Source organism: Actinomycetospora aurantiaca, assembly GCF_037401875.1.
Taxonomy (GTDB): Bacteria; Actinomycetota; Actinomycetes; order Mycobacteriales; family Pseudonocardiaceae; genus Actinomycetospora; species Actinomycetospora aurantiaca.
In genome coordinates, this window is sequence record NZ_JBBEGN010000013.1 from 1 (window position 1) to 115,343 (window position 115,343).

84 protein-coding genes, 2 tRNA genes and 1 pseudogene (1 of these 87 running past the window's edge) are annotated in these 115,343 nt (G+C 72.4%); 30 read left to right on the forward strand and 57 right to left on the reverse strand.

Annotated features, from left to right (window positions below; all coding sequences use genetic code 11):
- From WCD74_RS21805 to WCD74_RS21830, 6 genes are all read right to left on the reverse strand, one after another.
- A partial coding sequence (locus WCD74_RS21805; RefSeq protein WP_337696991.1) for a type I polyketide synthase occupies positions 1–20,598 on the reverse strand: 20,598 nt, incomplete at its 3' end.
- A 31-nt stretch (positions 20,599–20,629) separates the two neighbouring features.
- Positions 20,630–27,712 (reverse strand): type I polyketide synthase, encoded by a 7,083-nt coding sequence (locus tag WCD74_RS21810; RefSeq protein WP_337696992.1) that lies wholly within the window; start codon positions 27,710–27,712, stop codon positions 20,630–20,632.
- 125 nt (positions 27,713–27,837) lie between these two features.
- Entirely contained in the window at positions 27,838–28,698 is an 861-nt protein-coding gene (locus WCD74_RS21815) for an ABC transporter permease (protein WP_337696993.1), read from the reverse strand.
- Positions 28,695–29,654 (reverse strand): ABC transporter ATP-binding protein, encoded by a 960-nt coding sequence (locus tag WCD74_RS21820; RefSeq protein WP_337696994.1) that lies wholly within the window; start codon positions 29,652–29,654, stop codon positions 28,695–28,697. Before WCD74_RS21820 ends, WCD74_RS21815 begins: the two co-directional genes overlap by 4 nt.
- 62 nt (positions 29,655–29,716) lie before the next feature.
- On the reverse strand, positions 29,717–30,466 hold the full coding sequence (locus tag WCD74_RS21825) for a thioesterase II family protein (RefSeq protein ID WP_337696995.1): 750 nt from the start codon (positions 30,464–30,466) through the stop codon (positions 29,717–29,719).
- Positions 30,467–30,479: 13 nt separating this feature from the next.
- Complete coding sequence (locus WCD74_RS21830) at positions 30,480–31,979, reverse strand: acyl-CoA carboxylase subunit beta (RefSeq protein WP_337696996.1); 1,500 nt, start codon at positions 31,977–31,979, stop codon at positions 30,480–30,482.
- Positions 31,980–32,234: 255 nt separating this feature from the next.
- On the opposite strand from WCD74_RS21830, the gene WCD74_RS21835 reads away from it, so the two are divergent.
- On the forward strand, positions 32,235–35,081 hold the full coding sequence (locus WCD74_RS21835) for a helix-turn-helix transcriptional regulator (protein ID WP_337696997.1): 2,847 nt from the start codon (positions 32,235–32,237) through the stop codon (positions 35,079–35,081).
- Here WCD74_RS21835 and WCD74_RS21840 read toward each other — a convergent pair.
- The 3 genes from WCD74_RS21840 to WCD74_RS21850 form a co-directional block, all read right to left on the reverse strand.
- Complete coding sequence (locus WCD74_RS21840; protein WP_337696998.1) at positions 35,078–36,196, reverse strand: MAB_1171c family putative transporter; 1,119 nt, start codon at positions 36,194–36,196, stop codon at positions 35,078–35,080. The genes WCD74_RS21835 and WCD74_RS21840 overlap by 4 nt on opposite strands.
- On the reverse strand, positions 36,193–36,732 hold the full coding sequence (locus WCD74_RS21845; protein ID WP_337696999.1) for a hypothetical protein: 540 nt from the start codon (positions 36,730–36,732) through the stop codon (positions 36,193–36,195). Before WCD74_RS21845 ends, WCD74_RS21840 begins: the two co-directional genes overlap by 4 nt.
- Before the next feature lie 97 nt (positions 36,733–36,829).
- The gene (locus WCD74_RS21850) at positions 36,830–37,243 is read right to left on the reverse strand and encodes an XRE family transcriptional regulator (protein WP_337697000.1); all 414 of its coding nucleotides are present in this window, start codon (positions 37,241–37,243) and stop codon (positions 36,830–36,832) included.
- Between the two features lie 95 nt (positions 37,244–37,338).
- On the opposite strand from WCD74_RS21850, the gene orn reads away from it, so the two are divergent.
- From orn to WCD74_RS21865, 3 genes are all read left to right on the forward strand, one after another.
- Positions 37,339–37,947 (forward strand): oligoribonuclease, encoded by a 609-nt coding sequence (orn, locus tag WCD74_RS21855; protein WP_337697001.1) that lies wholly within the window; start codon positions 37,339–37,341, stop codon positions 37,945–37,947.
- 160 nt (positions 37,948–38,107) lie between these two features.
- Positions 38,108–38,180 (forward strand) — tRNA-His (locus WCD74_RS21860).
- A gap of 61 nt (positions 38,181–38,241) precedes the next feature.
- Positions 38,242–38,314, forward strand: a tRNA-Lys gene (locus WCD74_RS21865).
- 172 nt (positions 38,315–38,486) lie between these two features.
- Here WCD74_RS21865 and WCD74_RS21870 read toward each other — a convergent pair.
- From WCD74_RS21870 to WCD74_RS21880, 3 genes are read right to left on the reverse strand one after another with little or no spacing between them, the layout of a single operon-like run.
- On the reverse strand, positions 38,487–39,557 hold the full coding sequence (locus WCD74_RS21870; protein WP_337697002.1) for a zinc-dependent alcohol dehydrogenase family protein: 1,071 nt from the start codon (positions 39,555–39,557) through the stop codon (positions 38,487–38,489).
- The gene (locus tag WCD74_RS21875) at positions 39,554–40,090 is read right to left on the reverse strand and encodes a cupin domain-containing protein (RefSeq protein WP_337697003.1); all 537 of its coding nucleotides are present in this window, start codon (positions 40,088–40,090) and stop codon (positions 39,554–39,556) included. Before WCD74_RS21875 ends, WCD74_RS21870 begins: the two co-directional genes overlap by 4 nt.
- 15 nt (positions 40,091–40,105) lie before the next feature.
- Positions 40,106–41,521 carry an aldehyde dehydrogenase gene (locus WCD74_RS21880; RefSeq protein ID WP_337697004.1) on the reverse strand — a complete coding sequence of 472 codons (1,416 nt, stop codon included), beginning with the start codon at positions 41,519–41,521 and terminating at the stop codon, positions 40,106–40,108.
- A gap of 213 nt (positions 41,522–41,734) precedes the next feature.
- On the opposite strand from WCD74_RS21880, the gene WCD74_RS21885 reads away from it, so the two are divergent.
- Complete coding sequence (locus tag WCD74_RS21885; RefSeq protein ID WP_337697005.1) at positions 41,735–42,664, forward strand: alpha/beta hydrolase; 930 nt, start codon at positions 41,735–41,737, stop codon at positions 42,662–42,664.
- 16 nt (positions 42,665–42,680) lie between these two features.
- On the opposite strand, the gene WCD74_RS21890 is transcribed toward WCD74_RS21885, so the two are convergent.
- The 5 genes from WCD74_RS21890 to WCD74_RS21910 all read right to left on the reverse strand — a co-directional run bounded on the left by WCD74_RS21890 (position 42,681) and on the right by WCD74_RS21910 (position 47,136).
- Positions 42,681–43,547, reverse strand: a complete 867-nt coding sequence (locus tag WCD74_RS21890; RefSeq protein ID WP_337697006.1) for an MBL fold metallo-hydrolase — start codon at positions 43,545–43,547, stop codon at positions 42,681–42,683.
- A 71-nt stretch (positions 43,548–43,618) separates the two neighbouring features.
- Positions 43,619–44,740: a CaiB/BaiF CoA transferase family protein gene (locus WCD74_RS21895; RefSeq protein ID WP_337697007.1), complete on the reverse strand. Its 1,122-nt coding sequence runs from the start codon at positions 44,738–44,740 to the stop codon at positions 43,619–43,621.
- 11 nt (positions 44,741–44,751) lie between these two features.
- Positions 44,752–45,489: a 3-oxoacyl-ACP reductase FabG gene (fabG, locus tag WCD74_RS21900; RefSeq protein ID WP_337697008.1), complete on the reverse strand. Its 738-nt coding sequence runs from the start codon at positions 45,487–45,489 to the stop codon at positions 44,752–44,754.
- Positions 45,489–46,646 carry an acyl-CoA dehydrogenase family protein gene (locus WCD74_RS21905; protein ID WP_337697009.1) on the reverse strand — a complete coding sequence of 386 codons (1,158 nt, stop codon included), beginning with the start codon at positions 46,644–46,646 and terminating at the stop codon, positions 45,489–45,491. The genes fabG and WCD74_RS21905 overlap by 1 nt, the downstream gene beginning before the upstream one ends.
- 19 nt (positions 46,647–46,665) lie before the next feature.
- Positions 46,666–47,136, reverse strand: a complete 471-nt coding sequence (locus WCD74_RS21910) for a MaoC family dehydratase (protein ID WP_337697010.1) — start codon at positions 47,134–47,136, stop codon at positions 46,666–46,668.
- 93 nt (positions 47,137–47,229) lie between these two features.
- Between WCD74_RS21910 and WCD74_RS21915 the strand changes: the two genes are divergently transcribed.
- Together WCD74_RS21915 and WCD74_RS21920 are read left to right on the forward strand one after the other, a co-directional pair.
- The gene (locus WCD74_RS21915; protein ID WP_337697011.1) at positions 47,230–48,630 is read left to right on the forward strand and encodes an MmgE/PrpD family protein; all 1,401 of its coding nucleotides are present in this window, start codon (positions 47,230–47,232) and stop codon (positions 48,628–48,630) included.
- A complete protein-coding gene (locus WCD74_RS21920) occupies positions 48,627–49,820 on the forward strand; it encodes a CaiB/BaiF CoA transferase family protein (protein ID WP_337697012.1) in 1,194 nt (397 codons plus the stop codon). Before WCD74_RS21915 ends, WCD74_RS21920 begins: the two co-directional genes overlap by 4 nt.
- 73 nt (positions 49,821–49,893) lie before the next feature.
- Here the strand turns inward: WCD74_RS21920 and WCD74_RS21925 are convergent, their stop codons facing one another.
- Positions 49,894–50,997, reverse strand: coding sequence for a zinc-binding dehydrogenase (locus tag WCD74_RS21925; protein WP_337697013.1), 1,104 nt, complete (start codon positions 50,995–50,997; stop codon positions 49,894–49,896).
- Between the two features lie 100 nt (positions 50,998–51,097).
- On the opposite strand from WCD74_RS21925, the gene WCD74_RS21930 reads away from it, so the two are divergent.
- The 4 genes from WCD74_RS21930 (at position 51,098) to WCD74_RS21945 (ending at position 56,400) form a co-directional block, all read left to right on the forward strand.
- Positions 51,098–52,672, forward strand: a complete 1,575-nt coding sequence (locus tag WCD74_RS21930; protein ID WP_337697014.1) for a class I adenylate-forming enzyme family protein — start codon at positions 51,098–51,100, stop codon at positions 52,670–52,672.
- Positions 52,673–52,691: 19 nt separating this feature from the next.
- The gene (locus WCD74_RS21935) at positions 52,692–53,804 is read left to right on the forward strand and encodes an alpha/beta fold hydrolase (protein ID WP_337697015.1); all 1,113 of its coding nucleotides are present in this window, start codon (positions 52,692–52,694) and stop codon (positions 53,802–53,804) included.
- A 176-nt stretch (positions 53,805–53,980) separates the two neighbouring features.
- Positions 53,981–55,585 (forward strand): AMP-binding protein, encoded by a 1,605-nt coding sequence (locus tag WCD74_RS21940; protein WP_337697112.1) that lies wholly within the window; start codon positions 53,981–53,983, stop codon positions 55,583–55,585.
- A complete protein-coding gene (locus tag WCD74_RS21945; RefSeq protein ID WP_337697016.1) occupies positions 55,582–56,400 on the forward strand; it encodes an alpha/beta fold hydrolase in 819 nt (272 codons plus the stop codon). Before WCD74_RS21940 ends, WCD74_RS21945 begins: the two co-directional genes overlap by 4 nt.
- Positions 56,401–56,482: 82 nt before the next feature.
- On the opposite strand, the gene WCD74_RS21950 is transcribed toward WCD74_RS21945, so the two are convergent.
- Together WCD74_RS21950 and WCD74_RS21955 are read right to left on the reverse strand one after the other, a co-directional pair.
- Entirely contained in the window at positions 56,483–57,598 is a 1,116-nt protein-coding gene (locus WCD74_RS21950) for an acetyl-CoA hydrolase/transferase C-terminal domain-containing protein (RefSeq protein ID WP_337697017.1), read from the reverse strand.
- Positions 57,595–58,785, reverse strand: coding sequence for an acetyl-CoA C-acetyltransferase (locus WCD74_RS21955; protein ID WP_337697018.1), 1,191 nt, complete (start codon positions 58,783–58,785; stop codon positions 57,595–57,597). Before WCD74_RS21955 ends, WCD74_RS21950 begins: the two co-directional genes overlap by 4 nt.
- A gap of 129 nt (positions 58,786–58,914) precedes the next feature.
- On the opposite strand from WCD74_RS21955, the gene WCD74_RS21960 reads away from it, so the two are divergent.
- Together WCD74_RS21960 and WCD74_RS21965 are read left to right on the forward strand one after the other, a co-directional pair.
- Positions 58,915–59,202, forward strand: a complete 288-nt coding sequence (locus WCD74_RS21960; protein WP_337697019.1) for a type II toxin-antitoxin system prevent-host-death family antitoxin — start codon at positions 58,915–58,917, stop codon at positions 59,200–59,202.
- The gene (locus WCD74_RS21965) at positions 59,199–59,459 is read left to right on the forward strand and encodes a type II toxin-antitoxin system RelE family toxin (RefSeq protein ID WP_337697020.1); all 261 of its coding nucleotides are present in this window, start codon (positions 59,199–59,201) and stop codon (positions 59,457–59,459) included. The genes WCD74_RS21960 and WCD74_RS21965 overlap by 4 nt, the downstream gene beginning before the upstream one ends.
- Before the next feature lie 44 nt (positions 59,460–59,503).
- Here WCD74_RS21965 and WCD74_RS21970 read toward each other — a convergent pair whose 3' ends face one another.
- The 7 genes from WCD74_RS21970 to WCD74_RS22000 are packed head-to-tail and all read right to left on the reverse strand — an operon-like array spanning position 59,504 to position 68,145.
- Positions 59,504–60,289, reverse strand: a complete 786-nt coding sequence (locus WCD74_RS21970) for an SDR family NAD(P)-dependent oxidoreductase (RefSeq protein WP_337697021.1) — start codon at positions 60,287–60,289, stop codon at positions 59,504–59,506.
- Complete coding sequence (locus tag WCD74_RS21975; RefSeq protein ID WP_337697022.1) at positions 60,286–61,833, reverse strand: class I adenylate-forming enzyme family protein; 1,548 nt, start codon at positions 61,831–61,833, stop codon at positions 60,286–60,288. Before WCD74_RS21975 ends, WCD74_RS21970 begins: the two co-directional genes overlap by 4 nt.
- A complete protein-coding gene (locus tag WCD74_RS21980) occupies positions 61,830–63,260 on the reverse strand; it encodes an aldehyde dehydrogenase family protein (protein ID WP_337697023.1) in 1,431 nt (476 codons plus the stop codon). Before WCD74_RS21980 ends, WCD74_RS21975 begins: the two co-directional genes overlap by 4 nt.
- Entirely contained in the window at positions 63,257–63,982 is a 726-nt protein-coding gene (locus tag WCD74_RS21985; RefSeq protein WP_337697024.1) for a hypothetical protein, read from the reverse strand. Before WCD74_RS21985 ends, WCD74_RS21980 begins: the two co-directional genes overlap by 4 nt.
- Positions 63,983–63,992: 10 nt before the next feature.
- Positions 63,993–65,897: a hydantoinase B/oxoprolinase family protein gene (locus tag WCD74_RS21990; protein ID WP_337697025.1), complete on the reverse strand. Its 1,905-nt coding sequence runs from the start codon at positions 65,895–65,897 to the stop codon at positions 63,993–63,995.
- Positions 65,894–67,924, reverse strand: a complete 2,031-nt coding sequence (locus WCD74_RS21995) for a hydantoinase/oxoprolinase family protein (protein WP_337697026.1) — start codon at positions 67,922–67,924, stop codon at positions 65,894–65,896. Before WCD74_RS21995 ends, WCD74_RS21990 begins: the two co-directional genes overlap by 4 nt.
- A gap of 14 nt (positions 67,925–67,938) precedes the next feature.
- A complete protein-coding gene (locus WCD74_RS22000) occupies positions 67,939–68,145 on the reverse strand; it encodes a hypothetical protein (protein ID WP_337697027.1) in 207 nt (68 codons plus the stop codon).
- Between the two features lie 131 nt (positions 68,146–68,276).
- On the opposite strand from WCD74_RS22000, the gene WCD74_RS22005 reads away from it, so the two are divergent.
- Positions 68,277–69,248 (forward strand): AraC family transcriptional regulator, encoded by a 972-nt coding sequence (locus WCD74_RS22005; RefSeq protein WP_337697028.1) that lies wholly within the window; start codon positions 68,277–68,279, stop codon positions 69,246–69,248.
- 80 nt (positions 69,249–69,328) lie between these two features.
- On the opposite strand, the gene WCD74_RS22010 is transcribed toward WCD74_RS22005, so the two are convergent.
- The 3 genes from WCD74_RS22010 to WCD74_RS22020 are packed head-to-tail and all read right to left on the reverse strand — an operon-like array spanning position 69,329 to position 72,551.
- Complete coding sequence (locus WCD74_RS22010; protein WP_337697029.1) at positions 69,329–70,210, reverse strand: HpcH/HpaI aldolase/citrate lyase family protein; 882 nt, start codon at positions 70,208–70,210, stop codon at positions 69,329–69,331.
- Positions 70,207–71,235, reverse strand: coding sequence for a hypothetical protein (locus WCD74_RS22015; RefSeq protein WP_337697030.1), 1,029 nt, complete (start codon positions 71,233–71,235; stop codon positions 70,207–70,209). The genes WCD74_RS22010 and WCD74_RS22015 overlap by 4 nt, the downstream gene beginning before the upstream one ends.
- Positions 71,232–72,551 carry a phenylacetate--CoA ligase family protein gene (locus WCD74_RS22020; RefSeq protein ID WP_337697031.1) on the reverse strand — a complete coding sequence of 440 codons (1,320 nt, stop codon included), beginning with the start codon at positions 72,549–72,551 and terminating at the stop codon, positions 71,232–71,234. Before WCD74_RS22020 ends, WCD74_RS22015 begins: the two co-directional genes overlap by 4 nt.
- Before the next feature lie 175 nt (positions 72,552–72,726).
- Between WCD74_RS22020 and WCD74_RS22025 the strand changes: the two genes are divergently transcribed.
- From WCD74_RS22025 to WCD74_RS22035, 3 genes are all read left to right on the forward strand, one after another.
- Positions 72,727–73,419 carry a GntR family transcriptional regulator gene (locus WCD74_RS22025; RefSeq protein ID WP_337697032.1) on the forward strand — a complete coding sequence of 231 codons (693 nt, stop codon included), beginning with the start codon at positions 72,727–72,729 and terminating at the stop codon, positions 73,417–73,419.
- A gap of 94 nt (positions 73,420–73,513) precedes the next feature.
- The gene (locus WCD74_RS22030; RefSeq protein ID WP_337697033.1) at positions 73,514–74,674 is read left to right on the forward strand and encodes an acyl-CoA dehydrogenase family protein; all 1,161 of its coding nucleotides are present in this window, start codon (positions 73,514–73,516) and stop codon (positions 74,672–74,674) included.
- On the forward strand, positions 74,671–75,501 hold the full coding sequence (locus WCD74_RS22035) for an HTD2 family dehydratase (protein ID WP_337697034.1): 831 nt from the start codon (positions 74,671–74,673) through the stop codon (positions 75,499–75,501). The genes WCD74_RS22030 and WCD74_RS22035 overlap by 4 nt, the downstream gene beginning before the upstream one ends.
- Before the next feature lie 3 nt (positions 75,502–75,504).
- On the opposite strand, the gene WCD74_RS22040 is transcribed toward WCD74_RS22035, so the two are convergent.
- The 7 genes from WCD74_RS22040 to WCD74_RS22070 form a co-directional block, all read right to left on the reverse strand.
- Complete coding sequence (locus tag WCD74_RS22040; RefSeq protein WP_337697035.1) at positions 75,505–76,164, reverse strand: nitroreductase; 660 nt, start codon at positions 76,162–76,164, stop codon at positions 75,505–75,507.
- Positions 76,164–76,967, reverse strand: a complete 804-nt coding sequence (locus WCD74_RS22045) for an enoyl-CoA hydratase/isomerase family protein (protein WP_337697036.1) — start codon at positions 76,965–76,967, stop codon at positions 76,164–76,166. Before WCD74_RS22045 ends, WCD74_RS22040 begins: the two co-directional genes overlap by 1 nt.
- Positions 76,964–78,133, reverse strand: a complete 1,170-nt coding sequence (locus tag WCD74_RS22050) for an acyl-CoA dehydrogenase family protein (RefSeq protein WP_337697037.1) — start codon at positions 78,131–78,133, stop codon at positions 76,964–76,966. Before WCD74_RS22050 ends, WCD74_RS22045 begins: the two co-directional genes overlap by 4 nt.
- Entirely contained in the window at positions 78,130–79,809 is a 1,680-nt protein-coding gene (locus WCD74_RS22055; protein WP_337697038.1) for a CoA-transferase, read from the reverse strand. The genes WCD74_RS22050 and WCD74_RS22055 overlap by 4 nt, the downstream gene beginning before the upstream one ends.
- A gap of 33 nt (positions 79,810–79,842) precedes the next feature.
- Positions 79,843–81,174 carry an MFS transporter gene (locus WCD74_RS22060; protein WP_337697039.1) on the reverse strand — a complete coding sequence of 444 codons (1,332 nt, stop codon included), beginning with the start codon at positions 81,172–81,174 and terminating at the stop codon, positions 79,843–79,845.
- 114 nt (positions 81,175–81,288) lie between these two features.
- Positions 81,289–81,666 carry a DUF2255 family protein gene (locus WCD74_RS22065; protein ID WP_337697040.1) on the reverse strand — a complete coding sequence of 126 codons (378 nt, stop codon included), beginning with the start codon at positions 81,664–81,666 and terminating at the stop codon, positions 81,289–81,291.
- A 4-nt stretch (positions 81,667–81,670) separates the two neighbouring features.
- Positions 81,671–82,585 (reverse strand): alpha/beta hydrolase, encoded by a 915-nt coding sequence (locus tag WCD74_RS22070; protein WP_337697041.1) that lies wholly within the window; start codon positions 82,583–82,585, stop codon positions 81,671–81,673.
- A gap of 147 nt (positions 82,586–82,732) precedes the next feature.
- Here WCD74_RS22070 and WCD74_RS22075 point away from each other — a divergent pair, with 147 nt between their 5' ends.
- Together WCD74_RS22075 and WCD74_RS22080 are read left to right on the forward strand one after the other, a co-directional pair.
- Positions 82,733–83,623, forward strand: a complete 891-nt coding sequence (locus WCD74_RS22075; protein WP_337697042.1) for a helix-turn-helix domain-containing protein — start codon at positions 82,733–82,735, stop codon at positions 83,621–83,623.
- A 678-nt stretch (positions 83,624–84,301) separates the two neighbouring features.
- Entirely contained in the window at positions 84,302–85,531 is a 1,230-nt protein-coding gene (locus tag WCD74_RS22080; protein ID WP_337697043.1) for a hypothetical protein, read from the forward strand.
- 568 nt (positions 85,532–86,099) lie between these two features.
- On the opposite strand, the gene ssb is transcribed toward WCD74_RS22080, so the two are convergent.
- The 4 genes from ssb to WCD74_RS22095 all read right to left on the reverse strand — a co-directional run bounded on the left by ssb (position 86,100) and on the right by WCD74_RS22095 (position 87,982).
- Positions 86,100–86,528, reverse strand: a complete 429-nt coding sequence (gene ssb / locus WCD74_RS22085) for a single-stranded DNA-binding protein (protein ID WP_337697044.1) — start codon at positions 86,526–86,528, stop codon at positions 86,100–86,102.
- Positions 86,529–86,781: 253 nt separating this feature from the next.
- The gene (locus WCD74_RS22090; protein WP_337697045.1) at positions 86,782–86,931 is read right to left on the reverse strand and encodes a hypothetical protein; all 150 of its coding nucleotides are present in this window, start codon (positions 86,929–86,931) and stop codon (positions 86,782–86,784) included.
- Positions 86,915–87,694, reverse strand: coding sequence for a transposase (locus tag WCD74_RS29980; RefSeq protein ID WP_373696115.1), 780 nt, complete (start codon positions 87,692–87,694; stop codon positions 86,915–86,917). The genes WCD74_RS22090 and WCD74_RS29980 overlap by 17 nt, the downstream gene beginning before the upstream one ends.
- Before the next feature lie 9 nt (positions 87,695–87,703).
- A complete protein-coding gene (locus tag WCD74_RS22095; RefSeq protein WP_337697046.1) occupies positions 87,704–87,982 on the reverse strand; it encodes a hypothetical protein in 279 nt (92 codons plus the stop codon).
- A 71-nt stretch (positions 87,983–88,053) separates the two neighbouring features.
- On the opposite strand from WCD74_RS22095, the gene WCD74_RS22100 reads away from it, so the two are divergent.
- Positions 88,054–88,887 carry a mycofactocin-coupled SDR family oxidoreductase gene (locus tag WCD74_RS22100; RefSeq protein WP_337697047.1) on the forward strand — a complete coding sequence of 278 codons (834 nt, stop codon included), beginning with the start codon at positions 88,054–88,056 and terminating at the stop codon, positions 88,885–88,887.
- 1,030 nt (positions 88,888–89,917) lie between these two features.
- Here WCD74_RS22100 and WCD74_RS22105 read toward each other — a convergent pair.
- The 7 genes and pseudogenes from WCD74_RS22105 to WCD74_RS22135 form a co-directional block, all read right to left on the reverse strand.
- A pseudogene (locus WCD74_RS22105) lies at positions 89,918–91,114 on the reverse strand (IS701 family transposase).
- Between the two features lie 659 nt (positions 91,115–91,773).
- Positions 91,774–92,715 (reverse strand): 3,5-dioxohexanoate:acetyl-CoA acetone transferase, encoded by a 942-nt coding sequence (kce, locus tag WCD74_RS22110; RefSeq protein ID WP_337697048.1) that lies wholly within the window; start codon positions 92,713–92,715, stop codon positions 91,774–91,776.
- Positions 92,712–92,972, reverse strand: coding sequence for a hypothetical protein (locus WCD74_RS22115; RefSeq protein ID WP_337697049.1), 261 nt, complete (start codon positions 92,970–92,972; stop codon positions 92,712–92,714). Before WCD74_RS22115 ends, kce begins: the two co-directional genes overlap by 4 nt.
- 6 nt (positions 92,973–92,978) lie before the next feature.
- Positions 92,979–94,085, reverse strand: coding sequence for an alkene reductase (locus WCD74_RS22120; protein WP_337697050.1), 1,107 nt, complete (start codon positions 94,083–94,085; stop codon positions 92,979–92,981).
- Between the two features lie 74 nt (positions 94,086–94,159).
- Positions 94,160–95,770, reverse strand: coding sequence for a flavin-containing monooxygenase (locus WCD74_RS22125; RefSeq protein ID WP_337697051.1), 1,611 nt, complete (start codon positions 95,768–95,770; stop codon positions 94,160–94,162).
- Between the two features lie 35 nt (positions 95,771–95,805).
- Positions 95,806–96,744 (reverse strand): LipP1 family hormone-sensitive lipase, encoded by a 939-nt coding sequence (gene lipP1 / locus WCD74_RS22130; RefSeq protein ID WP_337697052.1) that lies wholly within the window; start codon positions 96,742–96,744, stop codon positions 95,806–95,808.
- Between the two features lie 87 nt (positions 96,745–96,831).
- Positions 96,832–98,076: a helix-turn-helix domain-containing protein gene (locus WCD74_RS22135; RefSeq protein WP_337697053.1), complete on the reverse strand. Its 1,245-nt coding sequence runs from the start codon at positions 98,074–98,076 to the stop codon at positions 96,832–96,834.
- A 437-nt stretch (positions 98,077–98,513) separates the two neighbouring features.
- Between WCD74_RS22135 and WCD74_RS22140 the strand changes: the two genes are divergently transcribed.
- The 8 genes from WCD74_RS22140 (at position 98,514) to WCD74_RS22180 (ending at position 105,513) form a co-directional block, all read left to right on the forward strand.
- Positions 98,514–99,488, forward strand: a complete 975-nt coding sequence (locus WCD74_RS22140; RefSeq protein WP_337697054.1) for a helix-turn-helix domain-containing protein — start codon at positions 98,514–98,516, stop codon at positions 99,486–99,488.
- A 93-nt stretch (positions 99,489–99,581) separates the two neighbouring features.
- Positions 99,582–100,016 carry an SRPBCC family protein gene (locus tag WCD74_RS22145; RefSeq protein WP_337697055.1) on the forward strand — a complete coding sequence of 145 codons (435 nt, stop codon included), beginning with the start codon at positions 99,582–99,584 and terminating at the stop codon, positions 100,014–100,016.
- A gap of 885 nt (positions 100,017–100,901) precedes the next feature.
- A complete protein-coding gene (locus WCD74_RS22150) occupies positions 100,902–101,354 on the forward strand; it encodes a hypothetical protein (RefSeq protein ID WP_337697056.1) in 453 nt (150 codons plus the stop codon).
- Between the two features lie 16 nt (positions 101,355–101,370).
- A complete protein-coding gene (locus WCD74_RS30035; RefSeq protein WP_444876349.1) occupies positions 101,371–102,234 on the forward strand; it encodes an SDR family NAD(P)-dependent oxidoreductase in 864 nt (287 codons plus the stop codon).
- The gene (locus tag WCD74_RS22165) at positions 102,234–103,142 is read left to right on the forward strand and encodes an AAA family ATPase (protein WP_337697057.1); all 909 of its coding nucleotides are present in this window, start codon (positions 102,234–102,236) and stop codon (positions 103,140–103,142) included. Before WCD74_RS30035 ends, WCD74_RS22165 begins: the two co-directional genes overlap by 1 nt.
- A gap of 278 nt (positions 103,143–103,420) precedes the next feature.
- Positions 103,421–104,131, forward strand: a complete 711-nt coding sequence (locus tag WCD74_RS22170) for a VWA domain-containing protein (protein ID WP_337697058.1) — start codon at positions 103,421–103,423, stop codon at positions 104,129–104,131.
- 564 nt (positions 104,132–104,695) lie between these two features.
- Positions 104,696–104,902 (forward strand): hypothetical protein, encoded by a 207-nt coding sequence (locus WCD74_RS22175; RefSeq protein ID WP_337697059.1) that lies wholly within the window; start codon positions 104,696–104,698, stop codon positions 104,900–104,902.
- A gap of 32 nt (positions 104,903–104,934) precedes the next feature.
- Positions 104,935–105,513, forward strand: coding sequence for an NUDIX hydrolase (locus WCD74_RS22180; protein WP_337697060.1), 579 nt, complete (start codon positions 104,935–104,937; stop codon positions 105,511–105,513).
- 28 nt (positions 105,514–105,541) lie between these two features.
- On the opposite strand, the gene WCD74_RS22185 is transcribed toward WCD74_RS22180, so the two are convergent.
- The 4 genes from WCD74_RS22185 to WCD74_RS22200 all read right to left on the reverse strand — a co-directional run bounded on the left by WCD74_RS22185 (position 105,542) and on the right by WCD74_RS22200 (position 108,906).
- Positions 105,542–105,730 carry a hypothetical protein gene (locus WCD74_RS22185; RefSeq protein ID WP_337697061.1) on the reverse strand — a complete coding sequence of 63 codons (189 nt, stop codon included), beginning with the start codon at positions 105,728–105,730 and terminating at the stop codon, positions 105,542–105,544.
- Positions 105,731–106,343: 613 nt separating this feature from the next.
- Positions 106,344–107,216 carry an NmrA family NAD(P)-binding protein gene (locus tag WCD74_RS22190; protein WP_337697062.1) on the reverse strand — a complete coding sequence of 291 codons (873 nt, stop codon included), beginning with the start codon at positions 107,214–107,216 and terminating at the stop codon, positions 106,344–106,346.
- Complete coding sequence (locus WCD74_RS22195; RefSeq protein ID WP_337697064.1) at positions 107,213–107,833, reverse strand: nuclear transport factor 2 family protein; 621 nt, start codon at positions 107,831–107,833, stop codon at positions 107,213–107,215. The genes WCD74_RS22190 and WCD74_RS22195 overlap by 4 nt, the downstream gene beginning before the upstream one ends.
- Positions 107,834–107,943: 110 nt before the next feature.
- The gene (locus tag WCD74_RS22200) at positions 107,944–108,906 is read right to left on the reverse strand and encodes a phenylacetaldoxime dehydratase family protein (protein ID WP_337697065.1); all 963 of its coding nucleotides are present in this window, start codon (positions 108,904–108,906) and stop codon (positions 107,944–107,946) included.
- Positions 108,907–109,579: 673 nt separating this feature from the next.
- On the opposite strand from WCD74_RS22200, the gene WCD74_RS22205 reads away from it, so the two are divergent.
- Positions 109,580–110,272, forward strand: coding sequence for an SDR family NAD(P)-dependent oxidoreductase (locus WCD74_RS22205; RefSeq protein ID WP_337697066.1), 693 nt, complete (start codon positions 109,580–109,582; stop codon positions 110,270–110,272).
- A gap of 510 nt (positions 110,273–110,782) precedes the next feature.
- On the opposite strand, the gene WCD74_RS22210 is transcribed toward WCD74_RS22205, so the two are convergent.
- The 5 genes from WCD74_RS22210 to WCD74_RS22230 all read right to left on the reverse strand — a co-directional run bounded on the left by WCD74_RS22210 (position 110,783) and on the right by WCD74_RS22230 (position 114,779).
- Positions 110,783–111,532: an SDR family NAD(P)-dependent oxidoreductase gene (locus WCD74_RS22210; protein ID WP_337697067.1), complete on the reverse strand. Its 750-nt coding sequence runs from the start codon at positions 111,530–111,532 to the stop codon at positions 110,783–110,785.
- An 8-nt stretch (positions 111,533–111,540) separates the two neighbouring features.
- Positions 111,541–112,746 carry a cytochrome P450 gene (locus WCD74_RS22215; RefSeq protein ID WP_337697068.1) on the reverse strand — a complete coding sequence of 402 codons (1,206 nt, stop codon included), beginning with the start codon at positions 112,744–112,746 and terminating at the stop codon, positions 111,541–111,543.
- A 119-nt stretch (positions 112,747–112,865) separates the two neighbouring features.
- A complete protein-coding gene (locus tag WCD74_RS22220) occupies positions 112,866–113,684 on the reverse strand; it encodes a sugar phosphate isomerase/epimerase family protein (protein WP_337697069.1) in 819 nt (272 codons plus the stop codon).
- A gap of 47 nt (positions 113,685–113,731) precedes the next feature.
- Positions 113,732–114,193, reverse strand: coding sequence for a nuclear transport factor 2 family protein (locus tag WCD74_RS22225; RefSeq protein WP_337697070.1), 462 nt, complete (start codon positions 114,191–114,193; stop codon positions 113,732–113,734).
- 10 nt (positions 114,194–114,203) lie between these two features.
- Positions 114,204–114,779 (reverse strand): hypothetical protein, encoded by a 576-nt coding sequence (locus WCD74_RS22230; protein ID WP_337697071.1) that lies wholly within the window; start codon positions 114,777–114,779, stop codon positions 114,204–114,206.
- 200 nt (positions 114,780–114,979) lie between these two features.
- On the opposite strand from WCD74_RS22230, the gene WCD74_RS22235 reads away from it, so the two are divergent.
- Positions 114,980–115,343: the 5' portion of a MarR family winged helix-turn-helix transcriptional regulator gene (locus tag WCD74_RS22235; protein WP_337697072.1), read on the forward strand. Its footprint extends 110 nt past the window's final position; only the first 364 of its 474 coding nucleotides appear in the window; it begins with the start codon at positions 114,980–114,982; its stop codon lies off the right edge, out of view.

Below are 115,343 nucleotides of genomic sequence, written 5' to 3' on the forward strand. Positions count from 1 at the left end.
GAGCACGGCCGGTGTGACACCCCAGGACTCGAACAACCGGTAGAGCGCCACCTCCAGCGCGAACAACCCGGCCTGAGCGTTCTGCGTCTGCGCCAACAGGTCCGCGTCGTCACCGAACACGATCCCGCGCACATCGCTGGGGAAGCGTCCGCAGACCGCCTCGAACGCCGCCCGGAACACCTCGTAGGTGTCGTACAGGTCGCGACCCATCCCCGGCCGCTGCGACCCCTGCCCGGTGAACACCACCCCGAGCCGGCCACCACCGACCGGACGCGCCGACACCGTCCCCAGCGCCGCCCGCAACTCCTCGGTCGACGACCCGGTCACCACCGCACCGAACTCGAACCGGCTCCGCGTCGTCACCAACGAGTACGCGACGTCGGCCACCGACTCCGTCGGCCAGCTCGCCAGGGCCGCCGCCTGCGCCGACACGGCCTCCGGCGTCCGCGCCGACACCACCCACGGCACCGCCGTACCGCCCACGTTTGTGACGTCCAGTGTCAGCATGGCCGCACTGCTGACAGAAGGAGACGGCGGCGCCTCCAGCACCACGTGCGCATTCGTCCCACTGATCCCGAACGCCGAGACCGCTGCCCGGCGGGGGCGGTCCCCCACCTCGGGCCAAGCGGTCGGCGTCACGGCCACCCGCACCGCGCCGGAGGACCAGTCGACCTTGCTGCTCAGCTCCCCGGTGTGCAGCGAGGCGGGGACCCGCCCGTGGCGCATCGCCTCGACGAGCTTGATCACGCCGCCGACACCCGCGGCGGCCTGGGTGTGCCCGATGTTCGACTTCAGCGAGCCGAGCCACAGCGGCTCCACGCGATCCGACGCCGACCCGTACGTGGCCAGCAGCGCCCCCGCCTCGATCGGATCGCCCAACGACGTCCCCGTCCCGTGCGCCTCCACCACGTCCACGTCGGCCGTCGACAACCCACCCGCCGCCAACGCCGCCCGGATCACCCGCTGCTGTGCTGGGCCGTTCGGCGCCGTCAAACCGTTCGACGCGCCGTCCTGGTTCACGGCCGAGCCACGCACCACCGCGAGCACCTGATGCCCGGCAGCCTGGGCATCCGAGAGCCGCTCGACGAGGAGCATCCCCACGCCCTCCGACCACCCCGTGCCGTCCGCGGCGTCGGAGAACGCCTTGCACCGGCCGTCGGGGGCCAGGCCCCGTTGGCGGGCGAACTCGACGAACGCCTCGGGGGTGGCCATCACGGTCGCGCCGCCCGCGAGCGCCAGGGAGCACTCGCCGCGCTGCAGCGCCTGCACCGCGAGGTGCAGCGACACCAGCGACGACGAGCACGCCGTGTCCACCGTGACCGCCGGACCCTCCAGGCCCAGGGCGTAGGCGACGCGGCCGGAGAGCACGGCGGTCGCGGTGCCGGTGAGCACGTAGCCCTCGACCCCGGACGGCACCGCGGCCTCGCGCCCGTAGTTCTGGGTGGTCGCACCGACGTAGACGCCGACGTCGCGTCCCCGGACCGCGGTCGGGTCGAGCCCGGCGCGTTCGAGGGCCTCCCACGACGTCTCGAGCAGCAGCCGCTGCTGCGGATCCATCGCGACCGCCTCGCGCTCGCCGATCCCGAAGAACGCGGGGTCGAACCCGGCGACGTCGTCGACGAACCCGCCCTCGCGGGTGTAGGTCGTGCCGGCGTGCGCGGGGTCGGGGTGGTAGATCCGCTCGAGGTCCCAGCCGCGGTCGGCCGGGAATGGGCCGATGGCGTCCCGGCCCCCGTCGAGCAGCGACCACAGGTCGGCCGGCGAGGAGACCCCGCCGGGGTAGCGGCACGCCATCCCGACGATCGCGATCGGCTCGCCGTCGTCGACCGTGCGCCCGGCCGCGTCCGTGCCCTCGGCGCCCCCGGCGCTCCCCGCCGCGCGCTCGTGCAGGTGACGGGCCAGCTCACCCGTCGTCGGGAAGTCGAAGGCGAGGGTCGGGGGCAGGTCGAGCCCGGTGAGGGCCCGCAGGCGGGTGCGGAGCTCGACGGCGGTCAGCGAGTCGAAGCCGAGCTCGGAGAAGGCCCGGTCGAGCGGCACCGCGTCGGCGGAGGCGTGCCCGAGCACCCCGGCGACCGCCCCGCGGACGAGGTCGACGACGACGCGCCCGGGGTCGTCGGCGTCGCGCAGGCGGGCGGCGAACCCCGCGACCGCACCGCCGGCCACGAAGTCGGCGTCGTCGGACTCCGGCAGCAGCCCCGCGAGCAGCGGGCTCGGGCGGGCGGCGGTGAACCCGGCGGCGAACCGCTCGAGGTCGAGGTCGACGACGGTCACCACCGTGTCGCTTCCGCCGACGGCGCGATCCAGAGCGTCGAGCGCCCGGGCGGGGGCGAGCGGACGCAGGCCCTGGCGGCGCAGCGTGGCCTCGGCGTCGGGGTCGGTCGCCATTCCGGCCTCGGCCCAGGGCCCCCAGGCGATGCTCGTGGCGGCCAGTCCCTCGGCGTGCCGCAGGCGGGCGAGGGCGTCGAGCCCGGCGTTCGCCGCGGAGTACGCGGCCTGCCGCGCGCTGCCCCAGGTCCCGGCGATCGACGAGAACAGCACGAAGGCGTCCAGGTCGGCGCCCGCGAGGGCCTCGTGGAGGGCGCGGGCCCCGACGAGCTTGGCGGCCGTGCGCTCGGCCAGCCCCTCGGCGTCGAGATCGGTGGTCGGCTCGACGGTCGCGACCCCGGCGGCGTGCACGACGGCGGACAGGTCGTCGGGCAGGTCGGCGACCAGGGCGACGACCGCCGCCGGGTCCGCGGTGTCGCAGCGCACGAGGTCGACGGCGACCCCGGAGGCCCGGATCTCCGCGGCCAGGTCGTCGGCGCCGGGGGCGTCCGGCCCACGGCGCCCAGCGAGGACGAGGCGCTGCGCGCCCCGCGCCGCGAGACGTCGGGCGACGGCGGCGCCGAGCCCGCCGGTCCCGCCGGTCACCAGGACGGTGCCGCGCGGGGTCCAGTCGCCGCCCGTCGGAGCCGGCGCGTCCTCGAGCCGGCGCGCCAGCAGCCCGCCCGAGCGGACCGCGACCTGGTCCTCCGGACGCGCCCGCCGGCCGAGGGCGCCGAGCACGGCGCGGGTGGACGCCGGGTCGAGCTCGTCGGGCAGGTCGACCAGCCCGCCCCAGCGGTGGGGGTGCTCCAGGGCGACCGCCCGGCCGAGGCCCCAGACCGCCGCGGTGTCGACGCGGTCGGGGTCGGTGATCGGATCCCCGGGCCCGGTGGAGACGGCGCCGCGCGTGAGCACCCCCAGGGGGCCGACGCGCTCGGCGTCCGTCGCGAGGTGCGCGATGACGACCTCGAGCGCCGCAGTGAGCCCGTCCACGGCGGCGACCACCCCGTCCGGGGACTCCGCCTCCAGCGCGGCCACGAGCCCGGCGCCGCCGTCCAGCGACGCCACGGTGGCGCCCCCGGCCACGAGCGCCGAGCCGACGGCGTCCGGGACCGTGCCGACCAGGGCCCAGTGCCCGGTGGTCGTCGCGTCGGCCGGCACCGACTCCCAGCGCTCGGCCAACCGCAGACCGTCCAGCGCCTCGCTGTCGCGGCGGCGTCGCCGCCACGCCGCGAGGTGCGGCGCGACCGCCGCCAGCGCGTCGCCCGGGACCGCCTCGCCGAGGGTCGCGGTGAGGGTCCCGGTGTCGCCCGCCTCGACGGCCTCCCAGAACCGCTCCTCCGCCGGGTCGGCCGTCGCCGGGACCGTGTCGGACTCCAGCCAGTAGCGCCGGTGGTCGAACGCGTAGGTGGGCAGCGCCGCGCGCTCCCCGGCCGGCAGGACCGTGGCCCAGTCGGGCCCGTGCCCGCTGACGAACAGCTGCGCCAGGGCCGTCATGACGTCGGGTCGGGCCGGGATCCCGTGCTCGGCCAGCGCCGACAGCGTGGCGTCGGGCCCGAGCTCCAGGACGACGCCCGCGTCCATGGTCAGCAGGGTGTCGGCGAACCGCACCGTGTCCCGCACGTGGGAGACCCAGTGCTCCGGGTCGGTGACGTGCTCGGTCGACCCGTTCGACACCACCGGAATCTGCGGCTCATGGAACGTCAGCCCCGCCACGACCTGACGGAACTGGTCGAGCATCGGCTCCATCCGCGCCGAGTGGAACGCGTGCGACACCGTCAACTTCTTGGTGCGCTCGAACCGGGCAGCCACCTCCGCGACCGCGTCCTCGTCACCGGAGATCACGCACGCCTGCGGACCGTTCACCGCGGCCAGATTCACACCCTCGATCAGCTGGGCGCGGACCTCGTCCTCCGACGCCGCAACCGCCACCATCGACCCGCCGTCGGGAAGCTCGCCCATCAACCGACCACGGGCCTCCACCAGCCGGCACGCGTCATCGAGGTCCAGCACCCCGGCGCAGTGCAGGGCACTGATCTCGCCGATCGAATGCCCACCCAACACCGCGGGCGGGACACCCCACGACTCGAACAGCCGGAACAGCGCCACCTCGAGCGCGAACAACCCCGGCTGGGCGTGCTCGGTCCGCGCCAACAGGTCGGCGTCGTCCCCGAACACGATCCCGCGCACGTCCTCGGGGAACCGCTCGCAGACCGCGTCGAACGCCGTCCGGAACACCTCGAAGCCGTCGTAGAGCTCGCGGCCCATCCCCGGGTGCTGCGAGCCCTGACCGGTGAACACCACTCCGAGCCGGCCGCCCCGGCGCTCCCCGACGACCGCGCCCGTCGCGTCGTCGCGGGTGACGGCGTCGAGCCCGGCGAGCAGCTCGTCGCGCGTGGAGCCGACGACCACGGCCCGGTGGGCGAGCGCCGCGCGCCCGGCCAGCGTGCGTGCGACGGCGTCGAGCGGGACGTCCGCGCCGGCGACGGCGGCGCGCACGCGGGCCGCCTGGGCGCGGCGGGCGTCCGGGCTCGCCCCGGAGATGACCCACGCGAGCGGACCCGAGGCCTCCGTCGTCGGCGCGGCGGCGGGGCGCGGGGGCTCCTCGACGATCACGTGCGCGTTGGTCCCGGACACCCCGAACGACGAGACCCCGGCCCGTCGCGGCCGCTCGCCCGCGGGCCACTCCTGCGCCGTGGTCAGCAGCGACACCCCGCCCGCCGACCAGTCGACCTTGGACGAGGGCTCGTCCACGTGCAGCGTCGCGGGCAGCCGCCCGTGGCGCATCGCCTCGATCATCTTGATGATCCCGGCGGCCCCGGCGGCGGCCTGGGTGTGCCCGAGGTTCGACTTGACGGACCCGAGCCGGAGGGGCGCACCGTCGCGGTCGGCGCCGTAGGTCGCGAGGACGGCCTGCGCCTCGATGGGGTCCCCGAGGGTGGTGCCGGTGCCGTGGGCCTCGACCACGTCGACGTCGGCGGCGGTGAGGCCGCCCGCGGCCAGGGCCGCGCGGATCACCCGCTGCTGGGCCGGGCCGTTCGGCGCGGTGAGCCCGTTGGACGCGCCGTCGGAGTTCACCGCCGTCCCGCGGACCACGGCGAGCACCGGGTGTCCGAGGCGCTCCGCGTCGCTGCGGCGCTCGACCAGCAGCATGCCGACGCCCTCGGCCCAGCCGGTGCCGTCGGCGCCCTCGGCGAAGGACTTGCACCGCCCGTCGGCGGCGAGGCCGCGCTGGCGGGAGAAGTCGACGAACGTGTCGGGGGTGGCCATGACCGCGACGCCGCCGGCGAGGGCCATCGTGCACTCGCCGCGCTGCAGCGCCTGCACGGCCAGGTGCAGGGCGACCAGCGAGGAGGAGCAGGCGGTGTCGATGCTGACCGCGGGGCCCTCGAGGCCGAACGCGTAGGCGACCCGGCCGGACGCGACGCTGCCGGCGTTGCCGGTGCCGAGGTAGCCCTCCAGGCCCTCGGGCGGGTGGGCGACCCGGGTCGCGTAGTCGTGATACATCACGCCCGCGAACACCCCGGTGGCGCTGCCCCGCATCGCGGTCGGGTCCAGCCCGGCGCGCTCGAAGGTCTCCCACGCCGCCTCGAGCAGCAGCCGCTGCTGCGGGTCGGCGGCGAGCGCCTCGCGCGGGGAGATGCCGAAGAGCCCGGCGTCGAAGTCGCCGGCGTCGTAGAGGAACCCGCCCTCGCGGCAGTAGCTGGTGCCGGGGGTCTCGGGGTCGGGGTCGTAGAGCCGGTCGAGGTCCCACCCGCGGTCGGTCGGGAACGGGCCGACCGCGTCGCGCCCGGCGTCGACGAGGTCCCAGAGGTCCTCGGGGGACGACACCCCACCGGGGTAGCGGCACGCGGCCGCGACGATGACGACGGGGTCGTCCCCCGTCACGGGCGCCGGTGCGGGCCCGTCGGGCCGGCCCGACCCGGCGTCGTCGCCACCGAGCTCGGAGGACAGGTGGGCGACGAGGGCCGCGGGCGTCGGGTGGTCGAACACCGCCGTGACCGGCAGGCGCACGCCGACCGCGGCGCCGAGCCGGTTGCGGAGCTCGACCGAGGTCAGCGAGTCGAACCCGAGCTCGGTGAAGGCCGCCTCGGGCTCGACGTCGTTGGTGCGGTCGTGGCCGAGGACGGTGGCGACCTCGCTGCGCACCAGGTCGAGCAGGGCCTGGCGACGGCGGTCGGGCGGCAGGGCGGCGATCCCGGTCGCGGCCTCCCCACCGGTGGGCAGCCCGGCGGCGCGCGCGGGCGACGAGGCCGGCACGAGGTCGGCGAACAGGGCGGGCAGGGAGCCCGAGGCGGACCGGGCGGCGAGGGCCCGCCGGTCCAGCCGCACCGGCGCGAGCAGGGCCTCGTCCGGGCGCGCCCCCGGGGCCGCGGTCGCGGCGAGGGCGTGGTCGAGCAGGGTGAGGGCCTCGGTGGTGGCCAGCGGGGCGAACCCGGCCCGGGCGATGCGGGCGCGGTCGGCCTCGTCGAGGGCGGCGGTCATGCCGCTCTCGGCGGCCCACAGCCCCCAGGCCAGGGCGACGGCCCGGCCGCCCCGGGCGCGACGGTGGGCGGCGAGGGCGTCGACGGCGGTGTTCGCGGCCGCGTAGGCGCCCTGGCCGGCGGCCCCCTGCACGCCGGCGAAGGCCGAGAACAGCACGAGCGCGACGTCGTCGTCGACGAGCTCGTGCAGGTGCCAGGCGGCGTCGATCTTCGGGCGGGCGACCCGGTCGACCTGGTCGGCGGTGGTGGCGGTCAGCACCGCGTCGTCGACGACCCCGGCCGCGTGCACCACGGCGGTGAGCGGGTGGCCGGTCTCGACGCCCGCGAGCAGGGCGGCGACGGCGTCGCGGTCGGCGGTGTCGGCCGCGACGAGCCGGGCGGTGGCCCCGGCGGCCTCGAGGTCGGCGAGCAGCTCGCCCGCCCCGGGGGCGTCGGGCCCGCGCCGGCCGGCGAGCAGGAGGTGCCGCACCCCGTGGTGGCGGGCGAGGTGGCGGGCGACCAGCCCACCGAGGGTGCCGGTGGCGCCGGTGACGAGGACGGTGCCGTCGGCCCACGGGGTGCCGGGCGTCGTGTCCGCCGCGGCGCGCGTGAGGCGCGGGACGAGGGCCCCGCCGTCGCGCAGGGCGAGCTGCGGTTCGCCGGTCGCCACGGCCGCGGCGAGGGACGGGAACGAGTCCGGTGCGGTGTCGAGGAGGACCAGCCGGTCCGGGTGCTCGGACTGGGCCGCGCGCACGAGTCCCCACACGCCGGCGGCGGCGAGCCCGTCGACGGTGTCGTCGGCGGTCGCGGCGACCGCGCCCCGGGTGAGGACCACCAGCGGCACCACGGCGTCGCTCGCGAGCCACCGCGTGACGACCTCGAGCACGGCCGCCGTCGTCGCGCGGACCGCGGCACCGAGATCGGGACCGTCGACGCTCTCGACCGGCAGGAGCACCGGACCGCTCGCCTCGGCCGGGTCGCTGACCGGGGTGGTGCCCAGGGCGCCGGCCACGGCGTCGGCGAAGTCACCGGGACCGGACGGGGCGAGGACGGCGAGCGGCACAGGAGGCACGGAAGGCACGGCCGGTAGCCGCACGGGGGTCCAGGCCGGCCGGTAGAGCGAGGCGGGCCGGGTCCGGCGGGCCAGCTCGAGCCGGTCGGCGTCGATCTCGCGCAGGGTCAGGGCCTCGACCGTCGCCAGCGGGGCGCCGGCCGGGTCGGTCAGCTCGACCGCGACGGTGTCCGGGCCGGTGCCGCGCAGCCGCACGCGGGCCGCGGTGGCGTGCCCCGCGTGGACGGTGACGCCGCGCCAGGCGAACGGGACGTGCCCCGTGGTCGCGCCGGCGCCGGCGTCCGGGTCGTCCGCGAGCCCCGAGCGCACGGCGACGGTGTGCAGGGCGGCGTCGAGGAGCGCGGGGTGCAGGACGAAGCCGTGCGGGTCGGCGTCCGGCGGCACGACCTCACCCACGACGTCGTCCCCGTCCCGCCACACGGCGACCAGGCCGCGGAAGGACGGTCCGTAGCCGAACCCGGCGTCGGTGAGGCCGTCGTAGAAGCCGTCGAGGTCGACCGGGGTCGCCCCGACCGGAGGCCACGCGCCGTCGGGGACCGGGGGTGCGGGGCGCGCCGGGACGGTGGTGGCCGACGCGTGCCGGGTCCACGGCTCGTCCGTGTCCTCCCCCGCGGCCGCCCGCGAGTGCACGGTGACGGCGCGCCGGCCATCGGCGTCGGGGGCCGCGACGACGACCTGCAGGGCGACCGCGGCGTCGTCGGGCACGGTCAGCGGCGTCTCGACGGTCAGTTCCTCGACCTCGACGCCCACCGGACCGGCGGCGTGCAGCACGAGGTCGACCATCGCGGTGCCGGGGAGGATCACCGCGCCGAGGACGGCGTGGTCGGCGAGCCAGGGGTGCGTCGCCAGCGAGATGCGGCCGGTGTGCACGCGGGAGTCGGCGTCGGCGAGCTCGACGACCGCGGCGAGCAGCGGGTGCGCCGACCCGCCCAGGCCGGCGCCGGTGACGTCGCCGGAGCCCGCCGTGCGGGCGGGCCAGAAGCGACGGTGCTGCCAGGGATAGGTCGGCAGGTCGACGTGCCGACCGCCGGGCACGACGGCGGCCCAGTCGGGCACGTGGCCGCGCTCGTGCAGCCGGCCGACCGCCTCGAGCAGCGCCGTCTCCTCGTCGGCGGTGCGGCGCAGCGTCGGGACCGCGGCGCGGCCGTCGTCGAGGCTCTCCTGCGCCATCGGCGCGAGCACCGCGTCCGGGCCGACCTCGAGGACCGTCGTCACGCCCTCCTCGGCGAGGACGGCGACGGTGTCGGCGAAGCGGACGGTGTCGCGCACGTGCGCGACCCAGTGCTCCGGGTCGGTGATGCCGGCCGTCGACCCGTTCGAGACGACGACGACCCCCGGCTCGCGGAAGGTCAGCCCGGCCAGGACGGCCCGGAACTCGTCGAGCACCGGCTCCATGCGGGCGGAGTGGAACGCGTGGCTGACGTGCAGGCGGCGGACCCGCACGCCGCGGTCCTCGAACCCGGCGGCGACGGCCGCGACGGGCCCGTCGTCCCCGGAGATCACGCAGGCGGCCGGGCCGTTGACGGCCGCGAGGTCGACCCCCTCGACCAGGGCGGCGCGCACCTCGTCCTCGGGCGCCGCCACCGCCACCATCGACCCGCCGTCGGGCAGGGCGGCCATGAGCCGGCCGCGGTCGGCGACGAGCGCGGCGGCGTCGTCGAGGTCGAGCACCCCGGCGACGTGCAGCGCTGTGATCTCGCCGATCGAGTGGCCGCCGACGACGTCCGGGTGCAGCCCCCAGGAGCCGAGCAGCCGGGCGAGGGCGACCTCGAGCGCGAACAGGGCGGCCTGGGTGTGGTCGGTGCGGGCGAGCAGGTCGGCATCGTCGCCGAGGGCCACCGCGGCCACCGACCCCGGCCCGTCGAGGTGGGCGTCCAGCGCGGCGCAGGCGGCGTCGAACGCCGCGGCGAACACCGGGTGGCGGGCGTGCAGGTCGCGGCCGGCGCCCGGGCGCTGGGCGCCCTGCCCGGTGAACACCATGGCGAGCCGGCCGTCGGCGGGGGTGGTGCCGGTCCCGGCGTCGGCGAGCGCTGCGAGGTCGTCGCGGACCGAGCGCGGGTCGCCGACGAGCACCGTGCGGCGGGTCAGCGCCGCCCGGCCGGTGGCCAGCGCGGACGCGAGGTCCCGGGCCTCGGCCGAGCCGGGGGCGACGTCGTCGAGCCGGGGCAGCAGGCGCGCGGCCTGCGCGCGCAGGGCGTCGTCGGTGCGCCCGGAGAGCACCCACGGCAGCAGGGTCGGGCACGGCTCGTCGTCGGGAAGAGGAGCCGTCGGGGCCTGCTCGACGACGACGTGCGCGTTGGTCCCGGACACCCCGAACGACGACACGCCCGCGCGGCGGGGCCGCCCGGTGTCCGGCCAGTCGAGGGGCTCGCGGACGAGGGCGACGGCGCCGTCGGTCCAGTCGACGTGCGGACTCGGCTCCTCGGCGTGCAGCGTCGCGGGAATCCGGCCGTGGCGGATCGCCTCGACCATGACGATCACGCCCGCCACGCCCGCGGCGGCCTGGGTGTGCCCGAGGTTCGACTTCACCGAGCGCAGGTGCAGCGGGCGCGCCGCGTCGTGCCCGGTGCCGTAGACCGCCTGCAGCGCGCCGGCCTCGATCGGGTCGCCGAGCGCCGTGCCGGTCCCGTGCGCCTCGACGACGTCGACGTCGCCCGGGCCGAGTCCCCCGGCGTCGAGCGCCGCGCGGATCACCCGCTGCTGGGACGGGCCGTTCGGGGCGGTGAGGCCGTTGGAGGCGCCGTCGGAGTTCACCGCGCTGCCCCGCACGACGGCGAGCACCGGCCGCCCGGCCGCGACGGCGTCCGCGAGCCGCTGGACCACGAGCACGCCGACGCCCTCGCCCCAGCCCGTCCCGTCGGCCGCGGCGGAGAACGCCTTGCACCGGCCGTCGGATGCGAGGCCGCGCTGGCGGGAGAACTCGACGAACGCGTGCGGGGTCGCCATCACGGTGGCGCCGCCGGTGACCGCGAGGTCGCACTCCCCGCGCTGCAGGGCCGCGACGGCCGAGTGCAGCGCCACCAGCGACGCCGAGCACGCCGTGTCCACGGTCATCGACGGGCCCTCGAGCCCGAACACGTACGACAGCCGGCCCGAGATGACGCTCGCGGCGGTGCCGGTCATCCGGAACCCCTCGAGCTCCGGGTCGTCGTGGCCGAGCACCTCGCCGTAGTCCTGGCCGTTCGTGCCGACGAAGACGCCCGTGCGGCTGCCCCGCAGCGACGTCGGGTCCAGGCCGGCGCGCTCGAGCGCCTCCCACGTCGTCTCGAGGAGCTGGCGCTGCTGCGGGTCGGTGGCCAGCGCCTCGCGGGGGCTGATGCCGAAGACCGCGGGGTCGAAGTCGGCGGCGGCGTCGAGGAACGCGCCGCGGTGGGTGTAGGAGGTCCCGGCGTGCTCCGGGTCGGGGTGGAACAGCCGCTCGAGGTCCCAGCCGCGGTCGGTGGGCCAGTCCCCGACGGCGTCGGTGCCGTCCGCGACGAGCCGCCACAGGTCCTCCGGCGACCCGACCCCGCCGGGGTAGCGGCAGGCCATCGCGACGATCGCCACCGGCTCGTCGTCGGGAAGATCCTTCCCGACGGCGGGGGTGGTCGGGTCGGGTCCCTCGGCCGCCAGGCCGAGCTCGTCGAGGGCGTGCCGGGCCAGGGCGACGGGGGTGGGGTGGTCGAAGACGACGGTGGCGGGCAGCCGCACGCCGAGGTCGCGGGCCAGGCGGTTGCGCAGGTCGACCGCGGTGAGCGAGTCGAAGCCCAGGTCGCGGAACGGGCGGTCGGCGCCGACGTCGGCGGGTCCGTCGAGGCCGAGCGCGACCGCGGCCCGCGACCGGACGAGGTCGAGCAGGCGCTGCTCCCGGGCCCCGGCGGGCAGGGCGGCCAGCCCGGTCGCGTCGTCCTCGGCGGGCTCGGTGGGCGCGGCGGCGGGGAGCTCGCTGACGAGCGCGCCGGCGTGCGCGGCGCGCAGGCCGTCGGCGTAGCGGGGCCACGCGAGGTCGGCGACGACGAGGTCGGTGTCGCCCCCCGCGACGGCGGCCGCCAGGGCCGCGACCGCCGCGTCCGGGTCCATCACGCCGAAGCCGGTCCGGGTCAGCCGCGAGGCCTCCCCCGCGGCGTCCTGCACGTGGCCGGTGGCGAGTCCACCGCCGCCCCACGCGCCCCACGCGACGGACAGCCCGGACGCTCCGGCCGCCCGGCGTCGGGCCACGACCGCGTCGGCGGCCGTGTTGGCCGCCGCGTAGACGCCCTGACCTGGGTTGCCGAGCGCGCCGGCCGCCGAGGAGAACAGCACGAACAGGGCGGCGTCCCGCGAGACCGCGTCCCAGGCGAGCGCGCCGTCCACCTTCGGCGACCAGACCGGGGCCCAGTCGTCCGGGCCGAGCTGCTCGACAACGCCGTCCGCGACGATCCCGGCGGCGTGCACGACGCCGCGCAGCGGGGCGTCGTCGGGCAGGTCGGCGACGACCGCGGCGGCCGCCGCGGGGTCGGCGACGTCCGCGGCGACGACGGTGACCCGCGCGCCGCGCTCCTCCAGGTCCCGGCGCAGCTCGTCGGCGCCGGGGGCGTCCGGACCGTGGCGCGACACCAGCACGAGGTGCGGCACGCCGGCGTCGGCGAGCCAGCGGGCGGCGCGGGCGCCGAGCGCGCCCGTCCCGCCCGTGATGACCACGCTGCCGTCGCGGGGCAGCCCGTCGTCGGGACCGGTCTCGGTCCGCGGGGCGGCGACGAGGCGGCGGCCGAGGGCGTGGCCGTCGCGCAGGGCGATCTCGCGCTCGTCGTGCCCGGCGAGCTGGGCGAGGACCCAGGTGGCGGTGGCGTCGGCATCGGTGCCGTCGGTGTCGACGAGGCCGCCCCAGCGGGTCGGATCCTCGAGCCCGATCACGCGAGCGAGGCCCGCGACTCCAGCAGCGGACGGGTCGGGCGCGGGGTCGCCGCCGGTCGCGACGGCGCTGCGGGTCACGACGACCACCCGCGCGCGGCCCGCGTCCTGCACGATCGCGGCCAGGGCGGCCGCGTCGGCGTGGCGGTCCGAGGGAGTCCCGGTGACGACGACGAGGCCCGCGGGTTCCTCGTTGTGGGCGGCGATCCGGGCACCGGCGCGGGTCAGAGCAGCGGCGAGGTCGTCGCTCGGGCCGAGGGCGACGATGCGCACCGGGCCCTCGGGCGGAGTCGGCTGCGGGGTGGCGAGCGGCGACCACGTGATGCGGTAGCGCCAGTCGTCGGCCACCGCGCGCTGCCGGTCGTCGAGGCGTCGGCGGCGCAGGGCGGCGAGGGCGTCGGCGAGCGGGAGGTCCGGGTCGAGGCCGAGCGCGGCGGTGTCGCCCCCGTCGACGGCGGCCCGCAGTGCGGCGTCGACGGGGTCCGTCGGGGCGGCCGGGGCGGCGGGCTCGAGCCAGTAGCGGCGGTGGTCGAAGGCGTAGGTCGGCAGGTCCTTCACCGGGGTCGCCTCGCCGATCACGGCGTCCCAGTCCGGCGTGATGCCGCGGACATGCAGGGCCGCCAGCGCGAGCAGGGCCTGGTGGCGGGTGCCGTGGTCGCGGCGCAACGTCCCGACCACCAGGGCGTCCGGCACGGTGTCCCCGACCGGCCCGGTGAGCACCGGGTGCGGTGAAACCTCCACGAAGACCTCGTGGCCCTGCTCGACGAGAGCCTCGACAGCCTGCTGCAGCTGCACCGGCCGGCGCAGGTTCTCCGCCCAGTACCCGGCGTCCATCGCTGCGGTGTCGAGGAACTCTGCTCGGACCGTGGACAACAGCGGGGTGCTGCCGGTGACCGGGCTCAGCCCGCCCAGCTCTCCGCGGATGGTGTCGATGACCGCGTCGACGTGCTGCGAGTGCGACGCGTAGTCCACCGCGATCCGCTTCACCTCGACCGCCGACTCCGCGACGAACCGCTCGACCGCGTCGACATCACCCGAGACCACCGTGGACGCGGGCCCGTTGACGGCGGCAATCGACAGGCCGTCCGGGAGCTCGAGCTCTGCGGCCGGCAGCGGCACCGAGGCCATCGCCCCGTGCCCCGCGAGGTGCTCGCGGATCACCGTGGCGCGGCGCGCGACGACCCGCGCCCCCTGCTCGACGGTCAGACCACCCGCCACGACCGCGGCGGCGATCTCACCCTGCGAATGCCCCACCACCGCCGACGGCGTGACACCCCACGACGCCCACAACTTGGCCAGGGCGACCATCACCGCCCACGACGCACACTGCACCCCCACCACATCGAACGACTCATCGCCGCCGTCGAGCAACGCCTGGTGCAGATCCCAGCCCAGGTGCGGCTCCAGCGCGGCACAGCACTCGGCCAGCGCGTCGGCGAACACCGGCTCCTCGCCGACCAGCGTGCGGGCCATGCCCACCCACTGCGCCCCCTGACCCGGGAACACGAACACCGGCCCGGCACCCACCGACTCCGCCGCACCGGACACCAGATTCCCGGCCGGCTCCCCCGCCGCCAGCGCATCCAGCCCCGCCAGCAGCGCCTCGCCGTCGCCGACCACCACCGCCCGACGCTCGAACCGCGACCGACCCACCAACCCCGCCGCCACACCCGACGTCGAGAACCCGCTGTGCTCCCGCGCCCACGAAACGAGCCGCCGCGCCTGATCGGCCAGCGCCCCCGCCGACCGCGCCGAGAGCACCCACGGCTGCACCAGCCGTGGCCCACCACTGACACCCAATGGCAGCCGTGTGCCACCACTGACATCCGGCTCCCCACCGTCGGCCAGCGGCCGTGTCCCGTCGCTGACACTCGACGGCAGCCGTGTGCCACCGCTGACACCCGGCGCCGACTCCAGCACCACGTGCGCGTTCGTCCCGGAGATCCCGAACGCCGAGACGCCGGCCCGGCGCGGACGGCCCACCGACGGCCACGCCCGCGCCGCCGACAGCACCGACACCGCGCCCGCCGACCAGTCGACGTGCGGCGACGGCTCGTCCACGTGCAGCGAGGCCGGGAGCACGCCGTGCCGCATCGCGAGGACCATCTTGATCACGCCGGCCAGTCCGGCGGCGGCCTGCGTGTGGCCCAGGTTCGACTTCACCGACCCCAACCACAGCGGCTCCGCGCGCTCCACCCCGCCGTAGGTCGCCTGCAGCGCCTGCGCCTCGATCGGGTCGCCGAGGGTCGTGCCGGTGCCGTGCGCCTCCACCGCGTCGACGTCGGCGGGGCCGAGCCCGGCGGCGGCCAGCGCGTCGCGGATGACCCGCTGCTGCGACGGGCCGTTCGGCGCGGTCAGCCCGTTCGACGCGCCGTCCTGGTTCACCGCGGAGCCGCGCACCACGGCCAGAACCTCGTGGCCCAGCCGCTCGGCATCGCTCAGCCGCTCGACCCAGAGCATCGCGACGCCCTCGGAGAACCCGGTGCCGTCGGCGTCGGCGGAGAAGGCCTTGCAGCGGCCGTCGGTGGCGAGGCCGTGCTGGCGGGAGAACTCGACGAACAGTTCCGGGGTGCTCATGACGATCGCGCCGCCGACGAACGCCGCGTCGCACTCGCCCCGGCGCAGCGACGCCACGGCGAGGTGCAGCGCGACCAGCGACGACGAGCACGCCGTGTCCACGGTGACCGCCGGGCCCTCGAGCCCGTAGACGTAGGCGAGCCGGCCGGACGCGACGCTCGACTGCGTCCCCGTCGTCCGGAAGCCGCCGGCCTCGTCGTCGGGCGCCCCGAGTCCGTAGGGCTGCGCGCTCATCCCGACGAACGCGCCGCCGCGCGTGCCGTGCAGCGTGTCCGGGTCGATCCCGGCCCGCTCGAGGGTCTCCCACGACGTCTCGAGCAGCAGGCGCTGCTGCGGGTCCATCGCCAGCGCCTCGCGCGGGGAGATCCCGAAGAACGTCGGGTCGAAACCCGCGGCGTCGTCGAGGAACCCGCCGGCGCGGGTGTAGGCGGTGCCGGGGTGGTCGGGGTCGGGGTCGTAGAGCGCGGCGAGGTCCCAGCCGCGGTCGTCGGGGAAGGTCCCCATCACGTCGCCGCCGTCGGCGACCAGGCGCCACAGCGCCTCGGGCGAGTCGATCCCGCCGGGGAACCGGCACGCCATCGCCACGATCGCGACCGGCTCGTCGCCCTCGACGTCCTTCCCGACGGCAGGTGTGGCCGGGTCGGGCTCGTCGTCGCCGACGAGCAGCGTCCGCAGGTGGCGGCCCAGCGCGGTCGGGGTGGGGTGGTCGAAGACGCTGGTCGCGGGCAGGCGGAGCCCGACGGCGGCGCCGAGCCGGTTGCGCAGCTCGACGCTCGAGACGGAGTCGAACCCGGCGTCCTTGAAGGCGCGGCGCTCGTCGAGGTCGGTGCCGGAGTCGTGCCCGAGGATGCCGGCGGAGTGCGTGCGGACCAGGTCGACGAGCACCCGCTCCTGCTCGTCGCGGGGCAGCCCGCGGAGCCGGGTCGCGAGGTCGTCGCCGACGGACTGCTGCGCGTCGCCGTCGCCGGTGGCGGCCTCCGGGACGCCCGCGAGGAGCGGGGCCGGGCGGGTGGCGGTGAACGCGGTCGCGAAGCGGGGCCAGTCGACGTCGGCGACGACCAGGTCGGTGTCGTCGGCCCCGACCGCCTGCCGGAGCGCGGCCAGACAGAGCTCCGGGTCCATCTCGGGGACGCCGTGGCGGGTGAGGAGGTCGCCGACCCCGCTCCCGCCCATGCCGCCGTCGGCCCATGCGCCCCAGGCGATCGCGGTGGCGGGCTCGCCGGCGTCGCGGCGGGCCCGCGCGAGGGCGTCGAGATAGGCGTTGCCGGGCGCGTAGTTCCCCTGCCCGGGGACGCCGACCGCCCCGCCCCAGGAGGAGAAGAGCACGAACGCGTCGAGGCCCCGGCCCCGGGTGAGGCGGTCGAGCGTCGCCGCGGCCCCGGCCTTGGCGGGCAGCGCCGTCGCGAGCTGGGCGGGGGTCAGGTCGGCGACCATCGCGTCGTCGAGGACGGCGGCGGTGTGCACGACGGCGGACAGGTCGTCGTGCTCGTCGAGCAGCGCGGCGAGCGCGGCCGGGTCGGTGACGTCGACGGCCGCGACGATCGTCCGTGCGCCCGCCGCGGCGAGGTCCGCGACGAGGTCGGCGACGCCCGGGGCGTCGTGGCCGCGGCGGCTGACGAGCACGAGGTGCTGGGCGCCGTGCGCGGCGAGCATCCGGGCCACGCGGCTCCCCAGCGCGCCGGTGCCCCCGGTGACCAGCACGGTCCCCCGGGGCTCCCACCCTCCGGCGGGGGCCCGGTCGCCGAGCGGGGCCCGGACCAGCCGGCGGGCGAGGACCGCTCCGGACCGCACCGCCACCTGGTCCTCGACATCGGACGCGAGCACGGCGACGAGGCCGCGCGCGGCGTCGGGGTCGTCGGGGTCGAGGTCGACCAGCCCGCCCCACCGCTCCGGCGTCTCCAGGGCCGCGATCCGGCCCAGCCCCCACACCAGGGCCTGCTCGGGGGCGGTCAGCCGGTCGCCGGGCGCGGCGGCCACGGCGCCGTGGGTCAGGACGTGCAGGGGCGCGGCGATCCCGGCGTCCGCCAGGGCCTGCAGCGCCGCGAGCGTCGCGGCGTGGCCCCAGGGGACGACGTCGAACTCGGGGTCCCGGGCGTCGGTGAGCGCGAGGAGCGACAACACACCGGCGACCGGGCCGTCGGGCAGCCGGGAGGCGAGGGTCTCGCGCCGCGCCGGCGCGTCGGGGTCGACCTCGACGACGACGGGCTCGGCCCCGGCTCCGGCGAGCGCGGTCGTGATCGCGGTCGTGTCCGTGCCGGTCGGCGCGAGGAGCAGCCACCGCCCGTCGAGCGCGGCGGCGTCGAGGGAGACCGGGTCCCACCGCTCGCGGTAGCGCAGCCCGTCGAGCCGCGACCGTTCCTGGTCCCGGTCGCGCCAGGCGGCCAGGGTCGGGAGGACCGCGCGGAGTGCGTCGGCGTCGCCCTGCCCGACGGCGGCCGCGAGCGCGTCGGCGTCCCCGCGCTCGACGGCGGACCAGAACGACGACTCCGCCGACGACCCTCCCCCGGTCCCGACGGCGGGCGGCTCGAGCCAGTAGCGGCGGTGCTCGAAGGCGTAGGTCGGCAGGTCCCTGACCGGCTCGGCGTCGCCGATCACGGCGTCCCAGTCCGGGACGATGCCCCGGGTGTGCAGCGCGGCGAGGGCCAGGAGGGCCTGCTGACGGGTGCCGTGGTCACGGCGCAACGTCCCGACGACGAGCGCGTCGGGCACGGTGTCCCCGACCGACCCGGCCAGCACCGGGTGCGGCGAGACCTCGACGAAGACGCCTTGGCCCTCGGCGGCGAGGGCCTCGATCGCCTGCTGCAGCTGGACGGGCCGGCGGAGGTTCTCCGCCCAGTAGCCCGCGTCCATCTCTGCGGTGTCGAGGACCTCGCCGCGGACCGTGGAGAACAGTGGGGTGGCGCTCGTCTGTGGTGTGAGCCCGTCCAGCTCGCCGCGGATGGTGTCGACCACGGCGGCGACGTGCTGCGAGTGCGACGCGTAGTCCACCGCGATCCGCTTCACCTCGACCGGGGACCCCGCGATGAACCGCTCGACCGCGTCGACGTCCCCGGACACCACGGTGGACGCGGGACCGTTGACCGCGGCGATCGAGAGGCCTTCCGGGAGCTCGAGCTCTGCTGCGGGCAGCGGCACCGAGGCCATCGCCCCGTGCCCGGCGAGGTGCTCGCGGATCACCGTCGCGCGGCGCGCGACGACCCGGGCGCCCTGCTCGACGGTCAGCCCACCGGCCACGACGGCGGCGGCGATCTCACCCTGCGAATGGCCGACCACCGCCGACGGCGTGACACCCCACGACGCCCACAGCCGCGCCAGGGCGACCATCACCGCCCACGACGCACACTGCACTCCCACCACGTCGAAGGAATCATCCGAACCGTCCAGCAGCGCTGCCTGCAGGTCCCAGCCCAGGTGAGGTTCCAGGGCGGTGCAGCACTCGGCCAGCGCGTCGGCGAACACCGGCTCCTCGGCATGCAGCGCGGCCGCCATGCCCACCCACTGCGCCCCCTGCCCCGGGAACACGAAGACCACCGACGGGTCCGGGTCGTCGAGCGCGGTCCCGAGCACCGCCTGCCGCACCGGGGTGCCCGACGCCACCGCCTCGAGGCCCGCCAGCAGCTCGTCCCGGTCCCCGACCACCACCGCCCGGTGCTCCAGCGACGCCCGCGTACGCACCAACCCCGACGCCACACCCGACGTCACGAACCCGTCGTGCTCCCGCGCCCACGCCGCGAGCCGCTCGGCCTGGCCGCGCAGCGCCCCCGTCGACCGCGCCGAGAGCACCCACGGCTGCACCAGCCGTGGCCCACCACCGACACCCGATGGCAACCGTGTGCCACCATTGACATCCGACTCCCCGCCGTCGGCCGGCGAGCGTGTCCCGCCACTGACGTCCGGCGTCAGCCGTGTGCCACCGCTGACACCAGGGCTCGGCGCCGCCTCCAGCACCGCGTGCGCGTTCGTCCCCGACACCCCGAACGACGAGACGGCGGCGCGACGCGGGCGGTCCCCGACCTCCGGCCACGACCGGGCCGATGACAGGAGCGCGAGCGCCCCGGTGGACCAGTCGACGAAGGGCGAGGGCTCGTCGACGTGCAGGGTCGCGGGCAGCACGCCGTGCTGCAGCGCGAGCACCATCTTGATCACGCCCGCGACGCCGGCGGCGGCCTGGGTGTGCCCGATGTTCGACTTCACCGACCCCAGGTACAGCGGCTCCGCGCGCTCGACGGCGCCGTAGGTCGCGAGCAGCGCCTCGGCCTCCATCGGGTCGCCGAGGCGCGTACCGGTGCCGTGGGCCTCCACCACGTCGACCTCGCCGGCCGGGACCCCGGCGTCGGCGAGCGCCCGGAGCACCACCCGCTCCTGGGCGGGCCCGTTCGGCTGCGTCAGCCCGTTCGACGCGCCGTCCTGGTTGACCCCGGTGCCGCGCACGAGGGCGAGGACCGGCCATCCGCGGCGCTCGGCCTCGGAGACCCGGGCGAGCAGGACGAGCCCGACGCCCTCGGCGGGCCCGAAGCCGTCGGCGCCGGCCCCGAACGCCTTGCAGCGACCGTCGGCGGCCAGGCCGTGCTGGCGGGAGAACTCGATGAAGGTGCTCGGGGTCGACAGCACGGTCGCACCGCCGGCGAGCGCGGTCGTGCACTCGCCCCGGCGCAGCGCCGCCACCGCCTGGTGCAGGGCGACCAACGACGACGAGCACGCCGTGTCCACCGTGACCGCCGGGCCCTCGAGCCCGAGGACGTAGGCGATGCGGCCGGAGGCGACGCTGGTCGTGTTGCCGGTGAGCACCTGGCCCTCGAGCTCCGCGGGGACCTCGTGGCTGCGGGGCGCGTAGTCCGACGGCATCGCGCCGACGAAGACCCCGGCCTGCTCGCCGCGCATCGACGTCGGGTCCACCCCGGCCCGTTCCAGGGTCTCCCAGGCGACCTCGAGCAGCAGCCGCTGCTGCGGGTCCATCGCCAGCGCCTCGCGCGGGGAGATCCCGAAGAACCCGGCGTCGAACCCGCCCGCGTCGTCGAGGAACCCGCCGGTCGCGGTCACCGAGCTCCCCGGTCGGCGGCCCGCGGGGTCGTACAGGCCGGTGTCCCAGCCCCGGTCGGTCGGCAGCGGCCCCACGGCCTCGCCGCCGGCGGCGACGAGGTCCCACAGGTCCTCCGGCGAGGCGATGCCCCCGGGCAGCCGGCACGCCATCGCGACGACGGCGACCGGCTCGGCCTGCCGGGACTCCAGCTCCTCGACGCGGCGGCGGGCCGCGCGCAGGTCGGTGGTGACCCGCTTGAGGTAGTCGCGGAGCTTGTCCTCGGTGCTGGTCACGCCATCACCTCGTGGGGGACGGGGCCGGGCGTCACGAACCGCCCAGCTCTCGGTCGATGAGGGAGAACATCTCGTCGTCGTCGGCGGCCGAGAGGTCCTCGTCGGCCGGTCCGCCGGAGTCCGGTACCTCCGGCACCTCGGGCACCTCGGGCACTTCGTTCGGGGCCTCCAGCTCGGCGAGCAGCGCCCGCACCCGGGCGGCGGCACGCGTGCGCTCGTCCGCGTCCACGGCTCGCAGGCGCGTGGCCAGCCGGTCGATCTCGGGGAGCACGCCCTCGGCGGGCTCCTCGACCGGGACCGCCGCGGGAGCGAGGGCGGCGAGCCGGTCCAGGACGTGGTCGACCAGCGCCGCCGGGGTCGGGTGGTCGATGACCGCCGACGCGGCCAGCCGCACCCCGCACGCGGCGGCGACCCGGTTGCGCAGGTCCACCGCGGTCACCGAGTCGAAGCCCTGCTCGGCGAACGTGCGCCGCACCGACAGCCCGTCGGTGCGGCCGAGCACGCCGAGCGCGAGGTCCCGGACGACGGCCGCCACCTCCTCGCGGCGCGCGGCGTCCTCCAGCCCGACCAGGCGCTGCGCCGGACCGCCCCCGTGCCCGTTCGACCCGTGCCCGTTCGACCCGTGCCCGTTCGACCCGTGCCCGTTCGCCCCATGCCCGTTGGACCGGTCGCCGTTCGACCGGTGGCCGTTCGCCCGGCGCGGCGCCGGCACCGCCTCCCGGAGCGCCTCGACGTCGACCGGACCCAGCGTCACCGCGTCGACCAGCAGGGCGGCCCGGCCGCGGTCGTCCGCGCAGCTCACGGAGACCGCACCGTTCCTGCGCGGGACGAGCACGACCCGCCAGGTCGCGCTCGGTCCCACGTGCTCGCCGACCACCACGCCCTCGAAGGAGGTCGGTCGTCTCGGTACCGCTCCCGGCTCCTCGTCCAGCACGGCCAGGGCGGCGTCGAGGACGGTCGCGGGGACGCCCGGTCCTCCCGATCCGCCGGCGACCTCGACGAGGACCTCCTCGCCGCGCCGCCACCGCCCGAGCACCCCGTCCGGCCCGGCCCCCGGGGCCGGCACCGCACCATCGGGAGGCCACGGCACCGGCAGGGTGCCGGCGTCACCGTCGGCAGGGCGCGCGTGCCCGGCGGCCAGCCGGGTCCACCCGGACCCGGGCCGCGCATGCACCGTCACGGGACGGCGGCCGTGATCGTCGAGCCCGCCGACGCGCACCTGCAGCTCGCTGCTGCGACCGGGCGGGAGGGCGAGCGGCGCGTCGAGGGCGAGGTCGTCGACGCGCGGCACCCCGGCGCGCGCGGCGGCATGGCAGGCGAGGTCGAGCACCGCGTGCGCGGACAGGGCCCGGACGTCGGGCAGGCCCGGCACGCCGGCGGCGGGCCCGCCGTCGCCGTCGACCCGCCCGAGCAGCAGCAGGCTGTCGTCCTCGGCGCCGTGCAGGGCCGCGGAGAGCAGCGGGTGCCGGGCCGACTCCAGTCCGCCGGCGTCGAGGTCGGCCGGCGAACCGGCGGCCTCGACGGGCTCCGGGTCGAGCCAGTAGCGGTCCCGGCGGAACGCGTAGGTCGGCAGCGGGATCCGGCGTGCCCCGGTGCCGGCGAACACCGCGCCGGCGTCGAGGGTCGCGCCGGCGACGTGCAGCTCCGCGAGCGCGGTGAGGAACCGCCGCGGCCCCCCGTCGTCGCGGCGCAGCGTCCCCACCACGGCCGGGAACTCGAGCTCGGCGTCGTCGACGGTGTCCTGCAGCGCCCCGGTGAGCACCGGGTGCGGGCTGATCTCGACGAACACGGTGCGCCCGCGGTCGACGAGCTCGCGGACGGCGTCGTGCAGCCGCACCGTCGACCGCAGGTTGCGGTACCAGTAGTCGCCGTCGAGCGTCGCGGTGTCGATCCCGGTGCCGGTCACGGTGGACACGAGCGGGACCTCGCCCGCCCGCGGGGTGACGTCGGCGAGCTCCGCGCGCATCCGGTCGGCGAGCACCTCCACCTGCGGGGAGTGCGACGCGTAGTCGATCGCCACCCGCCGCGCGCGGACCCCGTCGGCCTCGCACGCCCGGGCGAGCTCATCGAGGGCGTCGAGGTCACCGGAGGCCACCGACGTCGTCGGCCCGTTGACGGCGCCGATGCCGAGCCGTCCCTCCCACGCTGTCAGGCGCCGCTCGAGCGCCTCGACCGGCTCGGCGACGGCGAGCATGCCGCCCCGCCCGGAGAGGTGCTCGGCCAGCGCGCGCGCCCGCAGCGCGACCACCTTCGCGCCGTCGGCGAGCGACACCGCGCCGGCGACGACGGCCGCGGCCAGCTCTCCCTGGGAGTGCCCGACGACGGCGGCCGGGCGGACCCCGGCGGCCTCCCACACGCGGGCGAGGCCGACGGCCACCGCCCACAGCGCGGGCTGCATCAGCTCGGTGCGCTCGACCCACGACGAGTCCGCGCCGCGCAGCATCGTGACGAGGTCGACGTCGAGCCACGGGTCGAGGGCCCAGGCGCACTCGTCGATCGCCGCCGCGAACACGGGGCACGTGTCGAGCAGGTCCACGCCCATGCCCGCCCACTGCGACCCCTGTCCGGGGAACACGAACACGACGGCCCGGCCGGCCTCCCCCGGCGTGGTCCCCCGCACGACCCCCGCGCCCGGCGCCTCCCGGGCCAGGGACTCGAGGGCGTCCCGACGGCGGGCGGGGTCGTCCGCGACGACGACGGCCCGGTGGTCGAGGTGGGCCCGTCCGGCGGCGAGGGTCCAGCCCACCGAGGCCGGGTCGAGGTCGTCGAGCCCGTCGCGGGCGAGCAGGCGGGCGGCCTGCGCGGCCAGCGCCGCCGAGCCGCGGCCGGACAGCGGCCAGAGCACGGGGGCGTCGGAGAACAGCGCCGGACGGCCGCCCCCGGGGACGGCGGGCGCGGCGGGCTCCTCCGGCGCCTGCTCGACGACCACGTGCGCGTTGGTGCCGCTCATCCCGAACGAGGAGACCGCGGCCCGGCGGGGACCGGCACCCGCCGGCCACGGCGTCGCCTCGGTCACCGGGCGCACCGCCCCCGCGGACCAGTCCACGGCCGTCGTCGGGACCCCGACGTGCAGGGTCGGGGGCAGCACGCCGGCGCGCAGGGCGCCGAGGACCTTGATCAGCCCGCCGACGCCGGCGGCGGCCTGGGTGTGGCCGAGGTTCGACTTCAGCGAGCCGACGGCCACCGGGGTCTCCGGGTCGCGGTCGCGGCCGTAGGTGTCGAGCAGGGCGGCGGCCTCGACCGGATCGCCGACCCGGGTGCCGGTGCCGTGCGCCTCCACGAGACCGACGTCGGCGGGGGCGAGACCGGCGTCGGCGAGCGCGTCGCGGATCACCGCGCGCTGCGAGTCGCCGTCGGGGGCGGTGAGCGCGGGCGACGCGCCGTCCTGGTTGACCGCCGTGCCGCGGAGCACGCCGAGCACCGGCAGTCCCTGTCGCCGGGCCTCGGAGAGCCGGGTGAGCAGCACCATGCCGACGCCCTCGGCCCACCCGGTCCCGTCGGCGTCGTCGCTGAAGACCTTGCAGCGGCCGTCGGGCGCGAGCGCGCCCTTGCGGCCGAACTCGGTGAAGGCGCCCGGTCCGGCCATCACCGTCGCGCCGCCCGCGAGGGCCATCGTGCACTCCCCGCGGCGCAGCGAGGCCGCGGCGAGGTGGACGGCGACCAGCGAGGCGGAGTGCGCGGTGTCCACGGTGATCGCGGGGCCCTGCAGGCCGAGGGTGTAGGCGATCCGGCCGGAGGCGACGCTGGGCGCCGCCCCGGTGAGCAGGTAGCCCTCGTCGCCCGGGGCCGCGCGGTGCACGGGCGGGCCGTAGGCCTGGGCGGTGGCGCCGATGAACACGCCGGTCGGGGTGCCGCGCCGCCCGGTCGGGGCGATCCCGGCCCGCTCGAGGGCCTCCCAGGCGGTCTCGAGCAGCAGCCGCTGCTGGGGCTCCATCCCGACCGCCTCGCGCGGGGTGATGCCGAACAGCTCGGCGTCGAACTCGGCGGCGTCGTAGAGGAAGCCGCCGCGATCGGTGCGCACGCCGTCGAGCGCGGGCCAGCCGCGGTCGGTCGGGAAGGGCCCGGTGGCGTCGGTGCCGCCGACGACGAGGTCCCAGAGCTCGTCGGGGTCGGACACCCCGCCCGGGTAGCGGCAGCTCGCGGCCACCACGACGACGGGGTCGGTGACCGGGCCGCGGGGCTCCTCGTCCGCCGGCCCCGCCGGGTCCGGGCGCGGCTCGGGGGTGCCGGCCACGGTCGCGACGAGGCGGGTCGCGACGTCGCGCGGGGTGGGGTGGTCGAAGAACACGGTCGGCGGCAGGGTGGCGCCGACGGTCGCGCCGAGCCGCAGTCGCAGGTCGAGCACCGCCACCGAGTCGAGCCCGAGCGCCTTGAACGACCGGTCGACGTCGAGCGCCACGCCCGGAGCCAGGAGCGCGGCGACGTGCTCGCCGACGAGCTCGAGCGCCCGCGCCCCGGCGTCCGGACCGCGCAGGCCGCGGCCGTCGGGCTCCGCGCGGCGGCCGGGGCCGGGGCGTCGCAGGGCGTAGGCCGGCAGGGGGACGCGGACCGGGTCGCGGTCGGCGAGCACGGCGCGCCAGTCCACGTCGACGCCCGCGCAGTGCAGGCGGGCGAGTGCGGAGACCAGGCCGACGCGCTCGTCGCGGGCGTCGCGGCGCACCGCGGTGACCGAGGCCTGCTCGGGCGAGCGCAGGCAGGCCCGGATCGCCCCGCCGAGGACCGCCTCCGGGCCGATCTCGAGGAACGTCCCGACCCCGCGGTCCTCGAGGTGCCGGGTGGCGTCGAGGAACTGCACGGTGCCCCGCAGCTGGGCGACCCAGTGCTCCGGGTCGGCGAGCTCGTCCGCGGAGAGGACCGCCCCGGTGCGGGTGGAGACGACCGGGATGGACGGCGCCCGGAAGCGCAGCCGGGTGGCGACCCGGCGGAGGAGCTCGAGGATCGGGTCGACCGAGGCGGAGTGCGCGGCGACCCGCACGCGCAGGCGCCGGGCCCGCCGCCCGGGCCCCGACCAGGCCGCGGCCAGCTCCTCGATGGCCGGTTCCGGCCCGGAGACCGTGTGGTGCTCGGGCCCGTTGACCGCCGCGAGCTCCACGTCGCGCCCGGCGATGGCGGCCGCCACCTCGTCGGCCGAGCCGCGCAGGGCGAGCATGGCGCCGCCGGAGGGCAGGCCGTCCATGAGGAAGGCCCGCGCGGCGACGAGCCGGACGGCGTCGGGCAGCTCGAGCGCGCCCGCCGCGTGCGCGGCGACGACCTCGCCGAGCGAGTGCCCGCACAGCACGTCCGGGCGCACGCCCCAGGCCTCGAGCTGCCGGAACATCGCGACCTGGAACGCGAACAGCCCGATCTGGGCGTAGACGGTGCGGTCGAGCAGGGCCGCCGTGGCGGCGTCGGAGGCGAAGAGCACGTCGCGCACGCGGTGCTCGGCGTACCCGGCGAGCTGGGCGTCGAGCTCGCCGCAGACGTCGTCGAACGCGGCTCGGAACACGGGGTGCCGCTCGTGGAGGGCCCGGCCCGCGCCGCTGCGCTGCGCGCCCTGGCCCGGGAACACCAGCGCGAGCCCCGGCCGGTCGCGGACCGAGTCGGTGACGACGTCGCCCGCGGGTCGGTCGTCGGCCAGCGCGGCGAGGGCCGCGTCGAAGGCGGCCGGGTCGGCGACGATCACGGCGGCGCGGTGCGGGAGGTGCGTGCGGGTGGTCGCGAGCGAGGCGGCGACGTCGACCGGCCGGCCGGACGGGTGGGCGCGCCGGTGCTCCAGGAGGCGGGCGGCCTGGGCGCGGACGGCGGCGCGGTCGCTGCCGGAGAGCAGCCACGGGACCGGGTCGGACCCGTCGTCGTGCCCGGGGGCCGTGGGCGCGGGCTCCCCGGCGGCGAGGACGACGTGGCAATTGGTGCCGCCGAGCCCGAAGGAGCTGACCCCGGCGAGGAGGGGGCGGTCGGACGACGCCACCGCACGGGTCGCGTGCGGGACCTCGAGCCCGAGGTCCGCGAGCGGGATCGTCGGGGGCGGGGCGACGTGGTTGAGGCTGGCCGGGACCTCGCCGTGCGCGAGCGCGAGCACCGTCTTGACCAGGCCCGCGATCCCGGCGGCCCCCTCGAGGTGGCCGATGTTCGTCTTCACCGAGCCCACCGCGAGCGGCGTGCGCCGGCCGGGCGCCCGGCCCAGCACCGCCCCGAGGGCCGCGGCCTCCACCGGGTCGCCCGCCGGGGTGGCCGAGCCGTGCAGCTCCACGAGGTCGACCGCCGCCGGGTCCACCCCGGCGTCGGCGTACGCCAGGCGCAGCAGCTCGGCCTGGGCGTCGGTCTCCGGGCCGGTCATCGACGGGCCGGCCCCGTCGTGGTCCACCGCGCTGCCGCGCAGCACCGCCCACACCCGGTCGCCGTCCGCGCGGGCGTCGTCGAGGCGCTTGAGCAGCACCAGGGCGCCGCCCTCGCCGCGGACGTAGCCGTTGGCGCGGGCGTCGAAGGTGTAGCAGCGGCCGTCGGGCGAGAGGACACCGAGCCGGTCGGCGGAGACCGTGGCGGCGGGGTCGAGGGCGAGGCTCACGCCGCCGGCGATCGCCAGGTCGGACTCGCCCTGGCGCAGGCTCTGGCACGCGAGGTGGACCGCCACCAGCGACGACGACTGGGCGGTGTCGACGGTGGTGCTCGGACCCCGCAGGCCGAGGGCGAACGAGAGCCGGTTCGCGAGCAGCCCGCGCTGGGCGCCGAGCACGGCGTGGGCGGACGGGGCCGCCGCCGGGTCCGGGCGCTGGTCCGCGGCGGGCGCGGCGACGAAGACCCCGGTCCGGCCGGCGTCGGGTCGGGCGGGCACCACCCCGGCGTGCTCGAGGACCTGCCAGCCCAGCTCGAGCGCGAGCCGGTGGTGCGGGTCCATCGTCTGGGCCTCGCGCCGCGAGATCCCGAAGAGGTCGGCGTCGAACGCCCACGGGTCGGCGAGGAAGCCACCCCGCGGCGACGCCCCGGTGCCCGCGTCGCGCCGGTCCGGCGGGGCGTCCCCGACGGCCTCCCGGCCGGCCGCGAGCAGCGCCCAGAACCCGTCCGGGTCGTCGGAGCCGGGCAGCCGGCAGGCCATCCCCACGACGGCGACGGCCGGGCGGGCGTCGGCGGTGTCCACGCGGGGGACCTCCCAGGAAGAGACGACGGGTCCGGGGCTGGTGGGCCCTCGTGACGCTAGGAACGCGCGGCCGGCCGACCCACCCCTGGACGACCCCCTGCGGCCCCTGACATCCCGCGGGCGCCTCAGGAGCGGGAGCGCCGGACGAACCCGCGGACGCCGAGGGCGGTGAGCAGGGCGATCGCCGCGAGCAGGACCGGCAGCCCGATCGCCGGCGACAGCGACCGGAGCTGCTCGGCGGGGATCAGCAGCGCCCGCACGCTCTCGGTGGCGTAGGTGAGCGGGTTGACCAGGCACAGCACCTGGAACCAGCGCAGCGAGTCCAGGCCGAGCAGCGGGAACTGCGTCGCGCCGGTGAAGGTCAGCGGCAGGAGCAGGACCGAGAACATGACGTTGATGTGCTGCGGCGGGATCGACGTCCCGATCACGAGGCCGAGCGCGGCCCCGACCAGGCACCCGAGGACCAGCACCCCGGCCGCGGCCGGGAGCGCGACCGCGGGCCAGGCCACGTCGTCGAGCACGACGAGCCCGATCGGCACCATGACGATCGCCGCCACCAGCCCGCGCAGCGTGGCGAAGAGCAGCTTCTCGACGGCGAGCAGCGCGATCGGCATCGGCGCGAGCAGCCGGTCCTCGATCTCGTTGGTCCAGGAGAACTCGACGACCATCGGCAGCATCGTGTTCTGCAGCGCGGTGACGAAGCCGGTGAGCACGACGATGCCCGGGAGCAGCAGCGCCGCGTACCCGGGTACGACGTAGCCCAGCTGGTTGAGCACGGTGCCGAACACGAACAGCATGAACAGCGGCTGGATGATGACCTGGGTGAGGAAGGAACCGACCTCGCGCCAGGTGACGAAGGTGTCGCGCCACAGCACGGCGACGAACGTCCGCCAGAGCCCCGGGGTCGGGGCGTCGGCGGCGGGCGGGGTGATCGCGGCGAACGTGGTCCCGGTGGGGCCGGCGGGCGCCGACGGGGCGGTGGTCATCGCAGCTCCCGCCCGGTCAGGCCGAGGAACACGTCCTCGAGGTTCGGGTCGGTGATCTGCAGGTCGCGGACCGCGCACGGCAGCTCCCGCAGCCGGGTCAGGACCGAGGCGAGGACCCCCTCGGCGTCCGGCCCGCCCTGCACCCGCACCCGCAGCACCCCCGCGTCGGGCACCGGGGTCACCTCGGCGGCGCCCAGGTCCGCCATCCCCTCGAGGGCGGCCCGCACCGCGACGGTGTCCTCCACGGCGTCGGGCGCGACGTCGAGGGCGACGGTGCGGCCCTGCGGCAGCGCCCTCGTCAGCTCGGCCGGCGTGCCGATCGTGAGGACGGTGCCGTGGTCGACGATGCCCACGCGGTCGGAGACCTTCGCCGCCTCCTCCATGTCGTGGGTGGTGACGACGACGGTGGTCCCGCTCGAGGAGAGGTCGGCGATCCGCTCGTGCACGAACAGCCGCGCCTGCGGGTCGAGACCGGTCGCCGGTTCGTCGAGGAACAGCACGGCCGGGCGGTGCATGAGCGCGCGGGCGATCATCACCCGCTGCGCCTGGCCGCCGGAGAGCGTGATGACCCGGGCGTCGGCGTGGCCGGCGAGCCCGAGCGCGTCGAGCAGGTCGGTGGCGAGCACCCGCCGCTCGGCCCGGCGCAGCCCGTGGAAGGCGCCGTGGAACAGCAGGTTCTGGCGCACCGTCAGCGACTGGTCCAGGTTCGGCCGCTGCGGCACGACGGCGAGGCGCCGGCGCGCGCGGCTCGGCTCCGCGACCACGTCGACCCCGCCGAGCAGCACCCGCCCCGACGTCGGGACCACCCGCGTCGTCAGGATGCCGATCGTCGTGGTCTTGCCGGCCCCGTTCGGGCCGAGCAGCCCGAACACCTCCCCGCGGGCCACGGAGAACGACAGGCCGGCGACCGCGCGCTTGCCCCCGGGGTAGTCCTTGACGAGGTCCTCGACGAGCACCTCGGGCGGCGCGCCGGACGTCGCGGGCGGGGCGGTCCCGGCGACGGCGGCGGGGGCCGCGCTCAGACCGTCACCCCGCTCAACCGTTCCCGCACGAGCGCCAGGACCTCGGGGGCCCGGTCGGCCAGGAAGAAGTGCCCGCCCGGGAACACCGTCAGCTCGGACCCGGCCGTCGTGTGCCTCTCCCAGGCACGCGCGTCCTCGATGCGGGTGCGGTCGTCGGCGTCCCCGGTCAGCACGTCGAGCGGGACGTCGACCGAGACGTCGTCGCCGGGGCGGTAGGCGTCGACCGCGGTGTAGTCCGCGCGCAGCGCGGGGAGCGCCATGCGCATCAGCTCGGGGTCGCCGAGGATCGCCGGGTTGGTGCCCGCGAGCTCGCGCAGCTTCGCGATCACGCCGTCGTCGTCGGTCGGGAGGTCCTCGGCGAGGTAGACCGACGGTGCCCGGCGCCCGGAGAGGAACAGCCGCTGCGGCACGGGCTCGCCCGTGCGCTCCCGGACGCGGGTGACCTCGAAGGCGAGCAGGGCGCCCATGCTGTGTCCGAAGAACGCGAGCGGGCGGTCGTCCCACCCGCGCAGCGCCGCCGAGATGGCCTCGGCGTGCTCGACCACGTCGGTGAACGCCGTCTCGGTGCGCCGGTCCTGGCGTCCGGGGTACTGCACGGCCACGACGTCGATCGCAGGCGTGAGCTGCGCGGACACCGGGTGGTAGAAGCTCGCGGAGCCGCCGGCGTGCGGGAAGCAGACCAGCCGGACCGGGGCCTCCGTGGGGTGGTAGCGACGGATCCAGGTGTCGCTGGAGGTCTGGCTCACGGGCGTCCTTCCTCTAGAGCGGGATGTTGCCGTGGTGGCCGACGCCGGGCGGGGCGGCGAGCAGGGCCTCGGCGATCCGGCGCGGGGTGTCGCGGGGCTCGACGACGGCGTCGACGACCCCGAGGTCGAGGGCCCGCCCGACGCCGCCGCTCTCCCGCTCCTGCTCGGCGACCAGCCGCGCCTCGAGCGCCGGGCGCTCGTCGTCGGTGGCCGCGGCGAGGGCCCGGCGGTGCAGCACCTTGACCGCGGCGCTCGCGCCCATCACGGCGACCTCGGCGTCGGGCCAGGCGTAGACGGCGGTCGCGCCGAGCGACGCGGAGTTCATCGCGATGTAGGCCCCGCCGTAGGCCTTGCGGGTGATCAGGGTGACGCGGGGGACCTCCGCCTCGCCGAAGGCGTGCAGCAGCTTCGCCCCGCGCCGGACGACGCCGCCCCACTCCTCGTCGACCCCCGGCAGGTAGCCGGGCACGTCGACGACGACCACGAGGGGAACGCCGAACGCGTCGCACATCCGCACGAAGCGGGACGCCTTCTCGGCGGAGAGCGAGTCCAGGCACCCGCCCTTGCGCAGCGGGTTGTTCGCGAGGACGCCCACCGTGCGCCCGCCGAGGCGGCCGAGCGCGGTGACCATGTTCGGCGCCCAGCGGGCCTGCAGCTCCTCGACGCCGGGGTCCTCGTCGAGCAGGGCCCGCACCACCGGTCGGACGTCGTAGGCCCGCTTGGCCGAGGGGGGCATCAGCTCGCCGAGCCCGGGGCGCGGGCCGAGGGCACCGGGGTCCAGGCTGCCGGGCAGACCGAGCAGCCCGACCAGCCGTCGGGCGTGCGCGAAGGCGGCCTGCTCGCTCGCGGTCGTCACGTGGACCACGCCCGAGCGGCGCCCGTGGGCCTCGGTGCCCCCGAGGCCCTCCATGTCGATCTCCTCGGAGGTCACGCTGCGCACGATGTCGGGGCCGGTGACGAACACCCGGCCGGCGGTGCTCATGACGACGAGGTCGGTCAGCGCAGGGCCGTAGGCGGCGGCGCCGGCGGCCGGGCCGAGCACGACCGAGATCTGCGGGACCCGGCCGGAGGCGCGGATCATCGCCCGGAACATCCGCCCGACGCCGTCCATCGACTCGACGCCGTCGGCGAGCTTCGCGCCGCCGGAGTGCCAGAGCCCGACCACGGGGCACCCGCGCCGCACGGCCTCCTCGATGACCGCGACGATGCGCTCGGCACCGCGGGCGCCCAGGGCACCGCCCATCATCGTGGCGTCGGTGCAGTAGGCGAGCACCTCGACGCCCTCGACGTGGCCGACGCCGACCGACACGCCGGTCTCCGGCCCGAGCCCGGGCGTGTCCACGGGGCGCAGGCGGGCCGGTGGGACCGCCGCGGCGGAGCCGGCCGCCCCGTCGCCGGGGACCCGGCCGGCCCGGTCGGCGCCGTCGAAGAGCGCCGCCAGGCGGATGTCGGGGTGCCGCTCGTCGAGGGGCGTGTCCAGGTCCGGTCGCGGCCGGGCGACGTCGGTGGTCACCGGGCTCCTCCGTCTCGGGTCGGGGGCAGCGCTTCGGGTTCCGGGCAGGTCGTGGCGGTGAGCGTCACCGGGCGCCCGCGTGCCCGCCAACCCCTAGCTCCCCCCTGCCCGCCCACGCCCGGCGGTGACGTCGCGGCAGGGGTGGGGCGGGCCTACGGGCGACCTACGCGGACCTGACGGATCGCCGCGGGGGACGCCTTAGCGTCGTGGTCGTCGGCCGGACCCCATCCCCCGAACGGACGGAGTCGACCTCGCATGGAACTCATCGGGCGGGACGAGGCACGCTCGACGTGCCGCACCGTGATCGCCGACCTCACCCGGGGGCGTGGCGGTGTCCTCGTCGTCGAGGGGGTCGCGGGGTCGGGCCGGACGGCGCTGCTCGACGCGGTGGCCGAGGAGGCCACGGCCGCCGTCACCCGGGCGACCGCCGGGGCCGACGTCGAGATCCTCCACGCGACCGGCCTGGCCGGGGACCGCGAGGTGCCGCTCGGGGTGGTCCATCAGCTGCTGCGTTCGCGGCCGGCCACGTGGGGCCGGACCGACGAGAGCACGCGCGCCGCCATCGAGCTCGCGAGCTTTCGGGCGATGATCGCCGGCCCCGGCGGCGGGTTCGACGCCGGCCCGCACCTCGTCGGGGACCTGTGCACCCAGCTGCTCGGGCCCGACGGCGGCCCGGTGCTGCTCGTCGTCGACGACGCCCAGCACGCCGACGAGCTGTCCCTGCGCTGCCTGCACCACCTCGCCCGGCGGGCCCGCCACCTGCCGGTCGTGCTCGTCGTCGGGGTCGAGAACCACCCGGACGTCACCTGGGCCCCGTTCCGGGCCGAGCTGGTGCGCCACCGGCACTCCCGCCGGGTGCTGCTGGGGCGGATCGACGCCGACGGCGTCGCGACCGTGCTCGGCGACCACGCCGCCGGCGGACCGCTGACCGCCGTCGAGGCCGAGGCCCTGACCGGCGGCAGCCCGGCGCTGCTCGCCGGGCTCGTCGAGGACCTCGAGACGGCGCGGGCCCTGGGCGACGCGGACGTGCCGGGCTGCGGCTACCGCCGGGCCGTGCTCTCGGTGCTGCACCGCGCAGGACCGGGCCTGCTCGAGCTCGCCCGCGCCGCCGCCGTGCTCGGCGACGAGACCACCCCGAGTCGGGTCGCCGCCCTGCTCGACCGGCCCCGCACGCCGGTCCCCGACCTCTGGACGACCCTCGAGCGGATGGGCCTGGTCGCGGGCCAGCGGCTCCGGCACCCCCTGGTCGCCGACACGGTGCTCTCCGACGTCGACGCCGGGGAGCTGCGGGCCCTGCACCGCGCCGCCGCCGAGCACCTCGCGGCGTGCGGGGCTCCCGCCCGCGTCGTCGCGCGCCACCTGCTCGCCGTCGACGAGCCGGTCGACGACGAGGGCCTCGGGGTGCTCTGCGAGGCGATCGAGTCGGTGCTGCGGGCCTCCGACGTCCAGGGCGCCCTGGGGCACGTCGACCTCGCCGCGCGCTCGGTGCGCCACGACGCGGGCCGCGCGACCGTGACCTCGCTCGCCGCCCGGGTGCAGGACCAGGCTTCCCCGGTGGCCGCGCGCAGCACGCTGCGCCGACTGGTGCCGTTCGCCCTCGACGGAGCGCTGCGCCCGGCGGACGCCGCCGACATCGTCCCGACCCTGCTCGGCGCCGGGCTCGCCGACGAGGCGGTCGCGGTGCTCGACCACCTCGCGGGGCGGGTGGCCGACGACGGAGCCGACACCGAGCTCGCCCACGAGCTCGCCGCGGTGCTCGAGGCCGTGGCGGTCACGCACCCCGGGGTGGCGGAGCGCCTCGCCGTCCGGGCCGTGCCGACGCACCCCGGCACCGCCCCGAGCGGGATCCGGGCGTGGGCCCGCCACCAGGGCGCCGACGTCCTGCGGCGGGTCCACACCCACGGCCCCGACCCCGCCTCGACCCGGGACGCCGAGCGCGCCGTCGCGAGCGCCTGGGCGGGCAGCGGCCCCGAGGCCGTCGAGCTGGCCCTCACCGCCCTGGTGCACGCCGACGAGCTGGAGACCGCCGACCGCCTCGCGACCGAGCTCCTCGAGCCGCCTATCGACAGCGGGCGCACGCAGTGGCGGGCCCACCTGCTCGCGATCCGCGCCCAGGTCCGGCTGCGGCGGGGCGACCCGACGGCCGCCCGTGACGACGTCCGACGCGCCACCGAGACCCTCGGGGTGCGCGGGTGGGGCACGGCACGCGGCCTGCCGGTCGCCGTCGGCCTGCAGGCCGACCTGGCGCTGCGCCGGCGCGACGATGCCGCGGCCCGGCTCGACACCCCGCTGCTGCCCGGGACCGCCGACTCCCGCCACGAGCTGCACGTCCTGCACGCGCGGGCCCTGCTGCACCGGGCCGGCCAGCGGCCGCGGGCCGCCGCGGCGGACCTCGAGCGGTGCGGTCGGCTCGCGGCCCGGTGGGGGTGTGACCTGCCCGCGGTGGTGCCGTGGCGGACCGAGCTCGCGGAGGTCGCGCTCGCGCTCGACGACGCCGAGCGGGCCCGGGAACTCCTCGAGGCCCAGGTCGCGCTGCCCGGCGGGGACCGTCCGCGGCTGCTCGGCCCGGCGCTGCGCGTGCTCGCCGCGTGCGGCGACGCGTCGCGGCGGGGGGCGCTGCTGCGCGAGTCGGTCACCCTGCTCCAGGGCTGCGGGCACCGGGTGGAGCTGCGGCGCAGCCTGCTCGCGCTGGCCCGCTTCCACCGGCGCTCCGGGGAGGACGAGCTCGCCGCGTCCATCCTCGCGCGTGCGGAGACGCTCGCGGCGGAGATCGGGATCGGCCGGGCGGCCCCCGTGGTCGAGCGCATCGTGCCGTCGACCGTGGCCGCGCCGCCCGCGCGGGCCGTGGCCTCTGCCCCGACGACGCCGACGGCCCCGCGGCGGGCCGAGCGGCCCACGCCCGCGCCGCCCACGGGTCCCCTCACCTCGGCCGAGAGCCGGGTCGCCGACCTCGCCGCCCGCGGCCACAGCAACCGGGCCATCGCGGCGCGGCTGTTCGTCACGGTGAGCACCGTCGAGCAGCACCTGACCCGGATCTACAAGAAGCTCGGGGTCAGCCGCCGCGAGGACCTCCCCCTCGACCGTCCGGCGGACGTCGGCTAGCGCGCGTGCGCCCCGGCCGGGGCGCTGTCGCGGAGGCGGCGGGCGAGCTCGGCCATGGACCGCGCCTCCTCGAGCAGCCCCGTCTCGTCCGGGGCGGCGACCACCTTGGCCGCGCCCGCCGGGACCCGGGCCTCCCGGGCGAGGGCGAGCGCCCGCCACAGGTCGCACCCGGAGGGTGACTCCCCCGGCCTGGTGGAGAGGAAGGGGCTCAGCCGGACCAGCCCGTCACGGCACTCGATCACCCGGCGGTGGAAGGCCCACTGGCCGCGGGAGCGGCGCGACCAGCGACCCGCCGTCGGGTCCGGCCCGAGGGCGTCGTCGGGGAAGACGCGGTTGAGCTCGAGCCACAGCGGCTCGAGCTGGCGGTGCAGCGCCGTCTGCGCCCGCCTCCCCCGACGCCGGGCGACGAGCCCGCGCGTGAGGACGAGGACGAGACCGACGACGAAGGTCGTCGACCCGACCAGGACCAGGACCGCCGCCACCGACGACAGGGCCGGAGGCGGCACCGCGCCGGCCCAGCGCACGACGTCGTCCGTCGCCAGCATGAGCGCCGCCGCGACGATCAGCGCCAGCCCGGCGGAGAGGGGCAGGGCCCGACGCCGCAGGACGCCGGCGTCCCGCCGGTGGCGTGCCACCCACCACCACGCCGTGCCGTAGGCGATGACGAAGTACAGGTCGGCGCAGAGGCTGACGAGCACCACCGCGGCCTGGCCCTGTCCGCCGACCCCACCGGCGGCCACGTCGCGCAGGGGCAGCGGCACGGACCCGGCCGCGCCGACCACGCCGATCGCCGCGAGCAGGAACACCGCGCCGTGCCAGAGCTCCGCGGCCCGGGAGGCGATCCCCGGCAGGGCCGTGAAGGTGAAGACGAACAGGCAGTAGGTCGCCGCCATCCGGCAGAGGTTCTCGGCGACGCGGCCGTCGAGGCGGTCGGGGCCGGGGACGTCGAGTGCGCCCGAGGCGATCGCGGAGGCGAGCCAGGCGAGCACGCCGAAGGCGAAGAGGCCGGCGAGGGCGTAGAGGGGGCGGGTCCGCGGGCGGCGGACGAGGACCACGCCGATGACCAGGAGCGCGACGACCGCGAGCAGGCCGAGGAGGACGCCGACGCCCGTCATGTCCAGCGCGTGTCGCGCATGGACGCCTCCAGCCGGCCCAGCACCCCGGTCGACCCGTCGTCGACGGCGGCCGGGTCGGGGACCGACCAGGACGTCAGGATCGTGGCGATGCTCTCCGCCTCCCGTTCCTGACGGCAGGTGTAGGCGTTGCGCGTCAGCGCGCGGTCGGCGGAGTCCCGGTCGATCTCGGGGTGCGCGCGGATGAGGCGGGAGGACTCCGCGGGCGGCACGAGGTCGCCGAGGTCGCCGACGCCCGAGCGGTCGTGGCCTGCGATGATGTGCCCGAGCTCGTGCAGCACGATGTGCGCCTGGTGCGCCGGGGTGGTCTCGCGCTGGTAGACGACGTAGTCGGTGGTCGGCGTCGCGATCCAGCAGCCGAACGGGCCCGGCATCTGGATCGGGTGGTCGATCAGGCGCAGCGGTCGGCCGCGCGACTCGGTGAGACGCTCGACGAGGTGGCCGGTGTCGAGCGGGGGTGCGAGCCCCAGACCGTCCAGGAATCCGCGCAGGCCCCGCCGGTCGAGACGACGGATCACGGCAGGGCCCTCCACCGATGTGGGATCTTCGGGTCCCGATTCTGACAGCGACAGGCTTCCTGTCCAAGCCCTCACGGGTGAACGCCCGGTGACCGCGTCACTCGGTCTCGTGCGCCGACGACCCTCCGTGCTCGAGCCGGTAGACCAGGTCGAGGACCTCCATCACCTGCCGGCGCCCGCGCTCGGACAGCTCACCCGCGCGCATCGCCATCAGTTCGACGCCCAGCGGCGCGACCCGTGGCCGTTCGGGATCGGCGTCGGCGTCGGTGAGGAAGTAGGAGACCGGCAGCTCGAGCCCGGCCGCGATCGCCTGGACGTAGGAGAGCTTCGGGTCCGACCGGACGCCCGTGACCAGCTGGTTGAGGTAGGCGGCCGACGGACCGTCGTACCCCTTGGCGCGGATCGCCGCCGCCAGCTCGCGGTAGCTGTAGGGCTCCCCCGAGGCGCTGGTGCACGTCTGCAGGGCATGACGGAGCCGCGAGCGGAAGTCCACGCCCCGGTCCGTAGCCATGATGTACCGCATCGTAAAGGCCACGGCGCTTGAATGCGGTACCAACTCCTCCTCCGCCGCTGCTGCTCGGCCGTCCGCCCCCTAGGGTCGGCCGGGTGAACGGACGGCTGGTGTGGGTCGACTGCGAGATGACCGGGCTCGACCTCGGCAAGGACAAGCTGATCGAGATCGCGGCTCTCGTGACCGACCAGGAGCTCGTCCCGCTCGGCGAGGGCATCGACGTGGTGATCCACGCGTCCGACGAGGACCTCGAGAACATGCCCGAGGTCGTCGTCGAGATGCACGCGAAGTCGGGGCTGACCGAGGAGGTCCGCGCCTCGACGGTGACGCTCGCCGAGGCAGAGAAGCTCGTCCTGGACTACATCCGCGAGCACGTCCCGGACGCCCGCACCGCTCCCCTGTGCGGCAACTCGATCGCCACCGACCGCGGCTTCATCGCCCGCGACATGCCGGAGCTGGACGCCCACCTGCACTACCGCATGATCGACGTCAGCTCGATCAAGGAGCTGTGCCGGCGCTGGTACCCGCGGATCTACTACGCCCAGCCGGAGAAGGGCCTCGCCCACCGCGCCCTCGCCGACGCGCGGGAGTCGATCCGCGAGCTGGAGTACTACCGCCGCACCGCGTTCGTGCCGCTCCCCGGTCCGTCCACTGACGAGGCCCGCGCCGCGGCCGCCGACGTGGTGGACGCGGAGCCTTCCTGACGGCGGGTGCGGGCTCGGCTCTCGGTCTGTCAGCGATGGCCCATGGCTGACGGTGGACGTCAGGTCGGCGCCACTCGCACATCCCCGGGGCCGGTGGTTACCGGCTCGACGGGGGCTTGTAGTCTGAACGTCGTCGCCGGGACGCCGGTGGCAGCCAATGGTGGGTGTAGCTCAGTTGGCAGAGCACTGGGTTGTGATCCCAGGTGTCGCGGGTTCAAGTCCCGTCACTCACCCGGACGGCAGCGGCACCCCGCTGCCGGACCGGAAGATCAGCACTGTTAGTCTTCTGGTCACGCGCCGTTAGCTCAATGGGCAGAGCAAGTGACTCTTAATCACTGGGTTCGGGGTTCGAGTCCCTGACGGCGCACCCTTCGTTGCAGGTCAGCAGTCTGCCGTCGTCTTCTCTCAAGGAGCAACGGCGCGTGGCCGTCGCCCGTCACCAGAGCGACCTTCCCCTCGAACGACGACATCCGTGTTCTCCTCCGACGGAGCGAGGACCGAGAACCGACGGCGGGCACGGGGACCCGCCGTCGGGACGGTCAGAACTCGATGACGGCCTTGCCGCGCTCCTGCTTGTCGAAGACCCTGTACGCCTCGTCCGCGTCGTCGATCGTCCACCGATCGGTGAACAGCTTGTCCACGTCGATGCCGTGGTCGGCGACGAAGCGGGCGCACTCCCCCAGCCCGACGTTGGAGAACGTGTAGGTGCCGTAGATCGTGATCTGCTTGATCACGATGTCCGGCGCCACATCGAGGGTCAGCTCGCCACCGAGACCGACCATCGCCGAGCGACCCCACACGGCCAGGCAGCGCACCGCTGCCTGCCGGGCGACCGGCGCGCCCGAGCACTCAATGGACACTGTCGCGCCGCGCCCGCCGGTGAGCTCCTTGATCGCGGCGACCGCGTCGGTCTCCGCGGAGTTCACGACGTGGTGGGCGCCGAACTCGGTCGCCCGCGAGAGCTTCGAGTCCGCGACGTCCACCGCGATCACGGTCGCGCCCATCGCGCTCGCGAACTGGACGGTCGACTGACCGATCGGGCCGATCCCGAACACGGCCACGGTGTCGGCGGCGGTGACGTCGGTGCGCCGCAGCGCGCCGTACGCCGTGCCGGTGCCGCACGCGATCGCCGCGCCCGCCGAGAAGCTGATCGACTCGGGCAGGTGCACGAGGGTCTTCGCCGGGGCGAGCATGTGGTTCGCGTGGCCGCCGTGGGCGGTCGCCCCGTAGATCGTCGCGCCCTGCGGACACATCTGGGTCCAGCCCGAGCGGCACAGGTCGCAGAACCCGCAGCCGTCGTAGTGGAACTGCATGACGCGGTCGCCGACCTTGAACGCCCGCGGGTCGACGTCGGAGCCGACCTCGGCGATCACCCCGCACGGCTCGTGGCCCGCGATGATCGACGGGACCCCCTCGACGCCGCGCTCGTCGAAGCTCTTGAACCCGAGCGCCTTGAGCGCTGCACCGGGCGGGTCGCGATAGAACTTGAGGTCGCTGCCGCAGAGCCCGGAGGCCTTGATGTCGAGCACGACGTCGTCGGGCCCGGGCTTCGGGTCGGGGAACTCCTCGATCGCCAGCTGCTTGTCGCCGGCGAAGACGATGCCCCTCATCGGGTACCCGCCATCATCGTCGCCACGATCAGCACGGGCTCGTCGGTGCGGTTGCTCCAGATGTGCTTGACGCCGCGGGTCACGAAGGTGTCGCCCTCGCGCAGGAGCGTCTCGCCCGTCTCCATCACCGCGTACAGCTCGCCCTTGATCACCGTCACGACGTCGACGGTGTCCGTCTCGTGCCAGAGGCCTCCCTCGGCGCCCTCGTCCGCTCCTCCGTGCGAGTCGCCGCCACCGAAGTCGTCGAGCGAGGCGGCGTAGGCGGCAGCGTCGAACTCGTTGTCCGGCGGGAAGCTCGCGAGCCGGACGACGAGGCCGCTCTTCGGCGGGTCGATGACCGGCGCGTCGCCGAGCGTGGCCTTGGAACCGACCGCGGCTGGGACGGCGTCGACCTGCCAGGTGTCCATGACGGTGAACCCGGGCGCAGCGATGCGGGTCGCGGTGTTCCCGTCGCTGACGATCGTGGACTTGCCGTTCTCGTCGAGGCCGGAGACGACGACGCGGGCCTGGGCCTCAAGGTGCTTGCCTGCCATGATCTCTGCTCTCCTTCAGCTGGTGAGGGTCAGGTCTCGTGGGAGACCGATGGACTTGAGCTCGACGTAGGAGTCGAACCCCTCCGGTCCGGCCTCGCGGCCGATGCCGCTGGACTTGAAGCCGCCGATCGGGCTGTGGAAGCCAACCGGATTGCCGTTGATCTCGACCGTGCCGGTGCGCAGGCGTCGGGCGACGGCGACGCCGCGCTGCGGATCGGCAGTGAACACCGATCCGTTGAGGCCGTAGCTGGAGTCGTTCGCGATGGCGACCGCCTCGTCCTCGTCGTCGTAGGCGAGGATCCCGACGACGGGGCCGAAGATCTCCTCCTGCGCGATGCGCATGTCCGAGGTGACCCCCGTGAACACGGTCGGCTCCACGAAGAACCCGGAGTCGAACCCGCCCGGACGCCCTCCCCCGAGGGTGATCTGCGCGCCCTGCTCGCGGCCCGAGGCGATGTAGCCCTCGACCCGCTCCCGCTGTCGGGCGCTCACGAGTGGCCCGATCTGGGTGGCGTCGTCCATCGGATCGCCGACGGGCATGCTCGAGACGACCGCGGTGAAGGCCTCGAGGAACTCGTCGTGACGGGACCGGGGCACGACGATCCGCGTCTTCAGGCTGCAGACCTGCCCGGAATTGCGGAACGACCCGATGCGCAGCGACTCGGCGGCGGTCGCCATGTCCGCGTCGTCGAGCACCACCGCGGCCGACTTGCCCCCGAGCTCGAGAGTGACCCGCTTGAGGTCCTGCCCGCACAGCGAGGCGATCCGACGACCCGCCGCGGTCGAACCCGTGAAGGCGACCTTGTCGACACCGGAATGGGTGACGAGGTGTTCGGACACCTCCCGGTCGGCGGGAACCACGTTGACGACCCCGTCGGGGAGGCCTGCCTCCTCGAGGAGCCCGGCGAGCAGATAGGCGTCGAGCGGGGTCTCGGGAGCCGGCTTCAGGACGACGGTGCACCCGGCCAGGAGCGCGGGCGCGAGCTTCATGATCGAGATGAGCAACGGGGCGTTCCACGGCACGACGGCCGCGACCACCCCGACCGGCTCCCGGACCACGAGACCTCGCCCGGTCGCCGCCACGCGCTCGGAGCGCCACGGGTACTCCGGCGCCAGCTCGAGGAAGCTGTCCAGGAGCACCTTGGGGCCGGCCGCCTGCATCGAGCGGGACAGGGTGATGGGGCAGCCCATCTCGCTGGTGACCACCATCGCGATCTCGTCGGTCTGCTTGCCGAGGAGCTCGGAGACCCGGGCGAGTACCGCCATGCGGTCGGCCAGCGACGTGCGGGGCCAGTCCCCGTGATCGAACGCGTGCCGGGCGGCATCCACGGCGGCGTCCACGTCGCCCGTGGTGGCCGACGGGACCCGGGCGATGACCTCGCCGGTGAACGGGGAGGTGACCGGCAGCGTGTCCGCACCCTGCGGGGCCACCCACCGCCCTCCTATGAAGAACCCCTCGGGGGATGTGATCGAGCGCACGTCGGGAAAGTATCATATAAAAAGTGCGATGCATACTGCTACCGCCTTGGCTCCGAAAGTCCTGCAAGGGGAGGGGGTCGTGGTCCCCCCGACGCGCTTCCTCTGCCAGGAACGTCCGACCTAATACACGGTGGGCCCGGACCATCGCGACGCGAAGGAGTGCTGATGAGCACCGTTGAGAACGTCGGCATCCCGGCCCTGGCCTGGGAGCTCGCCGCCGACATCTACCGTCCGGACGACTTCGACCCGTCGGGCGTCTACCCCGCGATCGTCGCCACGCACCCGATCGGCAGCTGCAAGGAGCAGACGGCCGGGACCGTCTACGGCGCCGCGCTGGCCGACCAGGGCTACGTCGTCGTCGCCTTCGACGCCAGCTTCCAGGGCGCCAGCGGCGGCGAACCCCGCCTCGTCGAGGACCCGACGATGCGCGTCAAGGACATCAGCCACGTGATCGACTACCTGGTCACGCTCCCCTACGTCGACGCCGACCGCATCGGCGCCCTCGGGGTCTGCGGCGGGGGCGGGTACTCGATCAACGCGACGATGACCGACCGCCGCATCAAGGCCGTCGGGAGCGTCACCGGGGTCAACTTCGGGCGGCTCATGCAGGAGTCGTTCTCGGACTACGACCCGGTCGCCGTCCTCGACGCGATCGCGGTCCAGCGGACGGCCGAGGCGCGCGGGGAGACGCGGCGGGTCGACGACCTGCTGCCCGCGTCACCACAGGCCGCGTCGGATGACGGGGTCACGGAGATCGACGTCGTCGAGGCCACCGACTACTACAAGACCGACCGGGGTCGGCAGCCCGGCGGGGCCACCAGCGCGCTGTTCTCCCGCCAGGGCACTGCGGTTGGATGGGACGCGTTCGGGCGGGCCGAGGTGCTGCTCACTCGGCCGATCATGGTGGTCGTCGGCGACCGGCCTGGTGCGTTCGGCGCCTACCGGGACGGACTGGAGATCTACCGGCGCGCCCCCGCGGCCGACAAGCGGCTCGTCGTGTTGGAGGGGTTCTCGCACTACGATCTGTACGACCTCCCGGAGCCCACGTCGAAGGCCCTGGCCGAGCTGGTCCCGTTCTTCGGCGAGCACCTCTGAGATCTCGGCGGACCGGCTACGTGGCGCGGCTGCTGCGCCAGGTCCGCCGATCGCCGACACGCAGGACCCGGCCGAAGACCGATTCGGGGAAGTGACAGGGGATCGCGGTGGTCCCGGGCTCGCGCTCGAGCTCGGAGGCGATCCGGTCCCGTGTCCGGGCTGCCAGCTCCGGGTCGGCGTCGAAGGCCATGGCCTGGTCGTTGTCGGTGAGTTGGATCGCGCAGTGGACGACGTCGCCGAGCAGGACCGCCCGCTCCTGACCCGAGGAGATCACCAGCGAGCAGTGGCCCGGGGTGTGGCCGGGGGTCGAGACGACGTCCACCCCGGGGGCTAGTGAGGCGCCGTCGGCGACGGACTCGATCCTATCCAGGAGCGGGTCGATCACCCCCTGGCCCGGGCCGACACCGGCCAAGGGGGCTGCCGGGTCGAGGTCACGCCAGAACTCGAACTCCCTCTCTCCGACCACGTGTCGCGCGCCGGGGAAGGTCAAGGTTCCCCCCGGAGCGGTCCAGCCGACATGGTCGAGGTGGAGGTGGCTGTAGAAGACGGTGTCGACCTCGGCCGGCGCCACCCCCTGAATTCGCAGGTTGTCGACCAGGTCGCCCGCCAGGAAATGGCCGTCCGCCGCAGGGAACTCTGCATCGATCGGCCCCATGCCCAGGTCCACGAGCAGGATCCGCCCCGCCGTCCGCACGAGGAACGCCCCGAATGTCAGCAGCAGGCGACCGTCGTCGGCGAAGAGCTCTGGGTGGACCGCCCACAGGGCCTCCGTGCTCGACGGGAACAGGGCCCCTCCCCCGACCAGCGCGCGGCCGTCGGGGACGAAGGTGATCGAGATGTCGCCGACCTCGAGGGTCTCGGCGATCGCGGGGCTTGCGGACACGGGGAGGTCCTCTCGTCAGCGAGGTGGATCCGAGTGGAAGCGGGGACGGTCGGTCGCCGCGGACGCCGACCTCATGAGTCCACCCAGCGCGCCAGCACCGAGTCCGACGAGACGGTTCCCGACGGCGGGTGCGCGGGCTCCCGCGCCGGGGTCGCGGAGAAGCGGGGCGCCGGGCACGGGTGCAACACGCCGTCGACCTCGCGATACACGCCACGCGCGATGTTGTGTGGGTCGACGGCCGCCTCGTCGAACGTCAGCACCGGGGTGACGCACGCGTCCGTGCCGGCGTAGACGGCCGCCCACCGGTCGCGGGTGCGGGTCGCCAGTGCGCCGGCGATGAGCTCCCGCAGCTCCGGCCAGCGGGGCCGGTCGTCCTGGTCGGGCCAGCCGGAGGTGTCGACCTCGAGGCCCTTGAGGAACTCGGCGTAGAAGTCCGGCTCCAGCGCCCCGACCGCGAGGTGGCGCCCGTCCGCACACCGGTAGGTGTCGTAGAAGGGGGCTCCGGAGTCGAGGTCGTTGGTGCCCGGTTCGTCGGAGTACCGCCCCGCCGCGCGCAGACCCTGGATCTTCGCGCCGAGCACCGCGACGCCGTCGAGCATCGCGGCGTCGACGACCTGGCCACATCCGGAGGCCCGCGCCGCGAGCACCGCCGAGACGATCCCGAAGGCGGCAATCAGGCCGCCACCGGCATAGTCACCGAGCAGGTTGATCGGCGGTCGCGGCGCCTCGCCGCTGCGCGCCATCGCGTGCAGCACGCCGGACTGCGCGACGTAGTTGATGTCGTGCCCGGCCTGCTGCGAGCGCGGGCCGCTCTGCCCGTACCCGGTCAACCGGGCGTACACCAGGGTCGAGTTCACCGTGTGCAGCTCCGCCGGTCCGAGCCCGAGACGTTCGGCCACCCCGGGTCGGTAGCCCTCGACGAACACCTCGGCCACGGCCACCAACCGGAGCACGGCCGTGATCCCGTCCGGGTCCTTGAGATCCGCCTCCACCGATGTGACCCCCCGATTGGCGAGGTCGTACTCGGGGGCCATTGCGTCGGTCTGCGCCAGGGCGCGGCCCTGTCGGTTGGGTGGCCGCACCACGCGCACGACGTCGGCGCCGAGGTCCGCGAGCAGCATGCACGCGAACGGCGTCGGCCCCATCCCGTGCAGGGCGAGCACCCGGACCCCGGCGAGGGGACCCACCGTCATTACGTCCATCGCTAGAGACCCCGTCCCCCGGTCACTTCGATCACGGCACCGGTCACGTAGGACGCCATCGGCGAGGCGAGGAAGACCACGGTATCCGCGACCTCCTCGGGCCTACCCGCCCGTGCCAGGGGCACCTCGGCCTCCTTCGCCTCGAAGATCTCGGGCTTCATGCCCAGCGTCATGGCGGTGCGCACCAGGCCGGGTTGAACCGCGTTCACCCGCACCCCTGACGGCCCGAGTTCCTTGGCGGAGGCCTTCGTCAGCCCCACGAGGCCTGCCTTCGCGGCGCTGTAGTTGGTCTGACCGGGGTTGCCGACCTTGCCCGACAGCGACGAGATGTTGACGATCGCGCCGGCCCGCTGCGACCGGAACAGCGGCGCCACCGCCCGGGTGCCGAGCCATGCTCCCTTGAGGCTGGTGTCCACGACGAGGTCGAAGTCGGACTCGGTGAGCTTCGCGATGTACCCGTCGCGGGTGACCCCGGCGTTGTTGACGAGCAGGTCGAGCCGACCGAATCGGTCACGGCAGGCCTGGACGGCGGTCTCCTGGTCGGTGCCGGAGGTGACGTCGCAGGCGATCGGTTCCGCACGCTCGCCCAGCGACGTCGCGGCCTCCTTCGCCGTCCCCAGGTCCAGGTCGGCGACGAGCACCGATCCTCCGGCCTCGACGATCGCCCGCGCGATGGCGAGACCGATCCCCTGGCCGGCTCCCGTGACGATGGCGGCCTGCCCGTCGAGGAGGCCGGACATCAGTAGGCCCGCGGGAGCTTGAGGACCTGACTGGAGATGTAGTTGAGCACCATCTCCTGGGAGAACGGCGCGTTCCGCAGCAGCCGGACCTCCCGCCAGAGCCGCTCGACGTGGTACTCCTTCGCGTAGGCGTAGCCCCCGAAGGTCGACAGCGCCCGGTCGCAGGCCTCGAAGCCGGCCTCGGCGCCGAGGAACTTGGCGGCCGCGGACTCGGGCCCGCAGGCCTTGTTCTCGTCGAAGAGCCGCGCGGCGTTCATCGCCACCATCTCCGCGGCCTCCAGCCGGATCCAGGAGTCCGCTAGCGGATGGGCGACCGCCTGGTTCTGCCCGATCGGCCGGTCGAACACGCGCCGGTCCTTGGCGTACTGCCCGGCCAGCTCCAGGGCCGCCTTCCCCAGGCCGATCCCCTCGAGTCCCACGACGGTGCGCTCGGGGTTCAGCCCGTCGACGAGGTAGTAGAAGCCCTTGCCGACCTCGCCGACGACGTCGGCGTCGGCCACCTCGAGACCGTCGATGAACAGCTCGTTCGAGTCGATGGCGGCACGGCCGAGCTTGTCGATCTCGCGCACGGTGATGTGCGCGCGGTCCATGTCGGCGTAGAAGAGGGTCATGCCGGCCAGGGGCTTCTCCTCGGTCCGCGGCGAGGTGCGCGCGAGGAGCAGGATCTTGTGCGCGTTCTGCGCGTTGGTGATCCAGACCTTCTGGCCGTTGATCACCCAGCCGCCGTCGATCTTCGTCGCCTTCGTCGTGATGCGCGAGGTGTCGACGCCCGCCGTGGGCTCGGTGACGCCGAAGGCCATGAGCAACTCGCCGGAGGCGATCTTCGGCAGCACCCGCTGCTTCATCTCCTCCGACCCGTGCCGCACGATGGGCGCGGGCGGGAAGACGTAGAAGTGGATCGCCGAGCCGCCGCTCATCCCGGCGCCGGAGCCCGCGATCTCCTGCATCATCACGCCGGCCTCGACGAGCCCCAGCCCGATGCCCCCGTACTCCTCGGGGATCATCGCCCCGAGCCACCCGCCGTCGGCAAAGGCCTTGACGAACTCCCACGGGTACTCGTGGTCCTTGTCCTTCTGCCGCCAGTAGTCCCAGTCGTACTTACGCGCGAGCTCGCGCACGGTCTTGCGGATCAGTTCGAGATCGCTCTCGTCGGTCATGGTGGCGCTCCTGGTGTTCTCAGGCCTGGGCCTGGGTGGCTGCGGGTCGCTTCTGCATGAGCCCGACACGGACCGCGTCGCAGACGATCTCGTCGCGCTGGTTGATGCCCAGGTGGCGGAAGGTGACGATGCCGGTGTCGGGGCGGCTCTTCGACTCGCGCCGATCGACGATCTCGGTCCGCACGTGGATGGTGTCGCCGTGGAAGACCGGCTTCGGGAAGGTCACCTTCTCGAAGCCCAGATTGCCCATCGTCGTGCCCTGGGTCGTCTCCGGCACGGTGATGCCCGAGACCAGGCCGAGGACGAACAGGCTGTTCACCAGGCGCTGGCCGTAGATCGAGTCCTTGGAGTACTCGGCGTCGAGGTGCAGCGGCGCGAGGTTCAGCGTGAGGCTCGAGAACAGGACGTTGTCCATCTCGGTGACCGTCCGCCGGGTCGGGTGGTCGACGACCAGACCGGGCTCGAGCTCCTCGAAGTACAGGCCGGGCATGGCTGGTTCTCCTTCGCCGACGGGTTCCTTCTCCGTGCACAATATATTATTCTCGACCACGAGCCAACCGCCACCGTGCCTGAGGAGTCAGCGATGACGAACGACGTCCCCCCGGTCGAGGCCGCCCTTGCGGCGCTGGTGGCCGGACTGGAGTTCGACGCGGTGCCGGCCGACGCGCTGGCCGGGGCGCGGCGGCTGATGCAGGACCAACTGGCACTCCAGGTCGGCTGCGAGACGCTGCCGTGGTGCCGGGCGGTCGTCGACTACGCCCGCGGGTCGCATGCCCCCGGGCGATCGCGCGTCGTCGTGACCGGGGACGAGATGAGCGCCGCGGACGCAGCATTCGTCAACGCCACCCTCGGCCACAGTTTCGAGTACGACGACGCGCACCGCGCGAGTTCCAGCCACCCCGGCAGCACCGTCGTGTCCGCGGCCCTGGCGGTCGGCGAGGAGGACGGTGCGTCGATGCGCGACGTCCTCCTCGGCATCGTCGCGGGCTACGAGGCCTACACCCGCATCGGCGTCCTCGCCGCTCCTGACCTGCTCGAACGCGGGTTCCACCCGCACGCCCTGCTCGCGCCGTTCGGGGCGGCGGCGGTCGTCGCCAGGATGCGTGGCTACGACGCCGAGCGGACCACGCACGCGCTCTCGATCGCGATGAGCCACAGCGCCGGCACGACCGAGTACACGTCCTCGGGCGGCTCGGTGAAGCGCGTGCACGCCGGCATCGGCACCCGCAACGGCATCCGCGCCGCAGAGATGGCCGCGGCCGGGATCACCGGGCCGCTCGGTTACCTCACCGGCTCCAAGGGCTTCTTCGACGTCTTCAAGGGACGGCCGATCGCCGACGACGCGGTCGCCCGGTTCGACGCGAACCGCCCGTTCGAGATCACCAGGGTGTGGATCAAGCCGTACTGCTGCTGCGGCTGCTGCCACGGGTTCGTCGACGGTGCGCGGACGTTCGCCGACCGCGCGGGCGGGATCGAGTCGGTCTCCATGGGCATCCAGACCGGCGGGGACGTCGTCGTCGGGAACCGGAACGTGAACGCCTACGCGCCCTCGGCCCTGGAGCACCTGCAGTACTCGCTGCCCTTCCAGTTCGCGCTCGCCGCCACGGGGCACGGCAACGGCTTCACCACGCACCACGACTACTTCGAGGGTCGACTCAAGCTCACCGATGACAGCGACGTCGCCCAGCTCGCCCGGCGGGTCACGATCACCCCGCGTCCCGAGCTGGACGCCGGCTACCCCGGCAAGTGGGTGGCAGACATCGCCGTGCACTTCTCCGACGGCACCACGGAGACCCTCTTCGTCGAGGATTCCCTCGGGACGGCGGAGAACCCGATTCCGCAATCGGAACTCGACGCCAAGGCCCGGGACCTCATGGTGGGCCGACTCGGGCCCGAGCAGACCGACACCGCACTCGCCGCCATCGGCTCCACCGACCTGGACAGGCCGGGCTCGGCGCTCGTCGACACGCTGATCGTCCGATGACGGCGCCGCAGAAGCCGCTGACCGGGATCCGGGTCCTCGAACTCGGCGGATACATCTCGATGCCGATGGGCGGCGCCCTGCTGGCTGCCCTCGGTGCCGACGTCGTGAAGGTCGAGTCGCCCGCCGGGGACGACTTCCGCCGTCGGGACGACGATCGCAGTCCGTACTTCGCGCAGGTCAATGCCGGCAAGCGGAGCCTCGCGGTCGACCTCAAGACCACCGAGGGACTGGAGCTGGTCAAGGCTCTCCTCCCCCGCTACGACGTCGTGTTCGAGAACATGCGCCCCGGCAAGCTGGCCGCTCTCGGTCTCGGACCGGACGTGTGCGCCGAGCTCAACCCCGACCTCGTCTTCGCCTCGGTGAACGGGTTCGGGGACGGCGGACCGCTCCGTGACCGGCCCGCCTACGACACGATCGGCCAGGCCTACGGCGGGCTCTACTCGATCCTCGGCGAGCCGGGTCAGTCCCAGCTCTCCGGCACGATCCTGGCCGACGTCGTCACCGGCCTGACCTCGGCGACGGGGATCCTCGCGGCGTTGGTCGGCCGCGGACGGGCCGGGGGCGGGATCCGCGTCGACACGTCGCTGTACGAGGCGGTCAGCATCCTCGCGACCGACGCACTCTCCCAGTACGTCGACACCGGCGCCGACCCCACCCGCACCACCCGACACCCTCAGGCCCAGAACTTCTGCGTACCGACGGCGTCCGGGGAGGCGATCGCGGTCCACCTGTCGTCCTCGGAGAAGTTCTGGCGCAACCTGTGCGCAGCGATGGAGCGCCCGGACCTCCTCGACGACCCGCGTTTCACCCCGTACCGGCATCGCGAGGCCAACTACTTCGCGCTCGTCCCGATCGTCGAGGCCGAGTTCGCGAAACGCTCCCAGGCGGAGTGGGAGGAGCTGCTGACGCGGTTCGACGTCCCCTTCGCGCCGGTCCAGACCATGGCGACGTACATCGAACACCCGCAGACGGAGTGGCTCGAGCTGTTCGAGCCGGCCGCGCACGGCATGCGCCTGCTCCGTCCGCCGTGGCGCTTCGACGGCACCCGCCCCGACCGCGGGGGCCCCACGCCGAGGATCGGCCAACACACCCGGGAGGTCGCGGGTGAGGTCTACGACGACGAACAGGTCGAGAAGCTGATCGCGCTCGACGTACTCCGGACGGCCACGGACGAGGGGCCGCCGGTGTGAACGCGTCATCTAGAGGCTGAGGTCCCACTGGACCCGGTGTCCCGGCGTCGAGGTCCGACGCCGGGACAGGAGGTCACATCACGATCGAAGCCCGCGCGACCTGCCCGGCGTCCTGAGCTGCGAATGCACTGTCGATCTCCTCCAGCCCGAACTCGACGGACGCGGACCCGAGCCCGAGCCGCTCGCCGTGGCGCGCCAGGAAGCCGAGGGCCTGCTGCAGGCTCCACGCGTCGTAGAACGACACCGACCGGAGGTCGATGTTGCGCATGACGAGGACACCGGGGTCGACGGCCGCGGTGCTCCCCGGGTAGAAGGTGCCCAGCTCGAGGTAGCGCCCGGCGGGGGCCACCATGCGCAGGCCCTCCTCGATCACCGACGGGTGCCCGACCAGCTCGCAGACGACATCGCCCCCGCCGTCGGTGAGGTCCCGTACCCGCGCGACGCGGGCCTTGGCGTCGGCGTACTCGCGGAGGTCGACGACCTCGTCGGCGCCCATGCGCCGGGCCATCTCCAGGCGTTCGGCGACGCCGTCGATGACGACCACCTGCTCCGCCCCGCGCTCCTTCGCGAGCGCGGTGGCGTAGAGGCCGAGCCCGCCGGCGCCCTGCACCACCACACGGTCCCCCATCCCGACCTCACCGCGCTCGAGCGCCATGACCATCTGAGCCAGCGCGCAGTTCACCCCCGCCGCGGACGCGTCGCTCACCGCGTCCGGCACCCGGAACACCGCCATGGTCGGGTGGATGTAGAAGTAGTCACCGAAGGACCCTCGGAAGTACGGGAAATCGCTCGGGCGCCCCAGGAAAACCCGGCCGGAGTTCACGCACGCCTCGCTGCGGCCGCGCAGGCACGGGCGGCACCTCCCGCAGGGCGCGAAGTACTGGCAGACGATGCGGTCCCCGACGGCGAGCGGCGTGCCGGCCCAGTCGTGGGTGACGCCGTCACCGAGGGTGTGCACCACCCCGGTCATCTCGTGGCCGATGAGGCGGCCGTCGTCGCGCGCCCGGGCGCCCAGGGCGCCGTCACCCCGCCAGATGTGCAGGTCGGAGCCACACACGTTCGCGCGGGTGACCCGCATGACCAGCGCGCCGGGCTCCGGCTCCGGCACCGGCAGCTCGGTGAGCGCGAAAGGCTTGCCGGGGCCGAAGAAGAGCGCGGCCCGTCCGGTCTCGGTCATCGATGATCGACCTCTCCATCCGCGGGAGAGGCACTTGCCCCTCCATCGACTCTGAAAATATATTATGTTCCAAGACGGCGACGTGCACCCGGAGGCCTCGATGGGGATGAGCCTGACGTACATCACCGACTCGATCGCCGGCCAGATGCCGGCCGTCGATCCGGACCGGCCCGCGATCGCGCTCGGGGGCGAGGCGGCGCTGACCTGGCGCGAGCTGCGGGCGCTGGAGCTGCGTTACGCGGCTGCCCTCCGCGCCGCGGGGGTGGCTCGGGGTGACAGGGTCGGGGTGCTCCTGCGGAACTCCACCGACTACATCGCCCTGTACCTGGCGATCGGCCGGGCAGGCGCGATCTCGGTACGGCTCAACTGGCGCCTCACCGGCCCGGAGCTGACGTTCGCGCTGAACGATTCGGGCGCGAGCCTGCTCGTCCTCGACGCCGAGTTCGGCGACACCGTCGGCGCGATCCGCGACGACGTCCCGGTCACCGCCTACGTGGTACGACCCGACGGGCACGACGTGCCCGACTGGGCCACGCCCCTCGGGGTGTTCGCCGCACAGGAGGCCGACGGCACGGGATTCCCGGAGGTCGGCTTCGACGATGCTGCGACCCTGATGTATTCCTCCGGGACCACCGGCCGGCCGAAGGGGGCGCTGTTCTCCCACGGCAACGCGCTGTGGATCGGGACCATCCAGGCCCAGCGCTGGCGCCTCGACGAGCAGACCGTGGCCCAGACCAGCGGCCCCCTCTTCCACGCCGGCGGCTTCGAGGTGCTCCTGCTCCCCTCCCTGATCACCCACGGGACGGCGGTGACCTTCCCGTCCGGCGGCTTCACCCTCGAGAGCTTCCTCGACGTCGCCGGCATGTACGGCACGACGAACATGCTGCTCTACCCGTTCATGCTCTTCGAGCTGCTGCGCTCCGATGAACTCATCGCCCGGGTCCCGTCGAGCCTGCAGCGGATCGTCACCGGCGGCGACGTCGTCATGCCGTGGGTCTACGACTCACTGCAGCGCCTGCTGCCGGGCGTCGCGCTGGTGCAGTCCTACAGCCTGACCGAGGGCGGCGCGGTCAGCACGAGCCTCGAGTTCGACGTGGCCCGCGGGCACGAACGCAGTATCGGTCGTCCCCAGGCGATGACCGAGGTCAAGGTCGTGCGCCCGGACGGCACGCTCACCGAGGCGGACGAGGTCGGCGAGATCTGCGTGCGCAGCGGCGGCGTCAGCATCGGATACTGGAACCGGCCGGACGCGAACGCCGTGACCTTCTCCGACGGCTGGTGCCGCTCCGGTGACCTCGGGGTCGTCGACGCCGCCGGCTACCTGACGATCGCCGGCCGCGCGAAGGACATGTACCGCAGCGGCGGCGAGAACGTCTACCCGGCCGAGGTCGAGATGATCATCACCGGTCACGCCGCCGTCGCGGACGCCGCCGTGATCGGCGTGCCGGACGCGAAGTACGTCGAGGTCGGGGCCGCCGTGCTCGTGGCACGGGACGACGCAGATCTCGACGTCGACGCCATCCGGGACTGGCTCACACAGCGACTCGCGAAGTACAAGGTGCCCAAGCACTTCCACGTCGTGGACGCCCTGCCCCGCAACGCGGGTGGCAAGGTCCAGAAGAACGTCCTGCGGGAGCGCTTCAGCACCGCCCACACCGACGCGGTGGAGGCCTGAGGTGCTGGGCCTCGGACGGATGCCGGGTCCCAAAGAGGCCCTGGCCGGCGCGCTCGGCGCCGCGCGACAGGTCGAGGCGCTCGGACGTAACGCCGCGGAGTACGTGTGGTTCGGCGGCCTGCGGGTGGACCCCGAGACCTCGCCGTACGAGGTGCGCTTCGCCACGCCCACCTTCCGGCTGCGCCACTACTTCCCGCAGGCGGCACCGGAGGGCCTGCCGGCGCTGCTGCTCGTCCCGCCGCTGATGATGATGACCGAGGTCTACGACACCGCGCCGCGGTCCAGCTCGGTCCGCGCGGTCCACGAGGCCGGCGTCGACGTCTGGGTCGTCGACTTCGGCCGCCCCGAGGCGGAGCCCGGAGGCCTGGAGCGTGACGTCGCCGACCACGTGATCGCGGTGAGCGACGCGGTGGCCGCCGTCGTGACGGAGACCGGACGCGACGTCGTGCTCGGCGGCTACTCGCAGGGGGGCATGTTCTGCTACGAGGCGGCGGCCTACCGCCGAGGCGACGGGATCGACTCGGTCATCGCCTTCGGCTCGCCGGTCGACTTCGGCGCCGCTCCCTTGCCCATCCCGCTGTCGTTCGACTCCTACGCCTCGATCGCCCGCGGCCTGCTCCAGACCGGCCTGGCCGACCGTCTCTCCCTGCCGGGCTGGTTCAACCGCTCGGCCACCCGGTTGCTCGAACCGCTCAAGGCGCTGCAGTTCGAACTCGCCTACGTGCGGCAGCTCCACGACCGGGAGCGCCTGCTCCCCGGCGAGCAGCAACGTCGGTTCCTCGCCCACGACGGCTGGACGCACTACGCCGGCCCGTCGTTCCGGGACCTGCTGGAGAACGTGCTGGTCACCAACCGGTTGCGCGACGGCGGCCTGCTGATCGAGGACAGGACCGTCTCCTTGGCCGACCTCACACTCCCGATGCTGCTCGTCATCGGCGACATCGACCGGGAGGGCCACCCCGGTCGGTCCGCTCGGTGGTGGCCGCCGCCCCCCGCGCCGACATCCACCAGCTGGTCCTGCACACCGGACACTTCGGCATCGTCGCGGGCGGCGGCGCGCGGCGGTGGACCTGGCCGCGCGTCGCGGAGTGGATCCGGTGGCGGGCCGGCGAGGCCCCGCTGCCGTCGGTGATCGAGCCGGCGCGAGAGGCCGCGCCGACCCCGGGTTGGAGCCCGGGCGGGCTCGCCCAGCGGGTGCAGTCCGGCGCCGACCTCGGCGTGGACGTGGTGCGTTCGATCTACAACACCGCCGCCGAAGCCGGCACCGTCGGCTACGCGATGGTGCGCGACCTCGCGGCCCAGGTCCCCATGCTGGGGCGCCTCGACGCTCTCCGCCCGGACACGGCGATATCGCTGGGTCTGCTGCTCGACGAGTCGGCCCGCCGCGCTCCGGAGTCACCGGCGCTGCTCTACGGCGACCGGGTGCTGCGTCGCCGGGAGGTGAAGCACCGTATCGACGGCGTCGTCGCAGGTCTGCTCGCCGTCGGGGTCCGCCCCGGAGAGCGGGTGGGCGTCCTGATGGACTCCCGTCCGTCCGCGTTCTGTGTGGTGGCCGCGATCAGCCGGATCGGCGCGTGTGCGGTGCTGCTGCGCACCGCGGAGCGCGACTGCGACCGCGAGATCGGGCTGGGCCGAGCGGGCATCGTCGTCTGCGACCCGGAGCACGTGCCCTCCGCTCCACCCGCCACGGGTCGATGGTGCGTCCTGGGCGGCGCGAGCGACGAGCGGGAGCTACCCGGCTTCGTGACCGACCTCGAGACGATCGACCCCGCCACGGTCCACCTGCCCGGCTGGTACCGCGCGAATCCCACCCGGGCGGCCGACGAGGCCCTGGTGCTGTTCTCCGGCCACGGCGGCCGGACCCGCGCCCGCGTGATCACCAATCGTCGGTGGGCCCTCTCGGCGCTGGGGACGGCGAGCGCCGCCGAGCTGGACCCGACACACACCGTCTACTCCGCGACCCCGCTCGAGCACTCGTCGTCGCAGCTCATGGCGGTCGCCGGGGCGATCGCGTCGGGCGCGAGGCTCGCGTTCGCCAGCGCCCCCGACGTCGAGACGTTCTGGAGCGAGGTCCGCCGCTACGGGGCGACGCACGTGTCCTACGCCTGGTCGTCGCTGCGCGACGTCGCCTCGGGCCTCGAACACCCGCACGAACGACACCACTCGATCCGGATTTTCATGGGGTCCGGGATGCCGCCGAACCTCTGGCGGCGCACCGTCGAGCGGTTCGCCCCGGCCCGGGTCCTGGAGTTCTACGCCTCGGCCGACGGCGAGGCCGTGCTCGCCAACGTCGCCGACCGCATCGGCTCCGTCGGCCGCCCGCTGCCCGGCACCGCGCGGGTCCGGATCGCAGCGTTCGACGAGCGCACCCGCGGGATCGCGTTCGACCGTGACGGTTTCGCCCGTGAGTGCGAACCCGGCGAGCCCGGCCTGCTCCTCGCCCGCGACGACTCCGGCGCGCCCGGCCCCGACACGCTGCGCGCCGTCTTCTCCGCGGACGACGCCTGGCGCTCGACCGGCGACCTGTTCGTCCGCGACCCCACCGGTGAGTACTGGTTCATCGACGACGCGGACGCCCTCATCCGGACCGTGGACGGTCTCGTCGCGCCGGCCCGGGTGGCGCAGGTCCTGCAGCGGATCTCCGGGGTCGACACGGCGCGGGTCGTCGGGCGCGACGGCGACGTCGTCGCCGCGGTGACCCTGCTGCCGGGTGCACAGCTGTCGGGCTGGGAGCTCACCTCGGCGCTGCGACGACTGCCGGCGAAGCAGCGACCGCCGACGGTGACCGTCGTCGACCCGGTGTCGTTCCCGACCCCGTGGTCCCGGCCTCCCGACCTCGACGGACCGGTCGACGGCCCGACGTGGGCGCACCGACCCGACGGGACCTACGCACCGACCTCGGAGGATGCATGACCAGCGCGGCACCTGGCACCGACCGCACCGTGACGGCAGGCGGGCTATGCCTGGCGACCCGACGTCGTCCGGGGCCGCAGGGCCCTCCCCTGTTGCTCGTGCACGGCCTAGGCGGCTCGATGGGCTCCTGGGAGCCGCTCCTCGAGGCCCTGCCCGAGCGCGACGTCGTCATGATCGACACGCCCGGAATGGGCCGCTCGGAACTCCCGGCGCTGCCCCTGTCGATCGGCGCCCTCGCCGACCGCATCGCGGACGCGGTGCGGACCCTCGACCTGGACGTCGTGGACGTCCTCGGCTTCTCCCACGGCGGGACCGTCGCGCAGGAACTCGCCCACCGGCACCCCGCGCTCGTCCGGCGTCTGGTGCTGGTGGCGACGGTCGCGGGCATCCCCTGGCTGCCCCCGCGCCTGCGTGCGGGACTCGCTCTGCTGTCCACGCGGCGCTACCACGACCGGGCGGCCGCCGAGCGCGACCTGCGCCTGCTCGCGGGCGGCCGCACCGCACGGGACCCGGAGGCGCTGCGCGGGATCATCGACGACCGCGCCGCGAACCCACCGAGCACGCGCGGCTACCGCTACCTGCAGATCCCCGTCCTGTGGTGGAGCAGTCACCTGTGGTTGCACACGCTGCGGTGCCGCACGCTGGTGGTGGCGGGCCGGGACGACCCGGTCGTCCGCTCCGTGAACGCCTCCGTGCTGGCGGCGCGCATCGCCGACTCCCGCCTCGCGCTGCTGCCCGACGCCGGCCACATGCTCCTGTTCGACGAGTCGCAGCGGGCCGCCCGGCTGCTCACCGAGTTCCTCGACGCGCCCTGATCAGCTCACCGCCGCCATAGGACCGGTGCCGAGCGGTGGAAACGCGACCCGGGCGCGCGGGACGCCTCCGTGACGTCGGGGATCAGCCTGTCGCCGCCGACACCACGAGCAGCCGCTCCCGACGCTGCGCCACCGTGCACCCGCGCAGGTCGGCGACACCGCGATCGGTGACCACCAGGTCGACGTCGCTCGCGGCGCTCGTCACCGGACCCGAGAGCTGCTCGACGATGCGGGCGGCACCGGACGGCGTCGTCGAGGGCAGTGCCAGGATCGCCGCACCCGACCCGTGGGCCGCGCGGAAGAAGTCCACCTGCCCGCCGACGCCGCCGACCAGTCGCCCGCCCGCGTACTCCGCGCCGACCTGGCCGTACAGATCGACCTCGATCGCGGAGTTCACGGCGAAGAACGGGCCGTCGACGTGTACGGCCGCGCACGGAGCGAATTCGGCGAGCGGGTTGTCGTCCAGGAACGTGTAAAGCTCCGGGGACCCGAGCGTCATGCCGGCGACGACCCGGTCCACCGCGCCCGCGCGCGCCAGGTCGAGCAGCCAGTCCCCCACCAGCCCCGACCGCACCCGCAGCCGCCGTCGGGAAGCCAGCTCCGCAGCCACCGCGTCGGCCAGACCCCCGAGGCCCAACTGCACGACCGCGCCGTCGGGAACCAGCGCCGCGACGTTCGCCGCCACTGCCCGGTCGGTCCGCGAAGGTGGGCGGAACGGCAGCGTCACCATCGGCCGGTCCGCGACGACCGACGCGGTCACGAGCGACGAGTGCAGCCGCCACCGCGAGCGGGTGCGCGGCATGCGCTCGTCCACCTCGACGAGGACGACGCGGGCCCGCTGGGCAGCGGCCCAGACGTAGTCGACGGTCGGTCCCAGATCGTGCCAACCGTCGCCGTCGGCGGGGCCGACGCGGAGGAGCACGACGTCCGCGGCCAGCCGCCCGGCCACGATGTGCTCCTCGACGCGACTCAGGTGAGTCGGGACGTACTCGAGACCGGGGAGGCGACGCAGCACCCCGCCCGCCACGTACGTGCGGACCGGGAAGGGCGCCCGCAGCCACGCCTCGTTCGCGGTGTAGCCCACGAACGCCGTCACCGCGGGTGCGGCGTCCAGCAACTCGTCGACCAGGGTCGGCGGCTCGGCCGAGGTCTGCCCGACGACGACCGTGTCCCCCGGCTGCAGATGGTCGGTGATCATGCCGCGGAGAACAGCGCCGCCATGCCCTGCCCACCGCCGATGCACATCGTCTCGAGTGCGCGGCGCCCCCCGCGACGGCGGAGCTCGTGCAGCATCGTCGTCAGGATCCGCATGCCCGTGGCACCGATGGGGTGTCCGAGCGAGATGCCCGAGCCGTTGACGTTCAGCCGCTCCGGGTCGTGCCAGCCCCACTCCGCGAGCACGGAGAGGACCTGCACCGCGAACGCCTCGTTGATCTCGACGAGGTCCAGGTCGTCAAGCCCCAGCCCGGTCCGCGTGAGGAGCTTCGCGACGGCGGGCACCGGTCCGATTCCCATGGTGGCCGGGTCACAGCCGGCCGCGGCCCAGCCGTCGAGGAAGGCCAGCGGCTCGAGGTCGCCCAGGGCGTCCTCCGCGACGACGAGGCACGCGGCCGCCGCGTCGTTCTGCTGGGCGGCGTTTCCCGCCGTGACCGTCCCGCCCGGGATGATGGTGCGGAGCTTCCCGAGAGACTCGGCGGTGGTGTCGGGGCGGACGCCCTCGTCGCGGTCGACGACGACTGGCTCCCCTCGGCGCTGCGGGACCGAGACCGGCACCACCTCGTCGTCGAACCGGCCCTCGTCCCAGGCCGCGGCCGCCTTCTGCTGGCTCGCGGCGGCGAAGTCGTCGGCCTGGTCCCGGGTGATGCCGTAGCGCTGCGCGAGGTTCTCGGCGGTCTCGATCATGCCGCTGATCGGCCCGAACCGGTGCTCGGGCTGCGAGCGCTCGCGGCCGCGGTCGAGCCGGTCGTAGAGCGACACCGTTCCGGAGCGGGATCCCCATCGTGCTGTGGTCGAGTAGTACTCGATGTTGGACATGCTCTCCACGCCGCCGGCCAGCACCAGGTCGGCTGCGCCGGTCTGGACCATCATCGCCGCGGTGGCCAGCGACTGGAGCCCGCCCCCACACCGGCGGTCGGTCTGCAGCCCGGGCACCGAGATCGGCAGCCCGGCGTGGAGGGCGGCCCAGCGCCCGATGCAGGGGGTCTCGGAGTTCGCGTACGACTGGGCGAACACCACGTCCTCGATCCGCTCCGGGTCCACCCCGGTGCGATCGACGACGGCGCGGACCACGGTCGCGGCGAGGTCCTCCACCGGGACGGGGCGCAGCGCCCCTCCGAACGCTCCGACGGGAGTGCGGACCGGGGACACGATGGCAGCTCGTCGCATGACCAGATAATATATTAAGCACTATCGTCGTGGCGTGGTGCAGCCGACTGGATCAGCTTGCTCCGGAGGTCGCGGAGTTCCCCAACAGTACGCGAGCGTTCGTTCTGTACGTGAGCGTACGCTCGCCGCATGACGGAACCGGTGGAACCTGACCTGAGTGGAGCCCGCGAGGTCTCGGTCACCGAGGCGCGGGGCAACCTCGCCGAGCTGATCGACGCCGTCCGTGACGGCGAGTTCGTCTATCTCGTCCGGCACGGCGAGCGTGTCGCCGCGCTCATGCCCGCCGATGTCGCCGAGAACTACGAGCGGATGGAGGACGACTACTGGGCCCGGCGCGCCGATGACGCCCGGGCGGCCATCGCGGCGGGCGACGAGGACACCATCTCCTGGCAGCAGTACCTCGCCGACTCGGCATGACGTACCGGATCGATCTGACCCGCCGCGCCGCGAAGGCCCTGGACAGCGTCGACACACCGCAGCGTCGGCGCATCCTGGCCGTCATCGACCAGCTGTCCGCCGACCCTCGGCCGCCCTCCTGCCGCAAGCTCACCGGCCGGGACGACCAGTGGCGAGTCCGAGCCGGCGACTACCGAGTGATCTACGAGGTCCACGGCGACCGGCTGTTGGTCCTGGTGGTCGAGATCGGCCACCGCTCCGAGGTCTACCGCCGCTGAAGTGGTGGTGGCACCACCCCGGCCGGCGACCACATCCCGCTCGGTCAGTCGAAGACCACCGTGGACGAGTCGACGACCGCGCCGCCACCGTCGGCGACGAGCACGTGCCCGGTGACCATCGAGGCGTCGCTCGACGTCAGGAAAGCGCAGCAGCCTGCGATCTCCTCCGGCTCGGCGACCCGACGCAGCGGGACGTGGGCCGCGGTCCGCGCGTAGGCCTCATCCATGGTGATGCCCTCGCGCTGCGATAGATAGCTCATCGCCCCCTCCCCCAGGGACGTACGTATCCAGCCGGGGCACACGGCGTTCACCCGCACCCCGCGTGGTCCCCAGTCCCGCGCCAGCCACTTCGTCACGCCGATCAGGCCGGCCTTCGCCGCGGTGTAGCCGACGGTTCCGGGAGGCCCGGCGATCAGGCCCGCCGTCGACGCCAGGAACACCATCGATCCCCCGCGGGCCGCGAGGTGTGGCAGCACCTCGCCGGCCAGGAAGTACGAACCGTGCAGGTTGACGTCGAGCGCCTTCAGGTAGAGATCGCCGTGCTTCGGCGCCGACGTCCCCCCGATCGCGGCACCCTGTGCGGCGACGACGGCGTCCAGACCACCCAGCTGGTCGACCGCCGCCGCCACCACCGAGGCGATCGCCTCGCGGTCCGTGCCGTCCGCCGGGATGACGTGCGCGCCGGTCTCCGCCTCGAGATCGGACAGCCGGGCCTCGTCGATGTCGGTCGCGACGACCTTCGCGCCGTCCGCGACCAGCCGGCGCACCGTCGCCGACCCCACACCCCCCGCCGCGCCGGTGACGAGGGCGAGTTCCGGACGGCGAATCACGTGATCTCCTTCTCCAGCTGCTCGCGCAGCACGTACTTGAGGACCTTCCCGGAGGCGTTGCGCGGCAGCTCGGGCCGTATGACGACGTGGCGCGGTACCTTGTAGGACGCCAGGCGCTCCCGGCACCACGCCCGCAGGGCGTCGCCCTCGACGGGCTCCCGCAGCACCAGGACGGCCGCGCCCACCTCCAGGTACTTCGGATCCGGCACGGCGACCACGGCCGCGTCGAGCACGTCGGGGTGGTCGGTGAGGACCTTCTCCACCTCGGCGGGATAGATGTTCTCCCCGCCGCAGCGGATCATGTCCTTCGCGCGACCGGCCAGGGAGAGGAAGCCGTCGGCGTTGACCGTGCCGACGTCGCCGGTCCGGCACCAGCCGTCGACGAACGTGTCCCGGTTCGCCTCCGGACGCTGCCAGTACCCGGCGCAGACCCCCGGGTTGCGCACCAGGATCTCCCCGACCTCCCCGACCTCCGCCGGCTCACCGTCCGGCCCCACCACGGCCGCCTCGGAGAGCGGCAACGGGCGGCCGATGCTCCCGGGCTGCGACTCGAAGTCCTCGTCGTCGAGGCAGGTCGCGATCGCCCCGCCCTCGGTCAGGCCGAAGACCTGCGTCAGGCGCACGCCCGGCATGCGACGGCGGGTCTCGGCGACCGTCCACGGCATCATCGTGTCCCCGCCGATGATCAGGTGCGTCAACGACGGGGGCAGCCGCGCCTCGAGGTCGTCGAGGCGCAGCATCTCCGAGAGCATGAAGGAGAACAGCAGGCAGTCGGTGACCTGCTCGGCGGCGATCACGTCGAGCAGGTGGGTGATCGCGAAGTTCCGCGACGGCAGCACCACGGCGGTGCCGCCCATCAGCAGGGTCGGCGCCACGACGGCCTCCAGCCCGCCGGCGTGATAGGTCGGGCCCGGCACCAGCGACACCGTCCGCTGGGAGAACCGCCAGCGCAGGGCCTGGGTCACGGCGTTCCCGACGAGGTTCGCGTGGGTCCACAGCGCGCCCTTGGGCAACCCGGTGGTTCCGGAGGTGTACAGCAGCCCCACCGGGTCGCTCTCGGCGATCACCGGACCGTCGACGAGCTCCCCGCGCCCCGACAGCCCGTCGAGCGGCACGGCCCACGGCGGCAGGTCGCGCTCGACGTCGCCGATCACCACCACGTGCTCCAGGGCCGTCCGGTCCCGAACGGCCTCGATGCGATCGAGCAGGCTCGCGTGCACGACGAGTGCACGTGCTCCGGAGTCGGCGAGGATGAACTCGAGCTCCGCAGGGGCCAGCCGGAAGTTCAGGCGGTTCGCGACGAGGCCCGCGTAGGCCGCACCGAAGAACAGCGGGAGGTACTCCGGGTCGTTGTAGAGCAGCAGCCCGACCCGGTCGCCCGGGCTCAACCCGAGGTCGACGAACCCGCTCGCGTAGCGCCGGGCTCTCTCGCGCAGCTCGCGGTACGTGAGCCGGGCGCGGCCGTCGAAGCTGACCGCGACCGTGTCCGGGCCGGACGGCGGGAGCGGGGCGACGACGGCGTCGAGGATCCTGGTGATGCTCATACTCCGGGTCCGATCACGATCTGCTTGAGTTCGGTGAACTCCGCGATGCCCTCCGGTCCGGTCTCGCGGCCCCACCCGGAGCCCTTCCGCCCGCCGAACGGCGCCGTCACCGTCGGGCCGAAGGTGTTGACCGCGACCGAGCCGGCCTCGATCCGGGAGGCGGCGAGGAGGGCGGTCTCCCGGTCGGAGGTGTAGACGCTCGCGGCCAGGCCGTAGCTCGAATCGTTGGCCAACGCGATCCCGTCGTCGAGATCGGTATAGGTCTGGATCGCCGTGACCGGGCCGAACACCTCGTCGCGCGCCAGCTCGGAGCCGCGCTCGACCCCGGTCAGCAGCGTCGGGGACACGAAGAACCCTGGCCCCTCCCGACGACGGCCACCTGCAACCATTTCGGCGCCCGCGGCCCGGGCGCGGTCGACGAACCCGTCGACCCGGTCGCGCGCCGCGGCGTTGATCATCGGACCGACCCGGGTGCCGGGGTCGAGCGGATCGCCGACGGTCAGCCCGTCGACGGCCTCCGACAGCTTCCCGACGAGTTCGTCAGCCCGCTTCTCGGAGACCAGCACCCGGGACAGGAGGGCGCAGACCTGCCCCGCACCGCCCGTCGTGCCCGGCACGAGGGACTTCAGCACCGCGTCGAGGGGCGCGTCGTCGAGGATCAGCGCCGGGGACTTCCCGCCGAGCTCCAGGTGGGTGCGCGCGAACCGGGCCTTGGTGGCATCGATGATCTCGAGCGCCGCGCGGCGGCCACCGGTCAGGCTGACCAGGTCGACGCGCGGGTCCGCGGTGAGGGTGCGTCCGAGGTCGGCGCCACCGCAGAGGATCGACAGCGAGCCCTCGGGCAGGGTCTGCGCCGCGCACTCGGCGACGATCCGCATGACCAGCGCGGACTCCGGGGCCGCCTTCACGACGACCGGGCACCCGGCGAGCAGGGCGGGGACGACCTTCGTCGCCGTGGTGACCAGGGGCCCGTTGAATGCCATGACCGCCGCGACGACGCCGGCGGGCTCCCGGCGGACGACCGTCTCGCCCAGCGGCGAGGGCCGGACGTCGTCGCGCAGCGCGTCCACCGCGCACTCCAGGGCCGCGTTCCAGGCTCCGACGGCCCCGAAGCGGTGCAGCGTGCGGGAGTAGCGCACGGGCATCCCGGCCTCGAGCGCCCAGACGTGCCCGATCTCGTCGAGCCCCGCCTCGGCGGCCGCGCAGAAGCGGGCCACCGACGCGATGCGGTCGTCGACGGCGAGACGCGACCAGGAGACCCGTCCGACCTGGTCGGCGGCCTCGACCGCCGCTCCGACGTCCTTCTCCGAGGGCAGCGTCACCTCCGCGACGATCTCCTCGGTCGCGGGCGAGACGACCGTGTACGGCTCGCCGGTGGCGGGCTGCCAGCGGCCCCCGACGAGGACGTCGCTCCCGGTGGCGATCACGAGCCTGCGGGCCGGAACGGACTGGCCGGCACCATGAACATCGAGGAGAACGGCGGGTTCATGAAGTCGGGGATCTGCATCTCCCCGGAGATCAGCATCTGCTTGACCTCCTCGCGGAACCCGGACGGATCGCCCGCGATCTCGTAGAGCGCGAGGTGACCGAGGTCGGGAACGCGAACGCCCGGCAACGGCTTGACCGGTGAGGACTCGAACCGCTGGGCCCGGAGCATCCCGGTGGCGGCGAGGATCTGCGGGATGTGCTCACCGTCGTACCAGCGGGCGAAGGTGCCGTCGGCGACGGAGTCGGCGGCCGGTTTGCACCAGGCGAAGAACAGGTGCCGGTCGTCCAGGTTCTCGGCCTTGTCCCAGCTCGCGCCGTACTGGGGCTCGCTGATCGCCTCGAGGAAGAGCGCGTCGAACGGCTGGTTCATGAACTCCGGGAGCACCATCGACCCGGACATGAGCATCTGCTTGACCTCCTCCCGGAAGCCCGCCGCGGAGCCCTCGATCTCGTAGAGGGCGAGGTGGCCCATGTCGACCGGCACGACGCCGGGGAGGTTCTTCGCCCCGCCGACGAGGAACCGCTGGGCGCCGACCATCCCGGTCGTGGCCATGACCTGCGGGATGTGCTCCTGGTCGTACCACTGGGCGTACGGCTCGTAGTCGCCGGTGTAGGTGCTCCAGGCGAAGAAGAGGCTGCGGTCGGTGAACGTGGGGGGCACGGTGGTCCTCTCAGGCGCCGCGCAGGGCGGCGGTCGCGGCCTCGTCGATGCGGAGGCCCTCGGGGTCGTGGTGCGGGTCGCCGAGCACGACCACGCCGTAGTCGCGCTCGGCTCCGGCGACGCTCACGTACTCGTCGCGGACGTCGGCGAGCACGCGCTGCGGGTCGCGGGAGAAGGGGGCGCCCCACCCTCCGCCGCCGTTGGTCAGGCAGCGCAGCACCGATCCCGCCCGGGTCCGCCAGGACTTCTCGGACGCGAAGTGGTGGTAGACGCCGTGCTCGGGGTCGAGCGCCTTGGTCTCGGGATCCAGCACCCCGGCCACCGGGGTACTGGCCCGGTAGACGTCGCCGACGGTGCCGATCAGCCCCGGTCCGACGGCGTCCGGGCCGAAGATCCACATTGCGCCGTTCGGGCCGGGCTTCCCGTCGTCGGCACCCACCCCGCTGGGCTCCTTCGTGCGGAACGGGGACAGGTACTGCTCGGCGTCGGTCTGCCAGAGCGTGTCCTTGAGGTTGGCGGCGCCACCCCGGTGCCGGCCCGGGCCGCCGGTGTCGATCGCGTGTTCCTTGCGCAGCACGACGACGGGCGAGTCGTGCTCGATGGTCTCCGTGGCCGGGTCGAGATTGTTGAGGTTGAACAGGACCGTGTAGCTGTCGCCGTCGCCGGCCTTCGACGCGCCCCACGGGCCGTGCTCCCCGCCGCACTGGGTCGCGGAGGTCCAGAAGGACCCGTCGTCGCGCAGACCGCTGGCGTTGTGGGTGTTGGTCGACCCGTAGTCACCGCCCACGGCGTTCTCGCCCAGGACCGGGTTCAGCGCCGTGAAGACGGCCGCGATGAGGGTGCCGGAGGCCTCCCAGAACATCATCGGCGCGCCCTCCGGCGGGACCGCGGTGACCAGGGTGCCGGGCGGGGCGATCAGGTCGACGTGGCGCCAGGTCCCCGAGGTGAACGGGATCTCCGGGTCGAGCAGCATCGTCAGCGCGACCCCGAGTGCGGTCTTCGCGTCGGTGACCCCGCAGTTGATACAGGTGCGGGCCTGGGCCGAGGAGCCGGAGAGGTCGGCCTCGATGTCCTCGCCCCGTTTCCGCAGGGTCACGTGCACCGTGTAGGCGATCGAGTCGTCGACGCCGTCCGCGTCCAGCGTCGCGCTGCCCTGGTAGTCGCCGTCGGGGATACGGGCGAGCGCGGAACGCATCCGATCGGCCGAGGTGTCGCAGGCGTAGGTCAGCGTCCCCAGGAAAGCGTCCAGCCCGTAGCGCTCGATGTTCTCCCGCACCAGCCGCTCCCCCAGCTGCAGCTGGGCGAACATGGACTGGAAGTCGGGCAGCAGGAGCGCCCCGAAGCGGGAGTTGTCGAAGATCAGGCTGAACGTCGAGCGCACCGGGGCGTCCCCGCGCCACATCAGGACCGGCGGGATGACCAGGCCGTTCTCGTAGACGTTCGCCTTCGTCGCGGAGAACCCGCCGGGGACCGTGCCGCCCATGTCGAGCTGGTGGGCGCAGATGTTGACGAACGCGACGATCTTCTCGTCCACGAACACCGGCCGGGTGAAGCAGACGTCGTTGACGTGCCGTCCCCCGCGGTACGGGTCGTTGCAGATGAGCACGTCGCCGGGGCCGAGGTTCTCCGGCCCGAACTCCTCGACGGCGTTGCGGACCGCGTCCGGCATCGTCCCGAGGAACACCGTCAGGCTGTTCGAGACCACGGCCATCCGGTAGTCCTGCTCCGGCGGCCCCGAGATGGTGCACGCGAAGTCGTACCAGTCGCGGATGATCGGCGAGAACGCCTCGCGCAGGAACGCCGTCGACATGTGCTCGACGGCGTACTTCAGCCGGTTGACGATGATCGACGCGGTGAAGCGGTCGGTGTCGTAGGTCGCGTGGAACTGCTCGTCGGACAGCTCGCGGATGCTCATGAGGCCCTCCGGATCACGAGTTCGCCGTAGCGGCCGACCGACAGGTGCTGGCCTGCGCCGACGTGGGTGGTGGACAGGCCCTCGTCGACGATCGCCGGGCCGTCGAACTCGTCGCCCGCGCGCAGGTCCGCGCGCCGGTAGACCGGAGCCGTGGTCTCGTCGTCGGCGAGGAACCGCAGGGTGGCGGTGCGGGCCGGCGCGAGCGACCCGTCGTCGGGAACGCGGGAGGGGACCTCGGGGTAGGAGACCTTCGGCGTGTCGATCACCGCCCGGACCCGGAAGGTGACGCCCTCGACCGGCACCATGTCGAAGCGGTTGCGGGAGCGCTCCTCGTAGGTGTCGTGGAATGCGGCGATCATGGCGGCGACACCGTCGCCGTCGATGGTCCCGTCGGGCACCGGGACGAACGGCGTGTCCCAGCTCTGCCCGACGAGGTGTCCGTCGAAGCTGCGCTCGAGCCGGACCTCGGCATCCGCGTCGAGGCGCTCGCGGACCTGCGCCTCCATCTCGGCGAAGATGGCGTCGACCTGCGACGCCACCTCCGGGGTCAGGATCGTGTAGGCGCTGCGGTTGAGGGTGAACACCTGGTCGGTGGAGAGCAGGCCGAGGGCCGAGAACAGACCCGGCTCGGGCGGGACGATCACCTGCTTGCAGTGCACCTCGTCCATGGCGGCCGGCAGCAGCATCGGGCCCGCGGCCCCGTAGGCGATGAGCGAGTAGTCGCGCGGGTCGACGCCGTTCTTGATCGCGACGTTGAAGACCCCCTCCGCGATGGTGTGGACGGCCATGCCGTGCGCGTGGCGGACGCGCTGGGCGAGGGTCAGTTCCGAGTCGAGGGACTCGAACGCCTGCTGCGCGAGCTCGGGTTGCAGCCGGAGCCGACCGCCCGCGAACCCGTCCGGGTCGATGAGCCCGATCATCAGGCAGGTGTCGGTGGTGGTCGGCGCGGTGCCGCCGCGGCCGTAGCACGCCGGGCCGGGCGTCGAGCCTGCGCTCTCGGGACCGACCCGGACCTCGCCGTTGGGCCCGATCGCGACGATGCTGCCGCCACCGGCCCCGATCGCGGAGACGTCGTTGGCGAGGGCGTTCACGACGAGGTCGTGCTCGAGCTCGAAGGTCGTGTTGACGAACGGTTCGCCGCCGGTGACCACGCTGATGTCGCAGGAGGTACCGCCGACGTCGGCACACAGCAGGTGGGTCTCCCCGATCAGCAACCCGAAGTGGGCGCTCGCGACGGTGCCTGCCGCCGGGCCGGAGAAGACGATCCGGTACGGCTGCTCCATCGCACGGTGGGCCGGGACCAGGGTCGCGGCGCAGTCGGCGAAGTTGAGCTGCCCGGTGAAGCCGAGTTCCGCGAGGCCCTTCTCCAGGGTGGCCGCGTAGTCCGAGTAGATGATCTTCATCAGAGCGTCCACGACGGTCGTCGACGCCCGCGCGTACTCCTTCGCCAGCGGCGAGGTCTCGTGGGAGACCGAGCACGGCACGTCGCCGAGGACCTCGCGGGCCAGGTCGCGCAGACGCTGTTCGTGGGCGGGGTTGACGTAGGCGTTGATCAGGCAGATCGCGATCCCGACGACCCCGCAGCGACGCAGGACCTCGAGCTCGGCGCGGGCCTGGTCCTCGTCCAGCTCGTAGAGCGTGCCGCCGTCGGCCAGCATCCGCTCGCGGATCCCACGGCGCAGGTAGCGGGGCACGAGCGGGCGGGAGGCGTCGCCGAAGCTGCGCCGCCAGCCCGGATCGAGGATCGCCTCGGCCGGCCGCCAGACGCGCCCCATGTCGAGGATGTCCCGGTGCCCCTCGGTGGCCAGGAAACCGATCTTCGGGAGGCTGCGGGTGATCACGGCATTCAGTCCGTGGGTGCTCGCGTGGTTGAAGACCTGGGCATCGCGCACTCCGAGCAGGGCTGCGCCCTCGAGGACGGGGGCGGCGACGTCGCCGTAGTCGGTCGAGACCTTGGCGGTCTCGATCCGGCCGTCCCGCAGGGCGACGACATCGGTGAACGTGCCGCCCACGTCGACTGCGATCATGGTCCTGACTCCCCTCAGATCCGGTCGGACAGCAGCTGGATCGCGCCGAGCCGGGGGCCGCGCTCCCGGCTGCACGAGTTCAGGCAGACCTGGCACTTGACGACGTCGAACCAGCCGCCCTCGGAGTTGACCGGGTAGCGACGGAGCTCGGCCGCGCCACAGCGCGGGCAGGTGCCGTCGACGGCTTCGCGCTCCTGCGACGGGGCGGGGTTCTGGGCCATGGCGGCGACGCTAGGTCCACCGAGAGCCAGGTCACCATCCCGTCAGCGCAGTCGAGCATCCGCCTACCGAAGTGCGGCGATGACGCTCGTCGGTACTGGAAGCACAATATATTGTGCGATACTCTGTGCGGATGACGGAGGCGGCGGAGCAGCTGCAGCGTTTCCGCACGGGTGACCTCGACGTCGCCCGGGAACGGATCAGCGAAGCGTTCGCCGACCACTCCGCCCGGGTGGCGGACGGGCGTCGCCTCGACTTCCGGCTCGACCTCGCCCCGGCCCACCGGATCACGCTCGGGCGCCTCGGGTACGGCGCCGACGTCACCCTCGACGGGCCCCCCATGCGCGCGTGCTACCACGTGAACCTGCCGGTAGCGGGCTGCACCGAGGTGAGCCAGGCCGGCCGCTCGGGCACCACGGTCGCCGGCCGCAGCGGGGTGGCCTTCAGCCCGGACGCGCCCCTGCGGATCCGCTTCTCCCCCGACGCCACGCAGTACGTGGTGAAGTTGCCCAGAGATCTCCTCGAGGCCCACGCGGCGAAGCTGCTCGGACGACCGCCGAGGGCCTCGCTCGACCTCGCTCTGACCTTCGACACCACGACCGGACCCGGGCAGGCGCTGGTCGCCACCGCCGGTTTCCTCTACGCCGAGCTCGCCCGACCGGGCGGGCTCGCGACGATGCCCTCCGCCCGCGTCGAGATGGAGGCGGCGCTCATGACGCAGGTGCTGACGGCGATCCCGAACGCGGTGACCTCGGCGCTCGCCGGACGTGCCGCCCCGGCCGGACGCTCGCGCGTCCGGGAGGCGATCGATCTCCTGGACTCCCGGCCCGATGCGATCAGCAGCACCGCCGATCTCGCCGCGGCGGTCGGGATCGGTGAACGGGCCCTGCAGGCCGGCTTCCGCGACGTCGTCGGCTGTTCACCCATGACCTACCTGCGCGGCGTCCGGCTCGACCAGGTCCGGGCCGAGCTGTCGGCCGGTGGCGGCAGCGTCACCGAGATCGCAGGCCGGTGGGGCTTCTTCCACCCCGGCCGCTTCGCCGCGCAGTACCGCGACCGCTTCGGCGAGCGCCCGTCCGACACGGTCCGCCACGTCGCGACCTGACCGGCCCGGGGACGACGGCGGGCCCCTGCCGACGGTCGCCGCTGGCAGGGGCCGCCACACTTTTTCCGCCCCATGGCCGATCAGGCGTTGATCGCGTCGGAGAGCGCGACGATGCCCTCGGCGGTCTTCGCGTGGGCCAGGTCGATGTGCTGCCCCTCGAAGTCCACCGCTCCGTGGCCCTCCGCCTCGGCCTTGCGGAACGCCTCGATCATCCGTCGGGCGTGGTCGACCGTCTCGGGCGACGGGGTGAACACCTCGTTCGACACCGCCACGTGGGAGGGGTGGATGCACACCATGCCGCGGTAGCCCAGCCCGCGGGCGTCGAGCGCGAACCGGCGGAAACCGTCCAGGTCCTTGATGTCCTGCCACACCCCGGTGACCGGGTGGTGCAGCCCCGCCGCGCGGGCGGCGAGCACGATCCTGCTCCGCAGGTACAAGGTCTCCAGGCCGGCCGGGGTGAACTCGAAGCCGAGCTCCCGCCCGACGTCGGCGTTCGGCCCCGTGGCCCCGAGCAGCGACGACACGCGCGGCGACGCCGCCGCGATCTGTTCGCAGTGCGCCATCGCCACCGCAGTCTCGAAGCTGACGATCAGCCCGATCGATCCGGCCGCCAGGCCCTCCCGCTCCTCGATGTGCGACACCACGGCGTCGATCCGCACGATCTCCTCGGCGGTGAACACCTTCGGCAGGAAGAGCCCGGCGAGCCCCGGCACGATGACCGCCTCGGCGTCGCCGCCGAACAGGCCGCTGTCGACGCTGTTCGGTCGCACCCAGACGTCCGCCCGCTCGGCGGCGAGGCGTCCCACGGTCTCACGGACGGTGTCGCGTGCCGCGGCTTTGTCCGGCCCCGGCACGGAGTCCTCGAGGTCGAGGATGACCGCGTCGGTGCCCGACGCGACGGCCTTGTCGGCCCAGGTCGGCTTGTGGCCGGGCACGAACAGCATGGACCGGTAGGGCTTCACGATGCTCTCTCCTCCAGGACGGCAGGTGGGCGCAGACGGATTCCGTCCGCCGCGGCGACGCGGTGCGCCGCCGCCACGAATTCCCCGGGCGGTGGTCCGAACTCGGCGACGTCGGCGGTGACCAGGACGCCGTGGCGGGCGAACAGGATGCCGAGGTGGCCGATCCCGTGGACCCCGTGAACACGGTCGAGCCAGGCCCGGGCGAGCAGGTGGTGCAGTGCGCGGCGCAGCCCGTCGGGGCGGCGCATCGGGTCGGGGTGGCCGGAGACCTCGACGAGCAACGCGCCAGGTCCTCGGCCCACGAGGGTCCCGCCCGAGGCCCAGCCGGGCACGACGACGGGGTCGGCCACGCCGAGAGCGCATCCGCCCGTGGGCCGGCCGGCCCACCGGTGCAGCCGGGTCAGGAGTCCGGATTCGCTGATCAGCTCCAGGAGGTCGACGACCTCCGCGGCCTGCTCCGATCGCTCGTCGGGCAGGGCGATCCCTCCGAGCGACCAGCGGACGGCCGCCCAGCACGCGGCCGCGAGGGCCGTCTCCGTGGCGCGGTCGGCGATCCGGCCCGGCGGTTCGAGCTGGTTGAGCAGCACCGACGCGAGGTCGGGCACGACCCGCCGCCGCAAATCGATCGGACCAGCCGGTGGCGGGCTCCCGATGCCGCCCACCTCGATCCAGCCGGAGCGGGTCGGACGGAGACGGAGGGCGACCCGCCGTCGGGCCGGGTCGAGGCTGGCGTGGCTGGGGAAGCGCCCTGCGACCGCGTGCACCGTGCGGGTGTCCGCGAGCCCCAGTCGGTGGGCGCCGAGCAGGGCCGAGTACGGCGGCGCGTGCTGCACGGCGAGTCCGACCCGGAGGCGCAGCGCGCCGGCGACCAGCGCCGGCTGGCTGTTTCGGGCGTGTCGGGGCGGGCGCAACGGCACCCGGCCGCGGAGCGCGTCGCCCACCCGGTCGACGACGGGCGCCGGATCGACCCGGTCCGAGAACCAGTCGCCGAGCGCACCCCGGTGCAGGTGGGAGGCGAGACTCACGGACGCTCCACCAGGGCGACCTTGACGTGGTCCGGGCGCGCGAGGGTGTTCGCCGCGACCAGTTCGACACGGGCCTTGATGTTCAGGGCGGAGCGGATGCGGGACTCGAGGTCGCTGCGGAGCCGGTCGTACTCGTCGTCGGGAAGGGTGGTCTCGACGACCACCGGGAGGGGCCGTTGGGTGGAGTGACCGTCGAAGTCGGGCCGGATGCGCATCTCGCCGGTCGTGGCGGGGGCGGCGGCCTGGACGAGGTCGCGGATCGCCGACGGGTAGACGTTGATGCCGCGCACGATGAGCATGTCGTCGGTGCGTCCGACGCAGCGGACCTGGAAGCCGGTCCGTCCGCACGAGCAGTCCGTGGCGGTGACGACGACCTGGTCGCGGGTCCGGAAGCGCAGCAGCGGGGAGGCCCGGCGCGCCAGGGCGGTGTAGACCAGCTCGCCCTCGGCCCCCGTCTCGGGCTCGAGGACCTCACCCGAGGGGTCGATCAGCTCGGCGACCATGAGGTCGGGCGAGAGGAAGTGCATGCCGGTCTGCGCCTCGCACTCGCCCCAGTAGGTGCAGGCGATGTCGGTGCCGCCGAGCATCTCCCGCACGGTGGCGCCCCAGAGGTCCGCGAGCTTCTCGCGTACGGCCGGCAGCCCACCGCCCGGTTCGCCTCCGACGCTGATGGTGCGGACGCCGAGCTCGCGGGCGGGCCTCCCAAGAACGGCGGGGGCGGACTCGGCGAGGTGGGTGAGGAAGTACGGGGTGCCGATGAGGGTGTTCGGCCGCTGGTCGGCCTGGACGCGCAGCAGCCGTTCGACGCCCGCCTCGGCGCCGATGGGGAGGTCGACCATGCCCAGGTGGCGGGCGATCTGGGTGACCGGCAGGCCACCGACGAAGCCCTTGCTCATCCCGAAGGCGTGCAGCAACCAGTCCCCCGGGCGGAACCCGTTCGCGTGCAGGGCGCGGGCACCGAGCTCGCACCAGGTGTGGACGTCATCGGCGGTGAGCCCGACGTAGGACGGGCTGCCGGTGGTTCCCGACGAGGCCTGGATCTGGACGACGTCGGCCGGGTCCGCGGCCAGGTGGGTCCCGAGCGGAGGGTGGGCGGCCAGGCTGTCGCGCAGCTCCTGCTTCTCGGTGAACGGCAGGCCCGCGAGATCGCCGACGCCGCGGACGCGGGCGGGGTCGACACCATGAGCGGCGAACTTGTCCCGGTAGAACGCGCTGCGGGCCGCCAGGTAGGCCATCTGCTCGCGAAGGGCCTCGTCCTGCACCCGACGGGCCTCCGCCGCGGGGAGCGTCTCGACGGGACTCCAGTACTTGCTCACGGGCGACCTCCTCAGGTGGTATCGCTAAATATAAAATACATGGTGCTTCGCGACAAGGGTCGGCACCGTCACGCTCCGTCCCCGGTTGCTAGACTCCCCGCCACGCGGGAAGACGTCGGACGCTGTCGTTCGATACATCATGTTCGGACGTTGGAGAGCTGCCATGGTCGACGAGGTGACCCCCATCCCCGAGCGCGGGGGCGGGCGTCAGCAGCTGCCCGAGGAGGTCGCGACCTACGTCCGCGAGCAGATCATCTCGGGCAAGGTGCGGGCCGGGGAGTTCCTCCGCCTGGAGCCGATCGCGGAGGCCGTCGGGGTCAGCAACACCCCCGTGCGCGAAGGCCTGCTGTCGCTGCGGAGCGAGGGATTCGTCGAGCTCGTGCCGCGGCGCGGATTCGTCGCGGCCCCCTTCACCGAGCAGGATGTGCACGACCTGTTCTGGGTGCAGGCCCAGCTGGCCGGCGAACTGGCGGCCCGGGCCGCCAAGCGGATCACCCCCGAGCAACTGGATCGGCTCGACGCCATCCTCGCCGAGCACGGCCGCGCCCAGGACACCGACGACACCGCGCGCATGACCGAGCTGGGCCACGCCTTCCACCGCGAGATCAACCTCGCGGCGGACTCCCGTCGACTCGCCCTCATGCTCGGGTCCGCGGTCAAGCATCTCCCGAACCGCTTCTACGCCCAGATCGAGGGGCGGGTCGAGGGCGCCCGGGACGACCACCCGCAGATCGTCGAGGCCCTGCACCGCGGCGACGTGCGCAAGGTCCGCTCCCTGATGAGTCAGCACATCCTCGCCGGCGCGGACCAGCTGGTCTCCGACCTCTCCAAGCGCGGCGTCTGGGGCGATCAGGAGTCGGCGTCCTGATCCGGGACGTCGCGTCGCGGTGACCCGCCGCACCTTCCGTGCGTGTGGCTCTGAATATATTATGTTCAGAACTGCTCTGTGAGAGGTGAGTGCCGTGGCCGAACTGTCGTCCGAGGAACGCTTCGTCGTCGAGACGGTCCGCGAGTTCGTCGAGAAGGACGTCCGCCCCGCGGTGCACGAGCTCGAGCACGCCAACACCTATCCCGAGGCGCTCATCGAGAAGATGAAGCAGCTCGGGATCTACGGGCTCGCGATCCCGGAGCCGTGGGGCGAGGCCCCGGTGTCGATGCCCTGCTACGCGCTGGTCACCGCCGAACTCGCTCGCGGGTGGATGTCGCTGGCCGGCGCCATGGGCGGACACACCGTCGTCGCGAAGCTGCTCGTCGCCTTCGGCACCCGGGAGCAGCAGGACCGCTACCTGCCACGCATGGCCACCGGGGAGCTGCGCGCCACGATGGCACTCACCGAACCCGGCGGCGGCTCGGACCTGCAGGCCATGACCACCACGGCCCGCCGCGACGGCGGGGACTACGTCGTGAACGGCTCCAAGACCTGGATCTCCAACGCCCGCCGCTCCGGTCTGATCGCCTTGATGTGCAAGACCGACCCGAGCGCCGAGCCCCAGCACCGGGGCGTGTCGATCCTGCTCGTCGAGCACGGCCCCGGGCTCGAGGTCTCCAAGGACCTCCCCAAGCTCGGCTACAAGGGCGTCGAGAGCTGCGAGCTCAACTTCACCGACATGCGCGTCCCCGCCGACGCCGTCCTCGGCGGCGAGGAGGGCCGCGGGTTCGCCCAGATGATGAAGGGCCTCGAGACCGGCCGTATCCAGGTCGCCTCGCGGGCGCTCGGCGTCGCCACCGCCGCCCTCGACGACGCCCTGCGCTACGCCCAGGAACGGGAGAGCTTCGGCAAGCCGATCTGGCAGCACCAGTCGATCGGCAACTACCTCGCCGACATGGCCACCAAAGTCACCGCGGCCCGCCAGCTGATCCTGCACGCCGCCGAGCGGTTCGACGCGGGCGAGCGCAGCGACATGGAGGCCGGGATGGCGAAGCTGTTCGCCTCCGAGATCGCCATGGAGGTCGCCCTGAACGCCGTGCGTATCCACGGCGGATACGGCTACTCCACCGAGTACGACGTCGAGCGCTACTTCCGCGACGCGCCGCTGATGATCGTCGGCGAGGGCACCAACGAGATCCAGCGCAACGTCATCGCCGCCCAGCTGGTCAAGCGTGGCGGACTGGGCCAGGCGTGAGCACGCTCGCGGACACCGTCGCCGGGTGGACCCCGGCCACGGTCACGAGCACCGACGTCCTGCGCCGGTGGCCGGTCGACGCGTTCGCGGCCCTGCTCGACCAGCCCGCTCCCACCTCGGAGCACCTGCCTCCGCTGTGGCACTGGCTGTTCTTCCTCGGCCACCCGCGCAGTGACGAGCTCGGGGTCGACGGGCACGAGGCGGACGGGCACTTCCTGCCACCGATCCCCCGCCGCCGGCGGATGTTCGCGGGCGGTCGGGTCGAGTTCCGTGCACCGCTGCCGCTCGGGGCGGCCGTGGAGCGCACCGGCGCGATTGCCGCGATCACCCCGAAGTCCGGGCGCAGCGGCGACATGCTGTTCGTCACCGAGCGACGCGAGTTCACCGTCGACGGCACCCTCGCCGTCGTCGAGGAGCAGGACATCGTCTACCGCCAGGCCTCCGGAGAAGCGACCCGGGCGCCCGGGTCGCCGCCCGACCCGCTGCCCCTCCCCGACGACGGGTCGGTCGGCCTGGTCCCGGATCCGCGGCTGCTCTTACGGTTCTCCGCTCTGACCTACAACGCCCACCGCATCCACCACGACGAGAACTACGCCCGCGACGTCGAGGGCTACCCCGGCCTCGTCGTACACGGGCCGTTGCTGGCGCTGCTGCTGCTGGAGCCCGCGCGCCGCGCAGGACGCGCCGAGCGGATCGCGGGCTTCGACTTCCGGCTGCGCCGGCCGGCTTTCGCCGGGACACCCGTCGTCGTGACCGACGCGCCGGAACTCACCGCCGGACCGGTCGGCGGTGAGCCCTGCGTCACCGGGTCGATCACCTGGAACTGATTCTCACTCGAGGACCTGCACTGCGTCGGCGACGCTCGCGCGCTCGGTGCGGAAGCCGTTGACCGGATCGGCCTCGTCGGCGTAGCCGAGCGAGATCGCGCAGACGACGAGGCGGTCGTCGGGCAGGTCGAAGTACTCCCGGACGTGGCCGGAGTAGACCGCGATCGCCGCCTGCGGGATCGTCGCGACCCCGCGCTCGCGGGCGGCGGTGAGGATGTTCGTGACGTAGGCGCCGCAGTCGATGGCGCCGTACGTGCCCTGCAGCCGATCGGTGGTGATCACCGCGACGTGCGGCGCACCGAAGAACGAGTAGTTCTTCAGCATCTGCGCCTCCTTCGCCTCGGCGTCCTTGCGGCCGATCCCCAGCGCCCCGTAGAGCGCGAACCCGGCCCCGCGGCGCCGCTCCTGGTAGATCCCGCGGTACTCGGCCGGCATCTCCAGGTCGGGGCTCGGCGGATTCGCCTGCACGTGCGCGGTCAGCGACTCCGCGAACCGCTTCGTCGCCGCACCCCGGGTGAGCAGGACCTGCCAGGGCTGGGTGTTGCACCACGACGCCGTCCGCTGCGCGACCGCGAAGATCTCCTCCAGCAGCTCCGGCGCCACCTGCTCGTCCCGGTACGCCCGGCAGCTCCACCGGGAGCTCAACAGTCCCTCGAAGTCCATCACGTCACCTTCCCGAAGTCCGGCGCCCGCCGTTCCCGGTGCGAGGCGAGCCCCTCGCGCACCTCCGGGCCACCGAAGCCGTAGAACTCCAGCGCCAGCGAGTTGTCGAAGATCGCCCCCGCCACCTGCCGGTACCAGTTGTTGAGCGACTGCTTCGTCCACCGGATCGCGCTCGGGGCGCCGCGCGCGAGCTCGTGGGCCACCTCCCGCGCCGAGGAGAGCAGGTCGCCGTCCTCGACGCACAGCGACACCAGTCCGATCCGCTCGGCCTCCTCGCCCGAGAGGGGGCGGCAGGTCATGAGGTAGTACTTCGCCTTGGCCATCCCGCACAGCAGCGGCCAGCAGATCGCGGCGTGGTCGCCGGCGGCGACACCGAGCCGAGTGTGGCCGTCGATGATCTTCGCCGACCGGGTCACCACCGAGACGTCGGCCAGCATTCCGGCGACGAGGCCGGCCCCGACGGCCGGTCCGTGGATCGCGGAGACGATCGGCTTGGAGCAGTCGATGACGTTGTAGACGAGATCGCGGGCCTCGCGCATCGTGCGCGTGCGCGCCTCGAAGTCGGTCGAGAGCTTCTCGACGAGGTCGAACGACCCACCCGCCGAGAACCCCTTGCCCTCGCCGCGCAGCAGCACGACCGCGACGTCCGGGTCGGCGTCGAACTCGCGCCACACCTCGGCCAGTTCCGCGTGCGCGGCCTCGGACACGGCGTTGAGGTTCGGGGCGTCGAGGACGAGCTCGATGACTCCGTCGTCGTCCGGGCCGTCGATCCGCAAGCTCGGGAGCCGCTCGTACCGGCTCACGATGCCGCCCGCATCAGCTCGCGCCCGACGATGAGCTTCTGGATCTCGGAGGTGCCCTCGTAGAGCCGGAGCAGCCGGACGTCGCGGTAGAGCCGCTCGACGGGCATCTCGCGCATGTAGCCGGCGCCGCCGTGGACCTGCACGGCGAGGTCGGCGACGCGACCGGCGGACTCGGTGCAGAACAACTTCGCCGCCGACGGACCGATACGACGGTCGCTGCCGTCGAGGTAACGCGCTGCGGCCTCCCGCGCGCACGCCTTGCCCGCCATGACCAGCGAGGCCTGCTCGGCGAGCATGGCCTGCACGAGCTGCCGCTCTCCCGTCGGTACCCCGCCCTGGCGGTTCACCGCGGAGTAGGCGACGGACTCGTCGAGCGCGCGCTGCGCGAGCCCCATCGCGAGCGCCGAGATGTGCACCCGCCCGCGGGCCAGCACGGACATCGCGGCGCGGAATCCCGTGTCGACCTCCCCGCTGACCAGGGCCTCGGGCCCAACGTGCACGCCGTCGAAGGTCACCTCCGACGACGTCGCCCCGGCCTGGCCCATCTTCTGGTCCTTCGGGCCGATGATGACCCCCGCCGTCGTCGTCGGGACGAGGAAGACCGCGATCCGCCCCTCCGACTCGGGCACGCCACGCACCTTCGCGAAGGTCACCAGCAGGTCCGACAGGGGCGCGTTGGTGATGTAGCGCTTCTGCCCGTCGATCACCCAACCGTCGCCGGTCCAGCGCGCCGTCGCCCGCATACCCGACGGGTCGGACCCCGCCTCGGGCTCGGTCAGCGCGAACGACGCGATACAGCGCCCTTCGGCCATCGGCTCGAGCCAGGTCTTCTTCTGCTCGTCGGTGCCGTAGCCGACCAGGACCTGCCCGGCGATGCCGTTGTTCGTCCCGAACAGCGAGCGGAAGCTCAACGCGGTGTAGCCGAACTCGAAGGCCAGCTCGACGTCCTGGGTGATCACGAGACCCAGCCCGCCGTACTCCTGGGGCAGGGCGTACCCGAACAGCCCCATGTCCGCTGCCGCGGCACGGAGATCCTCGGGAATGGTGTCGGTGTCGGCGATCTCGCGCTCGCGCGGGACCACCGCGTCGCGGACGAACTCCCGGACCTGGTCGCGGACGTGGGCGAAGTCCTGGTCGTCGACGACCTGCGCCGTTGGTGCGCTCACTGCCTGCCTCCCGTGGATCGACGGCCGAGGAAGAGGCCGTCGGGGTCGTACCGACGCAGGGTTCCGACGTCGGAGGTGGTCACCTCGCGCAGGTCACGGACGTCGTCGGCCACCCGCAGCGGCCAGCCGCACCGTGCCCGGGCCGCAGCGATGCGGTCCTCCTGCGGCTCCGGGCCGGGGGCGACCGCGGTCAGCACGAGCTCGCTGTCGCGCTGTTCCAGGACGCCCTGATCGGTCACGACCGCGCGGACCCGGTCGCCCGGGCTGGTCACGTAGTCGGTGTGCTCGACGAAGCGCCGCGGGCTCATCGTGCCGACGACGAGGGTCTCCTCAGCCCCGGTGACGATGTCGTTGGCGCCGCCCGAGCCGACGAGGTGGGTGCCGTCGTCGGTGCGCGTGGTGTTGAGGTTGCCGTGGCGGTCGAGCAGGGCCGCGCCGACACAGGCGATCGCGCGGGTCGTCGGGCTCGTGATGAACGAGCCGAGGATCTGCTCGGTGTCGAGCAGCATCGACGAGGTGGGGAAGTTCGCGAGGCTGAAGGGATACGGGTCGCCCGGAGTCGGGTCATAGCCCCACAGCCCGAGCTCGGCCGCCAGCTCGACCGCACGGCCCGCCTCCCGCGCCATGCCCACCCCTGCCCACGCCCCGAGGTTCGCGAGTCCCGCGCCGGCCAGCACCACGTCGGCTCCTGTCGCCGCGACCCGCTCGGCGACGAGGTCGGCGAACCAGACCGCTGCGCGTTCGGTCGGGGTGGGCTCTTCCGTCGCCGGGACGGGTTCCCGACGGCGGGCCGGTGCGGCCAGGGCCGCCAGCCGGTCGGCGCCGAGCTTGGCCAGGTAGGCGTCGTGGTCGGCCGGCTCTAGGATCCACTCGCGGATCCAGGCGTCGAAGTCCTCGGTGCGGCTCGCGTCGCGGACCTCGATCCAGAACGGGATGTCCTCGGCGTAGCCCTGCACGGGGAGCGCCTGCTCCGCGGGACCGACGGAGACACCGCCTGGATGGGCCCCGAACGGCGCCTCGACGACGGCGAGCAACCGATGGGCCGGGATGCGGACGAATCCCGACCACGGACGGAGGTCGTCGACCACCCGCTCCACCGTCGCGAGCACCCCCCTCCGCGCGGCCAGGGCCCCGACCACACCCTCGAACATCGGTGGCGCGATCGCGAGGTTGCCCTCACGGTCGGCCACGGCGGCATGCAGGATCGCGATGTCCGGTGTCAGGGGCGCCACGAGGCCCACCGCCCCGAACGGTGTGTCGACCTGCGTGTAGGCGTCGTTCTCGACCGACATCGTCGACCCGGCGAGCGACGTCGTCACGGCCGCCGGCGCCCCCGTCGCCGCGGCCCGGAGCCGGGCGACGTAGGTGAGGAACGACCAGTGCTCGACCTCGATCTCCCGGAAGCCCGCTTGGAAGACCGGGTTCGGCGTGAAGACCGGGAAGGAGTCCCCGGAGTACACCGACACCACCTTGCGCAGGCAGCCGGCCCTGACGAGCACCGTGCCGAGCGAGGACAGGCTGGCCATGATCAGCGTGAAGCCGGAGTCGCGACGCCAGTGCTGCCGCGCCAGTTCGCGGACCAGGGCACTCCAGCGACTGTGGCCCATGACCACGTGGATGGCATCGCCCGGACGCACATGGCGTCCGACGGCCTCGTCCAGGCCGCAGAACTCCATCGAACTCCTCCAGGGCATCCCGTTGAACTACGGCTACGAACTCGGAACGTCCTCGGCCGCGCGAGGGAATCTGACCAGGGCCAGGGACACGAGGCTGACGACGGAGGCCGCGGCCACGTATCCGGCGACCGACAGCGGCGTCCCCGTCGAGGCGAGCAGCGCCACCATGATGAACGGCGCGAGTCCGCCACCGGCGATGTTGGCGAACTGGTTGCCGAAGGAGGCCCCGGCGTAGCGCACCTCGGGCGGGAACATCTCGGCGAACATCGACGCGGCCGTCCCGAACATCGCGCCGACGGCGACCTGGGCCACGGACAGGGCGAGCAGGATCAGTCCGAAGTTCGCGCTCTCGATCAGCGGGAAGAGCGCGAAGGCCCAGACCGCGGACAGCGCCGCACCGGCCGCGTACACGGGTCGGCGTCCGACGAGATCGGACAGCCACGCCGCGCCGACCATCGCGACAGCGAACGCCACCATCGAGATCATCGTGGCCGTGAGCACCGTCCCGCGAGGGATCCGCAGCTCGCGCGTGGCGTAGTCGAGGACTCCGGTGACGACGACGTAGAAGGTGACCGAGGCCGCGAGGTACGTACCCGCGGCGAGCAGCATCTGCCGCGGTCGACGGAACACCTCGACGACCGACGACCGCGGACGTCCTCCGTCGGCGGCCAGCGCAGCCTCGGCCCGGCGGAAGCTCGGCGTGTCCTCGATGTAGCGATGCATGTAGTAGGCGATCGGGAACATCAGCACGGTGAGCAGGAAGGGGATGCGCCAGCCCCAGGCCGCGAACTCATCTGCGTTGGTGAGCCCGCTGATCAGGAGGAACATGAGCGTGCCTCCGATCAGTCCGACCGACACGCCGATCTGCGGGAGTGCGGCGTGCAGCCCGCGGCGGTGCGGCGGGGCGTGCTCGAGCGCGAGGAGGGAGACCCCCGCCCACTGGCCGCCGATCGAAATGCCCTGCAGCACCCGCAGGACCGTGAGGAGGATCGGCGCGAGGACTCCGACCGCGGCGTAGGTGGGCAGGAGTCCGATCAGGAGTGTCGCCACCGCCATGAGCAGCAGCGATCCCAGTACCGCCGGCTTCCGGCCGTAGCGATCGCCGATGTGCCCGAAGATCGCTGCCCCGACCGGACGTCCGAGGAAGCCGACCGCGAACGTCGCGAAAGCCGCGAGCACACCGACCACCGGGCTGACCGACGGGAAGAACTGCGTGCCGAAGACGAGCGAGGCCGCAGTCCCGTAGATCAGGAAGTCGTAGTACTCGATCGCCTGCGAGCCGATCGCGGCGGGCAGGACCCGCCGTGACCGGGTGGTCTCCGTGGTGGGTCGCGCGATCGTCTGCGCGTCCTCGTTCAGTGTCATCGCTGCCCTCTCCCGCATCGAACACACCCGATCGACCGGGCATGTTAAATATATTATGCGCAAGGTGAGGGTCTCTCCACAAGGAGGTCCTGGGCGCGGGGACGTGGTCCGGCTCTACCGGGGCACGACTTCGAGGGTGTTGAGCCGGACCGGGTCGGTGGACATCGTCTCCGCGTACGGGCTGTCGGCGTACTTCGCCCGGAACGACACGTCGACCGCCGCGTTGGTCTGCTCGTCCTCGACCGGGACGACCACGAAGGTCACGTCCCGGGCCACGCGGCCGGCTGTGATCCGTCCTCGACCACTCTCGAGGGCCGGGCCGAACCATCCACCCCCGACCCCGTTGAACGAGCGCACGAAGAGGCGGTCGCCGACGGGCACCGACCAGATGTCCACCCACTTCGGGGTGGACCCGTCCGGGAGCGCCGCCGCCAGATGCAGGTACACCTCGGCGTTGATCTCCTCGAGCTCCTCCGAGCTCCAGCTCGACACGGTGTCAGCTCGCAGCGAGGTGCTCGGTGAAGAACGGCACGGCCTCCGCGACGGCCCGCTCGACGTACTTGGGGACGTCGTAGAAGTCCATGTGGGTGCCGCCGTCCACGACGACGAGCTTCTTCTCGCTCCTGGCCCGCGCGTGGATCTCGGTGGAGTGCCACAGCGATCCCGCGTCCGAGCCCGCCACCACGAGCACGGGCTGGGTCAACAGGTCCTCGATCAGGTGGAAGGCGTCCCAAGCGAAGATCTTGGAGATGCTGCGGGTGAAGAGCTTCTTGTTCTGGGCGTTCGGGTGCTGCGCTCGCGGCGTCAGGTAGTAGTCGGAGGCCTGCACCATGTCGTAGGGCGTGTCCGCGTCGGGCTGGGCCGGCACGTAGGGGATGGTGGCCTGCTCGGCGCCCCCGGCCTCGACGGTGCGCTGCTGGGCCGCCGCGTCGAGAGTGGCCACCGCGCCGGAGTCCGGGTCGAGGCCGTACCACCCGCGTCGATAGCCCGAGCCGATGTTGAGAGCCGAGACCACGCCCACCGCGCGGATGCGGTGGTCGGTCATCGTGGCGTTGACCCCGTAGCCGCCGCCCGCGCAGATCCCCCAGACCCCGATCCGGTCCGGGTCGACGTCGTCGCGTCCCTGCAGGTGGTCCACCGCCGCCCGGATGTCCTCGACCCGGGCCGCCGGGTCCTCCAGGAAGTGTGGCTCGCCGCCCGACTCACCCTGGTACGACGCATCGAAGGCCAGCGTCAGGAAGCCCTGCGCGGCCAGCTTCTCCGCGTACAGCCCCGCGGTCTGTTCCTTCACCCCACCGCCGGGATGCACCACGACCAGCGCCGGCAGGCGTGCGCTCCCGTCGGCGTCGTCGGGCCGGAACAGGTTCCCGGCCATCGAGATCGGGCCGTTCCAGAAGGTCACCGGTTCCACGTCTGCTCCTCGCTCGATCACCGCTCCGCCTCCTCCGGCGGCTGGCAACCAGCGTGGACGCCACGCGCGGGCGCCGACAGAGCCCGCGGATCGGGGGGACCGCCAGCCCCTCCCCTCCGGCCGACCCGCGCCCTTACGGTGCGTCCCATGGACCAGGCGCAGCAGATCCGGGAGTTCCTGGCGACGCGTCGGGCGAAGGTGACCCCCGGCCAGGTCGGCCTCCCGGCCGGGTCCCGACGGCGGGTCTCCGGGCTTCGCCGCGAGGAAGTGGCGGCACTGGCCGGGGTCAGTGTCGAGTACTACGTACAGATCGAGCGCGGCCAGGTCCCCGGCGTCTCCGACGAGGTCCTGGCCGCCGTCGCGCAGGCGCTGCGTCTGGACGCGGAGGAGACCGACCATCTGGTCACGCTCGTGCGCGGCCTGAACACGAGACCCGACCCGATACCCGCCCGTCGGCGCAGTCCGCGAGAGCCCCGGGTCCCCGCGGTCGTCGCCGCGCTCATGAACTCGATGGTGAACACACCGGCGGTGGTGCAGAACGGGCGGCTGGACCTGCTCGAGGCGAACCTGCTCGGCCGTGTTCTCTACGGTGACGTCCTCGCCGACTCAGGCGTGGAGCACGCCAACCTGGCGCGCTTCCTGTTCCTCTCACCGCACGCCGAGCAGCTCTTCCCCGCCTGGGAGAACGCCGCCGACGACGCCGTCGCCCTGCTCCACGTCGAGGCCGCACGAGCTCCCCACGATGCTGCGCTCATCGGGCTCGTCGGCGAGCTCGCCACCCGCAGCGACCGGTTCCGAACGCGATGGGCGGCGCACGACGTCCGCGCTCATCGGCGGGGCGTCAAACGCTTCCACCACCGCGAGGTCGGCGAGCTGACCCTGCGCTACGAAGCGCTCGAGATCACCAGCGTTCCCGGCCTGACCCTCATCGGCTACTCCGCCGACCCCGGGAGCCCGACCGAAGAGGCCCTCCGGCTTCTCTCCAGCTGGGCGGCGACGAACTCCGACTCCCCCGCGTCCGAGACGTACACCACCTGACCGCACCGACGGGGCCGAGCCGGGAACGTCGCGTCCTGCGTGTCCTTCTTCGCACGCCCGTAGGGCCCTCCGCATCCAGCCAGGAGACCTCTGTGACTCCCACGAGCCAGGTGAGCTGGAGAACGCCGGAGCGATCGCGTCTTACCCAAACTTCCTGGTCGGCAGAGACCTGGTTCTCACCAACTTCCGCCCCGTGTTCAGCCCCTTAAACGTCGAGGACGTGTCGACAGTCTTGACGTGGGCTCTGGGGAAGGCGGGCGCGCCCGCTGGCTCAACACAGTTGATCGACGCTACGGGTCGCTTAGTCCAGGGAGCCGACTTCGGCACTCTGAGCGACATCAGAGCCGTTGAGGCCGGGTCGCGACCCTCCGTCCTGCGCGCTCCTACGCTCGTCCTCCGGACCGACTCCGGGACGTACGAAGTGGGAATATTGAGCAGCCGTCTCTCACCCAACGTCAGCTCAGCGAACGCGGTCGAGCGCGACCGAATGGTCGCGGCCATCAAGCACTTGCTGGGCTGAGAAATCGACTCACGAGCAGGGCTAGCCGTGGTCAGCCACGAACGCCTCCCGGCCACCCTGTCGCCGCTCGCGGAACCGATCGCCGTCGGGTTCAAGCACTCATTGGCCACCTCCCGGGCGCCTTCGGCTCGCCGTTCCCCTACAAGTACCGTCTTCGCATGCAGACGCTCCTGCTCTCAGCGCCGCGTGCACTCGTCGGCGCGCTCGTCCTGCAGCTTTTCTTTGCACAACTGCGGACGAACTGGCCAGCGAACTACTACGCGTTGTCTGATATTCTCGCCGCCAGCATCTCACGGTCATGGCAGCGATACATCCTTTTCCGTCTCGGACCGGTACTCGTCACCGCTGTACTCGTGGCAGCGACCGGCCCCGACTCAACTGCGGACATCACCCTCTCCACTACTCTTTTCGCCGCACTACACTGCGCATTCACGACAATCCGGAGTTTCACATCCGATATCCGTCGGAGATCGCTCGTTGGTCGCAAGGTCCTTGCGGATCTCGCCGTCACGGTCCTCATATTCGCGACCTGCGCCATCGGTGCACTGCTGAGTCCGGCCATCCGCCAGTACGTCCCCGGGTTCGACAAGTACGTGGAGGTCCTGCTCACCGGCGTGGTCGCGGCCCTGGCCTACGGCTACCTGAGCAGATGGACTGCTGGCGAGCCACCGCCCGATTCCAGAAGCGCACTGCTCGCCGGAGTCCCGGCAACGGTGTTGAAGGCCACCGAGGAGCGAGCGGCTCGGTACAAGGTCGATCAGCATCTCGCACTCTCGGTCCTCGCCGTCGAGTATCGCCAACGACCAGCCTGGATGGCGAGAACTGAGAGGCTGGCTTCATGGACCGGACTCGTCCGCACCTACGGCCCCTTCCAGAACCTGACCGACCGCAGGGCCACCTGGGAACAGTCCGTCGATACCGCTATGCAGAGCCTGGTGGGCGCAGACGTAGTACGACGAGACGGGTGGGTGCTGAACATGCCCAAGGTCCAGGCTCATCTGGAGAAGCTGAATGAGGGCAAGGACTTCCTCGATCACTGCGCACAAGCCCTCAACGTCTTGACGGGCTCCCTGGTCGCGCAGTGCGATTCACCCGGAGTGGACGGAACCCCGCGCATCCGCTGCACCAGATTGTCCCGGGTCGGCTTCGACTGGTTACTCGAAGGCGACGTCTCGGCGGAGGTCGAGCACCTCGGAGGGCTCATCATGAAACCTACCGTCTCGAACTTTTTCCCCGCCATCGTGCCAGATGGCGGACAGGGCGGACGGCGTTACTGGGTCGCGAGCTGCAGCGTGGACGCATTGGCAGTACAGGTTATTGCGCCCTATTCCGACCCGCTCAAGAATCCGGACGTACTGCATTTCTACATGTCCGAGCGTGGCGAGTAGACACCGCGTCGCTCCAACGGAGCCGCTGACGACATGGACCGCTCGCGCCGTCTCTGCTCCATCGGCGTGAACTTCGAGCGCCGAAGATGACCACGTCACCAACTGGCACGGGGCCCGCGACGCCTCCCCACGCCGAGACCGCTTGCGTGGTTCCGCGTCTGCCGCACGGGCATCTACGCCCGTCCTCCGAGGACCGCTTTGGGTACCGCTTATGTCACACCATGGCCGCTCACTAGCCCCAACGGCACAAGATCGCCACGTCCCGATCATGTCGCTGACCAGCACGGACGAGGATGGTGAAGCACGACAGCCGACGTGAATCTTGTTCACTGGGTTCGGGGTTCGAGTCCCTGACGGCGCACCATACTTGCAGGTCAGCGGTTTACGTCGTCGTTTGCGACGTGATCGCTGGTCACTTGAAGGACCGGAAACTCCTGACGAGGCGCGCCGCCGGAGATCGGCTTCCATTGGACGACTGACTCCTAACAGGGTCTCGATCGCCGGTAGGTCCTTGCCCAGGTAGCGGCTTCGGCTGGCCCGGCGGGAGCCGGGCCGGCCACGAGCTTGATCAGAACGGCGCCTCCTGCTCGCCGTCGGCCGCTACCGGCGCTTCGGTCCACGCGTCGCCGCGCTTGGCCTTGGCGACGGTCACCGTCGCCCACTGCAGACTCGCCGCCACGGTCTCGGCGGTCACCTCAAGTCGGGTCAGGGTCTCCCCCGCGCGCTCGCCCTCGGTTGGCGCCCACGATCGGGCCTTGATCGTCCCCAGGACCACGACCCGCGCGCCCTTGGTCAGGGACTCGGCGACGTGCTCGCCCTGCTCACCCCAAGTGGTGACCGGATAGAAGGTGGGCTCGCCGTCGACCCACTCGCCGCCCTCGGTACGCCGGCGGGAGTTGACCGCAACGGTGAAGCGGGCCGCGGCCCGGCCGTTGGGGAGGTACTGCAGCTCGGGGTCGGCGGTGAGGTTGCCGGTGATCTGGATCGGGGTGGACATCGTGGGCCTCCTGCTGGGGCTCGGTGCTGGTGTGACGCGCTCTCGCTCAGCACTGTCCAGAGAGGGCCTGACAGGGCTGGCCGGGGGTTGAGCGCTCCATCGAGCCGGTGGCATCGCCGAAGGCGACCCCGCAGGGCCCGTGTCACCGGCTCGGTGCGGGCAGCTCGTTCATCGGACACGAGCGCAGCGACGCCTCGTCGGGCTGTGCTGACCCTCCGGGGCGACACACCAGGACGCCGGTCCCAGCAGTCGGTCACCGCGTGATCTCCACGGTGTGGGCCACCCGCCCCTCCCGAGCAGCGTTGTAGTCCCGGTCCAGGACGATGCCCTCGACCTCGAGGACCTTGTCCCGCAGCCATGCACCCATCCGCTGGCGCTCGACCGGGTCACCGACGTCGGACACTCCGGGTAACGGGATGACCGGCTCCGACCACGGGGTCCCAGGCGCGTGCTGCACGGCGACGCGCCACGCGTCCCCGACGAGCGCCACGCGCCACCGCTTCGACCGCTGCTCGGCGACGTGCGCCTGATAGGCAGCCGCCGCGACCGCCTGGGCCGCGAGACGCGCAGACCCCGAACGCTCGTCCGAGGCAGCCATTACAAGCAGAGCTGAATAGCGCACTGCGCAAGCGCAGCCGACGCACAAACATCGGCGACGAGTTCACCGTCGGCAGGAGCGAATCTGGACTCGCTGACATACCGATAGGCGACGCGCTCAGGAGGGAGGTTGCCTGCTCGACGCCACCGAGGAGCCCCAGAGGCTGGCCTACTGACGGGGGTCGTTCACGCTTGCCGGCGGGTGAAGGGTGCCAGCTTCGACTAGCTGTACCCGGCGGTCCGGGTCCTCCGAGCGCCTTCTCCGCGACGGTCTCGGGTGATCCGGTCAGCTGGAGGAGGAGAAGCCCAGGGCTTCGCGGCCGCTGTCGCCGTGTTCGCGGCGGCGGGCCATGAACGCTCGAGCGTCGGGATGCCATTGGGCTTGGGTGAGCGCGATGCGATGGGATCGCGGTGTTGAGCTGGCGGTTCCCGGTCCGGGAGAGTCGGTGCCGTTCACGGTTGGACGACCACACCGGCAACGGCACGGTGCCGTTGTGGCGGGCGAAGGCGTCCCGGGAGCGGAACCGGTCCACGCCGCCGGTCTGCCCGATCAGCTTGGCCGCGGTCAGCGGTCCGCATCAGATGATCGCCAGCAGCGAGGGCGCGAGCTCGGCGACCGAGGCCGCGATCTCCTGGTCGAGCTTCCGGATCTCGGCGGTCAGCTTCGCGCAGCACTTGACCAGGTCGCGGGCCTGCCGAGCGATGGTGCCACCGACCCCGTCGAGGCGGGCGCGTATCTGGTTCCAGGTCGCGGGCCGGTCCAGCGAACGAGCCTTGGGCTCCCAGCTCGGTCGAGCTCGTGCAGGTGCCAGCGCCAGCTCGACAATCCTCAGAGACCACCGAGAAGCGAGCGCCATCCGCGCCTGATGCAACGGCTGAGAAACGCTCCCGCCATACCGTTCGCCCTCCCTACCAAAGGAGGACCATCGTGGGACGCGTTGAGGGAAAGGTTGCACTGATCACCGGAGCCGCGCGCAATCAGGGGCGCAGCCATGCGCTGCGCCTCGCCGAAGAGGGCGCGGACATCATCGCCGTGGACATCTGCGAACCGGTGGAGAGCATCCATCTGTACCCGGGAGCCACCGACCAAGATCTCGCCGAGACCGCGAAGCTCGTCGAGGAGCTAGATCGCCGAATCGTCACCGCGAAAGTCGACGTGCGCGACTCCGACGCACTTCGCGCTGCTGTCGCGGCCGGGGTGTCTGAGCTCGGGCGGTTGGACATAGTAAGTGTGAACGCTGGCATCTTCGAGATCTCCCCGGCCCTCGAGCTGGGCGACGCCGACTGGCGCGAGATGATCGATGTCAACCTCACCGGCGTCTGGAACAGTTGTCGGGTGGCCCTGCCTCACATCATCGAGGGCGGTCGCGGCGGATCGATCACCATCACCAGTTCGACGTGCGGCCTGACCGGCGTGCCGAACACCGTGCATTACACAGCTGCGAAACACGGCGTCGTTGGGATCATGCGCGCGCTGGCCGCTGAGTTCGCGCCGAACTCCATTCGAGTGAACACCATTCATCCGACATACGTGGACACGGTGATGATTCAGAACGACAAGACCTACAAACTGTTCGACCCGGAGAACCCTGTACCGACAAAGGAGACAACGGCACCGATCTTTCAGTCGACCAATGCACTGCCGATCCCATGGATCGAGTCACTCGACATCTCGAACGCGTTGCTGTTCCTCGCTTCGGAGGAGGCTCGCTACATCACCGGGGTCGCCTTGCCCGTTGACGCAGGATTCATGGTGAAATGACCTGACCGCGACCCGCCCGTCCCGCCCTGGGGCGGGCGGGCTCGTTCTCAAGCGAGAAGCACCACCGCGCGCTGGCGTGGCGCTCGACCGGCCACCTTGAGCGGGCAGAAGGCGACGGTCGAGCCCGGTGAGCGCCAGGGGCTCGAAGTTCGTCATCTGCTGGACGATGAACGCCACCGGTCGCGCACCGCGAAGTGCCCCCAGACCTCTTTCGGCCGCAAGCCTCCCGGAACGCATCACGCATCACCTGTATCGGTCGGTTCCAGTCCAGCGCGTCCGCATTGAGGATCCGCGCGCCCTGCGCGGTTGAGGACGCGGGTGTCGCCGCCTTTCATGCCCCGAGTACTCGTGGTGCTCGAAAACCGACATCGTGTACCGCTCCCGCCCGGTGCGGATCATTACGGAGCCGCCCTCTTCGGTCTATCGATCGGCGCCTCGGTCGCCTCCAGCTGGTCGATCAATATTGCCGCGCCAGGCTCGATCTCCCGATTGTCGAGCAGCATCATGCCTGGGCCGGAACGGCAGCTCCAGCATGATGCCCCGCGCCGCGCGGAACGGGCTTCCCCTCGACCACAACCGCTCGGGTGCAGCAGGGAGTCGGGGAGTCCACGTACGTCCGCACTGGTACTTCATATCGGAGTGCGCCCTGCCGTACGAGCTCAGATGTGGATCTCGCGACCACTGCCTCAAGCGCCTTGACCTAATCACGCACCAGCGCTCTGTCCTCCGGGTCCATGATGCTCCCGTGAGGTCGACAAGCTTGAGCATCGGCACTCCTCCAAGAGTAAGCCAGAGACGTGCAATAAGGTTCCGGAGCGGACTTAATCGGTGTCGGCTCCGAAAGGCCGGATCAGCTAGTACTACAGCCGGATTTTGAGGGGCTGGGTGCGGGTTTCGTAGTGGCAGCGGCGGGCTCGGGCTTGGTGGCGTCGACGCCAGTGTGGCCAGCTCAGCACGGTGATGGCGGTGTGAAGGGGCGTCCAGATCAGGGCGTTGAGCAGGCGGCGGATCTCGGCCACCGATAGCGGCATCAGCTCGCCGATCGCTGTTGCCCCGCCCCAGGTGCTCCAGGTCCCCCTTTTTCCCGGGGCCGGGTGCCGGCTCGGGTGATCGTCAGGAAGGCGTGGGCGAGCATCGCCAGGGTGATGTGGCGATACCAACCGCCGTAGCGGCGGACCTTGTAGTGATCGAGCCCGACCTCGTTCTTCGCGCTCTGGAAGGTCTCCTCGATCGCCCAGCGGACCCCGGCGATCCGGGCGAGCTCACGCAGCGGGGTCCGCGCCGGGGCGGCCGCGAGGTAGTAAACCAGGTCGGTCGGGTCGGACATGCTGCGCCGGGCGAGCAGCCAGTGCTCGGGTTCGCCGCGGTGCTCGGGTAGTGGCCGGACCCGGGCGCGGGCCCACTGATAGGTCCGTGGGCCCTTCGCGCCGGCACCGACAGTGATCGTGGTCCAACATCGCGCGTCCAGCCCGGCGACCGCGGCGTCGATCCGCCCTTCGGCGCCCAGTGCTCCGCCGGCGGGGTGGACGTGCTGGTTGGACGGCACCGCGAGCACGTAGGACAGGCCGCGCTCGAGGACGGCGCGACGCAGCGCGCTGACCTGGCCGTACACTTCGTCGCCGGTCACCCACGCCGCCTGCACGCCCGCTGCGGCCGCCCGGTCGATCATCGCCGTCGCCAACTCCGGTTTGGTCGCGAACTCCACCTCGGCGCCGATCCCGGCCTCGGTGCAGCGCTGCGGGTCCTCGGTCCAGGACTTCGGGAGGTAGAGCTCGCGGTCGAGCAGGGTCCGCCCGCCGGGGTGGCATAAGCCAGGAACACCCCGATCTGGCAGTTCTCGATCCGACCCGCGGTCCCGGAGTACTGCCGCTGCACCCCGGCGGACTTCAGACCCTTCTTCGGGAACCCGGTGTCATCGACGACCAGGACCCCTGCGGGGTCGCCGAGGGTCTCGGCGACCCAGACCCGCAGGTCATCACGCAGCAGGTCGGGATCCTAGTCCGCGCCGGTGAGCAGCCACTGCACCGAGTCCGGGGACCGGGCCCCGGTCGCCTCCGAGATCGTCCAAACCGTTCTTATGCTCCAACGGCGCCATCAACGACCGGACATACCCCGCCTCCCGCGCTCGCGGCTCACGCCGCCCGAACCGCGGATACAGCAGCGCCTCGACCTGCGAGAACTCCTCCGCCCACGCCGCCACCTCGGCGACACCGACATCGTCGCCCACCCACCAGACAAGATCTCATCCGGCCGGCCCGGCCAAGGCGACACGCCGCACCAGCCCCTCAAAATCCGGCTGTAGTACTAGGCCCGCCGCGCAGCGTATTCAGGGGTCCGTCGAGTCTTGGCAGCACTCTGGTCAAGAACGCTGCGTTGCCCTCGACGAATTGTCCGGGGCGGGCGCGACCTCGTGGTCGGATAAGACGCGGCGACTTGCGTTTGAGTGGCCAGGAATTTTTGCGCGGCGGGACTCCATGGCGGCGCACGCGATGTCGACCGCCGCGACGGACTCGGCGAAGACGAGCGCGATCAAGCGGCACTTCGCTGGCTCTTCCGATTCCGGAGTGCAGCCGAGGGTGTGACCGACCCCGGAGCTGGGGTCGTGTCGCTGCGGTGAGGCGGGCCCCGAGAAGTTGATGATGGCGGTTCCTACGCCAACCGTCGTCAACATCCCGGGGAGGGACCCGATGCCGCAGCCTACGACCCTGCCTGCCCAGATCGTGGCCGACACGATCATCCGCACCGTCGAGCTCGGAATGTCATCGTCGCGTATCTAGGAGGTTGGCAGCGGCCGCAGCGGCAACCTCACTCTTGCCGCGAGGTCCGTGCCGCACTCTCCATGGGCAGATACTATCCCCTCTTCGGTGGCCGGATGAGAGGCCCGGATCAGAACCCGACCGCGTCCGCACCCTTGAGCTGCAGGATCGCCCTGGCGTCGTTGGCCGTCGCGATCCCGAACCCGAGGTCCGCGAGGATGCCGCCGATCTTCTCGACCTGTTCGCGATTGGACTCCGCAAGTTGTCGGCGCCCGATATAGAGACTGTCCTCGAGCCCCACCCGCACGTTGCCACCCATGGCGGCGCTCATCGTGCAGAAGGGTATCTGGTGACGACCGGCGGCGAAAACCGAGAAAACGTAAGCCTTACCGAAAAGCTTGTCCGCGGTCTGCTTCATGTGCGCCAGGTGAGCGGCGTCCGCGCCGATCCCACCGCGTACGCCGAAGATGAGCTGCAGGAAGAAGGGGGGCCGCACCAAGCCGCGCTCCACGAAGTGCGCGAGTGTGTAGAGATGACCGACGTCGTAGCACTCGAACTCGAAGCGCGTTCCGTGCGCCTCGCCCAGGTCACGAAGAATGCGTTCGATGTCGCGGAACGTGTTCTTGAAGATGATGTCGTCGCTACCCCGGACGAACTTCTCCTCCCAGTCGTACTTCCAGATCGAGTAGTGGTCGGCCATCTGCGAGAAGTTGAAGTTCATCGACCCGAGGTTCAGGGAACAAAGCTCGGGCTTCATCGCCAGGGGAGCGGCCAGTCGATCATCGAGGGACATGGTCACGCTGCCGCCGGTGGTGATGTTGATGACCGCGTCGCAGTTGGCCCGGATCTCGGGGAGGAACTTCGCGAAGACGGCCGGGTCCGGGGTGGGGCGACCAGTTTCCGGATCGCGCGCGTGGAGATGGACGATCGCTGCGCCGGCGGCGTGCGCCTCGAGGCTCGCGGTCGCGATCTCTGTGGGCGTGACAGGGAGAGCCGGCGACATGGTCGGTGTGTGCACCGCGCCGGTCACTGCACACGTGATGATGGCGTTGCGGGGGCTTGGCTGTGTCATGCGGGCTCCTCGCTCGGGATCGGCGCAGGACCTCCGTTGAACGCTTCGCGCAGGAGATCGTTGGAAGCCTCGGAGGTGAGATTGACAGATAACGCGGTCACCGAGACGTGTCCTGCCGCGGCCGCGTAGAGGTCCGTGTCGGGCGCGGGATTGCCGGCGTCGTAGGTGATCTTGATCCAATCGACTGGGATGTTGCGGCCGTCCCGGCTCGACGAGGGCGTGAAGGTGCCGGGCGGGCGCGCTCCCTGCGTCGTCACCACACCTCAGAATGGCTCGACAGCCAACAGCGGATAGTCGGTGTAACCGCGGGCGTCGCCCCCGTAGAAGGTGTCGCGGTCGTAGGGGTTGAGTGGCGATCCGGCAGCGAAGCGGGCAGGCAGGTCTGGATTGGCGAGGAACAGCCGACCGAACGCTACGAGATCGGCGTTTCCGGCGCGCAGCACGGACTCCGCGGACTCCCGGTTGTACGCGCCCGCCGTGATCATTGTTCCAGGGAAGTACGGGCGGAGCTCGTCGACACCTAGTCCCTCCGGAGCTCGGTCGACGGTCTCGACGCCCGCGATACGGGGCTCGATGATGTGCAGATACCCGATCCCGTAGCGGGACAGCTGACTGGCGACGTGCCGAAACAGGCTTTGCGGATCCGAGTCGAAGATGCCGTTGTAGGTCCCGCACGGGGATAGCCGCACGCCGACCCGATCGCGCCCCCAGATCTCGGTCACCGCGCGGACCACGTCGAACAGGAATCGCGAGCGGTTCTCGATCGACCCGCCGTAGTCGTCGGTGCGGTGGTTGGCGCCGTCCTGGAGGAACTGGTCGATGATGTAGCCGTTGGCGCCGTGAAGCTCCACGCCGTCGAAGCCCGCGTCCATGGCGTTGCGGGCGCCCTTGCCGAACTGGTCGACGATCTCTGGAATCTCGTCGGTCTCCAGCGCCCGCGGTTCGGCACACGGCCTTGGGCCGTCGAGGGTGAATGCCAGGCCGTCGGCAGGGACGGCGCTGGGTCCGATCGGCTGACCACCGTCCGGCTGCAGAAGCGGGTGCGAGATGCGCCCGGAGTGCCACAGTTGAAGGAAGATTCGGCCGCCGCGGGCGTGCACCGCCTCGGTGACCCGCCGCCAGCCCTCGATCTGCTCGGGCGAGTGGATGCCAGGAGTGCTGTGATAGCCCATTCCCTCCGGGGCGACCTGGGACGCCTCCGCAAGGACGAATGCGGCGGAGGCCCGCTGCGCGTAGTACTCGACGTTCAGGTCCGTCGGTACCCAGCCGTCACCGGCCCGCATCCTGGTCAGCGGGGCCATCACGATGCGATGCGGCAGATCGTAGGGGCCGAGCTTCACCGGCGAGAACAGCTTTAGATCCTGGCTCATGTCGCCCTCTCCTGTTCGAACGGTCGGGGTACGGGTCGGGCCAGGCTGTGCCCGGCCCGCCCCGAGTCAGTGGGTCAGACCACCGAGAACCCCTCGTACCCGCGCTCGGCCACCTCGGCACAGTGCTGCCGGTAGGGGCCGACACCGCCCAGGTACGGCATGAACACCCGCGGCTTGCCCGGCACGTTCGCGCCCATGTACCAGGAGTTCGCCTTCGGAAATAGAGTCGCGGCGGCGGTCTCGTTGACGTGCTCTACCCATCCGTCCTCGGCCGTGCGTGTGGCCTCGATGCCTGCCGCTCCGACCTCCTCCAGATGCCCGATGCAGTCCCGGATCCATTCGACGTGCTGTTCGATCGAGACCGGCATGTTGCTCATCACCGACGGGCTGCCCGGACCGGTGATCATGAACATGTTCGGGAAACCGGCCGAGGCCACGCCCAGGTAGGTACGTGGTCCGGCCGCCCACTTCTCCTTTAGCCGCTCGCCGCCCCGGCCCTTGATATCAATCTTGCCCAGGGCGCCGGTCAGGCCGTCGAAACCGGTCGCGAACACGATCGCGTCGACCTCGATCTCGCGGGCGCCGACCCGAATCCCCGTTGCGGTGACCTCATGCAGCGGCTCCTCGCGCAGCGACACTAGCTCCACGTTGTCGCGGTTGTAGGTCTCGAAGTAGTTGGTGTCGAGCACCACGCGCTTGGTACCGATCGGGTAGTCGCGTGGCTGTAGCCTCGCCACTGTCTCGGGATCATCCACGACTTCGGCGATCTTCTCCCGCACGAAATCCGCCACGACGGCGTTGGCCTTCTCGTCGACGAGCACGTCGCCGTAGCCAGCGAAAACGAGCTCGAACCCGCCGGCCTCCCACGCCTCCTCGAACTGTTCGCGGGCAACGTCCGGGTCGATGTCGAGCAGGTTGCCTTCGCGCAGATCGAAAGGAAAGCCAGCGAACGAGTGCCGAGTGAAGTCCCGGATCTGACCGATAGAACCCTTGATCTCGCTTGCCCGCCTCTCTCCGAGCACGTAGTTGCGGGCCGGGATGGCGAAGTTCGGGGTGCGCTGCAGGACGGTCAACTGCGCGGCCTGCTCGGCGATCACCGGGATGGTCTGCATGCCGCTGGACCCGGTGCCGACGACCGCGACGCGCTTGCCGGTGAGGTCCACCCCCTCGTGCGGCCAGCTACCGGTGTGGTAGCAGTCGCCAGTGAATCGGTCGAGGCCGTCGACCGCAGGGACCTGCGCCGCAGATAGGCAACCTACCGCCGTCACGAGGTAGCGGGCCCGGACCTCGTCGCCGCCGTCTGTGCGCACCGTCCAGGTCCCGGTCGCCTCGTCGAGGACGGCCGATTCCACGCGGGTCTGGAAGCGGATCGACGACCGGAGGTCGAAGCGGTCCGCCACATGGTTGAGGTAGGCAAGGATCTCGGGCTGCTCGGGGTAACGGCAGCTCCAGTCCCACTCCTGCTCGAGCGACTTGTCGAAGGTGTAGGCGTAGCACCAGCTCTCGGAGTCGCAGCGGGCGCCCGGGTACCGGTTCCAGAACCAGGTCCCGCCGACGTCCGTGCCGGCCTCCAGGGCCAGCGTCGACAGGCCCAGCTCCCGGAGGCTATAGATCATGTAGAGACCGGAGACACCGGCACCGATCACGACGGCGTCGACGGTGGCGGGGACCTCGGAGGCGTTCACTGACACATCGGCTCCTTCTTCGACGTTGGGCGGATTCATGCGGAGACGCGCACGCGGACGGCCTCGGCCACCTCGGCATGCAGGTCGCGGCCCAGGTCGCTGACCCCGGCCAGCCAATAGATGGCGTGAATGGCCCCGGCGTAGTCGCTGTGGGTCACCTCGACGCCGGCCGCGGCGAGCCTCTGGGCGTAGGCGCGACCTTCATCGCGCAGCGGGTCGAACTCGCAGGTGACCACAATCGCAGGCGGCAAGCCGGCGAGGTCCTCGGCCAGCAGCGGTGACGCATAGGGTTCCGTGCTTTGTTCCGGGTCCGACAAGTAGTGGTCCCAGAACCACTCCATGCTGCCCCGAGTGAGCAGGTAGCCGTCCGCGTTGTCCGAGTAGGACGCGAACTCGGTGCCGCGCGCCGGGGCAGTCACCGGGTAGAGCAGTACCTGGAAGGCGATCGAGGGCCCTCCACGGTCCCGCGACATCAGGGCGACGACGGCGGCGAGGTTGCCGCCGGCGGAGTCGCCGGCGACCACGATCTGCGAAGGATCGCCGCCCAGCTCCGAGGCTTTGGTCGCGATCCAGGCGAACGCGGCGTAGCAGTCCTCGACGGGCCCGGGGTAGGGCGTCTCCGGGCTCTTGCGGTATTGCACCGACACCACGACGACGTGCGCGCCGGCGGAGAGCGAGCGGCACGGCTTGTCCGCCACCGCAAGATCACCGACCACCCAGCCACCACCGTGGAAATACACGAGGACGGGTAGGTCGGTGCCAGGAGCAGGATGGTAGACCCGGGCGGGGATCTCGCCTGCCGCGCCGGGCACGAGGATGTCGCGGACCTCGGCGACGTCCTCGGGCTCGCCCTCCAGGTCGGCGAACGCCGCCACGGCCTCGCGGGCCTGCAGCACCGTCATCTGGTCGAACGGAGGGACGCCTGCCTCTTCGAACTGGCCGAGGAGCTCCTTGAGCTGGGGATGCAGCGCCATCGTCACTCTCCTTTGTCTGTCGTGCTTGGGCTGTTGGCTTCCGAGCGAACGGGTCTTCTCGGCGGCTACCGAGGTGGCGTCTGTGGCTTAGGGCCAGGTCAGGGAGTCACCGCGCCCCCACGGGTGCGCGCTCCAGGCGCGCAGCAGGCCGGGGTCGCCGCAGTCCCGTACCGCCGAGCGGAGCCCGACCTCGAGCTCCCGGCCGAGCGCGCGGACCCGCTCCACTTCGGACTCGAGCAGGAACTGATGTCGGCAGGCACGCAGGGCGTCCGCGATCCGGCCGACCCCCAGCAGTGCGCGGACCTGCTCGATGTCGAGGTCGACGACGGCGTCGAGCCGGTAGGGCAGCGAGACCAGAATCTCGTCGCCGAGCACCGACCGCAGCCGCCGGATCCCGCCGCGGACAGTGGACGGATTCGCGTTGTCCCCGTCGAGGAGAACCGCCAGGCGCTCGGCGGTGACGCCCTCCGGGTGCTGGGACAGGATGGTCAGGATCTCAGCCGGGCGCCGGGTAAGTAGAGAGGCCCGACCGTCGACAAGCACCGATGGCGTGGCACCGGAGACCAGGCGCAGCGAGACCGCATGTCGCGGCGTCCCGCGCCGGCCCAACCGCTCACTGTGCAGCAGAAATGCCCCCGCCAAGGGCTCGACGACCAGGTTCGGGTGTCCCGGCACGCCGTTGGGAGCGGCAAGATCGATGCGCTCAGGCCATCGGCCGTGTGGTTCGGCCGCGATCACTCGTCCGGTCGGGGACACGAGCGCGCCCGGGCCGCGCAGGTTCATCAGGTGCGCGCGGTATCGGTGGACCAGCCGCGCATCCGCGGCGCGCAGTCGATCGCGGAGCCGGTGCTCCGCGAGCCACGCCGCTGCTGTCACGAGTCGACGCTGCGCGGGCGCAAGCGTCCCGGCCGGCTCGTTGACGTCGATGACGCCAAGCACCCCGCCGGTCTCCGGGTCCATGACCGGCGCGGCGACGCGCGACCGGTCGTTGAGGCGATGCACGACGTCCTCGGCTGAGCGGCCCTTTACCGGCTGGGACAGCGCCGACGAGGCTTTCGTGGCGGTGGCGCGCGAGGTGCCCAACGTCATCGACGCGCCATTGCGCCACAGCACCGTTCCGGTCCCGTCGGTGATGTCGACGACGAGCCGGGGGTCCTGCGCCGGTCCGGTGAGGAGCTCCTCAACGACCGGGACTACCTCGGCCAGCGGGTGAGTCGGGGGCCGCCCACCAGATGTCGCGCGCCCGCACCCGACTTCCGCCGCCGGTTCGATCTTCCCGGATTCCGATGCCGGCAGCGGGCCGAGACGTCCGTTGACACCATGATCGCGCACAGCCGCTGCGTACAGAACCGCGCTAGGCCGACGGAGTCCCCGCTGCGGGCCTGTCATGGATCCTCCTCGATCGCGGTCTGGCGGTGCTGCCCCTCACCGAGGCGGCTCCGCGGTCGGCCGCCGACAGTTGAGGCCAGCTGTCAGTTCTGTCGGGTCGGCCGGGCTCGACCAGCACTTCCACTACTGGCATGAGCAGAGACCTGCACGAGGAGTCACTCCCCATTGGCGCCGATCGGGACCGATACTGGTGTGCCGTTCGTCTCACCGGCCTGCACTTCCCTGCCGGGAATCGGCCAGGTGCTGCCAGCGGCGAGCACGGCTTCGCCATGGCAGCCGATGTCGGGAAGCTGGCAGGTCCATGCTTGCCGCCCGCCCTCACAACACGCTCAGATGGACGACACACGACGACCCACGACGATGTTGAGGAGTGGTGATCGGTGAACCAGGTGCGGAGCGAGGTCCACGACCTGCGGGGAGTCCCGACTGGCGAGCGGTCCGAGCGCTGGCAGACGATGCTGTCTACCACGCACCTCGAGGACCTCTGCGTGGCAATCGCGCCGGACGAGAAGTCGCGGCCGTTCCAGGCCCGCATCGAGCGGCGCTGGATCGACGATCTCGCCCTCGTCGACACCGAGTGCGACCCCTGCAGCGGCAAGCGCAGACGCGACCCGCTCGCCGACTCCGGGCCGGATCACGTCGCAGTCGTCATCACGAGACGCGGGCGTGAGTCGTTTGCCCAGGGCGATCACACGCAGGACATGGCGCCGGGCGATGCCGTGGTCTGGGAGCTGGGCCGGCCGGTCCGGTTCGTAGTCTGGGAGCCAATGGCCAAGCGGACCCTGCTGATCCCGCGCCGGACGCTGGATGAAGTGAGCGGGAAGCGTTGGGCGGCCGGAGGTATCGTGCTCGATGGTGCCGCCCCAGCAACGTCACTGCTCACCGGCTATCTCGATGTCCTTTCCCACACACTCGACCAGCTGACCCCTGCCGGGGTCTCGGCCGCGCGCAACGCCACCCTTGAGCTGCTTATCGGCGCGCTGCGTCCCGGCGAGCGGGCTAGTAACTCGGGGGCGGTCTCCCCCGCGCTACGGGCCACTATGAACGCCTGGATCGAGCGACATCTGGTAAGCGGAGACATCACCCCGGCCAGAATCGCCGCCGCGCACGGAGTCTCAGTGCGATCGGTATATCGACTGTTCGAAGAGTCCGATCAGACCGTCAGCGCCTATATACGGCTGCGTCGGCTGGCGCGCGCCCGCGCGGACCTGGCCTCCGGCACCGATCCGGTGTCCGCTATCGCCGAGCGGTGGGGCTTTTCTGACCCAAGCCACTTCGCCCGGGCTTTCCGACTCGAGTATGGCCGCTCGCCGCGTGACTTTCGGGCCTCAGGCAGCGCCCAGGCCAGCGCCTGACACACCGCGCGCCGACCTGCCCGGCAATTCCGCGTGGACACAATCCTCGACCATCCACATTGGACGATCTACCACGACAGAAAGGTGCCAGTGATGACTCGTGCCTACGCGAGCGGAGTTGTCGCCGCCCCCGCCGAGCAGGTGTGGCGGGCCGTGCGGCTCTTCGATGGAATCCCGGACATCCTCCCGTCGGTCCCCAAGAGCGAGATCATCGAGGGCGGCGAAGGCCAGGTCGGGTCCGTGCGTCGGCTGACCACCGAAGACGGCGATGTCGTGAGCGAGAAGCTGCTGGCTCTCGACGATCGGGGCCGGAGCTACACCTACGGTTTCGTCTCGGACAACCCGTTCGGCTGCCGCAACTACATCTCGACGATCCGCGTCGCACCGGTGACCACATCGGGCCACTGCTTCGTTGAGTGGTACTCCGACTTCGACACTCGGGAAGGTGACGAGGGGCGTCTGACCGCTCTATTCGGCGACGGCGTCTATGCCTCCGGCATCGCCCAACTGCAGGAGCGCTTTGGCTGAGCCGGGGCCAGTGTGAGCCGGACGACGCCGCCCCGGGCCCAGGCTGCATCGCGTTCGTACGCCTATTGCACTTCACCGTCGCCCATGTCACGGTTGCAGCAACGCTCAGCCGCCAATAGGTATTCGAACCTCACACGAATGGACGTCCCTGGCCCGGGCGCATCCACGGTCTTCGCGCGCCGAGGCAGCCCCGTTCCGAGTAACCAGGGGCACCTCTGGCGCGATGCCGGGCCAACCGCTTGCTCAGGGCTGGTTCGTGTTCCGCCGTGAGGGGGCTCGGCCCGCTCGCCGTCGGGTGCGGCTGGTGCTGAGGGGCTAACTGGGTGCTTCCCGCTCAGACGCCGGTCCCACTTTCCCCCTGGATCCGGTCCGACGATCTTGTCCGTCTACGTGCCGCCGCCGACGGGCTTCCTGGCCGCGGCCAGGTAGTGGGGTCAAGTTGTCGGGCCGATCATTGCGGTAGTCGCCGCGTACCTGACCTGGCGCTCGTCAACCGCCGCCCGCGAGGCCGCTCGGACAGCCCGATCGTCTCTGCGCGCAATGCAGTCAGTCGTGGACTCGCCTCTGTTCTACTTCGACCCAGTTAAGACGGCACGGTGCAAGAGCCAGCGCTCGAGATGATTCCTAATCATCACCGCAGCACTTAACAATTGATCACTGAGCAGCAGTCGTGCTGTAGCCACGACATTGTCGGCACCAAACGCGAGCTAGTCACCGCGCCCTTCATCATCACCGGCCTCGTCTCCGCCACCGGGGACCCGCTGTCGGCCGCCTACTACACGATCTTCTGCTCGATGATTACCTGTCCACCCTGCTGTTCCTGCGACGGACTCGGACCTGGCGGGCGCACACCGATCCCCTCGCGGACTGACGGTTGGTCGGGCCGTGCCCATCGCGGTACGAGGGACCTCCAGCGTCAACGCACCTGGGTTCGAGGTCCTCGACGAGGGCCCGACGGCGGTATGGAAGAACGTCGTCTCTCAGGCGCCCATCGAACCCTTGGAAAGGCTCGAGATGGAATATCTGATCATCGTCGACGGTCGCGACGACGACATCCGGCCCGTTCCCGCGCGAAGCGCCGAGGAGGCGCTCGATCTCGTCCGGGCGGACCTGGACTCATCGTCGGGCCGACACTTCCGCTTCCTCCCGGTCGAGCGACCGAACCGCCGGCTCGTCGCGAGGTCGTATAGAGGCGACTCGGACCATCGGGGGCCTCGCAGGGTGCAGCTGAGGGTCTTGGGCCTGCCATCGACGGCGGGCCGGTCAGGGCTCACTCAGGACAACTCCGGCAACGCCGCCGACCGCCGAAGGGGCGGTGTCGGTGGTCGCCGTGAATGACAGAGGAGGAACGAACATGGGTCGAGTCGAGGGCAACGTCGCCCCCATCACGCGGGCCGCACGCGGACAGGGACGCGCCGCGGCGCTGCGGCTGGCCGAGGAGGGCGCCGACATCATCGCTGTCGACGTCTGCGATCAGATCGCGAGCGTGCCCTACGCAATGGCGACGGCGGGTGATATCGAGGAGACCGCCAAGCAGGTCGAGGCGCTCGATCGGCACATCGTCATTCGGCAGGCCGACGTCCGTGACGGCGCAGCGCTGAAGTCGGCAGTGGCCGACGGTGAATCGGAGCTCGGGCCCGTTGACATCCTGGTGGCGAACGCCGGGATCTTCAGTACCGAGCCGAGCGACACGATGAGCCGGCAGGCCTGGCAGGGCATGACCGACACGAACCTTACCGATGTGTGGAACGCGCTCCGGGCGGTGCTGCCCGGGATGAAGCAGCGCGCCCGCGGCTCGTTGATCCTCACGAGCTCCACGGCCGGGATCAAAGGCTTCCCGATGTTGGCGCACTACACGGCGGCCAAGCACGGCGTCGTGGGGCTGATGAAGGCCGTCGCCGGTAAGTTCGGCGCCTTCAACATCCGTGCCACACACCGTCCACCCGAGGTCCGTGGACACGCCGATGATCCAGAACGAGACCATGTAAAACCTGTTCCACCCCGATCTCGAGAACCCAGGGCAGGACGACTTCGGCGAGGTCCGCAAGTCGCTGCACATCCTGCCCGAGACGTGGGTGGACGCGAGGGACATCGCCAATGCGGTCCAGTTCCTGGCGTCCGACGAAGCGCGCTACATCACGGGCCAGCAGCTCAAGGTGGGTCTTGGCTGGTGCGGGAAGTAGCCGGCGGACGATCTCGTCACTCGAGGAGACCGTAATGACGGCGGAGCACGTGACGGACCCCGCGATGACGGCGCGGGAGGCGGTGGCCCAGATCGTCGTCGGTCGCGAGCGCGAGCTGACGCTGGTGCTCGCGGCGATCACAGCGGGTCGCGACATCCTCCTCGAGGGCCCGCCGGGTACCTCCAAGTCCACGATGCTCAGGGCGATCACGTCCCACTGGGGTGTGCCGTTCGTGCTCGTCGAGGGCAATGCCGAGCTCACGCCGGCGAGGCTCGTGGGGCACCACAACCCGGCTCGGGTCCTGCAGGAGGACTATTCGGCCGAGAACTTCGTGCCGGGGCCCCTGGTCGCGGCGATGCAGGAGGGCGGCTTCCTCTACATCGAGGAGCTCAACCGTGCTCCCGAGGACACGCTCAACGTGCTGTTGGGTGCGATGGCTGAACGTGCGGTGACCGTTCCGAGAGTCGGTACGACGACCGCGGTGCCGACATTCCGTGTCGTCGCGTCCATGAATCCCTTCGACAACGTCGGGACCGCCCGCATCTCGGACTCGGTCTACGACCGGTGGTGCCGGCTGGCCGTCGGCTATCAGGACGCCCGGGAGGAGGGCGACGTCGTCGCGCTCCGGACGGGCTGCGCCCTCGGGTCGCTGATCGAGGACGGCGTCGCCCTCACCCGGGCGACCAGGGCACATCCGAACCTGCGTCGTGGCTCGTCGGTCCGTGGCGCGATCGACCTCGTCGCGATCGCGATGGAGCTCCAGAGGATCGAGCCCGACGTGGAGTACTCACGTGTCGTCCTCGACGCCGCGCTGGTTGCGCTCTCCGCGCGTATCGGCCTCGACGACGCCGCCGACACCACCCCGGAGCGCGTCATCACCGAGCTCTGGGAGAACCATTTTTTCTCGGCCCCCGGCGGGCAGCGCCGGGACCGCAGCGACTGAACGTCGACAACGCCGTCGCGCTGCCCACCGCCGATCTCGGTGAGCGACGGACCCTCGCACCTCTTGGCCGGAAGCCCAAGCGCGTCGACGTCCCACCCGCACTCTACGACGAGGGGAACGGCCCTCCCGTCGTCGCCGAGTTCGACCCCGACAGAGGTGACAGCGGTGACGCTCTGCACGCTGGCGGACAGGGCGTTCTGGTCACCCGTCAGCGTGCGACACGGCGGGCGCTCGACGAGCTGCTCGAGGAGGCGCCGCCGGACCCTGGTGTGGCGACCATGGCCCGGGCCATCGCACGCCGATTATCGGCGAGACGTCCGCTCCGCGACGCCCGCCCTCGACGTGGCGTAGGAGCCCTCCTGCCCGTCCGCTACAGCTACCACGGCGACGACATCGATCTGGACCGGACGCTGGAGGTCCTCGCCGAGCGGCCTCGGCCGGAAGCCACCGACATCGTCGTGCGGGAACGCATGTCGGCGAGGCGCGCGGTGGCGCTGGTCGTCGACGTGTCGGGCTCGATGCGGGGCGAGAAGGTGCGGATCGCTGCGGCTACCGTCGCCGTCCTGGCGGCGGAGCTGTCGGGCCCCGCCGATCAGCTCGCGGTTGTGGCCTTCTGGTCGGACGCCGCCGTCCTCACGTCGCTCACCGAGGTCACCACGCCCGCGACCCTGCTCGACACCCTGCTGCGCATCCCGGCACGGGGACTGACCAACGTCGGGTTCGGCCTGTCGACGGCCCACGCCATTCTCGCGGGGTCCGCGGCGCCGCGACGGATCGCGATCATGCTCACGGACTCGGTCCACAACGCCGGACCCGACCCGCGCCTGCTCGCCCGTCGCTTCGGTGAGCTCCACGTTCTGCTCGAGACCGACGGCGAGCACGACCTCCCCCTCGGCCGGGACATCGCGAGGCTCGGACACGGGGCACTCCACCCGGTGCGGACCCATCGCGACGTCGCCCCCGCGCTGACCCGCGTCCTCTCCCGATGAGGACCCGTCTTCCGGAGCCCCCGGTCAGGGTGCGGACGGGCCGGACAGCTTCCGCTCACCCGGCGCCCCGGCCTCCCAGGAGAGTTCGCGCAACGACGTGCGCCTCAGCTTGCCCGCGTCGCTGAGGCGGGGACGTGATCGATGCGTCGAAGCGGACCTCGCTCTCGCCGTGGCCCAGTCCGACGTCAAGGGCCACCGCGCGTACGGGCCGGGAGCGCAGTCCGACCCGGACCTCTACCTGCGGATCGTCGACTCCGACAGCGAATCGATCAGGGTTCGCGCGCGCCCTTGGTCAGCGATTCGGCGACATGCTCGCCCTGCTCACCCCAGTCGCTCCTTGCTCGCGCGCGCCATGCCCGTCGGTCTGCGGCGACTCGCCCACGACCTCGGCTGGACATCCGACGCTCGCTCCAACGCCCGGCCATACAACGCCGAGGAACACCTCGACGCCCACCTCAGACACGCCCTCGGCCGCAACAGCCGCTGGGGCGGCGCCTCCGAGCGCGCCGCGCCGCCAGGCTCGACGCGGCACCGCTCGCCCAGCTCGGCGACCGACCTCTCACCGTGATAACCGGCGGCCCCGGACACCACCCAGACCGGCAGCGCTGGTACCCCGAGTGGCAGAAGCTGCAGTCCGAGATCGTCGCGACCCCCACCCGCAGCCGGCAGATCGTCGCACCCGAAACCGGGCACCACGTCCACCGCGACGACCCCGACCTCGTCATCAACGCCATCCTCACCGCTTATCGTGACGCCGCCTCCCGACCCTGAGGTCGTCCTCGCCGTCGTCACCGGCCCAAGGGGTGCTGCTCATCGAACGGCACGACCGCACGCCACCCCTCGCCTTTCCCGGCGGCAAGATCGAAGCCGGCGAAACACTCGTGCAGGCTGCCGTCCGCGGGGTCCTCGAAGAGACCGCCATCGACGTGACCTGCCACGAACTGCCCGCCACACGCACGCACCTTGACAGCGGACGGCACATCGCCTGCACCGCTTGCACATCTCGTGACACCGTCGAGCCGCGGCCAGCAGCACGCGAAGCCCTCACGGCGAGCTGGTGGTCGATCGACCGAGCCCTCACTGAACTGGCATCGGCGCTTCACCACGCCGTCGCGAAACACCTATGCCGCCAGCTATTACGCTGCACGGAAGCGCGGCCGCATCCCGATGCTCCAAAGGTCCGCAGACGCCTGCCGTGTCGGCAGCAAGGTCTTCGGCGTTTGTGCAGCATTGGTCAATTACGATTAGCCGTCGAGACCTCGCCCCTGCGGTGGAGAACCAGGCCCTGGCCAAGTAGTTCGGCATCCGGGGACAGCCCAGCCGCGACGACGACGGCGAGCCCCTACCAAAGTTGCCCCGGTCACAAGAGCTCGACCATCTAGCCCAGCTGCTCCACAACAGCGGCTCCACCTACGACGTCTGGACATCAGCCGGAGCCGACACCCCGATCCTGGATGTCCGCGCTGACCTCAACGCGCAGACCGCGGCTGATGCGGCGGTCGGGACCGCGGACCTCACGAACACCTCGTCGCCCAGGCGGAAGTCGGCGACCCCGAACCCGATCTCCTCCACTACCCCGGACACGTTCCACCCGAGCACGAAGGGCGGAGGAGCGATGAAGAGTCGATGCGACCTATGTTGAGGTCCGTCGGGTTGAGGCCGGCGGCGCGAACCCGTACCAGGACCCGATTGGGCGCGACGCGCGGGCGAGGAATCTCGATCGGACGGAGGACCTCGGGACCGCCGAGGGCCTACGAGCTGACGGCCAGCATCGTCTGCATGGCCTCCTGCGTCTTCTCCAGCTCGGTCACGACGCTCCCTCGTCGTGACCAGCCCGCTTGCGCAGGGCGTGATTCAGGGTCCTGCCCGTGGGGGTGCGCGGAACCTCCCGAGGACGAGGCGGTGCGGCACCTCGTAGTCCGCGATGAGTCCCGACGCTTGCGACTGCGAGAGCTGCAGCCGTCGTCGGCGACGCTCGCCGCGTCCCTGGCGTGCCACCAAGCAGCGCGCAGGGCCTCTGCGGTCGCCTCCGGGTTGTTCCGGTAGCCCTTCATCACGGACTCGCCGCAGAGACCATCTCACCGCTGCCGCCGGAGTTGGGCGTCCTGTCCCGGATCGTGCACGACCCGTGCCTCGGTGTTGAGGACGGGCCGGCCGTTCGCACTCGGGCGCGCTGCCGCGCGGGAGAGGAGCTCGGTGGCGACGGCACGGCTCATCCCCGCGGGGTCGTCGACGCGCGTGGCCGATGACGACGGACGAACTCGGCGAACGATGTGGCGTCCCTGCCCACGACCCGTGACACCTCTGAGGTGACACGGGCCTCGGCGCCACTCGCGGTCAGGACGTCCGCGCCGACGAGCGCGGCGACGAATGGCTGCGGGACCCCGGCATCGACGAGCTGTACGGTGCGCTCGACCGAGCTGACAGGCCGGTAGCGGACCGGGAGCCCCCACTCGGCGGCGATGGTGTCCGCCATGTCGATGTAGGACAGCGCCTCAGGCCCCGTTAGGACATGCTCTCGGCTGTCGTGATCGGAGCGCGTCAGCAGTTCGGCCGCGACCGCAGCCACGTCCGCTGCGTCGATCCATCCCATTCGCCCGTCACCGGCGGCAGCGACGATCTCGTGACGCTCACGCACGCCGATGGCTGTTGGGTGGACGCCCAGGAAGTTCTGCATGAACCCTGAGGCCAGCAGAACCGACCACTCGGGCATCTGCTGGACGGTGAGCCGTACGGCGTGGAGGCCGGCGGCCGCCAGCGGGAAGGCCGTCGAGTTCAGCAGCACTACTCGCCTGACCCCGGCGTCCCTGGCCCTGCTGAGGAAACCTTCGACCACCTTCACCGGGTCGGTGTCGAGTGGAGGCGGCAGCAGGTAGAGGCTGCTCACGCCGCGCAGCGCCGCATCGTGTGTGGCTTCGTCGGCCCAGTCGAACCGCACGTGTCGCACTCCGGATGGAGGCGGCTCCGTCGGATGGTTCCGACTCGCGACGACCACGTCCACCCCGCGCCGGCGCAGGAGGTCGGTGACGACGCGCCCGGTCTGCCCCGTGCCACCCGTGACGAGAACGGTCCCGATCGCGCTCATTCCGCGCCTCCTCCGTCGGCGCTGCCGGTGGCGGCCGTGGTATGTGTGGGGTTCCAGTAGTCGCGGAAGCGGACGATCCGGCCGTCTCGCTCCTCGAGGATCCAGACGTACTGCACGTCGTAGGGCGCGCCCGTCTCGACGGCTGTGCCGTGCAGCGCGACCTCGGCCACGATTGAGTGCGGGTCGGCCAGGTGGTGAACGACGAGGCTCGGGAACGACTCGATCGTGACCGCGGCACCGATCGCCGTCACGTAGTCGCGCACGGCGCTCGGAGTGTCCAGCCGAGCGGGCCTGCCGGGTGGCGCGTAGGGGAATTCGATTACGGCGTCGTCGGCGAAGAGGTCGATGTAGCCGTCGAGGTCCATGGCGGCCAGGAGCTCGATCGACCGCAGCAGGACCGCATGAGCGGGGCTGCCGGCCGCTGTCGCCGCTGGTGTCAATGCTCCTCCTCGGTGGGGCGCCGCTAGGTTCGAGCTCGGCGCTTCTCGTCGCCGTGCTGGCCGCCCGCATGACGGCCTGACTGCGTGTGCAGGAGGCTGCCTGCACCACGTTCGCCGCCGACTCGACAGGTTCGGCGCCCCGGGACGGGGCCGAGCGGCCTCGGGGGCGACCTTCACCTGGGAAGCACAGCTCGGCGGCCGGCACCTGGGGAAGAGGAAGTGGACGCGCTCGTGGAGTCCTCGTCCTGCTGTCCGCAGAGGCCGTGCGTCGACACACCCGGCGTGAGTCAGGCGGGCGCCACCGCGTCCCGGAGCAGGCCGGTCGCCGGGTGGCAGTTGACGTACTCGTAGTACTGCGAGTCTGCGTCCATCACCGCCACCTCGTGGTAGAGCCGTAGAGACGGGACCTGGTCGGCGCGGCTGAGTAGGGCAACGAAGACGTTGAGGTGGCTCGGGTGCGACTCGGCCCAGCGTTCGAGGAGGTCGAGCGAGCGCCAGTAGGAGATGGCAGAGGTGGTGTCGAGCGGGGTGCCGTCGGCGTCGACGTTGCGCACGTAGCGGTTGCTATAGCAGCCGAGGCGCTGGCCGCGGTCGCGCAGGAAGTCCATGGCCTCGCTCAGCGTCGGCTCGATCGCGGCGAGGTAGAGCTCGCGCTCCTCCGCGGGAGCGCCCGCCCAATCCTGGCCCGAACGGATCAGCGCGAGGTTCTCGTGCCCGCGCACGACCACGCGGCAGCCACCGACCGGGTCGCCGTCGACGCGTAGCTCGCCCGCCGGGCTCATCCGGTCGGTCTGCGAGCGCGGGATCCGGTCGCGCATGGAGCCCCAGTAAGCGTGTTCGATGACCTGCCCGCTGATGTCGTCGAGGACACCGCCGATACCCGGCAGTCCCTCGGTGGCGGCGTAGAGCGTCTCGAAGCGGTCGACACCCGGCGCGAGGATCTCCCGGAAGACGCCGACGCCGGCCGCCAGCCGCTCCGGCGCGTCCCACCAGCCGGCCACCTCCGTGCCTGCCAGCCAGCGGTCGTAGGTGGTGGCATCCCGCCAGTAGCCAGCGGCGACGAGGGTGTCGTAGCCCTGAGCGTCGATGTGGTGAGTGAGGTCCCAGCCGCCCGGACCGTCGTCGAGAGCAAACCTGTCAGTGATGGCGCGCAGGGTCTCCCAAGCCTCGGCGCGATGCTTGTCGCCGCGGTACTGCACGCCGAAGTAGCCCATCGCGACCGCGGTGACGTCCTCGCCGACGCGCGCCACCGAGATCGGGTAGGGCGGCTGATAGTCCTCCGGTACGCGGCGCGTCAGGGTGCGAGGGCACCGAAGGTGGGTGTCGATCGCGGATTCCACGCGTGCCTCCCGGAAGGGGTACCGCCGGGCCGGGCTCCGGCGGTGCGAGCGAAAGGGCCGGCCGCCGTCCGGCCGTCATGCCCACCGGGGACGGTAACGCCGTTGAGACTCCCCGCCGGGCCACCCGGCCCGTGGTATCGAAGAGCTGGGGGACAACCCTCACGAGCCATCCTCCGGGGGCCTCCCAAGCGCAGAGGATCCGTCCGCGTCGGCCTCCCAGTCGGCGGTGGGCGGCGAGGTTCGTGGGCACGTGCTTGCTGTCGCGCGGACAGCCCGACCTGCCACGTCGACGTGGTGCGCCGCCGTCGAGCAGTGCCGCCGTGAAAGCAACTGGCCCCACCGGCGACGAGCGCCGTTCCCGTCGATCCACACCGCGTCTCGGCCCGTTGCCGGTGATCGGCTCGTATAGCCGAGCCGGACGAATTGAGGGTCGTATCCGGGATCGGGTAGGGGCCGGGCAGAACGCCGAGGACCACCCGACGAACGGCGGGACCGCCGGGTATCGGTGAGTGATCCTCCCTGAAGGACACGGCCCCGTGGCGAGAGCACCGGGAGAACTCTCGGACGACCGTACGGTCGACGTATGCGAGGTCTGCTCACTGGAGACACCCGCGGCCTGGGCCGCGCCACCGCGCGCGTGCTCGTCCGTCACGGAGCGCAGGTCGTCGTCAGCGGACGCGACCCCGACGGCGTCACACGCGTCTGCGACGAGATCGGGGGGCACGCCCGTGGTCCTCGATCCCCCTCGGCCGGCGCACGTCCGAGAGGTGACTGCGGGCCTGCCACCGTTCGACGCGGTCGTCGCCAACGCCGGCGTCCAGTTCAGTGGGCCGACCCCGACCTTCACCGCCGACGGCATCGAGGAAACTCTCGCGACGAACGTCCTCGGCCATGTCGCCCTGTTGACCGGTCCGCAGCCCCCGACCACCGCCGTGCTCGTGGGCTCCAGGGCACACGTCCCGGGCTCGACACCGGGCATGCCCAGCCCGGTGGAGGAACTCGATTTCGCCGGATTCGCTCGCGGAGGTGGCGAGCGGGAACGGCCCGCAGCGCTAGGGCACCTCGAAGCTGCACACCACGGCACTCGCCGGCGCCTACGCCCAGGCATACCCCGCCATGCACAGGACCTGCTACAGCCCCGGGAGCATGCCCGATACACGCCTCGCGCATGCCGCCCCGCGTGGGAGCAGGGGCTCATCCGGCTCCTCGGGACTCCGCTGATGGCGCTAATGCCGTTCGCCGTCTCGGCCAACCGGTCCGGCGCCGCGCTCGCTAGCGTCATCCTCAACCCGTCGGGCCCCCTCCGACGGCTTCCTCGACCACCGCAGGGTTGCCGGCGACCGATCCGCCCGCGCCGCCGACTCGGCGTACCAGGACGCTGTGCTCTCCGCGACACGTCGCCTGGTCTCGCTGTGAACACGGGTCGTGTCCTCGACGAGGGACGCCGCGTGATGCCGACTCAGTTCGAGAACCGCCGAACGGTTCGTCGGCGCTGATGTGGCCGGGTGATTCTTCCCGCTGATCTCCACACGAACATCTCTCCGTCCGGGTTCGGCGATCTCGACGCCCCGCTCGCCCGTGCAGTTCGTGCGGGGCGGGAGTTGTCCTGTTCGACTCGGCGGAAAGCGCACGCTACGGACGTGGCGAACCGCGCCCTAATCGATGTGAAACGCCCGGTCCTGAGCTCAGGGCGATCCCGTGCATCTTCCGCGCAGATCAGCGGCCGGCGACCCATCCTCGGGTGGGACGAACTGCTGGAGACTTTCGACGCTGGTCGGTGCGACTGTCAGCTGGCCATTCGCCCTCCGTCGACGTTGACGATCTCGCCGACGACGTAGGACGCGAGGTCCGAGACCAGGAACAGAGCCACCTTCGCGACCTCCTCGGGCTGACCGAGCCGACCGAGCGGCGCAGGAGCCGTGCCGCCGAACACGCTCTTCGAACGGCGACTCATCGGGGTATCGATGACGCCGGGCGCCACGCCGTTCACCCGGATCCCAAAGGGAGCCAGCTCCTTCGCCGCACTTCGAGTCAGCGCATGAACGCCTCCTTTCGATGCGCTGTAGTGCACCAGCCCACCGAGGCCGTGCACCGCCGCTTCAGACCCGATGAACACGATCGCGCCGGTCTGCTGGTCGAGCATCCGGGCGGCTGCGCTGCGCAGGACGTGGAAGCTCCCGTCGAGATTCACCGCGAGCATGCGGCGCCAGGCAGCGTCGGAGATCCGTGGCAGGGTGAGGACCGGCGTCCCCGCACCGCTCTGTTCCGCGGCCAACGTCTTGGTCTCCGCGTCGTCGACCCCCGCGGCATGAATGACGGCTTTCGGCGGTCCCAGCGCCGCGGTCACCTCGGTGAACGCCAGCTCGACGGCCTCGGCGTCCGCGACGTCCGCGGCGATGGACAGCACGCCCGGACCACCGGCTCGACCGTTCCGACTCAACGCCGCCACCTGCGCCCCGTGGTCGACCATCAGCTGCATCGTCGCTTCACCGATCCCGGACGCCGCACCGGTCACGACCGCGACCGAACCGGCCATGAGCGCGCTCAGGACCGTCCCACCCGTCGGTCTGCCACGACGTTGAGCGGGCTGAACGACCGCGGCATGTAACCGCGATAGCGTGCCGGCTCCGCGGCGCTGTCCCAGCGCAGATTCTCGTAGCGGTCGAGCAGCTGCAGGACGACCTCGAGTTCCTCGCCGCGCGAGAGCGCCGCACCCACGCAGTACCGAGGGCCCACGTTGAATGCGACATGGTCTTTGATCCCGCGCCGGTCGAGGTCGACGACGTCCGGCTCCGGGTAGTGGTTCGGGTCGCGGTTGGCGGCGGCGTTGACCGGGTGCACCCGGTCGCCCTCCCGGATCAGGTGACCCGCGAGCTCGACGTCTCGGGTCGCGACCCGCACCCGGAACTGCACCGGCGCGAGGAACCGGAGGACCTCCTCCCCGAAGTCCGCGATGGCTCGCTCGTCGCCCCGCAGACGATCCTGCAGCTCCGGGTGCTCGAGCAGCACGTAGATCGCGTTCTTCAGGAAGTGCGAGGTAGTGTCGGTCCCGGCGAAGAAGAGGACCCGTGCCTGGGCGAGCACTTCGGCCTCGCCCCAGGGCTCGACGACCCCAGCACCCTGACGCCATAACAGCGAGACGAGGTCGTCGGCGTCGGAGTCCCGGCGCTCCTTGATGACCGGCCGGATGACCTCGTCGAGGTTTCGAGCGGCCTCCAGGGCCTCGCTGAACGCGGACTCGTCTTCACCGAACGTCTCCGTCCACCGGAACATCGAGATGTTCCAGGTTCGACAGTTAGCCATCGTCTGCTCGTCCTGCCAGTCGAGCCCCAGCATGGCGGCGATGACGTCGCTCGGAATGATGTTCGCGTACTCCGTCGCCAGGTCGAACCTGGTGCGGTTCCCGAAGGCGTCGAGTCGGCGAGACACCAGGTCCGCGATGAACTGCGTCCGGTAGCGGTTCACGGTGCGCGGGCTGAAGTGCTTGAGCAGGAGCCCGTGAACCGCATGGTGCTGCTCGCCCTGGAGCAACAGGACACCGCGCGGTCCGCCGTAGACGTCGGCGGCGCCGTTGAGCTCACCGTAGGGGTGTTTGAAGAGGTCCTCGCGCCGCTGCACCTCGCGGCACTCGTCGTACCCGAGGACGAGCCAGGCGTTCATGCCGTCGTCCCAGTGCACGGGGCCCGCCGCTAACCGTTCGGCGAAGAACCCGTACGGATCCTGGTCCCGGGCTTCCTTCAGGCTGTGCATGGACCTGCCTCCCTTCCCAGGGCAGGGCGCAACGCGGGGATTCACCGCTGTGCCCCGCCTTGCTTGGTTAACATGGTTAAACATTAAGTACGCCGTCAAGGGCTGTCAAGCACGTCACACTAACCGCGCAGGGTCACGTCCGACCTCTCGATCCCGGCCGCGGCGACGCGTGCGGCGGTAGTCGACGGGAGCCGGTCGAGGGCATCCGAGTAGATCTCCACCGACACCGGCCGCGAGTCACCGAGAGGACGGACCAGGTCAAGGAGTCGTTGCGTCGCGAACTCGCCCGTGCCGAGACAGCGCCGGAGTGCCACGGCCTCCGCACGGATGTCCTCGGTCTCCGGTCGAATCGGTCCGTCGTTAACCTGGACCATGGCCAGGCGGTCCGCCGGTACCTGGGACAGCGCAGTCCAGTCCGCCGTCCCGCGGAAGAAGTGCCACGAGTCGACGCACAATGCACCGTTGGCTCGCCCTACCGCGGCGACGACGCCCTGCGCCGTCGTGACGTCCGGAATGTTGGTATAGGGGACGAACTCGAGGGCTACCGTGAGACCATGCGGCGCGAGCCGGTCGCAGAGCTTTCCAAAGGAGTCGACGACGGCCTCGTCGACCGGCCGGTCGTCGAACGTTCCGACGGCCTGCACGAGAGGCACGCCCAGCTCCTCGCCGAGCTCGACCATCGCCCGCTCGACCGCGTGGTCCGCGTAGACCATCCCTGGCCGGCCCGGTACGTTCGCCGGTCCTGGCGGTCCACCGAAACCCACGATGGCCTCGGCCTCCGCCGCGAGGATCCCGTGATCGTCGAGCACCGCGCGCAGCTCGGCGCCGGTCCAGCCCTGCTCGCGGAGCCGACGGTAGTACGGGACCGCCAACCCGATCCCCGAGTAGCCCGCGGCCGCGGCGGCCGCGACGCGGTCGGGAAACGCGGCGTGCCGCACGGTGCCCCAGGACAGGACGAGCGGCCATGAGCCTCCGACGGACACGGTCAGAACGGCTCGAGGAGCTTCGTGTCCTGGCCCTCGCTGACGAACCAGCGCTGGACCAGCCGCTGCGCGATCCGCCAGTCGCCCGCCCGTCGCTCGTAGCGATCGACGTAGGTCGCGGAGACGAGGCTGACCTTCCCGTCGTGGTGCTCGCAGACGGCGAAGCAGTCGCTCCGGCCGGTCGCGACGTCCACTCCCTCAAACGCGACCGTGTGGTTCGTGGTCCAGTGTTTCGTGGAGGCCCACGCCTTGCTGATCACCTCCTGCGACCGACGGATGCCCTCGATGCCGCGGAAGTCACCTCGTCCGCCCGGGATGAGGTACTCGGCGTCGGCGTGCCACAGACTCAGGAACAGCTCGAGGTTGCCGTGGTCGACCCCCTCGCAGTAGCCGGCCACCAGTGCGGAGATCGACGTGCGGCTCTCCTGCTCGTCGAGACGCTCCTCGATGGTACGGGTCGTCATCGGAATCCCTTCACTTGGTTCGAAACTGCGCCGGGTAGTTCTCCGGCAGCTCGTCCTCGGAGATCGGGACGACCTGGTGGTTCATCACGTACCGATCCTCACCCTTCGCGAGATCGTTCTCGTCGAACTCCCAGAAGACGACCGTCCGACCCGCCAGAACGTAATGGGAGGCCTGGGGGGACGAATCGTCCACATGTCCCATCTTCCGCGCCACCGCGGCGGTGAGGATCTGTCGGTACGTACCCTCCGTAACGATCTCGTTGTCCGATACCACCACCCGGGTCTTCTTGGACTCGATCACGTAGGAGCCGTTGTTGACCATCTCGGCGTAGTTGGCGAGCACTGCCTCCCACCCCTTCGGCCCCGTGTCGTCCACGCGACCGGCGAGGACGCCGAACTCGTGGTACCGCGGTTCCGGCGAAAGGGTCGGCAACACCATGTCCAGGTCCGCGAGGACCTCTCCCTTCGAGTGGCGCACGACCGTCTCCAGGTGCTCACGCTGCTTCGGCGTGGTCGCCTTGTGCATGTGCGGCCCGAAGCTGGTGTAGGTCAACTCCGGCTGCAGGTCCTTGACGAGGTCACTCACGACGTCTCCTGGTGGTGGTAGGTCCGATCCGATATCTAACATGGCAAAGTAATATCCCTGATCCGCGCCTCGCAACCCGAGCCGGTCCCGGGCAACGACCTTGCACGGTCGGTCCCCGTCCGTGCCGATATCATGGAGCGGACATGTCATTCGAACTTCCCGGGCATGTCGTACGACCCCCGGAGGAGGGTGCGCGGAGCATGGGCACGTTGCCCAGGGAGCCCGCTGCGGGCGACGAGTCCATCAGCGGGATCAGCCAGACGGACCTCACGCGGCTCCGGATGACGCTCGGGAGGCTGGGACGGGTACTGCGGCAGCAGAACGACGATGGCCTCTCCTATGCGCTGGTCTCGCTCCTGTTCGCGATTCATCGCATGCAGCCGGTCGCGGCCGGCGATCTCGCCGCCAGCGAGGGCGTCAGCCCGCCGTCCGTCACTCGAAGCCTGAACCGTCTGATCGACATCGGTCTGGTCCTCCGACTTGCCGACCCTTCCGACCGGCGTACTGCCGTCATCTCATTGACGCCCGCGGGCGAGCTCGAGCGACAACAGATCCTGCGTAGCC

What these genes read in the sequence shown, in the direction of transcription:
- WCD74_RS21850 (WP_337697000.1), bottom strand. Translation starts at nt 37,243, where the DNA reads ATGGCTACGGACCGGGGCGTGGACTTCCGCTCGCGGCTCCGTCATGCC.
- WCD74_RS21975 (WP_337697022.1), bottom strand. Translation starts at nt 61,833, where the DNA reads ATGAGCATCACCAGGATCCTCGACGCCGTCGTCGCCCCGCTCCCGCCG.
- WCD74_RS21895 (WP_337697007.1), bottom strand. Translation starts at nt 44,740, where the DNA reads ATGACGGTGGGTCCCCTCGCCGGGGTCCGGGTGCTCGCCCTGCACGGG.
- WCD74_RS21840 (WP_337696998.1), bottom strand. Translation starts at nt 36,196, where the DNA reads ATGACGGGCGTCGGCGTCCTCCTCGGCCTGCTCGCGGTCGTCGCGCTC.
- WCD74_RS21835 (WP_337696997.1), top strand. Translation starts at nt 32,235, where the DNA reads ATGGAACTCATCGGGCGGGACGAGGCACGCTCGACGTGCCGCACCGTG.
- WCD74_RS22170 (WP_337697058.1), top strand. Translation starts at nt 103,421, where the DNA reads ATGGCCCGGGCCATCGCACGCCGATTATCGGCGAGACGTCCGCTCCGC.
- WCD74_RS22000 (WP_337697027.1), bottom strand. Translation starts at nt 68,145, where the DNA reads ATGGCCCAGAACCCCGCCCCGTCGCAGGAGCGCGAAGCCGTCGACGGC.
- WCD74_RS21965 (WP_337697020.1), top strand. Translation starts at nt 59,199, where the DNA reads ATGACGTACCGGATCGATCTGACCCGCCGCGCCGCGAAGGCCCTGGAC.
- WCD74_RS22040 (WP_337697035.1), bottom strand. Translation starts at nt 76,164, where the DNA reads ATGGACTTCGAGGGACTGTTGAGCTCCCGGTGGAGCTGCCGGGCGTAC.
- WCD74_RS21915 (WP_337697011.1), top strand. Translation starts at nt 47,230, where the DNA reads ATGACGAACGACGTCCCCCCGGTCGAGGCCGCCCTTGCGGCGCTGGTG.
- WCD74_RS22225 (WP_337697070.1), bottom strand. Translation starts at nt 114,193, where the DNA reads ATGACGACCCGTACCATCGAGGAGCGTCTCGACGAGCAGGAGAGCCGC.
- WCD74_RS21940 (WP_337697112.1), top strand. Translation starts at nt 53,981, where the DNA reads ATGCTGGGGCGCCTCGACGCTCTCCGCCCGGACACGGCGATATCGCTG.
- WCD74_RS22055 (WP_337697038.1), bottom strand. Translation starts at nt 79,809, where the DNA reads ATGGAGTTCTGCGGCCTGGACGAGGCCGTCGGACGCCATGTGCGTCCG.
- WCD74_RS21815 (WP_337696993.1), bottom strand. Translation starts at nt 28,698, where the DNA reads ATGACCACCGCCCCGTCGGCGCCCGCCGGCCCCACCGGGACCACGTTC.
- fabG (WP_337697008.1), bottom strand. Translation starts at nt 45,489, where the DNA reads ATGTCCGGCCTCCTCGACGGGCAGGCCGCCATCGTCACGGGAGCCGGC.
- WCD74_RS21960 (WP_337697019.1), top strand. Translation starts at nt 58,915, where the DNA reads ATGACGGAACCGGTGGAACCTGACCTGAGTGGAGCCCGCGAGGTCTCG.
- WCD74_RS21950 (WP_337697017.1), bottom strand. Translation starts at nt 57,598, where the DNA reads ATGATCACCGACCATCTGCAGCCGGGGGACACGGTCGTCGTCGGGCAG.
- WCD74_RS22075 (WP_337697042.1), top strand. Translation starts at nt 82,733, where the DNA reads ATGGACCAGGCGCAGCAGATCCGGGAGTTCCTGGCGACGCGTCGGGCG.
- WCD74_RS22005 (WP_337697028.1), top strand. Translation starts at nt 68,277, where the DNA reads ATGACGGAGGCGGCGGAGCAGCTGCAGCGTTTCCGCACGGGTGACCTC.
- WCD74_RS21930 (WP_337697014.1), top strand. Translation starts at nt 51,098, where the DNA reads ATGGGGATGAGCCTGACGTACATCACCGACTCGATCGCCGGCCAGATG.
- WCD74_RS21905 (WP_337697009.1), bottom strand. Translation starts at nt 46,646, where the DNA reads ATGACCGACGAGAGCGATCTCGAACTGATCCGCAAGACCGTGCGCGAG.
- WCD74_RS22210 (WP_337697067.1), bottom strand. Translation starts at nt 111,532, where the DNA reads ATGGCCGGTTCGGTCGCGGTCGTGACCGGTGCGGCGTCCGGGATCGGT.
- WCD74_RS21935 (WP_337697015.1), top strand. Translation starts at nt 52,692, where the DNA reads ATGCCGGGTCCCAAAGAGGCCCTGGCCGGCGCGCTCGGCGCCGCGCGA.
- WCD74_RS30035 (WP_444876349.1), top strand. Translation starts at nt 101,371, where the DNA reads ATGGGTCGAGTCGAGGGCAACGTCGCCCCCATCACGCGGGCCGCACGC.
- WCD74_RS21990 (WP_337697025.1), bottom strand. Translation starts at nt 65,897, where the DNA reads ATGAGCATCCGCGAGCTGTCCGACGAGCAGTTCCACGCGACCTACGAC.
- WCD74_RS22145 (WP_337697055.1), top strand. Translation starts at nt 99,582, where the DNA reads ATGACTCGTGCCTACGCGAGCGGAGTTGTCGCCGCCCCCGCCGAGCAG.
- WCD74_RS21955 (WP_337697018.1), bottom strand. Translation starts at nt 58,785, where the DNA reads ATGCGACGAGCTGCCATCGTGTCCCCGGTCCGCACTCCCGTCGGAGCG.
- WCD74_RS21945 (WP_337697016.1), top strand. Translation starts at nt 55,582, where the DNA reads ATGACCAGCGCGGCACCTGGCACCGACCGCACCGTGACGGCAGGCGGG.
- WCD74_RS22095 (WP_337697046.1), bottom strand. Translation starts at nt 87,982, where the DNA reads ATGGCGCTCGCTTCTCGGTGGTCTCTGAGGATTGTCGAGCTGGCGCTG.
- WCD74_RS21870 (WP_337697002.1), bottom strand. Translation starts at nt 39,557, where the DNA reads ATGAGGGGCATCGTCTTCGCCGGCGACAAGCAGCTGGCGATCGAGGAG.
- ssb (WP_337697044.1), bottom strand. Translation starts at nt 86,528, where the DNA reads ATGTCCACCCCGATCCAGATCACCGGCAACCTCACCGCCGACCCCGAG.
- WCD74_RS22205 (WP_337697066.1), top strand. Translation starts at nt 109,580, where the DNA reads ATGCGAGGTCTGCTCACTGGAGACACCCGCGGCCTGGGCCGCGCCACC.
- WCD74_RS21885 (WP_337697005.1), top strand. Translation starts at nt 41,735, where the DNA reads ATGAGCACCGTTGAGAACGTCGGCATCCCGGCCCTGGCCTGGGAGCTC.
- WCD74_RS22120 (WP_337697050.1), bottom strand. Translation starts at nt 94,085, where the DNA reads ATGAGCCAGGATCTAAAGCTGTTCTCGCCGGTGAAGCTCGGCCCCTAC.
- WCD74_RS21920 (WP_337697012.1), top strand. Translation starts at nt 48,627, where the DNA reads ATGACGGCGCCGCAGAAGCCGCTGACCGGGATCCGGGTCCTCGAACTC.
- WCD74_RS21925 (WP_337697013.1), bottom strand. Translation starts at nt 50,997, where the DNA reads ATGACCGAGACCGGACGGGCCGCGCTCTTCTTCGGCCCCGGCAAGCCT.
- WCD74_RS22215 (WP_337697068.1), bottom strand. Translation starts at nt 112,746, where the DNA reads ATGCACAGCCTGAAGGAAGCCCGGGACCAGGATCCGTACGGGTTCTTC.
- WCD74_RS22190 (WP_337697062.1), bottom strand. Translation starts at nt 107,216, where the DNA reads ATGAGCGCGATCGGGACCGTTCTCGTCACGGGTGGCACGGGGCAGACC.
- WCD74_RS21910 (WP_337697010.1), bottom strand. Translation starts at nt 47,136, where the DNA reads ATGCCCGGCCTGTACTTCGAGGAGCTCGAGCCCGGTCTGGTCGTCGAC.
- lipP1 (WP_337697052.1), bottom strand. Translation starts at nt 96,744, where the DNA reads ATGGCGCTGCATCCCCAGCTCAAGGAGCTCCTCGGCCAGTTCGAAGAG.
- WCD74_RS22060 (WP_337697039.1), bottom strand. Translation starts at nt 81,174, where the DNA reads ATGACACTGAACGAGGACGCGCAGACGATCGCGCGACCCACCACGGAG.
- WCD74_RS22080 (WP_337697043.1), top strand. Translation starts at nt 84,302, where the DNA reads ATGCAGACGCTCCTGCTCTCAGCGCCGCGTGCACTCGTCGGCGCGCTC.
- WCD74_RS21875 (WP_337697003.1), bottom strand. Translation starts at nt 40,090, where the DNA reads ATGGCAGGCAAGCACCTTGAGGCCCAGGCCCGCGTCGTCGTCTCCGGC.
- kce (WP_337697048.1), bottom strand. Translation starts at nt 92,715, where the DNA reads ATGACACAGCCAAGCCCCCGCAACGCCATCATCACGTGTGCAGTGACC.
- WCD74_RS21995 (WP_337697026.1), bottom strand. Translation starts at nt 67,924, where the DNA reads ATGATCGCAGTCGACGTGGGCGGCACGTTCACCGATGTCGTCGCCCTG.
- WCD74_RS22165 (WP_337697057.1), top strand. Translation starts at nt 102,234, where the DNA reads ATGACGGCGGAGCACGTGACGGACCCCGCGATGACGGCGCGGGAGGCG.